The following is a 115,343-nucleotide window of genomic DNA, read 5'->3' as shown; positions in this document are numbered from 1 at the left end:
TGCGCCGCATGCTCGGGCTTGGCGTAGTAATTCATTTCACCGTGACCTTGCATGTACTTCATCACAATGCTGTGAAACAGCCCCTGCTCCACCTCGCTGTAATAGCTCACCGGATGGTATTCACTGGGTTGGGTTAACGTCTCGTAGCTGTGTTGGTCTAACTTAGTCCCTTTGGCTTTGACATTGGCAACCCAGGTATCAAAGTCGGCCTGTGTGGGGGTGGCAATGGCATTAAACTTCATACCGCTAAACCCGGCGCCACTGTAGTTAGCTGAAAAGCCTTTGAATGTACCAGGCTCGTTGGCAATCAGGTGTAGCTGGGTTTCCATACCCGCCATGGAGTAAATTTGGCTCCCCAGCTGGGGAATAAAAAAGGAGTTCATGGTACTTTGCGAGGTGATTTTATATTCCACCGGCACATTGGCTGGAAACACCAGCTCATTGACCGTGGCAATACCCTGCTCAGGGTAAATAAATAGCCACTTCCAATTTAGCGACACCACCTGCACGGTTAAGTGCTCCCCTTTACCAGCCAGCGGCTTGTATGGGTCAAGTGCTTGTGTGGAGCGCCAAGTGATCACCCCAAGCACAATGATGATAACGATGGGAATAGTCCACACCGCCGCTTCTATTTTGCTCGAGTGCGCCCATTTCGGGGCATAGATCTCATGGTCGCGACCATCGCGATATTTCCAGGCAAAATACAAAGTCATGATGATCACCGGGATCACCACAACCAACATCAGAACGGTGGCAATAATAATGAGATTTTTCTCATCAATGCCAATTTGCCCCTTGGGGTCCAGCACTCCGCCACTACAGCCACTGAGCGCCAACACCATAAGGGCGAAAGCGAATGAAAAGAGTTTTCGAGTTAACAAAACACTACCCTACAACCTAAAGGTTAAACCTCGCCACAAAGTGGCCTGAGCTACTTCAAGCGCATAAATACAGCGCTTAAAGAGCGAAATTCGCGGTTAAGGGAGCATTTTTAAGATGCAAAAATGCTGCTTTGCCAAAGGTTCTCTGCAGCCGCAGCATGGGCGACTGAGTCAGCGCAAAGCTTGACCTTCACTAATGTAGAGTGTGCAGAGATAAATTAGCATTGCTGCCCGAGGCACCGCGAATAACACTGCGGTGGGTTGACTGTGGTCAGTGACAAAAATTAAGCAGACGCACTGAGGTCGCTACCAAGGACACGCATTTCCTGAGTGGTAGCAACTAAAAACAATCAACCGGCAACTGATGGAGGAGCGCGGCACCCATGCGCGCCTTGAGGATTCTGGCAACGGGTGGGGGCGACAAAGTCAAACGCCGCTTTACGCAGCGAAATGGCTGCGCGCTTAGGCGCAAAAAAGTGAAACAATAACCAACATAAACCAATTAACAACTGGGCGCTAAGCACCGGCTGGGCAAAAAACTGCATCGCCGCCACCAACCAAGGCTCTTGGCTTAAACCTTCGCCCATTAGCGCTTCAAGCTCGATGGCATCTCCAAGGGAGCCACTGAGCAACAACGCCGCATTAAGCGCAAAGAGCATACAAGCAAGCACAACACCACGACCAAAGCACGCGCCCAACACCAGCGGTTGCGTTAGCAAGGTTGAATTGTTCGTGTTAGCTGAAAGCACTGTGTACATCCACTTCGGGTTTAATTGCGAAATATCGGTTAGGAACTTTCACTACTTACTGAAAGTTCGCGCCGAGTATAACAAAGGCATGCTAGGTTGCAACTAACAAATCACCTAAGCCCACGCATTAAAGTAAGGCGCTAGTTCTCTAGCCGCGAGATAGAAGCGATTGTTATTTTTTAAAATAAAAGTGATCGCTCTATTTATAAAATTCCGTAAAAGCGTGCGAAGGGTTTGCAATTGCAACCACCTTTTGTTCCTCTCTAACAGGATTCAAACAGGGGGTGTGCATAGGAATTGGCCCCCCTTCACCATAGCGTAGAATAAGCGCCCTGACTGGGCGCTTTCTTTTTATTGTGCTTTTTTTTAGGCATCACATCGGGTAATATTGTCGCCAGTTAAAAACAATTTATGTGTGCTATGGAAAGCTCTAGTCTTGTCAAGGATTACAACCCAGTAACGCCTGCGGCATTCGCTCGCGGTTACATTGTATATTGCAGTTTTGGTCATCCTCATTTGGTGTGTCGCCCTGAACATATCCCCGATGATCCTATGCTTCCCCATCCAATCTATGCATTTCGGTCCGGGCGTGTATTCGCCGAGCAGTTTTTGCATGATCTCGACCCATGGCGCAATAGTCAGTTTATTATTAGCAACTTGTTCGACTATTTACATATCACCAGTTTCGGCTCAGGTTATAAGCCAGTTACTTCACAGCTTAACGAGGTGGCCGAAGCTTTGGTGGATGAACGCTTAGTGATGTTCGAGTTGTGGGATATTGCCGAGCACCCTAACGTGGTTAAACAACAGCTGCAAAAATCAGATAAAACACGCAGTAGCGATGCCGCTGGCTCAAGCGCACCGAAGCGCAGCAGCGGCGCCGATTTGGCAAGCCCAGAGAAAAAGGCCCCCGCACCCAGTTCCACAAGCTCAGCGCCAGTGGTCACCGGCGCAGGCAAAAAAACGGATACCAGCAAAGCAAGCGAACCGCAAGCAAGTGAAGCAAGCGCTAAAAAAGCGCCAGCACCGAAAAAGGCCCCACCGCAAAGCATGGAAGAGTGTGTTCAGCGCTTGGCGGATGCGCGTAAACGTCTAGAAGAGACCGGCGAATATCAACCTAAATATTCACAGAGTGAACTTACGGAATTAGCCGAAAAAGGTGAACTAGACGACCGTTTCTTTGTGAGGCTAATCTTCGGTGATGTAAGTAACGCGGAAAACACCAGTCTTGGCTTCCCCAGACCAGATTCAAAAAGAGCTCCATATTGGGCAACTACTTTCGATCAAATGGAAAATGCGGATACAGACCCAATGCTACTGGCCGCCTTATTCGGTATTGATCATAAGGAGATATCCCCAGATCAAGAGTTTACTTTAGCCATCATCGACTCACACTCAATGCCGCCAAAAGCCGAACGGGAAACCTTTATTCCTACGTTCGAGAAAATGAAAGACTTTAGCAAACGCGAGCTAAAAGGCGACTTGAAAGAGCGGAAAATCCCCCAAGGGATAATCGATGAAGTGCTAAGTGAAGAAGGTGCCATTGAGTTTGAAAAGACTATTGAAACATATAAAGAAAAAGGAGGTAACATATTTGACGAGCAGGATTTTAAAGAATTTTTAGAGATAGAAAACAATAATAATCAAAATCAAAGTTTGGCTAGGTTCAGAATTATGAACCAATTTGGCGCCAATCAACTGTTTAGTGGTAACGGCTTAACGAAAATCGATAAGTCCTCAGATTGGGGTAGCAAAACTAAAGGTAACTACGGCGTGGTTGAATCTTTCACGTTTGAAAGAGACCCTCTTGAAATCAACCAACTTGAAAATGCAGTTAAGCTTATTAAAGCTCCAAGAGTGTAACGGTATGAAATTATTAAATCCCTTTGACTTGCCTTCTGACATGTGTGTTGTATTCAAAAAAGGCTCGCCTGATTCAAAAAAACATTTTCTTATTATATCGAGCGAATCTATAGATGTACTCATTAATCTATCTCCCCCGAAATATGGCAAACCGGATATCCCTGACTTTTATGTTAACCAAGTTGAATTCCCAAAACTTACTCTTCCTTTAATTGCGAAAACAATAGAAGAGAAATTCTGGAGCAGCTCTTCAGAGGGAGGTCTACCTTCCGGAGTAAACCGAACGGATATCTTTGTAAATGGCGAAAAGGTAACTATTTATAGAGAAATGAACGTTGGCGCACCACTTAGAAAGGGTTTTAGGATCACTAACTTTAGCCGACCCAGCCGCAAATTTAAGGAAAACTTTCAAGACTTCTGGTTGACCGATGATGAGCTTTTAAACGAAGGTGTTCTGCAAGCTTTTAAAGAATGCGCTTAAGCATCACAATGAGTAGGGCTTCAGATATTTGAATATACCAATGGAACGTCTCCAATACATTGCAGATCTATTTCTACGCTGCAAGAAAGTACAGCAAAACCCATGGACAGCGTTTTCGTTTGTTTTCGAGTTTAATGAGGGCCATATGGCCAACTCCGGTTTCATATATAACGCAGAGGCAGTACGCCCTGCCTCTGCGGAAATAGAAGACGTTCCTTTGCTGTTAGACGACACATTGCTCGAATTCCGTGAGGAAGTTTATGAGCAATGCGATTGGCGTTTTATAAAACTGCTGTTTCAAATGGAAAGCGAAACAGAGCGCTTTAAAATCGATTTTGAATTTGAAGATAAGAACCGCTGGGAAATCCACCTTGGCAATATGATGGAAATGCGTGAACAGCTGCGCCCTCATTTCGATTGATGCCTATTCTGATGTGCCTACTACAGGTCTTCGATTGCGAAAAGTATCAGCCAATTAGTCTGGTACTTTTCGTACAGCAGAACCGTTGGCATTGTTAATCACCTCTTAGAAATTTAATAAAAAGGCCTTGTTATTTAATGCCTTGTGAAATGACAGGATCAGATATCAAAGCCCAAGGCACTGGCACAATGAATTTCATAAGACTTGAGAGTGCGACTCAAAATGCGTTGAGGTTACTCAAGCTGGAAACGGATGACTCAACTGCCAGCGTTAAGCCTGAGATAAAAGCGCAACTGGCGTTTATTTTGGCCTGCGCTCAATATGAGAAGAACCCTAGAGACGAGCTTCCTGAAGGAAAGATTTTTACTTTTGGAGTCCTAACTTCCAGATATTTTACCGCACCAATCCATAACGAATTCTTGGCAAATATTGATGTGATCTTCGACGAGTTTTCAAAGTAAGCTATGCTTCTCACAGCCTGAATTTAGTCAATGTATTCATAACACCTTCGACTTACTATGTCATGAGGCACAGTCGAAAACCAAGCGACAACATTATCTTTTGTTTTATGAAATGAGGAACATATTGGCAAAGCCGGAGAGTTTCTAACTTAGAATAAGACACTACACAGCTCTAAAGAAAAACTAAATGAAAGAAAAAAAGTACTATGACAACGATGGTAACTTAATCACGGAGGCGTCTATCATTGCTCTCTTAGAGCAGCAAGAGCGTATTCCTGACGACTTACGTTTCCCTTTTATGACCAACCGTATTAGTGGCGGAAGAGAACCAGAAAGGATGCAATGGCTTGCCTCATATACTGTATTTAGATTAGCCAACAATTCGTCGCAAGAATCTGATATCAGGGCATATCTTAGTGAAAATGGTATTGATAACTCTGACTTAATCAATCGTTTTCGTGGAGCACTTCTAGGATTAGCAATTGGTGATGCGCTAGGTACAACATTAGAGTTTCAACCTAAAGGTAGTTTTGCCCCTATATCTGAGATGATAGGGGGTGGTCCGTTTAATTTAAAGCCGGGGTATTGGACCGATGACACCTCTATGATGTATTGCCTCGCTCATAGCCTTGTTAGGCGAAAAGGCTTTGATGCGAAAGACCAAATGAAGCTCTATTGTAAATGGTGGCATGATGGCATATTCAGCTCCACAGGAAGCTGTTTTGACATTGGCAACACGGTTAAGCAATCCTTAACAATTTTCGAAAGAACAGGAGAGCCTTTTAGTGGTTCCACTAGTGCAGATTCAGCAGGCAACGGTTCTTTAATGCGTCTGGCACCTATACCACTATTTTTCCACAATGATTTTTCAAAGGCCGTGCACTACGGTGGACAAAGTTCAAAAACGACGCATGGCGCCATCGAAGCTGTTGACGCTTGCCGCTACATGAGCGCTCTTATTTGGGGAGCTCTAAATGGAGTAAGTAAACACGACTTACTTGATGGTATCTACGAAGCAGAAGAAGGTTACTGGTCCAAGCATTCGTTGTGTGAATCCATTTCAAAAATGATAAAAAGTGGCGAATTTAAAAATAAAACCGCTAGCGAGATAAGAGCTAGTGGCTATGTAATGCATAGTCTTGAAGCCGCTCTTTGGGCATTTTATCATTCAGATAGTTACAAAGAAGGCGCACTTATGGCGGTAAACTTAGGGGAAGATGCCGACACAACTGGTGCTATATATGGACAGCTTGCCGGTGCTTATTATGGAGAATATCAACTTCCTTTTGAGTGGGTGCGAAAGCTAAAGGATTACCATGTTTTTTACCTAAAAGCTGAAGAGCTAAAGCAGATTGTATAATACACACATAAAGCTCTACCGGTACTCCCTTATAATGAACTCAAAGATTCTACCTTACGAGAAATTTAGCTCATTTAGGGTTAGCTAGAATTCATGGCTTTTTTATCTTTATTGAACAAGCAATCTTTGTTTATCCAAGTTTAAAATTAAGCCCTGCAACCTGAGGCAGGGCTTAACTGCTTGGTTATAGGAACATGGGAGCTTTGAGTACCAATTCAACGCGACGGTTACGCTGCATATTATCGTCATTGTCGTTTGCAGCCAACGGAGCAACTGGCCCGACACCCACCGCTTGCAATCGCTGTTGGGTTATTTGGTAATCACGAACCAGGGTGTTCACCACTTCTTGAGCGCGTCGACTCGCTAAGTCTTGGTTGTAGTCAAATGCACCTTTGTTATCGGTGTGACCAACCACATACAAAGAAACATCAGCCCTTTGCGTTAAGAACTTTGCAATTTCATCCAATTGCGCTTTTGAGCTAGGTTTAATGGTGTGTTTATTAAAATCAAACTCAATACCATACAAAGAAACACTGCCTGTGTTTTGTATTTCTTTTAAAAGATTATCACTGTCGATATTTAAAGCTACGTGGCTGACTCCTTTTTCTTCAATAATATCAACCACCAACTCTACACTTTCCTTGGCCCTACGTTGTAGGCTGTACATCGATGTGTATAGCTTGCCATGAGGTGTGTCTTTCTCAGCTGTGAACAAGTAAAAGTTGCTTTTTTCAGTCATGTTATAGATATCAGAATCATGACGCTTAGCAAAAATGGTATCGCGGTAATTATCACGCAAAATATAGTTTCCACAGCTACGTGCTTGGCACTCATAAATAATAGTGAACCCAGCTTGGGTCAGTGCATTCATGTAGTTTTTATGGACTGCATAAGGTCCAACCGTTTTATCAATACGGTAGTTTAGCGTGGTCACTTTACCGCCGACGGTGCGCACCGGAATTGATTTTTTATACTGACCTACAATTAACGGATAGGGTTCATAATCACTCACGCCGCTGCTTTTGATATAACTGCCAGGGAAGCGCTCGATTAATGGATGATCAGCACTGCCTTTTGCATCTTTTTCCTTGGCTTTTAGCTGACTAAAATCCAACGCATCAATCTCAAAGTCTTGCTGCACGCTAAGACCCGCATCAGGCATGGGCAAGGATGCAATTTGTTCATAGCCTAAGGAAAGCCCTCCGCTGCGTTCTTGTTTAGCAAACAGCATAACTGCACGTGGCTGCTCATTCACTGTTTTCATCGCTGACAGATAGCCAAATCGGTTTTCCTGAACATTGTAATAACCTAAGCGATACAACACTGTATCGCGAAAGGTATCATCAATTAGCCGAGCGTAAGTGCGTTTATCACACTCCTGAACGCAATAAACCTGTATGCTAAAACCCTTAGCCTCCAGCTTGGCTTTAACATCAGCAAGTAGGTGTGAAAAGCCGAGCTTAGCGTTAGGCTCAATCTCCTGCATGTAAGCGCGATACTCCCCCGCTAACTCTATACGTTGATCACCTTTGCCTAGCACTAATACAGGCATATAGCTGTAATGGGCGTCGGCCTTGGTGCGGCCGCCTTTGTATTTGTCGACGAATAGATTACTTTGCGCAAGGCTAGAAGTGGTAAGTAACAGTAAAGCGAAGGTAAATAGCAAGCGAACCATTATTTTCATCCTTAAATATAATTAGCCTTATTAATACTTATTACCGTATTTAAATCAACTAGTTTCAGTAGCGAAAGCAAAAAGGCGGTGATCACCGCCCTGCACTTGCCTTACTGGTGTGAAATCTTGGTTTACTGCAAACTCAACGCCCTCCCTCGGCGCTGGTTTAGTGGCGACCGTGCTCGTATCGCCCGCACCGGGCCATAGTGCTTATTGCTCTTAAACGGTTGCCACTGGCCATCCGACGTTTGTACTTCAATGGCAAACCCGGGAAGTAAAGTAAAGGCATCGATATAGCCTTGTTTAGTGGTGCTTGCCGCCACTGTGGGAATGCGATAAAAACGCCCATACTTTTCTAATTTAGCTATTTCCCGTTCGCCAACTAAATAAGCAAAACGCTGCCAGTCCTGCTCTCGTTGCTGTTGGCGTTGCGCATCGAAAAACTCAGTATCGGCACTGTAACTGCGACCGGCCACATAAGGCAGTGCCCACTGCGGTTTGTGCCAAGCACGCTCTGCTAACGCCAATAAGCGCGGATACAACATGTACTCGGCTTGGCGGTCTGTGCGCAGCATCTCCGACCAAAGATGTCCTTGCACACCGGCAAACTGCACACCGGGTTGTAATGACGAGTCACTGTCATCGGCGCGGTACGACTGATTTTTAACACTGCGCCATATCTCTGCATGTGCGGGCAGATTATCAGGCATAAACTCAAACACCTTGCGCGTATCAACAGCCCGACTGGCCCAGTGATTACCGCGCTCTTGTGGGTGCGATTGATATGGAAAGTCAAAATAGGTGACATCTGGGCTGGAGATCACCACATCCCATCCTTGATTGGCATGCTGATGGGCAACCTCATGACCATTGTCACTCAAAGTCGCCCAGGCGTTACTTTGCACGTGAGCTGGCATATTTGCTAAGCGCACATCGCCCATGCCATCACTCCAACCACCTACTTTAATGCCTTTATTAGCCAAAGATTGACTAATCTTTTCAATAAAATAACCATTGAATGAGCTAAAGTCCGCGACCTTCCCTTTAAGCTGTTGGCATGCCGGTGACGCCAGCCAGGCTCCGGCCGTTTCATCGGCACCAATATGATAAGTGTGCAACGCCACTCCCGCACGCTGGTGCAAAAGCTGTACTTCCAGCAGTACCTTATCAATAAAACGATAGGTTGACGGCAAACAAATATTTAAGGTGTTGTCGTTATAATGCTGAATAGAGCGGTATTGCGTACCGTCTTGTGGTTCCACTAAACGGTACTGACTGGCGCGCTGTTTGTCGCCTTGCGCCAGCAAACGCTGATAACGAGCCTCCATCGCTTTAATAGCGGCACGCGAGTGCCCGGGCATATCCAGCGAAGGCACCACTTCAATATGATGGACTTGGGCATAACGCAAAATATCAACATAATCTTGCGCGCTATAAAAACCATTCACTCCACTGTCACTAAGGTGGCCGGCGCCCAACTGGGGCAACAAGCAGCGCTGCTCTGCTAAATCTAAACAACGTGTTGCCGCCACCTCGGTCAGCTCCGGTAAACCATCAATGGCAAGACGCCAGCCTTCATCATCTGCCAAGTGCAAATGCAGCTTGTTAAGCTTATACGCCGCCATTTGCTCTATGGTATTAAGAATAAACGCCTTAGTTCGGAAATTACGCGCTACATCAATGTGTAAACCACGAAAGCCATAATGCGGCGCATCTTCTATAGCGACCCGCTCCAGGCTTAAATCGTCAGTATTCAATAGCCCCGCTACACTTTGCAGCCCGTAAAAGGCCCCAGTGGCACTTGGCGCTTGAATAACAATGCTCTCACCACGCACATTGAGTTTATAAGACTCAGGCGGCGCGCCTGCTTGCTCGCTAACATGAATTTCAATGCTCACCGCAGCTTGGCGCTCATGAACGCCGAGGGTTGCTAATCGTTTTAACGCCGCCTCGATAGCGCCTCGCTCTATACCCTTTAATTGCAGTGTAAAACCTTTGCTTAGCGACAGCCGCCCCGGCGCCTTACGCGCAATGTGCTGTGGCTGTGGCACCAAACCCAATACGGTATCACGGGGCTTCGGGCGTACTTGATGCTGATATAAATACTCAGCCCCCATCCAGGGGGTTTTATCATCATCACTCACTCGTAATTGCTTGATGCCGGTGAAAGCCTGTAAATAGGGTTGGCGCTCTAAGCCTGTAGTGTCGTCAACAACGCTTTGCGTGCTGGCGATCACCTGTGGCTCTAGGCGGTGCTCAACATCGCTTATCAGGTAGTTGGGCATAAATTCCGAGCGGGTGATTTGCGATTGTTCAGTGTAAAAACGCACGCTTACGCCCGCCTCACCAAAGCCGGTAAACTGCGAAGTGGCACGGATGCGGTGTAGATCACCATTAACATGCTCAATAGCGAGCTGCTCCCCCTGCACCGCGTAGATAGGCATCAGCTGGCTAAAATAGATGGCCCAATCGCTTAGTGGCTCTAAATCCTCGGCGCTGGCTAACGACAGTGTCAGTTCACTGAGGTAACACGCCTCTTTTTGCTCAGGACAACTATCAGGATTGGCATCAATCAAGGTGTAATGCACTTGTAGTTGCTGCGCCAAACGCTCAAGCTGCGACGCCGTGATCGCTTGCGCGTTGGCCGCGAAAACAAGCAACAATAAAATTAGGTTACGCACAATAAACCTCCTTGTGTGGCAAATGGGTGTGACGTTCGAATAACGCATATGCCCCCAACAGCGGCGCATATTCCAACTGCCCGGGGCTTATTTGCAACGCTTCAACCAAAATGGGGTGAGCCTGGTTACTGAGCGCGTGCCGCATGGTTTCAGCAAACAGTGAGTAAGAGCGTGCAACTGAGCCGCCGAGCACGACTTTGTCTGGGTCAAAAGCCAGCATCACCTGCGCCAAGGCATAACCTATGTGTGTACCTAACTCAGCAAATAGCGCCTTTGCATGGGCATCGCCTTGTTGCGCTAACAGTGCCTGCTCGCCCCCTTCTAAACCTCGGCGCTTAAAGAATTGCCCGCTGGTATAGTGCTCAATGATACCATCTCGATAGGGAAAGCTACCAAACTCGCCGGCCGCCGCATGTTTGCCGCTATACAAGGTGCCATCGATGACAATGCCCGCGCCAAGGCCGGTGCCTAAGCAAACGCCCACGAGGTTTTGCACTTGATGGCCGCCATAACAATACTCGCCCATGGCAAAACAGTTGGCATCATTGTGCACCACCACTGGTAACTCAAAGTGGGTCTGTAACAATTGCTGCAAAGCAACGTTGTGCCAACTGGGAATATTCACGGTTTCCAGCACCCGACCTGATTGCATTTCCACCATGCTCGGAACGCCAATGGCAATGCCTTGGCTGTGCTCATCAATGGTACTGCGCACTAACTCTAAGACAAATGCATTGATTTGTTCTTTCTCCCCTTGGTAGGGCACCGCGCGACGAATCGGGGCGCTGAGATTCACGCCATCAACACGCGCTGCCAGTGCTTTGGTGCCTCCCAAGTCGATGCATACAACATTTTTCATGAAGGACTCTTTAACTCTTCGTTGGAAACGGATTTTTTAAACAGATTAAGGGTGTGATTGCGCACCAGCGGACGCGCCCAAATACCCACGCTAAAGATATAAATCAGCGGTATAAACAGCGCTAGAATGGCGATTTGTAAGCTCCCTATACCTCGGCTGATTGCGCCAATGATTGGCGAGGCCAAGGCGCCGCCAATAATGCCAGTGCAGAGGATCCCGGCCACAGCGCCATGCCCGGCTTTAAAAGAGTTGAGCGCCAAAGAGAAAATCACCGACCACATAATGGACAAGAAAAACCCACAAGCAGGAAACGCCAGCACCGCTAGCGACTGGCTGCCAAACAGCGCCACAACTAAGCAGAGCGCGGCAGCAACGCTAAAGAACATCAATAACTTTTGCGCATCCACACACTTAAGTAGCACTAATCCGAGTAAACAACCTAGGGTTAAACTCAACCAAAAATGACTCACCACCGCTGCGCCCTCAGTGTTGGGCTCTAAGCCATGTTGTTGCTGTAAAAACACCGACATGGAATTGGCAATGCCTTGCTCTAGGGCAACATAAGCGGCGATTGCAAAGAAGAACTTAATGGCCGTTGGGTTTTTAAAGTATTGCAGGCTTTGCTTGGCGCTGAGCCGCTCACCGGCGTTGCGCTGGGCTCTTTTAATGGGTGTCAGCGCTATCCAGACCAGCATGGCCACACTTAATGCCGCAAACAGCCAATACATACTCAACCACCCCATATTCGCGGGAATACTCGGCGCTATCATGGCTCCAACACCTTGCCCAGTTTGCGTTTGCTCAAATAAATGTGAATACACCAAAGGGGACAACGTTGCAGCGCCACCAAACATCAGCTGCGCCAACACTGACAACAGCGCAAAATGCTGGCTGCCGCCGCTTTCGCGCAATAATGGGTTAACCGCCACTTGCAGTAGTGCCATAGCTGAGCCGAGCAAGAACAGCGCTGTCATTGCAACCGCAAATACCGGCATAAGCACAAACGCCATTGCGCCTAATGCAGCGAGTAAAAACGCCAACAACATCACGTGTTTCTCGCCCCAAGATTGCACTAACAACCCCGCCGGAATGGACATGACTCCGTAGGCGATAAAGAATGCGAACGGGAAAAACCCCGCTAGCGTTAAGCCAATATCAAAGCTATCAATAAGCGCCGGAAATATCGGTCCGAGGATATTGGTAATAAACGAAATCATAAAAAAGGTCGCGAGTACTAATACGACCACAGGGATATTAGTTTTCATTGTTTTTCCCTCTATGCCTTAAAATAAAAGGGGTGATGGTTTATACGAGCCGGCTTGTGGGCAAACAAACACAATGCTCAAGGGGAACCACGACCATCACCCCAAATGGGTTATTAATGCTCTTTGTATGCGCTGCCAGTATCGCAGCCTTTTGCCACCACTGGCGGCACAATTCAGTGCCTTACCGATACTATTCTCACAGCCTTAAAACCTGCTCATGGACGCCAAAATGAGTCTCGCATAGTGTTTTTACATAGGCCTTGGCGGCGCTGTCGATATGCGCCGGGGCGCACTCAAAAGGCTGGGTGAGGTGCGTGTCGCGATAATCCATGCCCGCTAACAGGCAATACCAGCTGGCTCGGTTATAAGCCTGCTGATGACGATGCTGATGCAACCACTGGTCGATATCTCCACCGCTGCGCCAACGCTGTAACAGCGGCGCAATTCGCGGGCTTTGTGCGGCTATTCCCGCACTGGCTAACCAATAGGGCGTATCGACACGACGGCTAGTGGCGTAATGGACGAGAATATAATCTTTCACGCCCAACACGAGGGTGTGTAATTCATCATTAAGCTGCTGCGCACTGACCTGGCCTTCAATAAATTGGCTCAGAAGTGTGATGCTGTGGCCAGTGATCATCAGCGCGGTGGCCTCCAAAGGCTCGATAAAACTCTGCGCTAGGCCAACTGCCATGACATTACTGACCAGTGCGCGGCGCATCATCCCCACTCGCATGTGCAGATGTTTAGCGCTGCTGTGATACTCACCCAAGGCTTGGCGCAATTGCAGTTCAGCCTGCTCCGCACTTAGATATTGGCTGCTGTAGACATAGCCATTGCCACAGCGGCTTTGCAGTGGAATGTGCCAGCGCCAACCACTCGGCATCGCTTGAGCATGGGTATACACCGGCGGGTTAGGCAACGCCTCAGTGGCGAAAGCCACGGCGCGGTCATTGAGTAACTCATCGTTAAAGCGAATAAAGGGCTCTTGCAGCGCCTTTTCCACCAGCAGTGATTGAAAACCACTGGCATCAATGTAAAAGTCCCCCTGCAGCGTGCGCCCATCCGCCAAGGTGACATGCTCAATACGCTGGCGACCTTGTACTTGCGAGACTGTTCCGCTGATGTGCTCAACGCCACGAGCGCAGGCATAGGCGCGCAGCCAATCTGCCAGCTTTTGCGCATCAAAATGATAGCCATAGTGCAGCGGCCGCGCTAATGCACTGAGCGCTTTGGGAGCACGATTTTGCGCCGCCAACTGCGCCGCTAAAAAGTACCCATCCGGATGGGCGGGCACGGCAGCCCCGCGACGCCTGGCATTGGCGTTGACAAAAAACACCTCCGCCGTTTTTTCATCTAACTCGCTAAAGAAAGGGTGAAAATACTCACTGTCATCGCCATTCCAGTGACTAAAGCGGATCCCTGCCTTATAGGTGGCGTCGCAGGCTCGCATCCAACTGCTTTCTGTCACCCCTAAGTCGGCCATAAACTGTTGCAGGTGTGGCGTAGACCCTTCGCCAACACCAATACGACCAATGTGTGCAGACTCTATCACCCGCACCGTTTTATCTCGGTGGTGCTTACTCAGATAGGCGGCGCACATCCATCCGGCCGTGCCTCCGCCCACTATCGTGATGGTATTAATGTTATTCATCGCCCTGTTTGCCCAGCGCTGAGGCTGGGCCCTTGATAGTTAGAACTTATAGCTGGCACTGAGGTAGTAGCGAGAGCCAAACTCAATGGTGTTTTGCGTTAAGCCATAGTTGGTATCGTAAGATTGAATCACCTCATTGGTAAGGTTCACCCCCTCTAAGCTGATATCAAGATTTTCCATGGCGTGCCAAACAATAGATGCATCCCATTGCTGATAGTCATCATTGCGTACCGCTTGTGCGGCACCCACACCTATCCACTCACTGCGCCAGTTGTAGGCGATGCGCGCACTGATGTGGTCGTTCTCGTAGAACAGCGAGCCGTTAAATGAGTTTTCCGATACCCCAGGAACCATTTCTGTGGCCCCGTCGGGCCGGGTTGTTTCACTATCAACATAGGTGTAGTTACTGACAAAGCCAAAACCATTGGCAAAGGTATGCTGCAATTGCAACTCTAAGCCGGTGACATCACCATCGCCATTACTGCGAGGTCGGGTGACGCGGCAGCTATCATATTCAGAAGGTTGAGCGCCACAGCCATCGACAAACTCGACCTCCTCAGTGAGAAAGACAACGTTGTCAATTTGTTTCACAAAAGCGGCTGCTGAAAACAGCGATGCCTCGGTAAAATAGTATTCAACCCCGAGGTCAGCTTGGTCGGCCTCATAAGGTTTTAGATAGGGGTTGCCACCGTTGGCAGAGCCAAAGTTTTCTTGAATGGCTAAGCCGGGTTTCAGGTCGCTGTAATTCACCCGTGACATCACACTGGATGCGGCGGCGCGGACAATAACGTCGTCGCTGACATCAAAGGCTATGTTGATGCTTGGCAACCAATTATCGTAATCCACCGTTTCTTTAAAGGCTTGGCCATCGGCATAGCCAGACGAGGTTTGCTCGGTGTCCACATAACGTAAGCCCACGTTTCCTCGGAAGTATTCGCCGCTGAAATCACTTTGCACGTAAAGCGCCAGCATATCTTCATCCACGCCGAAGGTATCGCCCAAAGCCGGTGTTTCAATCAGCTCTCCCGCTTCATATTTGCCACTGATAAAATCCCACCACTGGTCTTCATCAAGCTTGGCATAGGAATCAAGAATATGGCCGCTGCTTTGCGAGTGAAGATCAGTAAACACGCCATCACTCCAGTTGCTTAAATTGCCATTGGGAACAAAGCCAATCACATCGGCCGGATTACGATGAATCGCTACGCGTGAAAATTCACTGCTATTGACCTTCACCCCGGCTTCAATGCTGGTAAACAAGTCGCCGCTGAGCAACCACTTGATATCTGCTTGAGCATAGCGAATATCATGCTCTTGTACGGTAGTTTGAAAGTTGGCCTCTTGGGCGTGTTTAAACTGACTGGCATCGGTGGCATCGAGTGAGCTCAGCCATACTTGATAGGGGCCGGTCGCATCATAGCTAAAGCCGCCATCGGTGCTATTTTGACCATTTGCAAATGCCGGGTCGCCGATTTTATCACCCTCGTCAGTCGCCGGTATCCACCAACTGGAGGCGCCGAACTGCGTACCGCCATCGGAGGTAGACTGACCCAGCACGGCACTTACTTCATAAGTATCACCGATATACTTACCCGATAAGTTCAGTACATCGGCTTTCATATTAACGGCATTGCGCACCACCGGATTATAAATAATCGAGGCGTAGGCAGGCGTAATGGTCGCTTGCTCCGTGCCGCCAAGGGCATTATTTTGCACGTTTTCAGAGCCGCTGCCGCGCCCGCCGACGGTCAAAAAGTTATGGTTTACATGAGGGTTATCAAGCTCGAAGCGAAAATAATCAAGTACAAACTCGGTATTATCGGTAGGCGCAAATTGCGCGGTTAATTGCGCACTGGTGCGCTCGCGCTCAGCTCGAAAAGCCTGCGAGCCTATCGCCCACGCGCCTACTGTCGATTCTTGCCCTGTGCCTGGGTCAGCGGCAAAGTACTCATAGTAACTCCCGATAGACTCCAGCACATGGCGTCCGGAGGTCAGTTGCTCGATGGAGTAAGAAGCGAGAATACCAAAGCGCTCTTGCTCATCTTTCCAGCTCGCTAAAAATGCGCCACCCGCGTCGGTTTCATCGTACAGAGACCCACGCGCGAGCTCAGCGGATACCATCAGGGTGTTGGTGTCTAAGTCTAACGGCTGGCGCGTGGTCAAATCCACGGTGCCGCCTAAGGCCCCTTCCTCGATGGAAGCCTTGGGTGTTTTGTACACTTCCACCGCCGATACTTGCTCTGCAGAGAGTAATTCCATATTAAATGTACGTGTTGCAGGGCCTAAGTCGTACCATGAGGTGCTGGCCACTGATTGGCCATTTAACAGCACTCTTGATTGCTCAGGCGCTGTACCGCGAATGGTCACTCCGCTAACTTCACCGTATTGGCGGTCCACGGTAACCCCAGAAATACGCTGTAAAGCATCACCAATGTTTTTGTCAGGGAATTTACCAATGTCTTCAGAGGTAATGGCATCAACCACGGCATTGGCAAAGCGCTTAGTATTCATGGAGGCTTCCAACGAGCGGCGAATACCCCTCACCTCAATGGTTTCCATTTGCTGGTCATCTTGCGCTAACTTCTGTTGTGCATAGACGCTGGGAGTAATAGCCATGCTAGCGAGTAAACTTGTTGTCACGAGTGCAGCCACTCGGTTGATTTTAAAGCGGCGTTTAGGTGTTGTTTTCATTGTTATGCTCATCTTCTTCCTTACTATTTTTGGCCTATTCAGAGTAAAGGCATGAGCGTTTTTTAAGCGGTACGATTCTATGCACTGATCATACTTTTCTCGCAGTGTTGCGGTTAAGCTGTCAAAAAAGCGTAAAACCAAAGCACTATAGCGGCAAACGAATGATAGGTTAGTATTGAAGTGTGAGAGAATAGGCGCACACAAGCGCTGGGGAGTTGCTGAAATAGCAAAACAATTAACAAGGACAATAACAGTGGAGGTTAGCGCGTGCGTGCAATGTGTGAAAAGGTGATCCCCTCACCAAACTGCTCTTGGCGTTATTGCTTGTATCGCTTGCCCGAAATCCCATTTAATTGGCACTATCACCCCGAGTACGAAATATGCTTAACCCTCAATAGCCGTGGCGTGTGCCATATCGGCGACTATATTGCCCCCTATGGTGACTACGACTTGGTGTTGCTTGGCCCCGAACTGCCCCATACTTGGCAATCGAAAATCAATACTGACTTATCTGAGCAAATTGTCCATGTGGCACAAATACCAGCGCCGTGGCTAGAAAGCATGGTGGCTCAACACCCTGAGCTGCAACAACTGGAGGAATTACTCAGTGGGGCTCGTCGAGGCCTGCGCTTCTCGCAACAATTAGCAAAGCAATGCCAGGCCTTGTTCGAGAGCATGGAGCAAGCCAGCCCGTTACAGCGCTATGTACTGTTAATGGATATGCTAACGCGCATGGCGCAATCGCAGTATGATTACCTTTCCAGCGCCGGTTTTCGTTTTGATTACCGCCAAGACCCAGCCAAGGACAAGTTTGACCGGGTGATTTCCTTTATTTATGACAACTACACGGAAAAGCTCAGCGCAGATATGCTTGCCGAGCATGCTCACATGAGCACCAACCACTTCCATCGCTTTTTTAAGAAACGCACCGAGCGTACCGTGACCGAGTTTATTAATCAGCTACGCATTGCCAAGGCATGTAAGCTACTCATTAATACCTCGTCGCCGATTACAGTGATCTCCGATCAATGTGGATTCAATAACATTTCTAATTTTAACCGACGCTTTCAAACAATAAAGAACTGCACCCCGAGCCAGTTTCGCGCGCGGCTACAGCAGCGCGCACTGATCTAAACATCGGAACCTTCTCCCAGGCGCTATTAGAGCTTTACGCACAACCACGCCAGAGCAGCCGCACAACGCTATACTGATACTGTTAGCGCTTTATAGCAACTGTACCAAAAATTAAAACTCATTGACTTTATAGCTCACAGTTGCCACAGTTAACTTATTGAGTAAAAAGACATTACTGGAGGCGAAATGGCTAATTGGCTGAGCGCAAAAGTGACCCGAGTGAAGTGGTGGAATGATAAGTTATTCTCGCTGGTGGTCCACGCCGACATCGCCCCTTTTACTGCGGGGCAGTACACTAAGCTTGCGTTAGAGGTAAACGGTGAGCGTGTGGCCCGAGCCTATTCATTTGTAAACCCTCCTAGCAGTGATGACCTCGAGTTTTACTTAATTAAGGTTGACGATGGTGCCCTATCTGAGGCGCTGGCCAACTTACAACCCGGTGATGAGGTACGCATCGCCGAGCAGAGCACGGGCTTTTTCACACTTGGTGAAGTGCCCAGCAGCGAGCAAGTGTACATGCTTAGTACCGGCACTGCGATTGGCCCGTTTTTATCAATACTGCAACAGCCGCATGTATGGCAAAAATTTACTCACGTGGTGTTGGTACACTGCGTAAGAGAGCAGCAAGATTTAAGCTATCAAGCATTGGTTAAACAGCTGCAACAGCAGTATCCACAACTACACTATGTGCCCGTGGTCACCCGCGAAAATGTCGATGGCATGTTGAGTGAGCGTATTCCCGGGTTAATAAAAAGTGGCAAACTTTTTGATCATGTTCAGCTCAGTGCCAGCCCAGATGTGGCACAGTTTATGATCTGCGGTAACCCTGAGATGGTAAAAGACACCAGTGCCTGCCTTCAAGAACTAGGCTATACACGCAACCGACGGCGCACGCCAGGGCAGATCACCGTAGAGCAGTATTGGTAAAAAAGGACCAACAAATGAAATACCTAATTGTGTCATTGCTATGCCTAAACTTTATTGGCAATGCCTACGGCGAACAAACGCCGCTTGAGAAAGACCCAGCGCAGCAACAAGCGCTTGAGCAAGCCATCAAAAAAGCCGAAAAGAAAGCGGTTAAAAAGCTCAGTAAAGAACAACAACAAGCGGTTGCAGTCGTGGATGCCTTGGTGGATGCCTATAACAACAAAGACATCGACACCTTCATTAGCTACTTCGCTGAGGATGTGGCATTTTATATGTTCCCCAACGAGTTGATGTTCACTGGCAAAGAGCAACTCATAGCCCGCTATGGCTTAATGTTTAAAAAATTACAGTGTGTAAATACCGCACCTATCAAGCGTATTGTTCATGGTAGCTTTGTTATTGACCAAGAGCTTTCAGAGTCGTGCAGTACAGACCCTGAAGTTATTGATAAACGCTCTGAGGTGGTCACCAGTTATCAAGTGAAAGACGCCAAAGTACAAAAAGTGTTGTTTTTTAAAACTACCAGCTAAACTGCTAGGTGTACGCAAGTAATTGAGGAAAGCCATGGCAGCAAACACCCCACCACAGATACAGTTATTATACCGTGTTGAACCGGGATGTTTGGGGCCGGATGGCAAAGATCACATAGAGGGGTTTTGTGCCTACGCACAACAGCATATCAACGCTCCCGAATTTGCCACTTACCGTTTTGTGCCGCGTTACGATAAAAGCAAAGATGAAGTCAGCTACACGCTGCGTAACAAGCGTTTATCACTGCAACAGGCCGAGCAATTTCTCGCTCACTTTGGCAGCCAACGTAGTGATTTTGAAGAACATCTAGACGAACAACTCGCCGAAGCCATCGACCAATTTTTACGTCCCAGCTAGGGGCGTAGCACCAGCTACCCCCTCAAAATTCTTTTAGCCATTAACGATTTCATTAAAGCTATCGTTGTCATGTAAGCTGGCAAACGCGCTTTCGTGCAACAGCTCATTGCGCAGGTTAGGCGAGTAGTCTAAGGCCATACGAATATCCGCCAAGGCATCGCTGTGCTCGTGTGTTAGTGCGTATGCACAAGCCCGCTGCCAATAGGCATAGCCATAATCTGAGTCAATTTCCAGCGCCTGATTACACAAACTAATTGCCTCTTGGATATCACCAAGCTCGAGTAAGGCATCCGCCTTATAGGCGATAGCTTCAACATCTTCAGGCTTACGATTGAGGATCTCGTCGTAAATCTCAACCTTGGTAGCAAAGTCACTCTCTAAATTAGCACGCATCCACAATGAATGAATTTCGTTGGTGATGGTGATCTTCTTCTGGTTGTTGAGGATTTCCTCTGAGCGACCTCGAAGCTGCTCTTCTAAATCTTTTAGGCGCGCTTCATATTCGTCGGTAATGGCACTGACGCGGGAGTTAACAATGTCTTCAACCTTATTTTTTACATCGCGTAGTGAGTTCCACCCAACTAACACCAAAATTGACGCCGTCGCGGTAAGAATAAAAAACACATTGTTAATGGTGTCTGTGGTGTAGACAATAGCGCGATCAGCGGTTTCTAGCTGCGCGTGAGCAATCTTTTCGGTGTATTCGGCACGCAAAGCCTGTTGGTCTTGGCGCACCGCCTTGAGCTCATCGAGGATGTAACGCTCAATCAACGGGCGATACATGGGCTCATTTAAATCCTTAACCACCTGCTGTGTTTGTTGCTCTTGGTTCGGTGTTAGCCCTTTCGCCTGTTGCGCCGGCAGCGCCGACTCGGGGGTATTGGCATAACTGCTGGCCATAGTGCCAAAAACAAAAAGTAAGCCGCTGAATATAAAGCAAACTAACTTAGACATGCCTATTTCCTTTTTTATAATTCTCTCAGCCCCTATGATGCCAGTTTGCTGTGTTTCAGGCAAAAAAAAGCCAGCTACAAAAGTAACTGGCTAACCTGCTTAACAACAATAAAGGTTCAAAGGAACATTAACAGGAGTGAGATTATAACTTAGCAAGATGTCCCTGAACCCATACTTAATTGATTTTGCTAAAACTTAGTTTATCTCCTAGGCTTATTTGGGACGAAGGATTGAGTAGATTGATGTGAAGTGTTGGCTGTTATTATTACCTCTTGTGAGCTGTTTGAGCATAGCCCAGAATAAAGTTTTTTTGGTAACCGAGCAGTTGCCGCCGTTAAGCTATGTTGATAAGCAGGGCCAGGTGCGAGGAGATGCCACCGAGCGCGTACAGCAACTTATGCATCATGCCGGCCTTGATTACAGCATTGAAGTGTTGCCATGGAAGCGCGCCTACAAACAAGCAGAATCCTCTGCCAATACCCTTATTTTTACCATATTAAAAACCCCCACTCGCAGTGAGCGTTTTGATTGGTTATGCCCTCTGGTTCCTCCTTTGGAGGTTTATCTATATAAACTCAAAAACCGTCATGACCTGGCCCCAAGCTCTCTGGCTGACGCAAAATCGAGCTTAGTGGGCGTGAGTCGTGGCTCGGTTGCACATTCTTTATTACTCAATCAAGGGTTTATCGAGGGCAAAAACCTGATGGTGACGACCAATATCGATGTATTAACGCAAAACCTCCGTAATGGCCGGTTAGATTATGTGTTATTAATTAACACCTCAGTGCATGATACAGACAATATTACCGCAGCCCTGCCGGAGAATTTTAGCCGCGACCTCCCTGCATGCTTGGCAATTAATAAGCAATCTGACCCACATATCAAGCAGCGATTAATGGCTTCGTTCACTACGTTGAGCGCTACAAACTTCCACCAACCTTGAGAAAAGCGCCAGTGTCATATTGGCTAATGACACTGGCGTTGAATACAGGCCGTTAATCAACTAACGCGATAGGCCACTGCCCCATTTCTCGTACAGCATTCATAACCGTCACAACTTGCTGATGACGGCTTTGCTCATGCGCGCGAATGGCAACCGAAGAAAATGGCTCTGTGGCAGATATGCGGGCGATGTTGCTAGCGATTTGTGAGGCCTCGATATTCCTCCCCGCCAACACCACATGGTTACTGTGAGTGACTTGAATCATCAAGGTTTTATTTTCTGCTGACACCGCTGAATTAGACTCGGGACGAGTAACGCTCAAACTGTGCTCGCGAACGAATGAGGTTGTCACCACAAAGAAAATAAGCAGGATAAAAACCACATCAAGCATTGGGGTCATATCAGCTTGCGCTTCGGTGTTGGTCGGTCTTTTTCTATTCATAGCATGTTCCTTTTTATTAGACTCCTTATTCACCCTAGACCACGAATGAAAATGCTTTGTTACATTAAAAGCGTATAAACATTTTATTTTTATGATCTTTTTGTGCTTTAAGTGATGCAAAAAGCAAAACAGTGCGGTGTATACCTCTGGCTGCGTTTGTCTCACGCACTTTTGTATTGTTTTGTAACAAGCTGGTTGTTTTTATTTACGTAGCCATGACTTATGCTCACAGTAGCCAAGTAAATATGGATATAAGGAAAAGGCAATGAAAGACTTACAAAAACTCGTAGGGAGTTTAAATAAATCAGGTGCACTAAGCGGCTTTCTAGGCGGTGTCGCTGGCGGTGGTCTAAGTGGCTTAGCCACCGGCAAAAGTGGCAAAAAGACTTCTAAGAAAGTGATGAAGTATGGTGCCCTTGCCGCCATTGGTGGCCTTGCTTGGAAAGCATACCAGCAGTATGCACAAAAAAGTTCAGCTGCTGAACCAAGTACAGCACATCAACGCTCAGGCAACTTTAATTATCACTCGACGCCTATGCAGCAACAAAGCTTTGAACACGTTGTGGAAGATGACAACGAAGGCGGTCAACTGCTGCTGATGCGCGCGATGATTGCGGCCGCCTACGCCGATGGTCATATAGACGAGCAAGAGCGACAACGCATTTTTGCGCAAGTAGAAAACATGGACTTGCAAACCCATGAAAAAGCCATGTTATTTGATGAGCTGCGCCAGCCCATGAGCTTGTCAGAGCTGGTTAATACTGTACCAAATGCGCAAACAGGTATCGAAGTCTATACCGCCAGTGCCAGCGCCATAGACCTGAGTCAGCCCATCTCTGGGCAATATCTTGATGCGTTAGCAAATAAGCTCTGTATCCCACAGGAATTAGTCAACAATGTGCATCAACAGCTGACTCAGCAAGCGCGCCTAGCCAGTGAGTAACCGTTGAGTGCACGCTAGAGTGACCCACGCGGCGTCACTCTCTGTTTATTTATCAAGCCACACTCCCCCTTGGTTTTTCACGGCATTTGAGTCGACAAATAAAAAATTTAATGTTATTTGAAAGTTAACTGAGAACCACAAGGTCTGTCTTAGCTGAGTGATGAAACGGCCGATTCGCATTCACGAACTTCCCATAACCAGGTTGCCTTTCCCAGTGCAAAACGCGCTGTGATCGGCATATGAATAACAGAGGATTCGAGATGAAATCGTTGCCAAAAATGACCCTGAGCGCTCTTGCACTCACACTTTGCCACACTGCGGGCGCTGCTGAACTTGATGTGCGAGTGCAAAACCTAACCCAAGGTATGTATTTCACGCCCCTGCTGGTGGCTGCCCACGATAGCAACAGTGAATTGTTTCGCGTTGCCACTGCCGCCTCCAGTGAATTACAAGCCATGGCCGAAGGCGGTGCCATCGACGGCCTCGTTAACCAAGTAGAAATCGCTGGCGGTGATGTGCTTGCCAACCCTGCGCAAGGTTTGCTTGCGCCCGGACACAGTGGCGAAGGCACCCTCACCACCAGTGAAAGTAATACCTATTTATCGCTGGTGGCGATGATGCTACCCACCAACGATGGTTTTGTTGGCCTTAGCAATTGGCGTGTACCGAGCGAACCCGGAACTTACCATGTATACCTTAACGCCTATGATGCCGGCACTGAAGCCAACGATGAAATACGCGGCGGCGGTGCCCCAGGTGTGCCTGGTATGCCAGTTCCACCGCCTTTAGAGGAACTCATTGGCAGCGGGGGCAGCGGCGTCACCAACGAATTGAGCAATACGCTGGTGCACATTCACGCCGGTAACCTTGGCGATGACAGTGCATCAGCGGGAAAAAGCGACATCAATAACAGCGTCCAGCGATGGTTGAACCCTGTCGCTAAACTAACAATTACTGTGCAGTAGGGGGTGAGCATGCGTTTGCAAACACATTTCCCTCGAGCACTGGGTTTAAGTGCTCTTGTGGTGCTTGGTTTAAGTGCCTGCGGCTCTGATAACACAAAACCCACGGGAGCAGCCGTGGACACGCCAGAGCCGGTGCAATATCGTTATCAGGTGACACTGACCAACTTAACGCAAGCACAACCATTGAGCCCTATCGCTGGCGTACTGCATCAGCAAGGCCAATTTTGGCGTATTGGTGAGCCGGCTTCAGGCGCTCTCGAAGCACTTGCTGAAGGGGGCGATAACTCGGCGTTGCTAGCAAAGGCAGAGGTGATTGCACACTATGGTGGAGAAGCCCCTATCAGCCCTGGTCATACCGATGAATTTACCCTGTCAGTAGAGGATGTTGCTGATAGTAAGTTGACCTTAGCAACCATGTTGGTCAATACCAATGATGCGTTTACGGGTGTTAACGCCGTGGATTTAACGCCGCTGGCTGCTGGGCAAAGCATATCGCTCTATGGCCATGGATATGATGCTGGCACCGAGGCCAACTCTGAACTTGCACAGTTTATCCCAGGCCCTACCGGTATGGGTGAAGGATTCAACGCAATAAGAGACGATACTAACTTTGTGGCTTTGCACCCTGGCGTGGTGAGTGCCGATGACGGCTTAGCGCAATCGGCTTTGGGCGCTCAACATCGCTTTGACAACCCGGTGATCAAAGTGGTGATCACGCGCACCGAGTGAATCACATTCATATTTAGCCGTCACACCCACGAGACACAACCGCTGGGTGTGAGTTCACAACTTTTTACGCCAAACTGCAACGGCACTGAATTACCTGCTATGTGACCTTGATGCTTACGAGTCAGTGTTAAGCGGGTCATAGGCAACTGTATTTCTGCCAGAGTCTTTAGCATGATAAAGCTGCACGTCGGCGGCTTTTATCAACGCTTCAATATTATCGCTAATGCCGTAGGCAGCCCCGATAGAGACAGTAAATGCAATGCTCTGCGGCGTTAATGCCGCACCTTGAGTGTGCACAAAGTGGCGAAAAGCCTCCAGTTTTTGCAAACTGTGCTGTGGGTCTTCAGCGGCAAAATACACCGCAAATTCCTCACCGCCCATACGTGCGACTTGCTCATAATCAAAGTGCTCACATAATGCCTTACTCAATGCCTTGAGCACCTCATCGCCACCATCATGGCCGTAACGATCGTTCACCGCTTTAAAATGATCAACATCTAACATGGCAATCATACTTGGTTGCTGTTGCTGCGCAGCCGCCTTTAGTGATTTGTTCACTCGGCTAAAAAAATAACGCCGATTCGGCAGCTCGGTTAAATAATCCGAGTTTGCCTGGCGACGGATGGTACGAATTTGCTCGAGCATCTCTACGTTTTGTCTTACCCGACAGTAAAACTCTTCCGGGTTAAAAGGTTTACGCAGGTAATCGTTGGCACCATTTTTTAAAAATCGCGCCGATAAATGCGAAGACTCCACCCCAGAAATACCGATAATGGCGATATCCTCTTCAGTGTAAATGCGACGAACCTCAATGCACAGCTCCTCACCTCGCATTTTCGGCATCTCATGGTCAGTTACGATTACAGAAATATCATTATACTGCTTCAGCTTGGCCAAAGCCTCTAAGCCGTCTCGCGCTTCCACCACCTGGTATTTATGGCGCTTGAGCAGGCCACTTACATAGTTTCGGGATGTCGCTGAGTCATCCACCACCAATATCTTTATTCTCTCATTGCGCGGCAAGCGCTCGAGCTGACGCCTTAGGTACTGATAGGCCTGCTTGTTTTCTTTGGTGATGTAATCAATGATGGGATGGCGGTCTACAATTTCTCGAGTTTTGCTTTCTAAGCTGCCGGTCATCACTATGGTAGGAATTTTCGCCTTTGTACTACAAGGTATGGCTTCCCCCTGCGGCGCATCGGGCAATATAAAATCGACAATAGCGCAAAAGTAATTGTTTTTTGCAATCAGCGCCTCGGCTTTCGCTTTAGAGTCAGCAATATCAACCTCATAGCCCGCTTGCAAACAAATGTGCTTTTGCACCCGGGCGATAGTAGGGGTGTCTTCTACGATAAGGATTTTTCGTAGCACTATGCGGCGCTCCAACTGGTGCTCAATCGATAACTCAATTGTTAGCCCTACTGGCGCTAAAAGCAATCTTTGCATTTGAATCTTAAGCAAAAATATTGTTATTTAGAAAAAACCTACAGAGGGCTTAGAAAGATACCCGCCCTGCAAGCTTAAGTTTGCCTAGAACCGCAAACCTAACTTCTATAAAGTATAAAAGAAAACAAGGACCATCATGTATATAGGTGAAGTTGCCAAAAGCACCGGGTTATCCGTTAAAGCCATCCGTTTGTATGAAGCCCGAGGGTTAATAACCGCACCACCAAGGCAAGGGCGCTACAGGGTGTATAATAAGTCCCATGTAGAAGTGTTGTTATTGATTGTGGAGGCAAAAGCCTTAGGCGCGACCTTGGCAGAATTAAAAGATGCGCTTATCTATAACAACGACGCGCTTGATTGGTCACGGGTGCACGGATTTTTAGCTGAAATTAAAAACAAATTACTCACTCAGCAATCCGATATTTTAAAGCGTATAGACGCTGTAGAGCGCTGTTTATCCACTCTCGATTCATGCCCCCATATTCAGCACGCTTGACTCTGCCCCTAGGGGCAGAGCTTAAGATAGTCATCGAGTTTTCACCTTACGGAAGTACACCCGATGACAAAAAATATCCTAATCATTAACGCTAACCCAAAACGTTCAAGCTTTTGCCAACACTTAGCAGATATCTATGAATGTGAAGCGAGGGAGCAAAATAATACCCAAAGAGTTAACCTGTCGGCATTGCAATTCAATCCTAGCTTGGATTGTGGCTATGATGATGAACAACTATTAGAACCTGATTTACAAGTATTTCAGCAGCAAATTGCCTGGGCAGATCATGTTGTGATCGTTTCGCCTATTTGGTGGGGCAGCCTTCCGGCAAAATTCAAAGGCCTGTTTGATAGAAGTTTCCTGCCCGGGTTCGCATTTAAGTACCAAGGCTATACACCCGTGCCCCTACTCACCGACAAAACCTCACGTATCATCCTAACCATGGATGCACCGCCGCAGAGCCTGCAAGACCAAGCCGCATCGGTTATTGCACAACTCGATGTCTTCACCTTACAGTTCAGTGGGTTTCAGCCCAGCGCAGTGAGTTTATTTGGCTCAGTTGTAGCGGCCTCTGAATCCGAAAAGTCTGCTTGGGTAAATGAAATAAAGCAATTAGGCCGAGCAGCGAAATAGCTTGTACTGACTCGAGCAGTTTCTCCAGTGCTAGGGTCAGGTTTACGCTTTTGTTTCAAAGGGTCTGTTTCAAAGAGTGTTTCAAAGGGTCAGAGTTGTTGTTTTCGGTTTCTATTTCAAAGGGTTATTTCAAAGGGGCAGAGTTGTTGGTTTTCGGTTTCAAAGGGTCAGAGTTGTTGATTTTCGGTTTCAAAGGGTCAGAGTTGTTGATTTTTATCCCGAGCGTTAAATGATGCCGACTTCCTGTCTCCGCCATGCGTTTTTAACTCAATGGTATGCCCCAACTGCTGCTCAATCTGTTTCTTAAAACGCTCATCCCCCAGTACCCAGGTTTTTTGCAGGGCATCTCGGATCTGCGCGACGCAATAATCTGGCATCTGCGATTTAAACAAGGCGTGGTACGCCTGCTTTCGAGCTGATTTGTCTTTACCTAGAGCCTGATAGACAGGATGCTCCGTAATCAGCTCTATTTGCTTGTCCAAAGCATTATGGCGATAACTGGACCAGGGGTATTCAGACGGATGAACAACCATGTTCGCTCGCACCGGGTTCAGTTCAATATACCGACTAACCAAAAGCAAATATCGGTCGCTATCAACCAACGACGACTTATAACGTCCTTCCCAAAGTGTTCCTGTCCGCCCATAAGTATTATTCACGTAACGGACATAGTAACGCCCCAACGATTACATCAGTTGGCTGACGCCCGTTGCTGTGATAGGTGTCATCAATAAATGAACGTGATTGGTCATCAACACAAAAGCGTGAACAGAGACGTCAAAGCGACGACTGTAATCTTTCACCTTGTCCAGGTATACGCTGTAATCCTGTTCCGTAAAGAAGGTGACTTGACGGTTATTTCCACGCTGAACAACATGTTGCGGAATATGGGGTAAGTTTAATCTCGGCCGACGCGCCATGGCCTTTCCTCCCTGAAATAGCCAATTGCACTAAAAACTTAGCGCAACTCAGCAATTTCAACAACTCTGACCCTTTATCGATCTAGGAGGGCCCATGATTCTATTTTTTATTTATTTTCATAGATATAAAATAAATTGTAATTGTGAAGATAAGTATTGAGATTACCCCAAGGTAAAACTTTTCTTCGTTCTCCATATAAACATTCATCGAAAAGACGCCAAAAATGACTGAAGCTATATAAAACAGCCAAGTCGCAGGTCCGTTTTTTGTACTCGCAAAAAGCTTAAAATATATAAATCCCAAAAATGAGACTACCTGAAGAATAAATAACATTTATTTCTCCACCTTATTCAATTCACCAACAGCTTTTTGTAACGATTAATACAAATTTCAACAACTCTGACCCCTTGATTCAACAACTCTGCCCCCTTGATTGACCCCTTGATGATTGTGATGATTGAGGAGAAATAATTAAACTTTCCACTTCTTAATCAAGCAAAGCAATTTGTTATTTACCTCCAGCCATCTTGATAGATATTTCTTATCAAATGATGCAAATATTCCTCTGTTAGATTTGCTATCGAGATATTCTAATTTGCATGTACTATTCACAGGGCCTTCAGTGCAGTGAATTAGAACATCATCACCGTGATTGTTTTGAGCGTGATATGTCACGCCACTATTGTTTGCATTTTTGTAGGCTGTTAATCCATCTGTATCTGACTTGTCATCCCTTTTTGACAACCCATACTTTAATGCATTTTTGAGGCTGTTATTCGCATCTAGTCGACCGCCACCATTAACCACTGTCCAGAATGCTGTGACTTGATTTGGGTTATATGGTCCAACTGTTGCGATATTGTCTCTGTCACCGAGCCCTGAAAAACTTGGAAAAAAGAAACTAATTTCAATCATGTTTTCTTTTTCAATTCTATCAGGTAATTCATCGCTTGGTGAAAGGTAAGCTTTAGGAATATCAAAAGCTTCCCCTCCCATCAATACCATCGCACTTTTCCGTTCAGACATTCTGATCTCTTCTCCTGCATAACTGTAACTAAAGATGATGATGGCCAGTAATGATAAAATAAGCGCTAGTCTAAAATTTGAAAAATAATCAGTAAAAGCAAAGTTGTTCATAGCGCTCTCCTAAAACTCAATTAAACAGGTACCGCAAGCCTAGTCGGCTTGGAAAGCCCCCATACTACCAAAGGTCCTTGGGCCTTCTTTATACAAACTAGGGTTTGACCAATGTCTTCCTACAGTTGTTTTAACTGCATGGCTGTAGCTTTACCTAAATTTGTTTAATTCGTATGGACTGCTTTTTATTAGTTGTCCAACAGTTTCATTATTAGGGCCGTAAGGTAAATTCCAAAAATAGGATGAGCCGCCCCAGCCACCAATAGTCTGCCCACCGTTACTCAGAGCTACTCTAATGTCAGACACAACAAGCTGATTAAATTGTGGAACACCCCCACTTCTTAGCACATCTGATATGACATTTTGAGCGATGGAGTTCGAAATGCCTTGCAACATTTCCGGGGTGGCAGTAATACCATCTATGGCTAACCCTTTAGTGGTAAAAGCCCTTATCCAAGTGTTGGCTGGTGTATCTTGGTTGAGGTTTATTTCAATCGTCTTCTCAAACCAATACTTGGTAACATCAGCGCCAACACCATCTAGTCCCTGAACTTCTCCAAGAATATAGCCGTAGGCACCTCCATAATCTTCATCTTTGAAAAAGCCAGCAATGTTGCCTAGTTGCTCATCATTAAAGGAAGCTTGCAATTTCAACAACTCTGACCCCTTGATTTAGACCCCTTGATCCCGACCCCTTGATCCCTTCAAACAAGTACCGTGTTCATACAAATTAAGTAAACTGTGTCACTTAAAAACAGCAGAGCTAGCTATTTGAGCCAGCGCCACTAATTGGTGGCACCGACATAAATTGCACAGCCTACTGCTAGCAAGTGCACAGTTCTACTGGTGTTGGTTGCACACTAAAAGCTTTTTGTACGGTAATAAACAGGAAAAAGGCAAGACGCGGCGCAATCCATTTACGTTCTAGGTGTGGTTGGCCGGACGACGAAGTTGATGTGGAACTGTGATAATGGGTGACTCAGGATCCCGCAAGAATCCTGAGTCTGATGGGGTTTAATCTGGGGCAAGCTCCAAGCCTATAGCTTCACTAACTTTATCATCTATAGTTCTGTAGCTATCCAAGCCATATATCCCGTGAGGTTCATATACACTTTCCAATTGGCGACCTTTATCGTCAAAATATTTCTTAAATAAAACATCATAGAAGCAATGAACCTGTAATAAGTCATCACTTGATAGAGTTTTATTTTCAACATTATTAAAATAGCCTTTTTTCCAAGGCAGTTCATTTGTTGCAATTGGGGCCAATAATATGTCAGAAGTTATTAACTCTGGAACCTCGTCATTAGTTTCAGTTTGTACTTTATATATATATATTAGTACACAATTATCAAAGCCACCAACGCTAGTCGTTAAGCTTACAACTCGCCCCCAATGGTATTTATCATCTAATATTTGAAATGAAAAAATGTCTCCAAGCGCTGGCTTTTGCTTGTTTTTTTTCAATCTTTTCATATTTGTCATTTATAACCCCATACCTTTAAGGAAATCATTACCCCATTTTACTGCGTCGTTATAAATGGGGCGCTTAGGACTGATACTATTTATTCTATTGATGTATTGAGGGTTGCGCAAAATTAAGGCTTGCTCGACCGCTCTAGCTTGGTTTCTGGTTAAAGAATATGTAGTTACCTGACGCAAAGTAAACATAGAACCATGACTTAAACCGTGCTGAGCTTGCCTTATGTTTATAGCTTGACGAGTAATGCCGACGTAGACATCTTTGCCACCTTTGATACCAAGGTATACGCTTGTATTCTTAGGTCCTTTACTCAACCACCTCGCAGCTAAAGAACCTGCAATCCTAACACCTTTTCCTACTCCTGCCTCTAGTATTGGAAGTTGTGGTGCATTGGGGTCGCCAAATGCGCCATAAAACAGCTTCTCGTCCCAAGACCTACAGCCAACAATGACAACACGCTTGATTCCACGAACTGCACGCCCCGCTGGCGAACACTGTTCGGGCTGCTGGTGAAACTGATCACTTCAGGCAAAGAAAAGCCCGCGATGGGCGGGCTATAAATGTTTACCGCGATGGCAAAAGCCTCAAGGGAGAGATTTAAGTTTCAACAACTCTGACCCCTTGATCCAGCGGCCAAGCACCTTCGTTTCGCTGCCTTAACGTGCGCGATTTCGGGCAGGTAATGATTATGATGAAACGAGTTGCGCCTCACTTCACGGCTAATAGTACTGTGGCTAACGCTCAACCGCTTGCCAATCCCTCTGTAGCTAAAACCCTCGCGCAAGTAGGCTTCGATCTGATATCGTTGCCCTTCGATCAACTGCTTGTAACTCATGGTGATACTCTTTTTGTTTGGCGACATTAGAATACCACCAACAGGCAGTTGATCGTCTGTCACCCTTTAACCATGAGTGGTGCACTTATTATCTGAATTCGGACCCAGTCAGAGGAGTTATTCTGATAATGCACAACATACTCATTTGACATTGCCGTTAGTGATTTATTCAACTGAGCAATCAATGGCACCTTGCTTTTTTGAGGATTGCAAGCCAGGTGCGGCGGAGTGGCACATGATGCCAGTGACAACAATATTAAAAACCTAGCGCAACTCAGCAATTTCAACAACTCTGACCCCTTGATTCGGTGGCTGAGTAAATTGCCAATGGCATCGTAGGTGTAAGAGCCGATTTTTATACCGTTAACCTGATTCGTTTTAAGGCGATGAAGGTCATCGTAGGTATAGGTTTCTGTGAAGGTATGCTGTTCACCCACAGCCCCCGTGGTAACACCCATTTTGCAATTTCAACAACTCTGACCCCTTGATTCAGACCCCTTGATTCAAGGGAGAGATTTAAGTTTCAACAACTCTGACCCCTTGATCCGGACCCCTTGATCCGTGACCCCTTGATCCGAAAACCTCTACCAGAAAACGCTGATCGGGCTGCTGGTCAGACAGAGCACTTCGGGCAAAGAAAAGCCCAGCTCTCGGCCAGGCAATAGCAGACTATTTGTGAGCGTTATTTTACCGAACAATGTGGCTTAATGGATTTGTATCGTGAAGTTAGATAATTCTTTATCTGTCGATTATTACGTGCAATCGCATAATCAAGGACATTGCACCCCTTATCATCAGTTGTATTAATATTCAAATCCATGTCGACCAATTTTTCCAAAATTCGTTTATTTCCTGAGGCTCCGGCAGCTAAGACATTTATATCTTGTTTCACAATCGACAAATATTTTGGCGATGCTACAAGGTAGTTGATCAGCTCCTCTGCATTTGTTTCTATTGCAAAGTAAGCTAGATTTTTACCATTGAGTAACGCCTTAACAGTGTCAATTCTCTCAAACTCTAATCGTTTTAACATATCAACAGAGTTTGTTCCTGAATCCAGCACTAAGAAAGTAAAATCTACGGCTGCAATTCTGTTTGCATCAATCAATTGCTTTTCCGAGGTATGAATAAGTAGGTCAATAAATTCCATATTTTTCGTGACTATTGCCCAACTAATTAGTTTGGAGAAATCAGCAAGGCTTAAATTTTTTATTTCACTTTTGCAATTATCCACATCTGATATTGTGACATCTTTTCCACCAACGCCTATCCATGTGCACTCTTCACTAGCCTTACACCCGAAGGCATTAAAGCAAATGTATACCATCAGTAATAAAATGAAATGACGCATTACTGGCCCCCATAATTATTTATCAATGTTCGTAAATGGTAACTTTGTATGCTTCCACTAGTTGACCCCATAATATCATTTTCATGACCGGTAAAGCTGACAGAACCAGATGAGGTATCCCTATAAGTATCTCCAAAACCTAGAATATGCATAAATTCATGGGTAGATGTGTTCACAACATTCATTCCATCCATCCACAAGTTTATGTTTGTTCCTCCGTGCCCAGCATTTGATCTATAGAACAATCCTCCATTCTCTGGAGGAAGCCCCCTAATAGCAGTCAATGAGATGTTTTCATTTCCTTCCCACATTGTGTAACTGAGATTGATATCAAAGGAGTAAGATTTCCCATCTACTAAAAATGACCCCGCGAACCCTTTTTTGAGATAGGCAATAAATTTCTCAGCTTGGTACTGCTGCAAAGAATAAATAGTTCCGCCAATTGAGATTTTGCCTTTACTTATAGTAATTTTAAGATTGTGATTCTTTACAAACTGCTCATCCGTAGTTCTTTGCTGACTCGAATCCTTGCTGTATTCCGAAGACCCATTATTGTTGGTATTCGCCTGCAAAGATGAATCTGTTGGCGCATACATGGCTCGGTTATTCGTTGATTCTTTTGAAATTCCTTCCTGGGAACCTAAATCAGCTGATGATTGACCATTTGTCATGCTTATTGTAGCAGTTGAACCATTAGATCCTGTTAATTTGACACTGTCTACTTTAATTAACGTATCACCACCTTGATCAAGGTAGGTATTACCGTCATCCATAGTAATCAGCTTGTCATCCTCTTTCATTTCAACCGTTTCCGCCGCATACCCCGTCGGATCCGTCCCCGCCAGAGGGTTATTCATAATATACGAATACGGGTTCAGCGACTGGGAGTTGCCCGGTTCCTGGATCAGCGGATCCACCGACATAAACCGACCCAGGTTGTAATCGTACACCCGACCGTTCATATGAATAAGTTGTTGTTCATCAAGGTGTTCGTGGTCGGTAAAGCCTCGGTATGTGGTGGTATCCACAATATCGCCTAAGCGGGCCGAGGGCTTTGAGTTACCATTGGCTAAACGCGGTTTACCGAATGGATCGTAATTACGCGTTGCAAGTACATCACCATTATGATTTGTGAATAATCGACTGCTGCCAAGACGGTCGGTGTGCGTGTACCTAATTTGTACTGCTTGCTCATTAGTTTGACTCACTATGGCGACATTATCTATGTATGCACGCCAAGTGGTCTCCTCTGCCTGAACTTCTTCTTCATACAGCTTGTCTGCATAGTATGTTGTTCGGCCATTGGTGGTATGTTTGAACCGCATATGGTTGGGGCCATAAACGAACTGACTGGTGATCCCATTTTTGACCAGCGTAGTTGGTTTATCCATGGCATTGTAGGTTGCGCTGCTCAGCCCATCACCGGTGAGCATGTTGCCCCGCTTATCGTAACTAAAGCTGACCCACTTACTATTGCGTTGTACTCGCTTAACGGCGTTCGGGCCTCCACTCCCCTCACTTGTGTAGTCATACTCGTTAGAGTAGTCGCTCTTGCTGAGTAAATTGCCAATGGCATCGTAGGTGTAAGAGCCGATTTTTATACCGTTAACCTGATTCGTTTTAAGACGATGAAGGTTATCGTAGGTATAGGTTTCTGTGAAGGTATGCTGTTCACCCACAGCCCCTGTAGTAACACCCAGTTTGCGTATGTTGCCAAAACCATCGTACTGTTCATAGTTAAGAAACATTAGGTTGTTGTTGCCATCAGCTATTTGCTTACTTGTCATCGCACCGTCTACAGCGCTGTATGAGGTGATTTCGGTCAACTCATTTCCTAGAGTGGCTTCGGTGACGTTGGCAAAGGCATCTTGCCCTGTAATTTTCTTAAAGATGTAATGGCTCGCCGCATTTTGAATCGTTTCTAAATAGCCTGCATCAGTGTAAAGGTACTCTAAGGTCAAGCCATTGGGGTAACGCAGCCCCTTAGCGCGACCATAATTCCCATCATAGAACGTTGTGATGCGATAAGAACGATTATTGCCGTTGATTAGTGTTCCTGTGGGGCGACCATAAGCATCATATTCATAGGTACGGTTTACGCCATTACCCACTTCTTTGTGCAACTGCCCAACACCATTATCGGCTGTGTCATAAGTGTAGGTTAACGTGTCCTCGCCTGTTGCCGAGCGCTGGATTACTCGTCCTAGATTATCGACTGTATAGATAATACTTGTGTCGGTGCTATGTGTTTCCTTTTGGAGCTCACCAAAGCCATTATAAGCAAATGTGCTCTTACCCTGATTGGGGTCATTGACGTCGGTCTTACGTCCAAAAGCGTTATATTTTGCTGTAATGTGATTGTTTTTAGCATCTTGAATAACAATGGGTAGGCCTTGCCCATTATATGCGTAGCGAGTTATCCCATCTTCAGCGTCTTTGGTTTCAATGAGCTGGTCGCGGGTGTTATAGGTGCGAGACATCGTAATCAGTTTGCTGTTACACTCATCTTTCACCTCGATGTCTGTTGTTAACCCTGCATATGCATAGCTCGTTGTCATGCCTCCGCAGCTTCGCTGTGTAACTTTGCTCTTTGGCCTACCTAAGGCGTCAAACTCCGAGTAAGAAACACCATACTTGGAATGGCCATTGTAATAAGGTTGAGATTCAAAGACTTTTCGCCCTAACGCATCGTACTGTGTGTCGGTAAATACCCAATCGTCAGAGTTGAAACCTTGGGTTGCGACCCGCAGCGTGCGGCCCAATTTATCTTGATAAACTTTTTGTGTTGGCTTGCCCGCTGAGAGGGTAGTTATTTGCACAACTGCATTCTCGGGCGCGTGGGTTGTATCGGGCCCAGTGACCACGGTGTAAACCTTCGGCTGACCGCTGGTTTTACTGCTATACGGACGCTGATAGCCATCTAATGTATTTATTGTCTCTTGGTATACATTGTCACCTAGTTGCACTTTGGTTTTAGTAACAAAACCGGTCGCTGGGTCGGTGTGCTTATACAGCTCATGCTGCTTCGCATTCGTTATTTTGAGCGGGAAGTAACCATCATCCGCCTCTGTTGTTCCATCTTTGGTATAGGTGATACTTTCAACCACCCGCTCCGACGATGACCACGTCCCCCCCGCTAATACGTTCGCGGATACTGTTTTACTTGTTGGTAAGCCATAGGAGTTGTAAGCAATGTTGGTGCTACTTCCTGTTCCTGACGATCCGCTGACGGTAATTTTTTTCGGTTTACGGCTATTATCATATTCAGAATAATTAGTCGTCAGGGTGGTTTTTGTATCGAGCTCTTTTTTTTGCTCATCACTCAATGAGATGTAAGGGTCCGTCACTGCACGTTCGCTTATTTCGCTGGTTTCAACCTTCAAGGTATCGAGCTTATTTAGCCACCAAGTATCTGTATTCGGGGTATAGGCGCGGGTTGTGGTAACAGTCACTAGGCCGGTTTCATCTTTTGATGTTTTTTTGCTTTCAAGCACGTTGCCGTAGGCATCAATACTTGCGATGGACTCAACCACACTGCCTAATTTAGTTGCATCCTGGGTGATATCTCGGGTGATAGTCTCTTTATTCGCTAAGTAAACATGATTACCGTTATCCGTGTTTACGAGCCATTCAAATTGAGTGTAGCTAATCGCATTTGTATGGTCAGACTTTCCACCTAAACTGCCAGCCGTGTAGTCATTCTCCAAGAATGTGGCCTGACGGTAAGGCTTTCCTTGCAGTGGGAACACTTGTTTAAAGTCTGTTTGTGTAACTAAGCCTCGAACTAGGTCTTTTTCAATAACACTTTTGAAGCCCATAAAGCCTCGGCCTTGGTTATTAAACATTGCATCTCGGTATTGATAGGTGTAGTGCTGATTTCCACCTATACCATCGCTTTGAGTAAACGTATGAACGACATACATGCTAGAGCTAAAGTAAAAGTGCTCAGTGTCATTTAATTCATTGTGTTTTGGGTTGTTATATAATCCATCTACAACGTCTGAGCTTAGAGGCCGATAGTGCCATTGCTCCTTTTTATCAAGGCCATTTGTGACCGATAGCAAAAGGTCATGAGGGTGATAATCTGATTTTTCTATGCTAGCGGGTTCGGTCGCACCGTAATTGCGGTTAAAGTACACTTTTCTAACTTGGTGATCAGCAACAGCGCTGCTCCCCCCTGCTGTACCACTAGGATAACTATAGGTAATAAGGTTTTTATCGACCAGCTCCGGGCCCTCTATTCTCTCTCCATTAGCGCCTCTCATATAGCAGAAAAACTTATGATTTCTGTACTCGCCTGATGCGTAATATCTGCAGCCATATTTGTATACCAAATCAGGTAAACCGTTGCCTGTTGCATCCATCACACTAGAGTAGCTGGGTGTGCCAACTAGGTCAGTATCGACAAAATGGGCACTCACAGAGCCGGTTGCATCTTGCGAAAATTTTAAGGCCTGATATTGATAGAGGCTGTAATCAAACTTCGTTTGTATTGCCACGCGTTCATTAGAGTCTTCATTAGGGAAATATGATGTGTAAACCGAGTCCCCGCACACGGTAAATTCTCCATGGCGTTGTTCTCTTTGGCGGCGCCCTACTAAAATGATACAGCCCTCAACAAGTATACTATTAGGCATAATAACTTCGCTACGACCGTCACCATCGATATCCATAATGCGAAATGCATCAGAAAATTTAGGTCTGAGTACATATTCACTTTGTCTATCTGCTGCATTATAAAGCGGTATTCGCCGCGAAGGTACAGACACACCGATATCTTGCGCTTCAGTAAAGGTTCCATTTCCCTGGTTTAGCTTAACTGTAAGGTTTGCGCCCACTTCACCGTCTACCCAACCTAACCAGTCAGGCAGGCCATCAGCATTAACATCAACCCAGTACCCATAAGCTGACGACTGTCCATTGATATCAGCACCGAATAACACATCATAAGATTGCAATTGAATTGCGCCATTTGCAGCCGTGCTAGTAAGTAAGAGCTCAGATGAAGCACTGTCCATATAAACACTTCTGGTTTTCTTTTTGAGAAAGTCTGGAATGCCATCACCGTTCATATCTCCGACAGGCTCAATACTATATCCGTTAAATATAGCGCTATCGAGCTCGTGAGATTCATTCTCTGTGTATGGGTTCTGCAAGTTTTGAGTATGTTTATATACAGTGAGCGTTCTTTTTTCTTCACTAATACGCCTCAGCACAGTAATGTCGACCCACCCGTCGCCATTATAATCTGCTGCACTCAGCAATGTGTCACCCTCACTACGATTAGTGCTAGTATAATGGCCAAGCTCTACACCTGTATCTTGCCAATTTAGGGATATAGTGTCTTCACCCGATACATAACCTATTCGCAAAATATTATTTTCTTTACTCCAGCGGTCGGTCCTACCATCGTTATTAAAGTCGCCTTGCAAACATGTAGTGGACAGTAACATGCTGCTGAATTGGCAATCGGTACCCTGCAATGGATTAACACCTACTTGGTCAAATTCTGCGTTGGTAAAATAGCGCGGCCAATCTCTTGAGCCATTTCCATCGGCATCCCCAAATGCAGTCACTTCCGCAAACCCCTCAGGGAAATGGCCTTGCCCAAAAATCTCTGTCCCATCAGACGTGACCAAAAGTTCTGGTTTATAAACAGCAGGCTTGCTGCTCCAATCAAATTCAGTACTTGGAAGACATTTTTCTGTTCCACTGATATGGCTACAATACTCTATTGAATCTAATAAGCTTCGCGATGTCCCTAAACTCGCTGAGTAGGATAAGCTCCATGAACTAACTTGAGCATCGCCATATTCAGTACTGATACTCTTCAGTCTTTTTGTTGAAAAGTAGTACCCACCCGCTATATAGCGTTTATATAGGTTTGCAGCACTTTCATACTCAAATACAACTTTACGGTCACCGAGCTCTTCAGCTCCCGTACCTGTGTAGTAAATGGTATTGAGAAGCTGCTCTCCTTGTCCATGCGATGAATACTCATAGTGGATATAGTTATTTTCAGTGGCGTCGTGCTCATATGAGATAAGCCACGAATAAGCTGAAGATTTGTTTGCGTGAATTACTTTAGAGCTTGTTTCCTGTCCAAAATAGGCTGTGCGGCCACTTTTATATTCTGCAACAAAGGATGCTTCATCTGTAAGAGATCCTGTTTGTTTGACCCTGACAAAGGTATCTAGCTCAGTTTTGTAAATTGCACCTGAGTTTCCATAGTTCCCCGAAACAATTACAAGTCGCTGGCCATCTAGGCATAACTTATCATTCGCTGTGTAATTGGGCGTATGATTAATTCCATCTTGGGCCACTGTTGCCGCGCACCGAGTAATACTTGAGCCAGCTGATAAGCCCCAGCCAACCCCTGCGATGCCATTACCACTGCGAGAAGAGTAGTTCAAAGAAACGTTCGGTTGCATTCCTGCTCGCCCTGGTGGCAATTTAATGGGTATCGTGTAGCTTGCAGCACCGCCATTCACAGCCGCTTGACCCGCAATAGTGCCCACTGCCTCAGCGGTGATTTCTTGAACATCAGAAAATGGTTGATCGTCGGGAGTTTCGGTGGCCTCCGATTGCTCCCAAAACGCCTCGACTCCAGGGTTAATTGAAACACCATCAACAATTACAGTTTCAGAGTAAGTCCAATTTGAGCAACCCATAGTAGTACACGCTTTGACCCGATACCGAAAATCTCCTGGAGTTGAGATGTTTAAAATCGTAGCAGTAAAGGTGTGTTCGGTTGGGTTTTTCCATTCGTTAGTATCAACTTGCACCTCTCTGATGTAATGAAGCGCGTGGGCGGTAGGAGACCAAGAGAGGTGCACCTCTGTCAGGTTTTTTACTTGTGCAGACACTTCGCTTGGTGCTTCAGGCACTCCATCAACAGTGACGTTGTTAGAGTAACTCCAAGCCGAGCACCCAAAACTATTACACGCTTTTACGCGGTAGCTGTATTGGTTTGGTGTCGTAATATTATAAGTTGCTGATAGTTCAGTATACTGTTTAGAATTCCCCCATCCCTCAGAGCCAACGTTTACTTCCCTTATATAGTGTTGCGTGTGTTCTGAGCTTAGCCATGACACCTTTACATCCAATAGGTTTTGAACTTCCGCTACCACACTCTTTGGCGCCTCAGGAGTTCCGTCCACATCAATAGTGTTCGAATAGCCCCAAGCAGAACAACCAAAGCTATTACAAGCCTTCACTCTGTAACGATATTGATTTGCAGTAACAATACTAAAAGTTGCCGATGTACCACTATACTCTTTGGGGTTATGCCAATCGCCAGCACCAACCTGCGCCTCCCTAATATAGTATTGGGTGCGTGCAGTAGCTGACCACGAAACGAGTACATCAGAGTTATTTTGCACCTCAGCAGAGACATTCTCGGGTACAACTGGAACGCCTTCGACGGTAATTCGGTCTGAGTAAGTCCACCCCGAACAGCCATAACTATTACACGCCTGCACCCTATACCGGTACTGCTCTGGGGTCACGATATTGTACGTTGCACTTGTCGCTGTATACTCTTTTGCATTTGACCAAGCACCCGAGCCTACCTGCGCTTCACGAATGTAAAATTGCGCATGTGAGGAGGAAGACCAAGAAACATCTACCTCTGAGAGGTTTTTTACAGCCGCAGCCACCGTGCTCGGTGCCGTTGGTATTCTGTCGACGGTGACAGTGTTAGAATACCTCCAAGCAGAACAACCGAGTCGATTGCAGGACTTTACACGATATCGGTATTCGTTTGGCGTAACGATGTTAAGAGTAGCGAAGGTTCCTGTGTATTGCTCTGGGTTTATCCATGCTCCGGAGCCAATCTGTGCCTCCCTAATATAATGTGAGGCTCCAGTAACAGAGCTCCAGGACACACGGACATTATTAACATCATAAACACTCGCAGAAACATTAGCAGGAGTTGGTGGAGAGCCTGCTACTTGAATCTTATTAGAATATGTCCAATTTGAACAAGCAAGATCATTACAGGCTTTAACCCTGTATTGGTAGGTGTTTGCAGCCAAACCGTTAAATGTCACTGACGTCGTGGTGTAAGTCTTAGGGTGTATCCAAGAGCCAGCCCCTACTTTTGCCTCTCTAATGTAATAGGCTGCAGCACTCACTGATGACCATGAGATGACCACATCATTCAAGTTTTTTACTGAAGCCGTCACTGTTGAAGGCTTAGATGGTTCCCTGAGGATAGAAACCTTATTTGAATACGTCCAGTTTGAGCAGCCTTGACTGCCACACGCCTTTACTCGGTACTGATAATCATTGGGTGATATATTTACAAATGTTACCGAGGTTCCGGTGTACTCTTTTGGGTTTATCCAACTCCCTGAGCCAACACGTGCTTCACGAACATAATAAGTTGCACCTATTACACTCTGCCAGCTTATAGTAATGTCATTTCCATTACTTACTGTTGCTACTACATTACTAGGATTTGAGGGCGCTGCAACAGCAGCATTCATCACGAAAAACGTGAATATGGCATAAAGCAGGGGTTTGAACATTATAATCATCCTTAAAGAGGCTTGAGCTAGCCTTAGAGACAAACCCAGAACTTCCGTGTATTCAGATAAGGTTAATAAAGAAGGCGGGAATTATAAACATAATGTTACCTTTTAACAAGATAGGAACATTGTTCTGTTTGACTAAAAAGGCTTTTGTATATTAAAGGTTGTGCTTTAGCAGACATAAAAAAGCCCCACCTAAAAGGTGGGGGCTTTGGGTTAACGTATTTACGTATTACCAAGGAACTCTGTGTGCACTTGGCCATGGGCAGATGGCGTGGTGCACCGCAAAGACGCTTCTTTGCGTTAACTAAATTTATTTAAATTGATTCAAGCGCGATTTTAACCATTTCGTTAAACGTGCTTTGGCGCTCTTCCGCTGGGGTTGCTTCGCCGGTGATCACATGATCGCTCACAGTAAACAACGCCATGGCTTTGGCACCATATTCAGCAGCTACACCGTATAAACCAGCGGTTTCCATATCCACCGCTAACACACCCAGTTTGTTGAGCTGCTCATAAAAGCTGCCATCGGCCTGGTAGAAGGTATCGGTGGTGAATACATTTCCTACTTTGGCGTCAATGCCTAAGTCGCGGGCTGCACGCACACCATTTTCTAACAAACCAAAATCGGCAATCGCGGCGTAGTCGTAACCACTGATGCGAGCGCGGTTCACGTTAGAGTCGGTGCTTGCGCCTTGGGCAAAGATAACATCACGAATTTTGGTGTCTTGGGCAATGCCACCACAGGTGCCGATGCGAATAATGTTTTTAACGCCAAAGCTAACAATCAGCTCACGCGCATAGATAGACATAGAGGGAATACCCATTCCCGAGCCCATGATGCTCACAGGCTTACCTTTATAGGTGCCGGTAAAGCCAAACATATTACGTACACTGGTGACTTGTTTGGCATCATCCAAAAAGTGCTCAGCGATGTATTGCGCACGAAGTGGATCGCCTGGCATAAGTACCGTTTCGGCAAAGTCACCTGGGGCTGCGCTGATGTGTGGCGTGCTCATATTCTATCCTCTTGCTATTCGTTCTTAGCGCTCTAGCGCCGCTTTAAACCCTGTACCATAGTCTAGCTCAGGTAAGTTAAACCACTGCGCTAAGGTTTGCCCCATATCGGCAAAGGTTTCACGCTCGCCCAGCGCCACCGGAGTCATCCCCGGCCGATAGGCAATGACAGGGACATACTCGCGGGTATGATCGCTGCCAGCTGCAGTGGGATCACAGCCGTGATCCGCAGTGATTAACAATAAATCGTCGTCATTCATTTGCGCGAAAATACGCGGCAAAAAGTCATCAAAGGTTTTCAAAGCTTCGGCATAACCGATAGCGTTGCGACGATGACCATATTTTTCGTCAAAATCCACTAAGTTGGTGAAAATCAGACTGTTATCCGGCGCTTCAGCCATCACTTGCGCGGTTTTCTCGAGCAAGTTTTCAAGGCCCGGCGCTTTGTGTTTTTGAGTGATGCCTTGGTGCGCATAAATATCAGCAATCTTGCCAATACTGATCACCTCACCACCGGCTTGCGCGAGTTTATCTAGCACCGTAGGCGCCGGTGGCAACACCGAGTAATCACGGCGGTTGCCGGTGCGCTCAAAGTCGTTGCTGCTCTCCCCCACAAAGGGGCGGGCAATAACGCGGCCAATGTTATGCTCATCAAGTAGTGTCCGTGCAACTTCACATACTTCATAGAGTTTATCTAGGCCAAAACTTTGCTCATGAGCGGCCACCTGAAACACGCTGTCACTGGAGGTGTAACAAATCGGTTTACCGCTGCGCACATGCTCTTCACCTAACTCGGCGATAATAGTGGTCCCAGAGGCATGGCAATTGCCTAAGATGCCAGGAATACCTGTACGCTCAATCAGCTCATCAATAAATGCTTGCGGGAAACACGGTTGCTCGACGGGAAAGTAGCCCCAATCAAACAACACCGGCACACCGGCCATTTCCCAATGCCCTGAGGGCGTATCTTTACCACTGGAAAGCTCTTTCGCATAGCCCCAAGCTGCTTGGGGTTGTTGGCGTTCATTAATGTTAATGCTCGCCCCCGATGCAGCCTCACATGCATCGATTAACCCTAAACGCGACAAGTTTGCCAATGCCAATGGCTGGCCCTTGTCTTGCTCGTATGCCTGCAAAAGATGAGCGAGTGTGTTGGCGCCAACATCACCGAATTTATCAGCATCTGGAGCTGCACCAATACCTAAACTATCAGCCATCAGGATAATTGCGCGTGCCATACTCACCTCACTTCTGTGGTTTTATGGAACCACTTTAACGACTTGTTACTAGGCGACACAGGACAAAAGTCCGTGCTTTGTGGGTTGCTATGAATGCAGCCGCAACTGACGATGGCTGTTCACATTCAGCGGACATAAGTCCTTATTTTGACCACTTAATAATAGCTACATTTGTCGGAATAACGTGAGGATTTGCGTCACTAAGGCGCTAGACAGCAGTAAAGGACGACATCTTCAGAGATTAATAGCAGCGAATTTGCTAAAGTAATCCTTTATCTTACATCAGTCTGGGTGCTTGTCTGTGACACAAACGATTATCGCGATCGCTGGTGCGTCTGCATCAGGGAAGTCGCTTTTTAGCCAAACAATATATAACGAGTTGGTAAATGAACTAGAGCCGGGGGCCATCGCCATTATAGAGGAAGATGCCTACTACCGTGATCAGTCTCATTTACCGATGGCGCATCGTATTAAAACCAATTATGACCATCCCGATGCGTTTGAGCATGAGTTAATGGTGACTCACCTACGCAATCTTCGTGCGGGAGAGTCAGTTGATGTGCCAATTTATGATTATAGCGAACACACTCGCAGCGCCGAAACGCGTCGAGTGTTGCCAGCAAAAATACTCATTGTCGAAGGTATATTGTTATTAAGTGACCCAGCACTTCGCGACGAATTTAACATTAAGGTGTTTATCGATACGCCACTGGATATTTGCTTGATGCGCCGAATGCAGCGCGATATTGAACAACGTGACCGTAGTTTGCAATCGGTGGTTGAACAATACAAACGAACAGTGCGACCGATGTTTTACCAGTTTATTGAGCCCTCGAAGCACAGCGCCGATTTAGTGGTGACCCGAGGCGGTAAGAACCGTGTAGCAATCGATATAATAAAAAGTAAAATCAAACACCTACTACAAGAATAACGGGAACATCGGGCATGACAACATTAATGAGCTTGGTGGGTATGCTAGCCCTACTCGCCATCGCTTTCGGCGCTTCAACGAACCGTAAAGCAATAAACCTGCGTACGGTTGGTATCGCCTTTTTATTACAAGTCATTATCGGTGGCTTTGTATTATTTTTTGAATTTGGCAAAAACATACTCGCTAAGATGTCGGCAGCGGTCGCGCAAGTGATTAGCTACGCCACCGATGGCATTACGTTTTTGTTTGGGCCATTGGCCTCGGAAAAAACACTGGGCTTTTTGTTTGCCTTTCAAGTGTTGCCGGTCATTGTCTTTTTCTCCTCCTTGGTGGCGGTATTGTACTACCTCGGGGTGATGGACTGGGTTATTAAAATTCTCGGTGGGGCGCTGCAACGGTTATTAAAAACCTCGCGTCCAGAGTCGCTCTCGGCAACGGCAAACATCTTTGTTGGGCAAACCGAAGCACCGCTTATTGTAAAGCCGTTTATTGCCTCTATGACTAAGTCGGAGTTGTTTGCGGTAATGGTCGGTGGATTGGCGACGGTAGCAGGCTCAGTGATGGCCGGTTACGTCAAAATTGGCGTCGATTTACAGTATTTGATTGCCGCAAGTTTTATGGCGGCGCCAGGTGGTTTCCTTATGGCAAAAATGATTGTGCCAGAGACAGAAACCCCGAAAGAAGATTTGGCTGAACTGGATGGCGACCATGAGCAGCCCGTTAATGTTATCGATGCAGCCGCATCAGGCGCATCAAGCGGGATGCAGCTTGCTTTGAATGTAGGCGCTATGCTGCTTGCATTTGTGGCCCTGATTGCATTGCTTAATGGCGTATTGGGTTGGTTTGGTGGTTGGTTTGATTACCCACAGCTCACGCTACAAGAAATTCTCGGGTATGTTTTCGCACCGGTAGCCTGGTTATTAGGTGTACCGTGGGACGAAGCCATTATTGCCGGTAGTTTTATCGGCCAGAAATTAGTCGTCAATGAGTTTGTAGCTTATTTAGACTTTATAAATTATCGCGACCAGTTAAGCGAACACACTCAAGCCATAGTTACCTTTGCGCTGTGTGGTTTTGCTAACTTGTCTTCGATAGCCATTTTACTAGGTGGGATTGGCGGTATGGCGCCAAGCCGGCGAAAGGACATCGCACGCCTAGGGCTCAGAGCAGTGTTGGCAGGATCTATGGCCAACCTCATGAGCGCCGCAATTGCTGGGTTTTTCCTCTCTATTGCTTAGAAACAAAGAGAAGCCACAGTTGCAAAACAGGGCCTCCTCGGCCTAGGTTATTGTTTTAAGGGGTTAAGGCAATAGCTAACTTGAACGATACTTCACCAAAGGGCCGCAAGGCCCTTTTATCGTTTAGGACAAAAAATCATCGCAATTCGCTGTGAACTTATCTATTCTAAAAACAAGTGCTGTGTCTTTGGTTTATCGCTTTATGGCTTTGTTTTTGGCTCGCTTTACGCTGTGGGTAACGATTTTATTATCGACCACGCGCATTGCTGCACAACCTATTGAAGTGGTCACAGAGCTGAGCCCGCCCAACCAATTAGTGATCAACGGTCAAATAGGTGGTAGCAGCACCGATATAGTCCGCCATGTGCTCTCTAAAGCCAATGTTGATGCCACTATCAATATGTACCCTTGGGCACGTGCTTTTCACCTGGCACAAAAAAAGCCTAACACCTTACTTTACAGCGTTGCCAAAACCCCCGACAGGCTCGACAAATTCCAATGGTTAGGCAAAGTGGCATATTTCCGCTTAGGTTTTGTTACCTTGGCTTCACGTTCTGAAATTAACTTACGCCAAGTGAACGACGCTCGTCCTTATCGTATCGCTGTGCAGCGCGGCGATATCAGCGCCAAGTTCTTTGCCGATCGTCAGTTTAGCACCGTACAAACCGCTGATATTAAACATTCCTATCGACTGCTGCTTTCGGGCAAAGTCGATTTAGTAATTGATGACCCCAACTACCTTGGTGCTATGGCTAAACAGTTTAATGTCCCCACCAAGGAGCTACGCTTTGTCAGAGATATCGAGCAATTAAGTGTATATGGCTATCTCGCCGCTAATGTCGATAGCGACCCTCAATTGGTGGCCAATATAAAAGCCGCTTTCTCAGCTATTGAAAAAGCGGCTTGGTATCAACAAAAATTATATAATCCGTATCAGGATGTATTAACGCGTTAGCACTACGCGATAACGCGCCTTGCCTTCACGAACATGGTCAAGGGCGGCGTTGATATCATCAAATTTAAAGGTTTCGATTTGTGGAGCGATGTTATGCTGCGCAGCAAAATCGAGCATTTTAGCGATGGTTCCTGGGCTGCCCACTGGGGAAGCAGATACACTGCGCTGACCCATTAACAAACCAAACACGCTTAAGTCTAACGGCTCAAGCGTAGCGCCAACAAAATGCAAACGGCCTTTGGGTTTCAAGGTATTGATGTACGCATTCCAGTCAAGCTTCACATTGACGGTGGAAATAATAAAGTCGAACTGCCCTGCGGCCTCTTCTAGGGCCTGCTCCGAACGCGAGTTAATAATGTGATGCGCACCCAACTCTTTGGCTTCTTTGGCTTTGCTATCACTGGAACTAAAAGCGGTGACTTCGCAGCCCCAGGCGTTTAAAAATTGCAGCGCCAAGTGGCCCAAACCACCAATACCAATGACTGCGACCTTATCGGTAGGTTTGATATCGAACTGTACCAAGGGGTTGAAAACAGTGATACCGCCACAGAACAACGGGCCTGCCGCCTTGGCATCAAGCCCCTTAGGCAGTGGGATCACACTTTTGCTTTGCGCGCGCACTTTATCGGCAAAACCACCGTGGTGAGCAATAATAGTCCCTTGCGCACTGGCACACAGGTTTTGGTCGCCATCATCACAGCTCGGGCAATGACCGCAATAGCCGCTGTGCCAACCTAGGCCTACCGTTTGTCCAACTTCAAGATTGCTGACATCGCGGCCGACTTTCTCAATGCGCCCTATCACTTCGTGTCCGCCCACCAGCGGATATTCACTCATCCCCCACTCGTTATCGATCATCGATAAATCAGAGTGGCAGATACCACAGTGATCGACGGCGATCTCAACTTCATCGGCGGCCAGCTCACCCGGATCATATTGGTACGGCTCAAGCGCTTTACCTGCTTCCATCGCAGCATAGGCGTTAATTGTCATTTTTTGCTCCCGTTTAATAACTCAGTACTGAGTGAAAATGTACTGATAACAATGGCATGTCGATCAACTTAATGCAAAATCAGTGGCATAGAACGAAGTGAATAATAGTTACATGCTTAAAATAAGGATAAAATTGTAGAGGCCGTTGAAAAAAGGCCATCATTATGGCCTTTTTGGTGGGCGTATTATTGGCAGGCGGGATCAGAGCCGATTCGGCGCCACACACCCCATGGACCTGATTCTGAGGGGACATCTCCTTGTGTCCACCAGCGTGCCTGATAGCGATAGCCATTGTACGTGACCTGATCGCGACGATAGTAAATGGTATTAGCGTCCCAATTACCTTTACAGACGCTGCTGCCATCCACTGCGTTAGCCGAAATTGCCGCGCTATATTGGCGTGGACTCTGCTCGACACTGAAATCAAGCGTTACACCCAAACTCCCGGCAGCTGATGCACCAAACTCAACACCAACGCTACAACTTTGATTCGCTGGCAATGTTGCAGCGCTGCAGCTATCTTGCGCTTTGACAACAGTTGATGCCACACCAGCGCTTGATAGGCTCACGGTGTTGAAAGTGACGGCGCTGCTGCCGGTGTTGGTAATGGTGAAAGTGTGCTGTTGTGTCTCTCCCAAGGTAAAATTACCCAAGGATTCGTTTTCTGTATACGATAAAGACACTGTCGGTGTGCCTGAGCCACCGGTTATCCCATCAATCCAACTGCGTAAGTCAGCGACATCAGCGTACACCCCGTAGTTGTTTGGTCTGGCGCACCCGATCCCCCAACTTACGATACCAAGCTGCACCCTTTGCCCACCGGAATTAATAACAATAGGGCCACCGCTGTCGCCCTGGCAGGCATCTTTTTGTCCTTGCGAGTAACCAGCACAAAACTGGGTTGCGCCGACATTGTTATAAGATCCCCCAGATTGGCGACACACACTATCGGACACCAGCGGTACATCGACTTCATATAAGGTACTCGGTGACGAGCCACCTTCACTTAAGCGCCCTAAACCTGCAACAGTGAGTAAGTCACCGTTATTAGCGTACTGGCCTATCGACCCCTGTGCCATGGTTACCGCCTGACCTTGGTTTGGAAGACGTGCCAGCTTTAATAGCGCCACATCGTATCCCGTTGACACTGAGGCGAAGTTCGGATGTACGTATACTTGCGACACGCCAATACGATCACCATCACTGCCGCCGCTGCTAAACCCCGCTACTTTTACATTCAACGAGGAAGCTGAGCTGCCATCAACACAGTGCGCTGCCGTTAATACATAGCCATCTCCGATGTAGCTCGCGCCGCAAAAGGGAGAGCTACCATAACGTGATAATAGCTGAGTGAAAAAGGGCCAATCTGCGGTGTTAGCAGGATTGCCGCCGACAATAAGAGGGCTCACTTGTCCCGGCCCATCTAGGTGTTGTTGAGCATGCACTGCTGCACTAGTAAGCATAACTACGGTCACCCCAGCGCAGGCCAGAGCTCGTTGAACGGGGTTGAGGGTTGTTGTTTTCATTACCTTGGTCTCCTTGTTAGTTCGAAGTATCAATATAGGTACGAAAACAGCAATGTAAATTTTTTGTTATTGAATATTATTCAAGCGTATCACTCCTGTTGTTCACGCTGCATTTAAATTTCATGTAATTATTATGTTATATCAAAACTTTGCGTCATTCTTTTATTTGCCTAACAAGCCTTTACTAAACGCGTGCGTATCTAAAAATTTACACTTAGCGCAGCTTAGACCAGTCCCCTGAGTTGGGAGAATAGGCTGAAGTTCTATGCGAATAAGCAAAAAAAAGCCACCGGGAGGTGGCCTTATAAGTGCTAATCGCGCCCTTATTTTTGTCGCCGTAGCCCTAGCATAGCGAGCAGCAATAATGCCCAACCACCCATGGAGCCACTGCCACCTTCATCACTGTCTGAGGGCGTGGGCTGAGGCTCGGGTTCAGGAGCTGGCTCGGCGATATTATTGACACTCACCTGCGCATCTTGCTGAGCAATCAGCTCGCCATCGCTCACCGTCACGGTGAATTCCAAGGTTTGCTGCGCACTGACTTGTGGTGCATTAAAACTGACTGTGGCCGTGTTAGCTGCGCTGAGAGTCACGTCAGGCCCAGCAGTTTGTTGCCATTGATAGCTCAAGGTATCACCGTCAGCATCTTGCGCATCAGCGCTGATACTGACCGGCTCTCCCTCATCAACACTTTGCGCTGGTATCTGCGCAATAACAGGAGGGCGATTATCACACCCTTCCACGTCGCCGGGTACAACCTGATAAAACACCTCAGAGCTGATCCCCGCAATACTGACATTGTCTATCCACCAACCGGTATCTTGTACGCTGCCATCGGAGCTAATACGAAAACGTAATTGCACTTGCTCACCTGCCAGTTGCTGGCCAAAATCAATGGTTTCCATATTGCCAAACACGCTGTCGGTGCTATTGCGCCCAGTAAACACAGGACGCTGTTGCAGCGACTGAGCCGGGTTCTGGTTGAGTTGTCCATCATAGCCGACAGCGAACTGCCCTCCCGCCTCGGTGACATCTTGCCAACCTTGATCATTGATGTTCACTTCAACGACCGCGCCATCCCAAAACTCTTCTAGGGCATAGAAGTGCCAAAAAGAGACGCTAAAGTCTTGCTCTTCAGCAACCGTAAACGCTCGCGTAGTCAGAGCCACATCGGACTCAAAACTATTGTTGCGTAAAAATAAGCTTTGCTCGCCCAGTTGCACACCTCCCTGTTCAAAGGTGTCGATGATATCTGAATTATCAAAGCTTAATGTTTGCTCAGAACCCACCGTGTCTTTGAGCAAAGAAAGCGCTAAGTTCTCTCTACTCAATGCCGCTAATTCCATGTCGTCACTTTGACTGGCATCGGTGAGAGGCGCATCCGCAAAGGCAATATTTACTGTAAACGTCTGGGTGATAGGTTCGGGACGTTGCACACTCTCACCATCGTCAGGGAAGCTAACCTGAAGCTGCAAAGGCGAGGCGATATCAGCATCATTTAAGCTCACATTAATGGGCGTGCTTTGAGCGCTGGCAAAGGGCTCAATGCTCACCACTTCACTCTCACCGCCATTGCCTAGAGTTACATCTTGCGGCGATAGCACGCTAAATTGCACAGGAATGTTATTAAGCGTTTCACTTCCGGTATTACTAATTTGCACCGTCAGCGTACCGGTTTCACCAATATCAAGGTAGCCATCGGCGCTACAGAAGCTCACTCCTTCGGGGTCGAGCGTTATTTGCTCGGCACTAAATGCTGACGCTTGTGTTTCATAGGACTCGACCACGCCATCTAAAGTAGTACTGAAACGCTCAGGCGATTGCGCGCCCAGCCCCATCCCACGGTTGGCAAAGGCATTCAGTGCGAGGCGATAGTCGTCGACGTCCTCTGCGGCAATGGCCGCTAATAAAGCATCTCGTGCTTCGGTGTAAAGCGGGGAGACCGGGGTCATTTTATACCCGGCAACGAGATAGCGCGCCATGCGTTGTTGGGCCTCATTAAAGCCATGTTCATTAATCAACGCCACGTAGCTATCCCACAGCACAGATGCCCATAATTCACCCGGTGCATGAGGTGAGGCGACACTGGTAGGTGGTAAACCAACGTCACCACCTGCACCTTCAGTGATATGCCTAAAGTTCAGAGGGTTGATATCTTGATTGGGGGTATAAGGAACACGACGAATACCAAAGTAAAAATCCTCGACAAAGGTGCCGGTAGCATAAGGCTTGGTAAAGTCGCTATTACCGGCAATTTGCGCATCACTGGCTTTAGCAATAAACAGGAGTGAATGAAAATCTGCCCAGCCCTCACCCATAGCACGACCTTGGAAGTTACCCAGCCCTGAGCCGTTGCCAATCAAACGGTTGCTGATGTAATGCCCCCACTCATGAGCGATTATACCGTTATCAAAGGTGCCATCTTTGAGCGGGTTGGTATTAAACATTCGCACCGTGACCGAGCCCAACAGCATGGCATTATACAACTGTTGGCCATCATCGAAACTGAGGCCCATATTGCCAATGGTGACGGTCGCGTCCTCACCGCCCATCGGGGCGGGGGTGCCATCATCGACATTGTTAGTGACAATAGCACCTAATGCACCGGCATCTTGTGCGTTTTTAACCTTCACCGTGAAGTTACAACTGCCACGCTCAATAATAGCGATTTTATTCGCCAAGGTGCTGGGGGCGGCTGCGGCCTCGCACCCATCAAACACACTGCCTGAATCAACATCGTTGCCATCGTTAAAGCGCGCAAGCTCGCCAGTGATATCAAATTCTAAAGGGCCAAAGGCCGAGCGCTGTGATGAGCTCAAAGTGCCTATTCCTGTCGGCCCGATAACACCAAAATCCTGGCCGACTTGAGCGTCTTTGGAGTTATACAAATACATTTGCATTCTTGGGCTAGCGCCATCTGCAGGGGTGGCCATATTGGCGTTATTCAAACCACTGTAATCTTGTGCCTGCGCCTCTATCGGGTCACCAGCAGCGCCGCCTCGACCATAATTATTTTGCTGAGCAACGCCTGCCGTCTCATCAAAGCCGTAGTCGTAAAAAAAGTCATGCAAAAAGTTATTCATGTAAAAAAGGTTCACCACCGCCGCTTTTACGTTGCCTTCAGCAGTCGGAGCTAATTCCGGATCAATGGGGTAGTCAAAGGTGAACGCCGAAGTCGTCTCGGCACTCACATCGCCGGAGGTAAAACCTTGGGGAGCATTAATATCTGCATAAGCAAAAACGTTGTTACCCTCGGTGCGGGTGGCACTCTCGCCAAGCCATGGGTCTTGGGTTGAAATCGCCGAGTAATAGGCAAGAGTAACAAGCGGTGCAGCTAGAATAGTGGTTTCGTCGGTTTGATTTGGGCCATCGGCGGGGATCACATCACCATGCGGCCCCTCTAGGGGATAACCGCTTTGCACATCAGCATAAACTCGGTAGTTATACTCCGTGGCATGACTGTGCAAATTGTTTTTAAACAGCACTTTACCGGTGTCACTGGCAATCACATAAGCAAAGTAATCACTCTCCAGTGAGTCGCTGTGTTTGCGTTCCACTTCAACGTAATGGGCTGCTTTCAACTCATCGGCAAGTGGATAAAACACCGCCTTCACACGCACATTGTCAAATTGTTGCTGGTCGCTGGCACTGCGTACTTCAAAATGGTTATAGCCTTGGCGAATACGGCGTGCATCGAGTTGTACCGGCACATCACTGAGCTCGGCAATAGCCCTAAGCGCTGCCTCCTGCTCAGACGAAAATGCGCCAAGGGCGGTAAAGTTCTGCGCGCTTTGCGGTACATCAGCAAAATATCCGGCGCCAGCAACGAGGCTACCTTGACGGTTGAGCATAACGCTGTAGCGGCGATTAAATACTTCAATACCTTGCACAAATTGCTGATAACGCGCCACGATAGCGCCAGTACCTATGTCATGCCAGTCATTGAGGCGCACATCCACCTGAGATGATTTGAGCGCACTGATGCCGCTGAGCCGTTGCATATGTGTGTGTGCACGGGTTTTTAAATCTGTGACTTGGGCAGTGCCAGGTGCCGCCTTAGCTTGACCCCACACGAAGGTAGCGCGCTCTAAGGTATTATCAAAATGAGATTGATGGCCACTGGCCGTTGGTTGCTGTGCTAGCTTTCGTTGCGCCACGGCCAGCGGCGCTGCGGCCTTGGCCACCGCTTGGTAATGGTCTTGGCCAGCCTGTTGTGGCGCGCTATGCAGCGTTAGCGGCATACCAAATAAAGCAGCGCTCAATGCAGTGGTAACTGCAACGCTTGAAGCCGTTCGCGTTAATTTAAAAGAGTTACTGCATTGTTGAGATTGAGCCATAAGTCACCTTGCGTTCGCGGTTATATCGGAGCTACCTTAAAGGTAGACCATATTACTAATACACATTCGGAGTAATAATGCGATCAATTTATCTCCTACTCAGCGCGCTATTGCTAACCAGTTGCATGCCTCAGACGCCGACTTCTGCCACTGCACAAAAAAGCACACCTGCTGTTTACACGCTAAACAACAACGGCGATAAGATTCGCTGGCAAACCCCTCGCTTGCAAGCTGGAAACAAGGTATTCAACGTATCGACAGGTGAATATGGCACGGTAGTGGGCGATATTGTTGTGACCAGCCAAGCTTTACCCACTGACATGCTGCGCGCTCGATATAAAATAAACAGCCTCTCTGGGAATAACTACCGCTTAATCCCCATAAATAAAATTGATTTAGCCGCCGAGATGATGCAACTGCAACAAAACGAAGCCATCGACGTTGTTGAGCTATTAGTGGATTATTCAAAACCAAGCCAAGCGGCTATCAAATGATGAGAAGCATTCTGGTTGTGCTAGCACTCTGATCTCGGTCAAATAAAACGTATCCTTTGCAGGAACTTTTTAGGGCCTAAGCTATACTTTTTAGCATTTGTGGGAAGACTCACTCTCGCGCTTATTGTGGACTGCTTTGTTAAGGATAATCATGAAACCCCTCATTTTTTTATTATTGCTCACTCCCATGCTGGTTCTCGCCAATGACGATGAAGTCCAGGATATGTCTGATCCCTTGGCAGTGTATACCCAAGCCGGTGTTGGCGTTACCGACAAAGGAGTCAATTTTAAAGTCGGTCAGTCTTACGATACTGGCAATAAACAAACCGCCGCGATGAATATCATCGAGGCTAAAGGCCTGTTAGGCGATACTCTAGGTTGGCGCTCTGATACGCGTACGTCACAGTCACTCGACTCATTTCGTTTTCGCAACTTCAATGTTACGCTCCCCAAAGGTCAAGCGAAGCAGCTCGATATTAATTACAACTTTCGCGGCAGTTTGGTTGCTGATGAAAGCGCTGATATCTCTTACAGTTTTATTCAGGCATTGCCTGCTCACGGAGCTTTTAGCTTCTACCCGCTCGCCGGGGTGGGTCTGTCTGTGGGTAAAGACCGAGTGCAAAGCGGTGGCGGCATTGATGACGGCTACGCCCTCATGGGCAGTTATGGATTGTTAGGTATGTACTCTAAATGGGCCATCAGCGACAACATTTGGGTAAACTACAACCCTTTTTGGTTAACTACGCTAACTGGCTCCAGCCAATACAGAGATAACTACTATGGCGCCCAAGAAAGCACCCTACTCACCCATGAGTTCGCCCTCAGTTATCAGCTCACCCCGCGTATGAACCTGCGCTACTTTGCTAATTGGAATGAAAACACCGACTTTTTTGCTGGCGATCATCGCTTAGAGTTTAACTATCAGCTTTAGTAACAAATACTTAGTGCAAAAATGCTGTGCTTTACTGCGCAGCAAATAAACTGTTATAAACAAGTTAAATTATCACTGTAGTGAATGTAGCAATGGATTTGAGCAAATTAGGCAGTTGGAGGATCGTTGGCGTTGCCTTGGTGCTGTTTACTACACTCGCTTTTGCCGACCCTAGGCAGTGCGCCACCTGCCATCAACAACAGGTCATGGATTGGCAGCAATCAGATCATGCCAACGCGATGGCGCTAGCCAGCAAAGAGACCGCCCTAGGGGCATTCGATAACCGCACATTGGCGTTTCAAAACCAACAAGCGATCTTTAAGCAACGCAATGCACAATTAATTATCTCCATGCCTGACTTACAAGGGCGAATGCGTGATATTGAGGTGACTCACACCTTCGGTCACTTCCCTTTACAACAATACATGTTTGCGTCAGACAATGGCCAACTACAGTTTTTTCCATTCGCTTGGGATAGTCGCCCAAAGGCACAAGGAGGCCAGCGTTGGTTTGTTCTTCACCCTGAACAGCAGCCCCACGACGAATTCCATTACAGCCAAAAAGGGCAAAACTGGAATCATATGTGCGCTGATTGCCACTCCAGTGATTTTGAGAAACGTTATTTAGCAAAACAGCAACAATTCGACTCGCGTTACAGCGCTATTAATGTCGGCTGCGCGTCCTGTCATGGCGATAGTCAGGCGCACTTGGCATGGGCAAAGGGCGACAAAACCATTAACGATAAAGGCTATGAACACACTATCGGTGTAAAAACGCCGCTGTTTAAGCGCCAGCAAGATGGCAGTATGAAAGCGGCCAGTCCACTGCATCCCAGCTCTCAAGTTGCAGTGTGTGCCACTTGCCATGCACGACGCTCGCAAGTAGCCGACCGCCAAGGTCCGCATAGTTTTATGGACAGTTTTCAACCAGCGCTGCTGGAACCTGAGCTGTATCATGTTGATGGTCAGATATGGGATGAGAACTATGTTTGGGGCTCATTTGTGCAAAGTAAAATGCACCAAGCGGGTGTCACGTGTGCGAACTGTCATAACCCGCACAGTGGCAAATTAACTCTGCCAGGTAATCAAACCTGTACCCAATGCCATACTGCTGAAGTCTTTGATACCGCCAAACACCATGGCCACAAACACGACACTGAGGGTAGTCAGTGTGTCGATTGCCACATGCCAGCGACTACTTTTATGCAGGTGGATGCACGTCGCGATCACAGTTTTCGCGTACCACGTCCCGATTTAACGGCGAAAACACACGCTCCCAACGCCTGTAACGGTTGCCATCAAGATAAAACGCCGCAATGGGCAACGTCGCACATAAAGCGCTGGCACCCGAACTCAAATTACTTGGGCACGCCGCACTTCTCCGAGGCCTTTTATGCTGCAGACAATGACTTGCCGAGTGCATCCGCCATGCTGACAAAAATAGCGCAGGATAAGAGTTACCCAAATATCGTCCGCGCTTCAGCATTGGCTCGCATGGCAGATCAGCCAGATAGAAATGCCGTAGTCGCAATTGTTCGCGCGGTGCGGGACGACGAGCCTTTAAAACGCCAAGGAGCCATAGCCGGTGCGCGCAACTTTGCCATTGCCGAGCGCTATCGTATGTTACAGCCTTTGCTCACAGATCCTCGCCTGCCCATTCGCGCGGAAGCAGGACGAGCCTTAGCTGAAATGCTCACAGCTCCCTTTGCGACTCAATTAAGTGACAAGCAGCGTCTTGAGCTTGAAGATGCACTAAAGGATTATCGTCAAATGCAGCATTATCAAGCTGAGCGCGGCTACAGCCATACTAATCTTGGAAACTTGGCACGCTCATTAGGCGAGCATCAGCAGGCTGAGCAACATTACTTAGCTGCCATCGCAGTGGAACCCATTTTTATTCCGGCTTATGTTAATCTGGCCGATCTTTACCGTGCGCTATCGCAAGAGCAAAAGGCCCGCACTACGATTGAGCAAGGGCTAAACGTTAATAAAAATGCCTCTGCGCTGCACTACGCTTTGGCCATGAGCTTAGTGCGCTCAGGACAAAAACAGCAAGCACTCTCCCATTTAGCGCGTGCAGCACAAAGTGACAATGGTGATTATGTGTATACCTATGCGCTGCTTTTGCAAGATAGAGGGCAGCACCAAGAGGCGCTTGTGCAACTAAACAACGCATTTGCACTTACACCAGCCAACCCCGATATCAGCTATAGCTTGATGCAATTGCATGCACAGCAAAAGCAGTATCGCCAAGCCTATCGCTATGCCCAGCAACTGCAGCAGTTGCTGCCAAATAACCCACAGATAGCGGCCATGGTCGAGAAGCTCGCGATGATGCAGCAATTGCAAAACCAGTAACAGCGCAACCAGAGTGAGGTTGCTCACTCTGGTTAAACACCCTTAACGGTTATGCGATGCCGATTTCGCCTTTTTAATTGCCTCATTAATATTTAGTGAAGCAGCTTCTTGGCGCGGCGGGAATTTTTCAAAGCTCTTAATGTGTTTGGTCAACAGGGCAATGGCTGGTTGGAATACCCAGCTTTTTTTCATGATTTGGTGAAAGCCTGTTACGCCATCATAATGCTCCATAGGGTCTTTGCGCAGATTAAACAGCTTCGGCATGGTATGAGTTACTAAATCTTCGTAGTAGCGGCCACCGGGTTTTGAAGCAAAGTGCATTTTCCATGGGCCAACGCGAATAGCTGTTAGTTGTGATTCATAGTAATAAAAGAAGTGATTGCGCGCAGACTCATTAGCCTCACCACGCCAATAATTCAGATTGTTCTCACCGTCGATATAAACATTGAACTCTTTTTCCATCTCGGTACGTAAATCATCCTCACCGACGGCTGCGGCTAAGGTCGGGAACACGTCCTCATGCGAAGAAATACCATTGAGTTTTAAACCAGCGGGAATTTCCTTGGGCCATCGCACTAAAAATGGCACGCGCACTCCCCCCTCCCAGGTCGTCATTTTTTCACCCCTGAACTTGGTGGTGCCGGCATCCGGCCAAGAACTCTGCTCAGGGCCATTGTCGGTGGTGTAAATAACAATTGTATTATCAGCAACTTTCAACTCATCCAGCTTATCCAATAACTGACCAACGTGGCCATCATGCTCCAATAAGCCACTGCCAAATACGTCTTCTTCGGAGCTAATATGAGTTGCTAAATGGCGGCTTTCAGGTTTGAGGTGAGTGTAGACATGCATACGACTGGGGGCATGCCAAATAAAAAACGGTTTATCGGCGGCCACCGCTCGCTCCATAAAATCCAATGATTTGGCTAACACTTCCTCATCAAAGGTTTCCATACGCTTACGCGTCAACGGGCCGGTATCGACAATACGACCATCGGCAAACGCCTCAATCACCCCGCGCGGTCCAAACTTGTTCTTAAACTCTTTGCTTTTTGGGTAATCCTCTTGTTCAGGCTCTTCCGACACATTGAGGTGATAGAGGTTGCCGTAAAACTCATCAAAGCCATGACGAGTGGGTAAGTGCTCATCCAAATCACCTAAGTGATTCTTACCATACTGCGCCGTCATATAGCCGCGCTGTTTTAGAAACTCTGCCAGAGTTGGGTCGGCCTCTTTGATCCCTAATGGATTTCCTGGCTGGCCAACCGTCGTTAAGCCTGTACGTACTGGCAGTTGCCCCATTAAAAAGGCAGCTCGTCCAGCGGTACAACTGGGCTGGGCATAATGGTCGGTAAATAGCGCCCCTTCGTTGGCAATACGGTCAATATTTGGGGTGTTATAGGTCATTCCATGGGAATAAGCACTTAATGAAACTTGCGCCACATCATCCACCATAATGGCAAGCACATTGGGATCATCCTTTGCACTTAAGGTGAAAGTACTTAGCGCTAACACAGCCGCCCCTAGGTATTTTTTCATGATGTTTCCTTACTAACATTTGTACGATTTATTTAATTGCAAATAAAATATAGCAGAACAGGGACAAACTGCAGGATGAGCACCCTAATTGAGTAAAGCTTCCAACAATAAGTTGATCTGAGCCCATATAGACCGAGCAAAGCTGCTGTTATTAAGTGCGCACATCATCGCTAGGCGATTGTTTTTCATACGCTAACCGTGTAGCCTAAAAAAATAATTAAGTATTTGGAGCATTATTGTGACATTTACGCCGCCCTAGGCTTTTTCCTTCCTTTTGTGCACTACACTTAGTGCCGCAACCTTTATTGTGCGCGCAGTATGCGAACACACTCAATAACACAATCATTGCCCATTAAGGTAAAGAATAGTTCGTGCCATGTTATCGAGGCTGTGACGCTAAGCTTTTCAGCGTTTGTAGCTTATCCGAGGGCGCCAACTAGTAACGCGTTAGGTTATCTCTATGTTTGAACACGTAAAACAAGACTGGTTTTCGAATATTCGCGGCGATGTGCTTGCTGGAATCGTAGTGGCGCTTGCACTGGTGCCCGAAGCCATTGCTTTTTCCATTATCGCCGGGGTCGACCCTAAGGTGGGGTTATACGCCTCTTTTTGTATCGCCGTGGTAATCGCCTTTGTTGGTGGTCGTCCGGGGATGATTTCGGCAGCCACTGGCGCCATGGCGCTGCTGATGGTCACACTCGTTAAAGAGCACGGCTTAGAGTACTTACTGGCCGCAACCTTACTCACTGGGGTGCTGCAAATCATTGCCGGAACACTGCGCCTCGGTGAACTAATGCGGTTCGTTTCTCGTTCGGTGGTCACCGGCTTCGTCAACGCCTTGGCGATATTGATATTTATGGCACAACTGCCGGAGCTCACTAATGTCACCTGGCATGTGTATGCGATGACCGCTGCCGGTTTAGCTATTATCTATTTATTCCCCTATGTCCCTGTGGTCGGCAAAGTGATCCCCTCGCCACTCGTATGCATCGTATCGATGACCATTGTTGCCATGGTTCTGGGCTTAGACATTCGCACTGTCGGTGATATGGGTGAGCTGCCAGACACCCTCCCGGTATTTTTGTGGCCGGATGTGCCTTTGAACCTTGAGACCCTTAGTATTATCTTTCCCTACTCTGTCGGCCTTGCCGTGGTGGGCTTACTGGAATCGATGATGACCGCCACTATCGTCGACGATTTGACCGATACTCCAAGCGATCGTAACCGCGAGTGTAAAGGCCAAGGTATAGCCAATATTGGTGCTGGCTTGTTCGGCGGTATGGCCGGGTGTGCCATGATTGGGCAATCTATTATCAATGTTAAATCCGGCGGTCGTGGTCGGCTTTCTACTTTTGTTGCTGGCAGCTTTTTATTGATCATGATGGTGTTTCTCGATCAATGGCTAAAACAAATCCCCATGGCGGCGTTGGTGGCAGTGATGATTATGGTATCGATTGGTACTTTCTCATGGTCGTCTATTCGCGACTTACGCACCCACCCATTATCGACTAATGTGGTGATAATCAGCACCGTTATCGTGGTCGTTGCCACCCATAACCTCGCCTTGGGTGTGCTCGTTGGGGTGTTACTCGCCACGCTGTTCTTCGCCAATCGCATTGGTCGCTTTATGGCGGTTACAACAAGCCATAATGAACAGCAGCACAGCGTAACCTACACCGTCAAAGGCCAAGTCTTTTTTGCCTCGGCAGAGCAATTTATTGCTGCTTTTGACTTTAAAGAAGCGGCCCCCAAAGTGATTATTGATTTAACTCATGCTCACTTTTGGGATGTGACAGCCGTGGCTGCGTTAGATAAGGTAGTCATAAAATATCGCCGTGAAGGCGCAGAGGTCAGTGTTATCGGAATGAACGAAGCCACCGAAACCGTAGTAGACAAATTTGGCGTTCACAACGACCCCAAAGAAGTGGATAAGCTCATGGGCGGACATTAGGAGCATACTATGAAGAAAATAATTACCTGCGTGGATGGCTCAGCAATCACCCAAGCGGTCACTGACGCCGCTATCTGGTCAGCAAATAAACTGCAACACCCGCTGTGTTTTTTACACACCATTGAGCGCCAACAGCAACACGGCGCGGACGACCTTAGCGGTGCAATCGGTCTCGGAGCCCGCTCATCGTTACTAAATGAGATGACAGAGCTCGATGAAAAGCGCGGCAAAATGGCGTTGGAGTTGGGGCAACAGCTACTTGAAGACTTGGCCACACAAGCCAAACAGGCTAACGTTGAGCAAGTAGAAACGCGCCAACGCCATGGCGATGTGGTCGAGGCCATTATTGACCTCAGTGACATGTCACGGTTAATCGTTATTGGTCGCTGTGGTGAAAACCATGAAGATAACTTCAAAGCATTGGGCTCACACATTGAGACCTTGCTACGCCAGGCCAGCGCGCCAGTGCTATTGGTGCCAAAGCAGTTCTCAGCACCAAAGTCATTTATGATTGCCTATGATGGCCGCGCCACCGCCGACAAGGCACTGCAGAAGGTTATCGACGGGGGCCTTTTACATGGCATCCCCTGCCACTTGGTGGCGGTAAAAAATAAAGAACGTGACTTAGCACCAAAGCTAAAGCTAGCCACGCAACGTTTGCAAGAGCAAGGGTTTGATGTCAAAGCTGAGCTGCTTGAAGGCCCTATTTACGACTCGCTGATGGCCTATAAACAAGCCAATGATATCGAGTTGATGGTTATGGGCGCTTTCGCGCACTCGAAACTGCGGCAACTTTTTGTTGGTAGCAATACCCTACGGATGCTGGAAACCTTAGATATCCCGCTGGTAGTGTTACGTTAAACACACTTCAAACCCGCTAGGCGCTTTGCTGCGCGGGCTTTGCCTTCAACATTTGCAAAGTAAGTGATTATTTACTTGCTTTGCACAATCAACTGCCTTATAGTGGCCGCTTGTTTGCATTATCTCACCAAGCAAACCCGACACCACAGTGTCATCGTGATGCCTTTCCTTGATCCAGTCAGTTCCATCGCCACAATACAAGCCTTAAAAGTCTGACCAGAGATTTATAAGCTCAATGCCTTTATCTGTTGCAAGTAAAAGCCAGAGCCTGCTCCGTGTGAACAACGCGGCCATTTCCAGACGATAATAAGGCTTATTTTTTGCGCCCAAGGCGCCCAAATAAAAAGAGTTTTATTATGTCCTATTTATATCAAAATCAGCGTATTGATATTGCGCTACCTATCCATGCTATTTCCGTGAACAAACATGCGATGGCGATTCGCCACCATCAAGGAAAAAGCTACATTGAGTTTGCCAACAAAGCCGATATGCAAGGTTTTATGCATTGGCTCACAAGCCAGTGATCAAGTGTGCGGTGCACCCAAGCGCCGCGCCTCTGTTATTTCACATAATTTGACCTCAATCATCTTACTTACCATTTATACTATAAATTCTCGGTGGCCTGCTTGATTAATTTTTAGGTACTAACTATACCTAGTTGAGTTTAATCACGAACAAGGAACCAAGATGCTTCGCCTCGCTGTTTTTATATTACTTTTGCCCTGCTTCTCTGCCTTTTCCGCTGACAAACCCAACATTCTAGTGATTTGGGGTGACGACGTGGGTATGTGGAATATTAGCGCTTACCATCGCGGTATGATGGGAGGCAGTACGCCCAACATTGACAGCATTGCCAATGACGGCATGATGTTTATGGACCATTACGCCCAAGCGTCATGCACTGCTGGACGCGCAGCCTTTATCACAGGCCAATACCCAATGCGCACGGGACTAAGTACCGTTGGCTTGCCTGGGGCGAAAGAAGGGATCCAAGAAAGTGATCCAACACTGGCAACCTTACTCAAAGCTCAAGGTTATACCACCGGTCAATTTGGCAAAAACCATTTAGGTGATCGCGATGAGCATCTGCCCACCAATCACGGGTTTGACGAGTTCTTTGGCATCCTTTACCACCTTAATGCCGGTGAGTACCCGGGGCAGCAAGATTACCCTCAAGACCCTCAAGTTCAAGAACGCCTAGGCTTAAAAATGCGTGGCGTAATTCACTCGAAAGCGCTGGAAAACGGCGGTCAACGCATCCAAGACTTAGGTCCGTTTGGACAAGAGCGACAGCGTAACTTAGATCAAGAAGTATTGGTTGAGTCAAAACGCTTTATTCGTGAAGCAGTTAAACAAGATAAGCCATTTTTCGTTTGGCATAACACTACCCGCATGCACTATCGCACTAACCTTAACGACCATTACCAGGGTCGCAGTGGCTATGGATTATATGCCGATGGCATGATGGAAATGGACGACGATGTTGGTGAGCTTTTAAACTTACTTGATGAACTTAAGGTCGCCGATAACACCATAGTTATGTTTTCGACCGATAATGGTGCTGCATCTAATTCGTGGCCAGATGGCGGTAATCAGCCCTTTCATGGCGAGAAGGGCGTTGGTGGTTGGGAAGGCGGCTTTCGCGTGCCATTGGTCGTAAAATGGCCGGGCAAAATTCCCGCAGGCGTGAGCACTGGCGAATTCATGACCATGGAAGACTGGCTGCCCACCCTTATGGCATGGACTGGCAATAGCAATATTAAACAGCAGTTACTGCAGGGCAAGGAAGTCGCCGGACGCTCATATAAAGTACACTTAGACGGTTATGACCAAAGCGAATTGTTGCTCAACAACGGGAAAACCAAACGAAAAGACTTTTACTATTTCACCGAGACCACTTTTCATGGCCTTCGTCATGGCGACTGGAAGCTACTATTCACTGAGCAAGAGCATTGGTTCCGCTCACCACAACAGGCGCTCACCACCCCCTATATTACTAATTTGAAGCAAGACCCTTTTGAGCGTTTCCACGAAGCACGGGGCTATGACGAATGGGCCGAAAACCGCAGTTGGATCCTTGGCCCAGCAGCGAAGCAAATAGCTGAATTTGTCGCTACTTTTAAAAAGTTCCCGCCTTCGCAGAAGAGTATGTCAGTACAAGTTACTGATATTAGTGAGCAGATCAGTAATCAATCAATGGGGCGTTAATCACAGATGGCAGGGCATGCGCCCTGCCTAGCCTGCAATGCTGAGATGCCAGGTACTATTAAACGCCGGAGTAAACCCTTTTATGCCCTCGGGCATGGCTGCTCGGTTAAGACAATCAAGGCGATAATGGTCACCATAGAGTTGCTGTAATTCATCTGCTGGAACCGATTGCGGTGTGCTTTTCGGCTCGGGTTGAGGGTACTCCACAGTGACCACAAGCTGCTGCGCCTGAGGGCACAGTTCTTTTAGCTTGGCGCTGTAACGCATGCGCAGGGGCGCATCTAAGGCGACCAGTGCGCCGCGATCGTAGATAGCCGTCACTCCCTCTAATTGTGCCCGTTCAAGCGCAAACACGTCACCCACATACACGCAGAGGTTGCCCGCCTGATAACACCGGTGCTCACCCTGCTGAGAGATATCTGGGGTGAGCTGAAGCGCTTGAAACAACGCCTGCACGGCGTCTTCACTGAGCTCCACCGCAACCACAGCGTGCCCTTGTTGCAACAGCCACTGCACATCAATACTTTTACCACACAATGGCACAAACACACGCGCGCCTGGAGTCAGTGCTAGGGTGGGGAAAAACGCCACTAGGTTGCTATTAGGCTCTTGTTGATCAAAGCCAATATCCCCTTGCTGCCAACGTTGTAACCAATATTCAGGATTCATAATACACTCTCAATTACTCACAATTAGACTGCCAATGTGTAGGCCGACACCAAAAATACCATGACTCAGCATGCTTTTACCCCGTGCCAGCCAGGGCTTGGGGCTGTGGCGCGCGGCTAAGCCTGCGCCCATGCCCGGCTGCATTACAAAAAATGCAAATACCACCGTGGCTAAGGCGTAGGCGATAGCAATCATAAGACTGGGTGGGCGGTGCAGCCACTGCAACATAAGAAAATACCCTAAGGCAAAGAGTATTCCAATAGCGTAATGCACGCTCCAGCCCAATGCACATTCACCACGATGCCCTGGTTGTTGCGCAACATGGCGTTGCACCATGCCCTGCTCGGGCATTTGCAGTAGCCAGCGCCCGAGCACACACAAGCGCAATGAAGGCACTTGCAGGGTCGATTTTAATAGCCATGCCCAGGCATCAAGCAAAGCAGTGGCGATCACTCCGACAATAAGCGCCGATAACAACATGTCTGTATTCATATGCGACTCCCAAAAGATATTGGCAGTAGCATATGTAATTTCACTAATAACCTATACACTGAAATAAACAACTTTAAATTTCATTTATGAAATCATGTTTGATGATATTCGTGTATTTATTCATATTGCTCAACAAGGCGGACTAGGCGCCGCCGCTCAGCTTTTATCGCTGCCGCCAGCCACCGTCACTCGGCGTTTACAACGCTTAGAGCAGCACCTTAATTGCAAACTGCTAAACCGCAGTGCTCGTCATTGCCAACTGACGCAACAGGGCGAGGTTTACTACCATGCCTATGTCGATTTGGTGGCGCAATTTGAGCACACTGAGCACCGTCTTAACGAGGCCAACGCCTCGCTAACAGGACAACTAAAGGTATTGGCGCCGATGAACTTCAGCCATGGTTTTTTAAAGCCGTTTTGGCTGCGCTTTACCCGCACCTACCCACAAATTGCTCTACAGTTGGAACTCAGCAATGATAAGCAGGATATGGTCAACACCCAAGCGGATATGGCAATACGCATTGGCCCCCAACACGATAGCGCGTTTATGCAACAACGCTTAGGTGAAAGTGACACCTTATTGGTCGCCAGCCCTGAATTTATGCAACGGCAAAACTGTGAGGAGGTAAACACCTTAGAGCAGCTGCGTACCTTGCCTTTAATTGGCACTACGCTGCGTAAAAGCTGGCAATTAACGCACTTACCCTCGAAACGCCGCCATAAATTTGTGCCGCGTTTTATGCATCAATTTAACGATACCAGCTTTGTAAAGTATTTGGCCTGTGATGGCCAGGGCGCAGCGCTGCTACCCCGCTTTGAAATTATCGACGAGCTACAGCGTAACGAACTAAAATGCATCGCCCCAAATTGGCGCTCTGAGCCGCGTACAATTTATGCACTATGGCCCAGTGGCCGATTACTCAGCCGCCGTGCCCAGCTATTAAAACAGCAACTGAATGAGTTTATTGCCACGCATTTACCATCCGACAATGGCTGATCGTTGGCTGCAACGCAGGGATTCAGTCACGCTTGTTTCACTCGCACAGAGTATAAAATGTGAGTAAACAGGGGTGAGTTTGAAGATCACTGCATGTTTTTGTCTATGAGTTCATGTATTCAAAAGTTGTTCGCCATGCATTGCTCATGCTTTACACTTAATGTACATAGCCCACTAACACTTAGCTACAATTAGTTACCTCGCAATTTAAGGCTCCAGTGAGCATTTCCTAGCAAAAATTGCGCTTAGTGTTTATTCCCTGAACATAGATTGCCATACTTATAGGAAAATCACTCGTTAATAGGGAAATTGATGAAGAAGATACTTTTTGTCCTACCATTTATCTTTCCATGTAGCGCTTCTCTGGCTGCGCAAAAGTGTGACTTTACCGGTAAAGATAAGCTTATTTATGAAATTGCCAAACCTCTGATGCCTTTGGAGTGTAAAACATCCGGCAATGCTTATCGCCTTACCGGTGAGGGCATCAATATTGAAATCAGCTCATATACAAACAAAGAAATGCTTGATGATGAAATGACTGTTGACGGCGAGCGCCTGACCTTCAATCAGCTTTACAGTGCAACTCAATCACCCGAGCCAAGTATTACAAACGACTATATAGAGCTGCGCCGCGAGTTTCTTGCCACAGTTGAAAGCTCAGGCATCGTGAAAAGGGATATTGGCAATTTTTATTATGAGCTTGGCGCGATTGACACACCGTACAAGCATTTCATTACATTTGTTCCAAACAGCAAGCCTGAGACCTATTTCGGCATTGGAACAAATAGCAGTTCGAGCGTATTTATCAAATTAATGTTTAATAAAAAAGGAGACGAGGCTGATGGCCAGTAAGTACACGGATGTAAGTAAAGATGAGATTAAATTACAATAATTGCTCAAGGGAGCCCACTTACCAACTAAAGGTAACAATTTAAGGTCTATTAAAACGCTATTTCTGAGCTTCACGGCGCAAATTAAGCTGTCTCACTATACGCTTCATTGCCTTTAACCCCTCGCCTAAGCAGGCACTACTTACTTCACCTAAGCCTTGCTCATGCTTTAAACTAAATGCATGTAGCCTGTGAACACTTAGCTGTCATGAATTACCTCGCGCATTTATTTTTGGCCCAAAATACAGCGGATTCCCACTTTGGTAATCTGCTTGGTGACTTTCGCCGTGGTGTTAGTACCGAGCAATTGCCTCGGCCTGTGTATTTGGGATTAAAAAATCATTTATTGGTGGATAAGTTCACCGATAACAATGAGCAGGTTAGGCAAGCCAAGCAGTTGTTTTCACCTCAGCGCCGCCGCTTTGCCGGGGTGGCGTTAGATGTGTTGTTCGATCACTTTCTCATTCGCCATTGGTCGCGCTTCAGTAGCACGGAGTTTGCTAACTTTCGCAATCACGCCTACACGCTGCTACTAAGGCGTCAATCGCATATGCCCCAAGCCATGCAACAGGTGGTTGCGCGTATGAGCGACCAAGACTGGTTTAGCACCTATGCCCACTTAGACGGGGTGGCTTTGGCGCTGGATAACATTGCCAAACGTATCCGCTTTAACAATGAGTTTGCTGGCAGCATTAACGATATTGAGCAACATTTTGAGCAGTTTGAGGCGGTGTTTTTACACTTTTTCCCGTTACTTTGCGAGCATGTTCAGCACCACGCTATTGAACAGGGCAAAATCGAGACAAAAAAATACCCAAGCTCAGGCTCGGGTATTTCTTATTGCAAGTGAGCGTATGCGCTCAATTGCATCACAGATTAGCGCCGTAATTAAACAGCAGTAACTTGTGTAGCTTGTGGGCCTTTAGCGCCTTGTTCAACAGTGAACTGAACTTCTTGGCCTTCTTGCAAAGTGCGGTAGCCGTCATCAGAAACGATAGCGCGGAAATGTACGAATACGTCTTTGCCGCCATCAGTAGGAGTGATGAAACCGAAACCTTTGCTCTCGTCGAACCATTTAACTGTACCAGTTGTATTAGACATAGTGTCTCCAAAATCTTTTAAATATAAATGTGCGCTGTTAACAGACGCGGTAATGCCAAACTAAGTACTAGCTAACACGAACGGCTTGGTGCTTAAATTCGGGTGGAACACTAACTGGATAGGACTCACGAAGAACTGAAGGACAAAAGCAAATATCGAATCTGGGTAGAACTCATCAGACAGGGGCACCTTAACACAGGCACTAGGGTTTACCTAATGTTATTTCATTTATCTGCGCCAAGCTCAGTACCTGACATATTTTGTAACAGCCTTTTATCGCAGCGCTGTCGCAATTGTAAGTACCCTTGTTATGATGTAACAGCTTCTAAAAAAAGGGTTACCAAAGATGAGAAAAATAACCACCTTGGCACTCGCCATGGCCGCAACGCTGGCCCCGTGGGTGTCAGCCTATGAAACTGAAGACACACGCTTATTGCGCTTTCCTGATATTCATAACGAACACGTCACCTTCATTTACGCTGGTGATGTGTATGTAGCAAACACCGAAACCGGTACCAGCCAGCGCCTGACCGATCATATCGGCTTTGAAACTTTCCCTAAATTCTCCCCAGATGGCCAACGGATCGCCTTTGCCGCCGAGTACAATGGCAGCCGACAAATCTACGTCATTAACCGTGATGGTTCTGGCCTTAAACAGCTTACCTATTACAACGATGTTGGCCCTATGCCACCGCGTGGCGGTTTCGATTACCGGGTGCTTGATTGGACACCCGATGGTAAACATGTGGTATTTCGTGCTAACCGCACTCCTTGGGGTAAACGCATGGGCCGCCCATACATGGTGCCTGCCGATGGTGGCTTAGAGCAGCCTCTGGCTATTCCTGAAACCGGGGGTGGCATGCTAAGCCCTGATGGCAGCAAATATGTATACACCCCGATTGATCGTGAATTTCGTACCTGGAAACGCTCGCGCGGCGGTCGTGCCCAAGATGTATGGGTGTATGATTTAGAACAAAACAGTTCCAAGCAGCTGACCACAGATCGCGCCACCGATCAGCAGCCAACTTGGGTGGGCGATAATATCTACTTTGTCTCCGATCGCGACTACACCTTAAACCTGTATCAATACCGCGAAGGCGAAGCGCCTAAAAAGCTCACCACCCATGAGGACTTCGATGTGCTGTGGCCATCAGCTGGCCCCAACGCGGTGGTGTACGAAAATGGGGGTTATTTATATCGCTTCGACCCCAAAACCGAGCAAAGCAATAAACTCACCATTAATGTGGCTGGCGTGCGCCAATATGCCATGCCTTACAGCAAAAATGTGAGCGACTTTATCGACTCTATGTCGCTGTCTCATGATGGCAAACGGGCCTTGTTTACCGCCCGAGGCGAGCTATTTAGCGTCCCCGCTCAAAAAGGCCCAACTCGTAACCTTTCCTACACCCCTAAAGGCCGAGAAATAGACGCCAGTTGGTCACCCAACGGCCGCTATATTGCCTACATGAGCGACGAATCCGGTGAATATGAGATTTATTTGCAGGACCGCGCGGATAATAACGCCGTTAAGCAACTGACCAGTAATGGCACCATTTGGCGCTTTACCCCCATCTGGTCGCCCGACAGCTCCAAGCTGCTTTTTGCCGATAAAAACCACACGTTATGGTGGCTAGATGCGCAATCAGGCAAGCAGCATAAAATTGATACCAGTATCTATGATGAAGAAGGCATTCGTCAGTACACTTGGTCACCTAATAGCGAAGACATTGTCTATGTTAAAAACAATGAAAACCGCTACGGCTCGTTATGGCATTACAATACCGACGAGCAAGACGTGACTCGCCTGACCGACGAGATGACCAATGAGCACAGCCCCACTTTCTCACCGGATGGCAACTACCTGTATTTCACCTCTGAGCGCGACTTTAACTTAGCCTTTAGCAGCTACGAGTTCGATTACATGTTTAACCGCGCAACGCGCATCTATGCTGCGGCGGTGAACACTGATATAACGCCATTGGTTGCATTGCAAAGTGACGAAACCACCATAGTGAGTGACGACGACGCACAAAGCGATGCCGACAATGGCAACCAACTGCAAAGCACGGGCTTTATGCAACGCGTGACCGCGCTAAACGCGCCCTCGGGCGATTATCGCTCACTGCATGGCGTTGATGGTGGCGTGCTGGTGATGGCTAACGGCGCCTTACAACTACTTGGCACCGAGCACGATAGCGAGCTGAAAACCGTGGCCAAGGGCGTTAGCAGCTATACGGTATCGGCAAATGGCGAACACCTGTTGGTGCGCGCTGGCGATGACTACAGCATTATTGCGCCTAAACCAGAGCAAGATTTAAGCGCCACAAAATTGGATTTAACCAATATGACGCTGAAAATCGACCCTCAGCTTGAGTGGCAACAAATGTATGTGGAAGGCTGGCGCACCCTGCGCGATTGGTTTTACGATGAAAATCACCACGGGCAGGACTGGGATGCCATTGTTAAGAAGTACCAAGGCATGGCCAATGCCGTGGCCCACCGCGCAGATTTAGATTATGTTCTCAGTGAAGTCGCCGGGGAAATTAACGCTGGCCATATTTACGTGCAATCCGGCGATATGCCCAAAGCTGAGCGTAAAAACCATGGTCTACTGGGTGCCAAACTGGCCAGCCATCGCTCTGGCTATGTGCAAATTGAGCATATTTTCCAAGGCGAGAACTGGCACGAAAACTTCCGCTCTCCGCTGGGCACCACCGGCGTAAAAGCCAGCAAAGGCGATTTTATCATCGCCGCTAATGGTCGCTCGGTGAAAACAGTAGCGAACTTTTATGAGCTGTTGGAGAACACTCAGGGTGAGCAAATTGAGCTGGTGCTTAACGACAAACCGAGTAGCAAGGGGGCATGGCAAGTCAGTGTCGAGCCGGTAGCCAGCGAGCAAGGGCTACGTTATTTGCATTGGGTCAACACCCGCGCCGCTTATGTTGATAAGCTCTCTGACGGGCGTATTGGTTATGTGCATTTGCCGAATACCCATTATGAAGGTAACCGCGCCATGTTTAAAAATTACATGCCGCAAACCACCAAAGACGCCATGATCATTGATGATCGTTATAATGGCGGTGGGTTTATCCCCGAACATATGATCACCTGGTTGGCTCGCAAGCCCCTGAACTATTGGAAGCGCCGTGGCGTCGAGCCGACAAAAACGCCGCAGTTTGCGCACGATGGACCAAAAGCCATGCTGATCAACGGCTATTCCAGCTCCGGCGGTGACGCCCTACCCTATTACTTCCGTCAAGCAGGGTTAGGTAAACTGATCGGTACCCGCACCTGGGGCGGCCTCATTGGCATTTCAGGTAATCCCAGCCTAGTGGATGGCGGCCAAGTGATTGCCGCGACCTTCCGTATTTTAGATAACGAAGGTAATTGGATCATCGAAAATGAGGGAGTCACCCCTGATATTAAGGTGATTGATCGCCCAGAGCTTATTTACAAAGGCCAAGACCCATCGATTGAGCGTGCGGTTGAAGAGCTGTTAAAGGAGCTTAAAGCGAATCCGAAAAAACCACTGAGTGTGCCGCCGGCGCCCAGCGAGTTTTAATTCACCTTAACCAATGAAAAGGGCGCAAATCGCGCCCTTTTACATATAAAGGAATTGGCTAGCTGTTATCCACCTGCCTTTTTATTAGCACTGTTGATTCACGGTTTCCATGTATTTAAGCACTTTGCGCTTTCTTCGGTGTAAACGCCTTAGAGTCAGGGCACTCACGTAGGCTAACCTGCTGTTGAGTAACCATAAAGACAGGCTATTCAGGCTCAAAAAAACCAATGCTAATGTGGGTGGGTATGAGTTAAGCTCGGCACCGTCTAAAACCAACAAACATAGGTGCACAATAAAACAGAGTAACACTGCCAACTTACAGTATGGCAAAACGCCTACCTTACCTCGAGATAACATCCACCCCACTGCGCACACTATGAGTACCCCCAGCATAGTAGCCATATACCATGCTTTAAGGTGTTGATCTAAAGAGAACACTATATTGACAGTGATCGATATCGTCGTATAACAAAACACCAACGCCATGATGCAGGCGACTAATGTCAAAGAATACCTCAACTTAGGAATGAACTCATTTATTGGTAAATCTTCGGCTTTCATTATTCACATGCTCATTTTAAGCTTTCGAGAGCTTTCTCACCATTAGAGTATGGGTAAGAAGTTAGAGGTCATTTGCAGGTTTGCTCACACTATGAAGTGCGCCAACCAGACTTCAATATGCAGCAGGTTCCGAGCCTAAGTCCATAATTTGTTTGTTTTCTAACGCACCACAAAGTCAAAATAGGTATCTGGATAGGGTTGGGGTTTTAAGGAAAAGTGCCACCATTCCATCGCGTAGGGGGCAAAGCCCTGTGCAGTCATGAGGTCGCGTAGTAGATAGCGATTGTCACGCTGTTGCGCACTGATACGCGGATCATCAGTATTTGATATCGGGTCAAACATATCAAACGCCGAGCCCATATCCAGCTCCTCACCGGAAGCCATGTCGACTAAGGTTAAATCAACAGTTGCGCCTCGGCTATGGCCCGACTTTGCGGCAATGTAATCACCAAGTAACACGCCCTTATCTAGATTCGGGTAATAGTGTGCTTTGGTATCTTGTGCGCTGGTATCGCTCACCCAGCGGACAAAATGATCAACGGCGCGCTGTGGTCGGTAACAATCAAACACTTTCAGGGTCATGCCTTGTTGCAGTGCCTTTTTTTGTACCTTTGCTAGCGCTTTAGCGGCATCTTGATGTAATAGACATTTAGGTGCCAAGTAACCATCGATAGTCGTACCAACAAAGTTATCACGACCAAAATAACGGATATCTTTTTGAATACTTGGCGCGATATCAGCAATGGCGACAAATTCACTCGGCTTCGCTGCCACAGGGTTGAGAATGACGCTGGCAAACACAGCTGCACCGATAACACACCCTTTCATAACCTTTCATTCCTGTTTTTGACCAAAGCGATAAAATAAACAATACCCTATTCCATCGCTAAGGAAAACCACCGCTCATGCGGGACTCAGCGATGCACATGTTCGTTGAGGTTAGCGCTTTGACAGCGCTGCAGTGCCGCCTGCATGGACGCACTGGCGCTTTCACCTAGGTTAACAGCTCGCGCTGGTAAGCTCAGGTTTAAATAGTCGGCGCTGTAGCGCACTAGCTGAGCCAGGCTATCATCTTTTATTTGTGTAAAGCGTGCTCTTAATTGCTGCTCGGTGTGGCGCACTGGTTGGTGTTGCTGCTTATCGAGCATTGCGTGCAGGTATGCAAACAAGGTATGGCGGTCAGGGTCAGTAGACTGTGCAACTAACGCATCTATATCGGCAAGTAATCGTGCTCCGCGCTCGCTCTGCTCGTTTAACAAAAGCGCTAAGGCCAAGTTCATCGCTGCATTCAACTGACTTAACGCGAGATTATGTTGCTCTTTTAAAAAAGTGGCTTTACGAAAATCTCCCACAGCTCCTTTAATATCACCCAAACTTAACCTTAACATACCCATATTATTGGCAAGGCTGGCGCTTAAAGCATCATTTGGATGGGCTTGTAAAATGGCTGCTGCGCGGTCGTAATAACTTTGCGCCAACTGATAAGACTGCCGATGACGGGCAACAATCAACATATTATTAAGATAGATAGCGCGATAAATAGGTCGTGATTCGTTTGTAAATGCGCATTGGTAGGCGTGCTCTGCATCGGTTAATAGCTGGTTTTTCTTAAGCCAAATACCCAATAAATTATAGCTACGACTCAGCTGCTGCGTTTTGCTATCACCAAGGGCTAAAAGACTGTCGATAAGATCGCGCGCCTGGCTAAAGTTATTACTGAATATGGCCGCTTGAGCAGCCGCGAAATACCAGCGAAAGCGCACCGACGTCGGCACAGAGCCGAAGCTATCGTTATATTGTTGATATAGAGCCAATGTTTGCTGCGGGCGCTCACGCGCATGGCTTTCGGCCCGCACCAGCACGTCATTTAATTGCATGGAGGTTAACGTTGCAGCTAACACTATTAAGCTGGGAACTACGGCCATAAGCGCACTCTGTTATTGTCGTCACCGTCAAAGTATAGAAACATTTTACCATTTCAGTAATGACAATAATTCAATTCGCACGTTGGCTGCGCGATGTCTCCCGCCTCATAGCCAGGCATCGCGCGCAACTTAGGGCAGTAATTTATCTATCTGCCGCCAATCAATAATTTTAAAGTTTTGTGGTTGTTGTGGCATACGGTTATAACCATCTTGGACAACCAGCACTCCTTGGGGATAACCAGGTAAAGCATGAGCGGTGACCGTTAGTCCGTCTGTTTCCGATACACCATCTATGCCTTTTTCAATATCCGCCGTTACCGCAAACTTCACTAATCGCGTTAGCGTCGGCTCTGAGCGCTTACCTTCTATGCGATACAGCACATAGCTGTTATCACCTTGACTGGACACCACCAGCAATCGTGTGCCATCGTCGCGATGATAGATCTCCATGCCCTCAACATCGGCAACAAGGTGACTATCTAGCTGCTGTATACGCTGTGCCCTGGTGCCAGTATCAGGCTCCGCGCCGATAAACCAAATACCCGCATCTTCCTCGCCCATAAATAGTTGCCCGGATTGATCGTCTGCGGTGCAGCCTTCGGGTTGGCTTGGTAATGAGAACTGGCGTACACGTTGACCGTGAACCTCGGTGTCTTGCACGCTAATACGGTACTGTTGATAGGTGCCATTTTTGTCATTCACAAACACATAATGACCACTTTGCGCGCTGTACATACACAAGCCATAAATTTCTGTTAGGTTAGTGGCAATATCACTGAGCTGCTGTACCTGCCCATCGCTGCTCACGGTAAACAAACTAATGCTATTGCTGCTGCGGTTACTTGCAGCAATTAACGTGTGGGTGGCGTTATTGATACCTTGATGCTGGCGCACATCAACATTATTCACCCGCCCTGCAGCGAGCTGTTGCCGTAACTGACCATCAAGCCCATAGACCATTAAGCCACGACGTTTATCTGTACCCAGAATCAGCGAGTGTTGCGCATTACTCGGATGGACCCAAATAGCGGGGTCGTCCGCCGCATCGCCAAAGGCGGCTACCGGCGTAGTTTCAGCGCTTGCGCTTACCTGTTGCAACCCTTTTGCATGCCCCGCAGGCACCTGTTTAGCACTGGGTAGCTGGGTGCTGATATAGCTATCGAGCTTATCGGCAAACAACACGGCTTGTTGTTGCCCTTGGCTGCTTGCGCCCACAGCAATGGCCTCAACGCCTAACTCGGGCCCCTCAAGGTGCCAGCTTTGCAGCGTTTCACGCAGTGGATCGTAGCGATACACCTGCTGGCGCTGACTGCTGGTAAAGTAGATATAGCCCTCGGAGTCGCTGCTGAGCGCCGCAATTTCCGGTGCCAGTTGCCCAAATGGCGAGACCAAGGCGACAGGTGTTTTATCGGCCCGCGATTCGCTGTTGGCGTTTATCTTCCACACACCCAGCTCTGCCTCACCGATAAAGAGCTGCTGAGCCTGATCGCTGACGGCACAGCCAGACGCTTCACTGACTCCAGCAAAAGTGCGAATCGGTAGCTGCATCGGCTTCACAGCCTCTAGATCATACACCAGTGTTTGCGCAATAAGCCCGCGCACATCGGCAACAAATACCGACACCGTGCGCGTTTGCTCATCATGATATAAACAGGCCGCTTCCGGCTGCGCTTGCGGCGGTGTTAGCCGTGACAGCTCATCAATCTGCCATTGCGCGCCATCATAATCTAACTGCCATACCACCACCGCATCGGCACTATTATCAATACTGGTCAGCACATAGCGCTGTGGGCTTAGCTGGCGTAAAGACAAGCCTTCATAGTTACCAGCAAGCAACGGGGTGATTTGTTGCTGATGTTGCTCGAGCAGCAATAAGCCTTGGCTTTCACTGGCGAGCAGCCAGTGCCCAGTGTGCAACCACTGAGCCTGCGAGCCCTGCATATTATGTTGCTCGCCGAGCTCCGTCACCGCCAGGCCTTCGCTGTAGCTATGTTTAGTAAACAGGGTTAGCGCCATTAGCGCCGCCGCCATACTGACATTAACGAGCTTATTATTTTTAATGGTCATGTTTTTGCTCCTTATTACGACGCAGTTGTTTATGTTGGTAACGCACTTCGCCTCGGTGATTAACCGCCGTCATCTGCAGTGCATCGGCATTAATTGAAAATGTTAAAAAGCCTGGGGTGGCTTCGGCGTAGCGCGTAAATTCTCGCTGCTCGACGCTGCGCGCTTCGCTGCCGCCGCCAGAAACATAATGCGCCAGGTCACTGTGTTTAATTTGGTTATGTTGTAAGTCATGTTCATGGCCGGCTATATAGGCATCAACGCCATAGCGCTTCAGCAGCGGTGCTAACGTCTCAACCAAGCCGTTATCGCGACCATAGCGTTTGCCACTGGTGTAAATGGGGTGATGGCCCACAACGAGGGTCCATGCTGCGTCACTGCCCGCCAATTGCCGCTTTAGCCATGCAAGCTGTGGCCCAGGGTGCTGCCCTTGGGTGGCGCGGTACTTGGCGCGAGTGCGATAGTCACTGACTAGGGTATTGGTATCCAAAAACAACACCAGCACAGGCTCACCACTGGCCAACGTGAAGCGCTGGCTGTAATAACGTGCCGGCATCTGCCAACGGCCACTGACGTTGCTGTAATCAATTTGCGCTTGGGCATTGCCTAAGTAGTCATGGTTGCCCAACACACTGTGCCACGGCACAAAACTATGAGGGCCGTGATATATCCGCTCAAAGGCACTTTGCCACAATGGATCCTGGGTACTGGCAACGCCATCGGGGTAAAAGTTATCGCCGGTGGAGATCACAAAGTCACCATCCAGTTGGTACAAGGCAATCTCTAACTGGTGGGCAACGGGGCGCTGGTAAAAGTGTCCGTTGTGGCCCCAATCACCAATAACGGCAAAGTTGATGCTATCAGCCAAGGGCGCCAGCCCTTCAATGCGCTGCTGTTGATAGAGCGCATCGCTATAAATGGGCGTGCTCTGGGCCAATAATGGCGGCGCCACGAGCAAGGCAATGAGAGTTATTAACTGCTTAATCATGTTCTTTCCTCATTGGCGTGGTGCACTACTCACCACGCCTAAATTTAAAAGGCGTAGCGCAACATCAATTGCACCACGGGCCCGGCCTGCTCCGACTCCAATTCGTATTCATCAAAGTCCCGCTCGATTTGCTGCTCTAAGGTATCGAACTTGTTGAATACTTCATCTTTACTGGCATCCAGTAAGTTGGAGCCCACCATCCGTAGCGTCAGCTTTTGCCAACGCTTTTCTATAAACAGCTCAAGATCAGCGCCATAGTGCGTACTTACCTCTTCACCAACAAAACGCCCAAGGGCATCGCCTTGCTTGCGATAGGTGGCCCCGAAAGACGCGCCAAGCTGAGGAAAGTCATGAATAAATCCGAGGTTATAGACGTAATCTGATTGGTCGTTAAATTTACGCTCACCGAAAAAGTCCTCGACTTCACTATCAAGCCAGGAGTAATTCACAAACACCCCGGTATTGGGTAGCCCCAATGCGCCTAGGGGTGTCGACAAATCGAGCTCGACGCCATACACCGTGCCATCGCCGGTATTACGGGGTTGCAGCACAAAGGTGCCCTCGCCCTCGGCCCCTTGCATACCGGTATTGGCGATTTCAATTAAATCGCTGACATCACGATAAAACAGATTCACGCCCATCACTCCGGTCTGACCGAGACGATACTCATAACCTAGGTCGACGCCCCATGCCGACTCCGGCTCAAGTGCCGGGTTGCCCAATAAGTCGTTGTCGGCCAACTCCTCCTCACGCAGCGCGGGGGTAATATAGTCAAAGTCCGGACGACGTAAGCTGCGCGCTACCGACGCGTTGATGCGGCCGTTTTCTGCCACTTGCACGCGTATATGAGCGGAGGGCAAAATAAAGTCGTAATCGTTGTCGGTGCGCACCGCATCAACATGGTTGTCCATCTGCGAATCGGTGCTCTCCCAACGTACACCCAGCTCCCAAACAAACTCCTGACTCTCGTGTTTAAGCAACGCAAAGACATCAAAACGCTGCTCTTGCACTGTGTTCACACCGCCGCTAACGGCCTCAAATGGCGCATCAAAAGTGGCCAGCGACAGCGGCGACTGCGCGAATTGATCCCAGCGGCTTTGCATGGTTTCTAATTCACTTTCAGAGGCGTAAATACCGGTGTCCCGCTCTTTTTGTTGCCAAAACGCGCCGATTTGCCATTGTTTGCTATCGCTGTAGGGATGACTGTGCTGCCATTGTAGCGTCCACTCTTTATCATCAATGTCGCTGCGCTCTTGCTCCTGCTCCAATACCATGGGCAATTCAGCGGTATCGAGTTCGACCTCTTGTTCAAATACCGACTCTTCAAAGCGCGCCACAGCCATCTTAAATTTACTGTTACCGCCAAAAAGTGGCTGGTTATAGCTGGAGCTAAGGCTGTAATTGGTCTGCTCAATATCGGCAATATTGGCATTATCGGTCAGTAAACTACCGCCGTTGGCCGCATCACCACTGGTCGTACTGGGGTGGTTATACTCATATGAACGTTCATCCTCACTGCGCTCGGTGTCGACCCAAATACCGCTGATGTCGAAATAGGCGCCATCGTTGAAGGTGTATTCATAGCTGGCGTTCAATGAGGTGTCATCGCCATCACGGGTATCGTCTTGATGTTCGCGATTATCGAAGGTTTGTTCACGGTAGTCGGGGTTGTTTTCCGGGCTATCACCGTAGCGAAAACTGGTCTTTTTCTTGGGGTTGTAGCGCCCTTGTAAATTGGCTCCCAGTAACATGCGCCCGCCGCCAAGTTCAGTGCCATAGACACCGCCTAGGCTTTCTTTAAATTCACCATCATCGTAGCGCAGGCCGCCGGCGCGCAAGTAGCCACCGTCTAGGCTATAGCCATCACGCAAAACGATATTCAGCGTACCGGCAATGGCATCGGCGGAGCGGTTAGCACTGGGCGAGCGGATGATCTCTACTCGTTCGATGAGCTCAGCGGGAATGCGATCAACAAAGAATGAACGGTCGGCGCCAGCACCAGGTACTTCTTCGCCATTGATCAGCACCTTAGTATAGGCTGGACTCAAACCGCGCATACGCGCGCCGTCGGACTCCAGCACATCAGATAAAAAAGTCACACTCGGCACCCGTTTAAGGGCATCGCCAGCGGTCAGTGGTTCAAAGCGCTGAAAGTAATCTTGGTCATATTCCAAAGTGGGTGCTAGTTGCTGCGAGCGGTTGCGATAGCCGATGTCGCCATACACCACCAGCTCCTCAGATACTTTCACCGGTTTGTTGGCGTTTTCTTGAGCGCCATAGGCGCTGATATTGGTAAGCGCTAATGCCGCCACCAGCGCTTTTAGTTTAAAGCTTGTCATTGCTGTTTTCTCCTGCGTGTCCTTGGTATGGCGCTAAGCTAAAAACAGCAGATGACAGCACTGTGACAGTCGCTGCTATCGCGCTGCCCAAGCGAGCTAAATGGGCCGCGTTATGGTGGCTTTTGAGCTATAAAAACCCTACTCGCAGAGCAAAGAACGGGCTCTTGAGCGGTGTTATCGCATGACGTGGTCATGATGCTGTCATATCATTGAGCCAATATGACCCTGCCCATAGTGAAGTTGGCCCGCTAGCATAACCACACACTAATTAACTCAAGGTCTTTCATGCGCTTTAACCCATTTCGCACTCATCCCTTACTGGCTCATATAAGCATCGCTTGGTTGGTACTTGCCGCGCTACTCAGCTATCAGTTGGGGGAGCTCAAATACAGTGGTGATATTGCCTGGCTTGATATCCTTGGCGAAGGCAGCATTGTGCTCATGACATTAAGCTGGATTGTCGCACTGCTGGTGTCTCGGCCACCGGGGAAAGTCACAACCTTGCTGGTGCTAGGGCTGGGGCTATTCATGTTTTCTGCATCATTAGACTTGCTTGATGAGTGGTTACACCAGCCCAGTCGCTATTGGTTAAGTTGGATTGAGTCTCTGCCTGCCCCCATAGGCATGTTATTCACCAGCGCCGGTCTGTATTGGTGGCATCAAGAGCAGTTTGTGCTAAACCGCCAACTGGCTCGCCGTGAGGCGCATATGCGCGACCACCAAAAAGTGTGCCCGGTCACCGGATTATATCGTATTCAGTATGTGCAAAAAGTCTTCGATAGCAGCCGCGAGAACGAGGCTAAATGTTGTATTGCCATGATTGATGTAGAAAGCTTTGCCACCGTTAACGCCCGCTTCGGCCTTGCCACCGGCGATCGATTACTGCGTGAGCTCAGCGATTTAATGGTGATGAATATTCGTATGGGCGATGTACTCAGTCGTTATGCCAGTGATTGCTTCATTCTGCTTTTGCCCGCCACCGCGAGTCGCCAAGCACAGCAGCTTATCGCGCAGTTACAAAGTGCCATTCGCCACTGCGCCTTTCGCCTTGACCCCCAAGGGCAAGCCCACTACATAAACACCTACAGCGCCGTCATTGAAACCGCAAAAGATGAGTCGTTACCGAAGCTGTTGAGGCAGCTGCAACAGCAATTACAACAACAAAAACACCGACCAGGCCAGGGCGATGCCACGCTTTGCGCTTCAAGATAAAAAAGTCATTAGCAGTGAGGGGCTGATCAGTGCCATCGCCGAGCTGGCTCTGGCTCGTGGTGCTGATTTGCACAAGCTACTGCGAGGCACGGGGATTTTTAGTGACGATTTACTCGACCCACACAGCCGTTTTAGTCATCATCAGCTAATGCGCTTGCTGGCACAATACCAAGGCCAATTTCCTCACCCCGATGCGGGATTTTTATTAGGGCAGCAACTACTTAATGAACTGGGCACGGTCGGGCAAGCCTTGCTAAGCGCGCCAACTGTTGGCGATAGCCTACGTATGCTGCAACGCCTCTACCAACACATTGGGCCACTGGTCCATGTTCGTTATCACCTTTATCAGCGCCAAGTGCATGTGTTTATTACGCCAACGCTGGCCCCAGAGAGTAAGGCAACCGAATTACTTATGCAGGCCTATAGCAGCGCTTTCTATGCCCTGTTAAAGCGCCTAAGCCAAGGCTACCCACACTGTCACTTTGATTTTGCCTGTAAGCGCCCACGCCATATGTATGAGTTTGAGCATAACCTTGGTACGCGTTTACGCTTTGCCCAGCCCGTGTATAAATGGTCCTTTGCTGCCAGTATGCTCAGATGCCCTAACGACAATGCCAGTCTGTTGCGCTGGCAACGTCTGCAAAGCCAACCTCGGTGTGAGTCGCCGTCGTATTTCATCGATGCGCTGTGCCAGTTGTTATCGCGCCAACCGCACCTTAGCTTGGCCGCACTCGCGCAACATATGGCCATGAGCCCTGCTACTTTTAAGCGCAAACTCAAAGAGCATGGCTGGCGCTTTTCCCAATTACAACAACAGCAGCAAACGCTTAGAGCGGTTTATTTACTTAGCATTCGTGATAAAGGCAACGATTATGTGGCCAACCGCTTAGCCTTTTACGACACCCCGAACTTTCGTCGCGCATTTAAGCGCTGGACCGGCCTCACTCCGAGCGAATTAAAAGAGTCAATGAGCCTGTAAAAGGGCATAGGGTAACGCCGTGTAATACTTTTATTGCGCCCATGCATTATGCTGTCATTAACAACAGGAGTGACTTATGCACAGCAAACCCAATTTAAATCACCGAAGTGCCTATCCACGCTGGCTACTCATCGGCATTCGCGCCTTGCTCGCAAAGCTGCTAACCCTCTATTTCGCATGGCATTCACCAAAATGCACCGCTACGTATAAATTAGCGTTAATCGCCGCATTGGCGTATCTGCTTTTTCCCTATGATTTAATCCATGACTTGGCCACAAGTTTTGGTTACGCCGACGACGGCACCTTTATGGGCGCGGCGATCATGACGTTTTCATCATGCATTGATGCCCGAGTAAAAAGCCTAGCCAAACGCAAAGCAAAGGCCATAGTCTATGTCCCCAAGGGTCAGCGTTAACTGCGTGCCTGCGCTTGCTCATTTAAGCGCAGCAAAAGCGACGTAAACACCACACCACTGTGTGCTTTAAGACCAATTTCACAGGTGCGACTGTTGCTGTAACCGCTTTTGCAGCCAGGGGGCTGCGAGTCTGTGAGATGACGCAAAGCATGGCTGTTGAGCTCAGGATGCGTGAACCCTTTATCACCGGCAAAACCACAACAACTAATATCGGTGGTACTGACTTTCTCACTCAATGCATTTGCCAGCGCCAACATGGCCTTGCCTCCATCGAGGTGTTGCGAACTACAGGTGACATGTAACCAGATAGGCTCGGCACTGGGGGTGATGTGCAGATGTGGCAGCAGGTACTGCTGCGCAAAGGTAATACTATCAAGCGGCGCGATGTCGCCGTCACTGGCGCTGTGCAAGGCACAGGGGCTGGCATCCATGACCACCGGCCAACGCCCGTTGTCACTGAGCTCGGCCATAACCTGCTGAAGCTGTTGCTGCTTATACTGGGCTTGGTGCACCGCGCCTCGACTGTGAAACGCCATACCACAACACAATTGCCCTAGTTGTTTGGGCACAATAACCGTAAAGCCTGCTTTGGCAAATAATTGTTGCAGTGTTTGCTGCACACTGTGCTCGCCATCGTTGGCAAAAACCCTATTTGCACAACTAGGAATGTACACTACGTTACGTTCCCCGGACTTACTGTGGCTCTGTGCTAGGTTTGGCTGCTTCTGCCCTTTCGGCCAGGCGCTGAAATAGATAGGGGTGCCAAAACGCTGATGCAACCACTGGGTGCTGTTGTGTAGCTGCGTCTCGCCCACTACATGGGCCAGTTTTTTCATGCTACTGAGGCCAACGCGGGCAAGCTGCGTACTGCCCTGAAAATGCTGCGCGCTGAATTGGGCAATGCGATTAGCCAAACGCGATTGCGCAAACCCCTGTTGGCGTAACGATTTCACATAGGCACCGGTGTCTATGCCAACAGGGCAGCGCGTTGCACATAATCCGGTCGCGGCGCAGCTGCTATCGACTAAGTGCTGAAAGCGGCTTTGAACGGCCCCTAAACGCTGCCGTAAACGAGGGCTTGGGCTGGTGCTACTGGCTAATTGCGCCTGAAGCTCTTGTTGATGACGACTCAAACTAATACGTTGGCGCGGGGTTAAGGTGTAACCTTGCGATGGACAAACAGGCTCGCAAAAGCCGCACTCGATACAGCTATCAATAGTGTCATCGGTCGCTGGCAGAGCTTTAACATGCTGCAGGTGTGCACGCGGGTCGCTGTTGATGATCACCCCAGGGTTAAAAATCCCCTTGGGATCAAACAGCTGTTTGATCTGTTTCATGACTCCATAGCCATCATCTCCCCACTCTAGGGCCACAAAGGGGGCCATGTTTCGTCCCGTCCCATGCTCGGCTTTCAGCGAACCATTGAGTTCAACGGCCACCAACTGCGCCACCTCGGCCATAAATTGTTCGTAACGCGCCACCTGCTCATCGTTATCAAAGCGCTGGGTAAATACAAAATGAAGGTTACCGGCCAAAGCATGACCGAAAATAATGGCTTCCTGGTAATCGTGCTTGGCAAATAAGGCATGCAACGCCTTAATGCCGCGTGCCAAATCGCTGAGCGCAAAGGCGACATCTTCAATAATCACTGTGGTGCCTATCTCCCGCACTGCCCCCACCGCTGGGAAGGTGCCCTTACGCACATTCCACAGCGCCTGTGCCCGCTCGCTATCACTGCTAAGAGCATATTGATGAATAATATCGCTTTGATAACGTTCCAGTAAGGCACTAACAGCGGCGCTGGTGGTCTGTAATTCAGACTCGTCAGCGCCGGCAATTTCAATCAACAGCGCGGTGGCCTGCGCCGGAAAATCAACAACCTCGTTGGGCATAATGGCCTGTTCGCGCACCGACATCATCGCGCGTTTATCGAGCATTTCCACCGCCTCTACGGGGTAGCAACTAAGCTGCTCGATAAAATCGCAAGCGCTGTCTATTGTCGCAAAGGTAAACAGCCCAGTGTGTTTATGCGCACTATGAGGCACGGTGTGGTAGGTAATATTGGCAATGAATCCAAGGGTGCCTTCGGAGCCGATCAGCAAATGCTTGATAATATCGATGCCATCTTGGTAATCGACAAGCGCATTCAGGCCATATCCTGTGGTGTTTTTCAGTCGGTATTTATGTTCAATGCGCGTGCGCAGCGCCTGGTTTGCCCGCACTTGCTCGCCGAGATGCTCGAGGGCCTGTACGAACTCGCCGTGACTGCGACGAAATTGCTCACAAGAGTGTGCATCTGCGGTATTTAGCTCAGTGCCGTCGGCCAATATAATGTGCATGTCCTTAAGCGTGTGGTAGCTGTTATGCTTAACACCACAGCACATGCCTGAGGCATTATTTGCGGCAATACCGCCCACCTTGCAGCTGTTGATCGAAGCCGGATCAGGGCCTATTTTACGCCCAAATGGTGCCAGCAGCTGATTGACCTTAGCACCGATAAGCGCCGGTGATAGCGTTATCCAATCACCGTTGCTACCGATTTCATAATCCTGCCATTGCTCACTGAGCACCACCAATACACTGTCGCTAATCGCCTGCCCGGAGAGGCTGGTGCCAGCAGCACGAAAGGTTAACGCAATCCCAAAGCGCTGGGCTAGGGTGATTAACTGTTGCACCTGCGCGCGGTGATGTACACGCACCACACACTCGGGGGTAAGGCGATAAAAACTGGCGTCGGTGCCCAGGGCATAACGCAAAGCATAATCTGTGATCACCTGCTCGCAGGATAAGGTTTCACGGGCAGCCTCAATGAAGGCTTCCATGGCGGCGCGGTACTCTGACATAATGACGGTCACTAATAGCGGGCGATGTGCCTTAGCATAGCTTGGAATAAAATATTATTAAATCCCTTAAGGTAGATAGTTTTACGCCTAAGCAACCAGTGCCCTGTCGCTAACTATTGTTACCAAGTATCTGGTATGGCTAGCCAATTAAAAGCAATAGCGGGGAGTCGAACCAATTCTGTGCTGGTAAATCTAGCCCAATTTAACTGGGAGTGTATTATTTACCGCACGAATCAAGAAAATCTTGTGGCTCAATAACAACTTCTAGTTCATGATTCTCAACTTTTTTATCAATGGCATCACGATTTAAGGTAATTGTACATCCGTTACTATTTGTCGCCTCAACTTGAGATAAGTCTTTGTCTATTTTGGTCATTACTAATGATGACTGCTCATAGTGCCAAAGCTCATTTTCTTGCGATTTAATAGGTTGTAGCTCTATGATCTGAGTACCATATTCATTAGAAAAAGTAAGCTTTACATGAATTACTTCACTCGTGTTGTTTTTTATACTCCCCCAGTAAACATTAGAACAACCACTAACAAAAATAATAACCGCTGCAAGTAATGAACATTTAAAAAAAATATTTATATTACCCATGTAATTTGAGGGCTCCATATTAGTCGTTTGATATCCATTTCAACAGCAACCGAGTCTGCGACTCTTTGATATGCACTTGGCGGCCATTAGTTAATGTCATAATACCCCATTAAAGTTTCACGGGCAGCCTCAATGAAGGCTTCCATGGCGGCGCGGTACTCTGACATAATGACGGTCACTAATAGCGGGCGATGTGCCTTAGCATAGCTTGGAATAAAATATTATTAAATCCCTTAAGGTAGATAGTTTTACGCCTAAGCAACTGAGATCATTACATGTTAAGGTCAGTCCGTCTAAAGTGGTTGTTTTTTTACCACTACACACTATAGAATCGTGAATAGTTTATTCCAAAAATCAGTCTCGGAGCGAGCCGTGTTTTTTCGCCAGATAGCCAAGGCATTAAGCCTTGCCATAGTAGGATATGCCGTTATGAGTGCCCCAAGTTTTGCCGCTACCCAGCTCACCTTAAAGCAGCAAATTGGCCAAAAGCTAATGTTAGACTTTCGCTATTACTGCGGTGATAGCACTGCCAGTGACCGCTGTCGCACCCCGATGACTAAGCTGCCACAGGCCCTTGCCGATGCCATTAGCACGCACCACATTGGTGGCGTGATCCTATTTGCCGAGAACATCGACAACACCGAGCAAATTGTCACTCTGAACCGCGACTTACAACAAGCGGCGCTGGCCTCCTCATTAGCGGCCCCTTTGTTTATTAGTGTGGACCAAGAAGGGGGGCGCGTTGCTCGTATTCCCCGTCATCTTGGTACGGCGATGACTGGCAATATGTCCATCGGTGCGACCTATGCAAAGCATGGCAGTGATTATGCCAGCGCCAGTGCCAAAGTGATTGCTAAAGAGCTTCGGGCCGTTGGTTTTAACGTTAATTACGCGCCCACCTTAGATGTCAATATGAATCCTAACAACCCGGTGATCAATGTGCGCTCCTTTGGTGAAGACCCGGCCCGAGTCGCTGAGCTTGGCGGCGCTCAGGTTGACGCCTATCAACACCAACAGGTCATTGCCGCGTTAAAGCACTTTCCGGGTCATGGCGATACCAATGTCGATAGCCACACGGGTTTACCTAAGGTCATGCATAGCAAAGAGCAGGTCATGGCCCAAGATATTGCCCCGTTTAGGGCGGTGATTGAGGCCGGCCATGCCCCGGGCATGATTATGACCGCACATATTCAATATCCAGCGCTCGACAGCAGCACTTTTGTCAGTAAACAGGGGCAAACAATGGTTAAACCGGCCACCATGTCGCGGGCCATTATGACCTCACTGCTGCGTGAGGAGCTGGGTTATCAGGGTGTCACCATCACCGATGCGTTAGATATGGCAGGTATCAGTGATTTTTTTACCCCCGAGGACGCGCTCATTAACACCTTCAAGGCCGGTGTCGATATTGCGCTTATGCCCATTGCTATTCGCAATGAACAAGATATTGCCGAGCTTAATAAGCTCATTGATGCCGTAGCCCATGCCATTGAGCGCGGCGAGTTAGAGCGCACTGAATTTGCACAATCAGCGCAGCGGGTTATGGCTTTGAAAGCCGACTATCAATTACTGCCAGCGCACTTTGACAATCACCTGCTACAAACCGAGCTAGCGGCGATGACCTTAGGCAACGCCAGTCACCGAACCATTGAAGCCGAGCTGGCCAGCGCCGCTATCACCGATATCAAAGCTGGGCAGCGGGCTACCACCTTAATTAAGCAAGCACGCAAAGTGGCGCTCATTATGCCCGATACCCGCAAGTGTATGGCGTTGCAGCAAGCTCTGGATCACCTCAGCGAGCAGCACCGGGTGTTTCACTGCATTAGTTTGCAAGGCCACGACCCTGAGCAAGCATACTTGGATATCAATGACGCCGATGTAGTCATCGCTGCGAATGCCAGCCCACCACAAAGTGCCGTCGAAATAGGCGGCATGGACGATGTTTCAGCCTTAGCGCAGTTTGCACTGAATCGTCAGCAGCAACCCGATGCGCTGGAATCGTTATTACAACACGCGCAGCAAAGCGACACCCCGGTGATATTTGTCAGCTTGCGAGCCCCTTATGACATTACTCAATTTGGCGCCTACGCGCAGGCCGTGTTGGCAACCTATGCGTATAATATTGATGTTGATGATGGCGAAACCGTACAAGGCCCAGCCTTTACTGCATTGGCCAAGGTACTCTTAGGACTGCGGCAGGCCCCTGGAGAACTGCCGGTTACTATAGCGCCGACCAAGGTTCTGCGCTAGGGTGGGGATAAACACGATATAAGATACTGTTATGGACGCAAACGCCTCTTTAAAAACACCTGCGGACATCCGCCGGTTGATACGCGATGGTCATTATTCAGGGCATACCTCTGGGTTTGCCCCCGGTTATGTGCAAGCAAATGTGGTGATCTTGCCTAAAAAGTATGCCTATGATTTTTTGGGCTTTTGTCAAAATAACCCACGAGCCTGTCCGTTACTCGGTCACACAGAAGCGGGCGCCACCGAGCTACCGCGTTTAGCGCAGGATCTGGACATTCGCACCGACATTCCCAAATATCGGGTGTATGAGCTAGGACAAAAAGTCAGTGAGCAAACCGAGATTTCCTCGCTGTGGCGCAAGGACTTAGTGACCTTTCTGATCGGCTGCTCATTTTCTTTTGAAGAGGCGTTATTGGCCGATGGCATTGAAGTGCGTAATATCACAGAAAACTGCAATGTTCCCATGTATGTGACCAATCAAGCCTGTCACCGCAGCGGCGTTTTTGGCGGCAACATGGTGGTGAGTATGCGGCCCATGACCCCTAAAGATGCCATTCGCGCCATTCAAATATGCAGCCGCTTTCCTAGTGTGCATGGCTCACCGGTGCATTTTAGCGATCCTCAGGCCATTGGCATTAACGATATTAAGCGGCCCAACTTTGGTGATGCGGTGACCATAAAACCAGGCGAGGTGCCGGTTTTCTGGCCATGTGGGGTGACGCCGCAGGTAGCCATTGCCACTGCTCGCCCGGATTTTTGCATCACCCATAGCCCCGGGCATATGCTGATTTTAGATATTAAAAACACCGCACTATCGAGCTTTTAGGAGTGTTTATGCTATTGAATTGCGACTTAGGTGAAAGCTTTGGCAACTGGCGTATGGGTGAGGATGCCTTAGCCATGCCTCACATTGACTTGGCCAATATCGCCTGCGGCTTTCATGGCGGCGATCCTCAGGTAATGGCCCGCACCTTAGCACTGGCCAAACACCATCAGGTAAGTATTGGCGCACACCCCAGCTACCCTGACCGCCAAGGCTTTGGACGACGCTCCATGGCGCTCAGTGCCGACGAACTGTGTAGCGATTTACATTATCAAATCGCCGCTTTAGAGGGCATGGCCAGGGTGCAAGGGTTAACGCTGCGCTATGTGAAGCCGCATGGCGCCTTATACAACGATATGATGCGTGATAACGCTATTCTCGCCAACGTGATGCAGGCCATCGCCGACTATCCGAGCGAGTTGCAGCTGATGTTGCTGGCCACCGGGCAGCGCCAACAACATGAATTAATGGCGCAGCAGCACGGCCTGTCATTATTATTTGAAGCCTTTGCCGACCGCCGCTACACCGATCAAGGCACCCTTACCCCACGCTCACAATCAGGCAGTGTGCTGGATAAACAAGCTATGCTTGAGCAAGTTCAATTATTGGTGGCCGAGGCCAAAGTCATCACCGACAGTGGCAAAAGCCTCGCGCTCAATGCCGATACCTTGTGTGTTCATGGCGATAATCTCGAAGCCGTCAATGCCATCAAAGAGATCCGTGCGCTGTGTGCCCGCTAACACCGCAACTACAACTCAGTCGACACATTGAAGATTGCCTCGTGGCGCAGAATTTACGTGGCATGGCGCAGGTACAAAAGGCGCTGCAACCCGGCTATGTCTACCGCGCCGCAAAGCATTTATTTGCGGCCCAGGAGCAAATTTTAATTGCTACAGGCTTCCCCGTAGCGGGGACCTTTGAAACCGATGGCCCGGTCGGCGCAATGGCGCTATATCAGGCGCTAACCACACTCGGCAAAGAAGTTAAATTAATCTGCGCAGATCCGCTATACAGGAAGATCGCCGAGGATTATAACTGTATGCCGCTGCCTTTAAATGATGTCGTAGGCGCTCATCAACAAGCCCAGGCCTACTACCACCATCACCGCGTCAGCTGTGTGCTCGCCATTGAGCGTCCAGGGCTCAACGCGCAAGGACGCTACACCAATATGCGCGGTGAAGATATTAGCTCCGGCTGCGCCAGCTTTGACCCCTATATGACGTTGGCCCCATGTCCAACCTTGGCCATTGGCGATGGCGGCAATGAAATTGGCATGGGGAAGGTAAGCGAAGCCCTTGAACAACTCGCAATTACCCCCAGTGTCACCAGTTGTGATGAGTTGGTTGTGGCCGACGTGTCGAACTGGGGCGCATATGGCTTAATTGCTTTTCTGGGGTTATGGCAGCAACAAGACCTGTTAGGTGATATTGATAGCCCGGCGTTATTACGCTACTGCAGCGAGCTTGGCAGTGTCGATGGCGTCACTTTACGCAATGAGCTGACCGAAGACAGTCTCGATGCCAGCCATGGCCAAGGTATCATCAACCAATTACGACAGTTAACGGGCTTTTTGCCCCAAGAGAATGAGGAAACCCCATGAGCCTTGTGTATTTAAATGGCGATTACATGCCACCAGAGCAGGCTAAAATCTCACCGATGGATCGCGGTTTTTTATTTGGTGACGGCATTTATGAGGTGGTGCCCGCCTACCACGGTAAGATGCTCGGTTTTGATGCCCATATCCAACGCATGCAATCGGGGTTAGCGGCCATTGATATTGAGCTTGACTATACGGCGCAGCAATGGCGGCAAATCTGTGACACCTTGATTGCCAAGAACCCGGGCCCAAACCAAGGTATCTATCTGCATGTTAGCCGTGGGGCCGATAGCAAACGCAACCACGCCTACCCGCAAGGTATCACGCCCACGGTTTTCGCCTTTTGTTTTGAGCTGCCCGGCGAGCCGGTTTGCGATCCGGAGTTAGCCACCAGCTACCATGTTTCCCTCGAGCAAGATAAACGTTGGCAACGCTGTAACATTAAGTCCACTGCCCTGCTTGGCAATGTGATGCATTATCAAAGCGGCGCGGCGGCAGGTAACAAAGAAACCATCTTATTCAATAGTGATGAGCACATTACCGAAGCAAGCTCCAGCAATGTGTTTATCGTCAAAGATGGCGTGATCAGCACCCCGCCGTTAGATCACCAGATTCTGCCCGGGATCACCCGCTGGCTGATACTCACCATTTTAGCCGAGCACAGCGACTTTGCCGTGCAACAACGCGTGATCAGCAAAGCGGAATTACTTAACGCCGATGAAGTATGGATCACCTCGGCAACCAAAGAAGTCGGTCCGGTGGTTAAAGTCGCCGATCAAGTCATTGGCAGCGGCCAACCCGGCCCGGTATGGCAACAAGTGCAAAGCCTGTTTAGCCAACATAAGTTCGACTACTAACAACGACCCCTTATAGCGCCGGTGTGAGGCTGGCGCTGCATTCGAATTCAGGCTACAAACCTAAGCTCAGCCCTTGCTTGAGGGTGCCACTTTAAATTATCATACAAATAGGCGTCGTACAGTCTCAGACTCAATCTCTCTCCTGTTTTTCTGTCTCCATTGGCGCCGATAATCACAACCAATTACTACAAAAGGGTTCTTATGCACCACCTTGATAGTCAGGGCCGCCAACCTATTGGCGTTATTTTACTCGTGTTGGCCTTGGGGACCTTTATTTTAGGTCTGACCGAATTTTCGATGATGCCCATGTTACCTTTGATCAGTGAGACCTTTGCGGTAACCCCCGGGCAAAGTGGCTATGCCATTAGCGCCTATGCCATCGGCGTCGTGATTGGCGCACCGGTGTTTATGCTCGTGTGCGCAAACATGAATAAGCGAAACGCGCTGGCCATATTCGTTGCCATTATGTTTGTTGCCAATGGCCTCAGCGCAATGGCACAAACGCTGGAGCAGCTCGTGCTATTTCGTTTATTAAGCGGCCTCCCCCATGGCGCATATTTTGGTACTGCGCTGTTGCTGGCAGCTCAGCTGGCCCCCGCTCATCGCCGCGCAAGCTTTATGGCTAAGGTATTTATGGGGCTGACCATCGCCACTATTGTCGGTGTGCCGCTCGTTACCTTAATAGGCCAATCACTCTCATGGCGCTATTGTTTAGCTCTGGTGGCCCTACTGGCCTTAATCGCTTTTGTGCTGGTGTTATGGCTGGTGCCAAACCAAGCCAACAAAGAGCACACTCATTTAGGCGATCAGTTAGAGGTGCTTAAGAATCCACTTGTTTGGTCTATTCTTGGAATTATTATCATAGGTTTTGGTGGCGTCTTTTGTATTTATACCTATATCGCCGACACCATTTTACAGGTTACGCAAAGCGCTGCCGTCACCATTTCCATCGCCATGGTGATGTTCGGTATAGGCTGTACCTTAGGCAATTATGTACTGGGTAAAGCCGCCGACCACTCTGCGCTTATCACCACAGGTGCAGCGCTGCTTGGCGCAACCTTGTTTGCGTTGCTGTATGTTAATGTAGCCACAAATATTTATCTGCTGTGTGGGGTGATCTTCTTTATTGGCTTTAGTGTTGGTTTAGGTACCGTGATCCAGTCGCTGCTTATGCAGGTCTCGCCGCAAGGCCATGCCATGATTGGGGCGCTGGTGCAATGTGCCTTTAATACTGCCAATGCAATCGGTCCGTGGGCTGGGGGCATGGCCCTTACTTATGGTCTACAGATGAACGAAACGGGCTATGTCAGTGCGAGTTTGTTTGCCGGAGGCTTAGTGATGTGGGCGCTGAGCGTAGTGTTACTGCGACGCAAAGCTGCGGCACCTGTAGATTACCAACAATATGCGACTCGACGCCTGTAAACGTTACCTGTTAACTTGTTCAATTAATGCAATCGCCTCTTCAATCATACTCACCGATAAAGCCCTTGCCTTGTCGACTTCGCCATTTGCAACGGCAAGGAAGAGGTTTTTGTGCGCCTCAACAACCATATGCGTGTCGCCCTTAATCGGTGTAGTGTAACGAACACTGACATTAAGTGCGGTACTGGTAAAGTCTCTGAGCTGACGAAGAAAGCGGTTGCCACTTGCGTTAAGTAACTCTAGGTGAAAATCTATATCGTAGCGATGAAAGTTACTGTCGCAATCCACAGAGGCTGCCATGTTTTTCCAAGCGTGTTCTATTTTAGCGATAGACTCACTATCAGCACGCTGAGCCGCTAAAGCTGCGGCTTGTGGCTCAATAGCGAGCCTCATTTCCAAGAACTCCTTGAGTATCGATAACGAAGGGTTGCTGTCTAGCATCCAAGTAAGAACCTGCGGGTCGTAAAGATTCCAGTTATCAGCGTCTTCTATGCGTATTCCTTGGCGTGGACGAGAAGAGATTATTCCTTTTGCCGCCAGCATTTTTACTGCTTCACGTACGGCTGTACGACTAATATTGTATTGCTCACATAATTTAGCTTCAGTAGGCAAAGCGTGGGCGCTATTGTAGTGTCCTGATATTATTGCTTTTCCCAGTTCATCGGCTAATTGCATTGACAAACTGGTCTTTCTTAGTGGTGCCATAAATTGAAATGTTACTTATAACTAGTTAAATAAGAGTGTGTGAGATATACCCACGATACAGGTGTTAAGTGTTTAAGTGTACTTGCTTTTGCGCCTTTTGTTTTTTAACTTCAACTCAGTATATTACTGGTTCATATTTTCACTAAAGGTTACCATATACTTCAAAACCTTATCTTAACGGGATCTGCTTTGAAGTCATCACTTTTCGCTGCCGCATTGGCACTGCTAAGCCACGCGGGTTTAAGTCACGCCACCCCCACTTACCACGACGCACTGGCACAGTACGCTGTCGATGAATACCAAGACGCACAAATTCACACTCTCGCGAATATGGTGTCGTTCGCTACGGTTAATACAAGTGCATATAAAACACCTGATAACCCTGAGTTTATTGGCTTCAAACACCTTTTGAAAATGAAGGCTGCACAGCTCGGCTTGGATTACCAAGATTTAGGCTACACCGTGCTTATTGGCATGGGTGAGCAGCAGGACAAGGTGACTATAGTGACCCATGGCGATGTGCAACCAGCCGATGCATCAAAGTGGGCCAAAAGCCCGTTTGTGCTCGATAGCACAACCGAGCCGGGCAAACTAATCGCCCGGGGTACCGAGGACGATAAAGGCGCAATCGCCACCGCGTTGTATGCCATGAAAGCCATTAAAGACCAGGGCATACAATTAGATAATCGCATTGAACTGATGATTTATTTGGCCGAGGAGTCCGACTGGCAACCGCTACGCACCTTTATGCAAAGCTATCAGCAACCTAAATATGCGGTGACCATCGATGCCAGTTACCCTGTGGTGGTAGCCGAAAAAGGCTGGAGCCTAGTGGCCCCCACTTTTAGCGGTACTTATCAGGGCTCACAGATGTATGTCAGTGAGTTAACAGGAGGCGCGTTTGTAAGCCAAATTCCTGAAGATGCCAGCGTGCGTGTGCACAATGCCAGTGCCGAAGCGATAGCTACGCTGCGTGCCAACGCGGCAAAGCTCAGTGACGTTGAGGTTCAAGTTGAAGAGCTGGCCGATAATGAAGTGTTAGTGCGCGTCAAAGGCACTTCAGCGCATTCGTCGGAGCCCGAATCTGGAGTCAATGCCATTGCCCATTTAGGCGCGGTGTTTAATGATCTGGAGCTGGCAACCAATGCCGATGGCCAAGCCTTGCTATTTATTAATGAGCTTATTGGCTTAGATCTCTATGGCAAGCACTTTGGCGACATTGCCTATAGCCATGACTTTATGGGCCCAATGACGGTAGCACCGACCTTAATTGAGCGCCAAAACGACACGCTCACCCTCTCAGTGAACTTACGTCGGCCAGAGGGCAAGCCAGAGTCGCAACTGCGTACAGAAATTAACAGCGCTTTGAACAACTGGCAGCGTCGCCACCAAGTTGAGCTCGCAGCGGTTGATATCGAAATTGGCACCCCTATGCTATTAGATGATGCCCCGCACGCCGACGCCCTGCTAAATATTTTCAAACACTACACTGGCGATGAGCAGGCGGAGTTTGTCTCCATTGGCGGTGGCACCAATGCCAAGCTGTTTGATAACGCCGTGTCTTTCGGACCATCCATGCCTGGCAAAGCCTATACCGGTCACTCCGAGCATGAGTTTATGACTCCTGAGCAGCTACGTCTCAACCTCAAAATGTACACCGCCATGATGGTGACCTTAGGTAATATGTAGTGCTTCAATGGCAGCCGTTATGGATGACGGCTGCTTGAATAGTAGGTGCACAATAACGATTCGCGCTGCACCGAGTTAGTGCAGCAAGCACATTTTAATTAAGCAATAGCAAAGGCTGCGTGCGCTATACCCTAGTTTAAACACAAGTGTATAGTTGGTTTATAAATTGCTTTTTTCTCTATTTTAATCAAAAAAGTACTTATGCAGACACCCATTAGAGGACTTCGCGCATTCTGTTTCGCAGCTCGCTGCTTGAGCTTCAAACAAGCGGCTGAGCAACTCTACCTCACCCCTTCAGCTGTCAGTCACCAAATTAAACAACTCGAGCAGCAGCTTGGCTTCGCACTTTTTCAGCGCCGTACCCGGGCAATAATACTGACTAACGAAGGTAAAAACTTCTTCGATGCCATAGAACCTATTATCACTGATCTTGAGCAGACCATTCGCACCTTTAGTCACAAAGATAATAACGTCACCATTAGCATTGCCTTGCCAGAGTTTTTCGCCAGCGAGCTATTAATGCCTGTGCTCAGTGAATGGACTTCACAGCATCCCGATGTCAATTTAGAGGTGGACACTTTGCGCACCCGTACACAAAAAGTGCGCAACACCGATTTATCAATTGTTCTCTCGCATGACACTCCGGTCAGTGGCATTGCCACTGAATTATTTGCGTTGGAATATATTCCCGCTTGTAACCGCACTACCTACGAGCAGTGGCAACATAATAGCGAGCAGGCATTAAGTGAGCTGCCACTAATCGTCCATCAGTCGCGACCTTGGTCTTGGCATCAATGGGCTGAATACCATTATGCAGGGGATTTCGCGCCCAAGCAGATCATTCAACTTGATAGTATGTTTGGTGTGGCCCGCGCAGCGCAGCAAGGAATGGGGGTGGCGTTAATCCCCATGCCGATTAGCCGCACTTGGTTTAATGAAGGATTACTATGGCCATTGGTCAACAAGCCCTTATGGACCAAGGATAAATACTATTTAGTTGAGCATGAAGTGGCTGAACCTGACTCGCCCCTGGCTGATTTTACCCAGTGGGTGATCAATACCTATAAACAGTAACGCGATAAGTCCTCTGGTATCGGCAACCAAAGTAGCGTGTTATATCAATAAGTGAGCAGCTAACACTGTTAAGCCATCGCTTAAAAAAACGGGTGCATATTGTGTCAGCAAGCTCGCCTAAAACATCAATTTATCTTGATAAGATTAAACAACAGCATGGCCTATGGTGATATTAATGGTATTTCCAGCAAAGGCCCACACGCCCAACAGGTAGCCGAAGTGATACATATTGCCATTGTTATTCGTTTCGTAGATGCTGACACCATCTTTAAATAAACTGACAATGAAAAACACAGGCATTAATAAACCATGCCACAGCCCAGATAAAAATCCGGCTTGCGAGGCATCCTCTGCTTTGTATTTTGATTGAAATCCTGGCATTGATAGCGCATAACTCATCGTTTACATCTTCCTTATTGTTGTTGTTATCTCAAAGCAGCTCTTACATCAAAAGCAACAATTTTTCGCTTTATCCTGATATTATTACTTTTACCAAACCTGAGTGATGCTTCCAACGACAGAGTTGTTACAAACTTTGTAAGTGTGTCTGTGCTGTACACAAGATGAAATTGATGCCTTGGATAGGTCAATTAGGGTTGAGAGTTTTTGATTTTATCTGGGCGCAGGATGGCGATTGAATAGCCAATCCGCTATGAGAAGATTGGGGACCCAGCTTAACCAGGCAAGTAGCGGATAAAAATCAGTAAAAGGTATGCCTGACGCCATAAACGCCCCCAGATAAATGCGCAAGGTGACAGCAGAGAAAGTGACAGAGAAGTTGCGTATCATCCAACGTCGATGAGCATCATAATCCTTTTTCATAACACAGAAAAAGGCCATGAACCCAGTGATTAACCACACCAAAGCTGAACCAGTAAACCCAACGATAGACACTAAACCACCAAACGCAGTTTGTGCCAATGCCAAGCCAGCGAGCCCACCTAGCAGCACACCGACTAGTAGATAAACACGGCCAAACCAACGGTGCAGCTGCGGGTAACGCGAACGCAGAGTAGACAAAAATTGCCACGGACCCAGCGCTAAAGCCGTTAGCGAGCCAAACACATGCACATAAATAGCCAGTTGATGTTGGTTAAACACCACTTGCATATCGGGGTGCACCAACGAGCCGAGAGGCAAAAAGCTGTAAGCGTATAACGCATAACCAGCTACACCTAATGAACAAAGTAACAACGCCCACCAGCTTAAAGTTTTCACGGTTGTATCTGCCTCAATTGCAAAAAAGTCAGCGCTTAACAGATACCGCGTCAAGCTAGGGTCAAAGCATAGTCCTTAATTTAGGTAAAAACCACCATGCTGATAATTGCTATTTTCAACATTTTTAGCAGGCAATAAAACCCAGACGCGACCATCTAGACAACGGCGATAACCTAGTCAGGGGCTAATTAATTGATTGTACTTATATTATTAGCTTCGCATAGACGGCCAGCTGCACAATGAACTCGCGGATTCATCTATAGATAAATTTTTTTCATTTAACGGTGCGATTTATATCGTTTGTAGAGTAAAAGCTTTAAACCTACAGTTAATACCGAAGCAAACACACAACCCGAGGATAGCACCGTGAAAACGCTCAAATTAGCTCTAGCCATTACGACAGCCACATTTTTAACTAGCAGTTACGCCGCTGACTACAAATTAGCAGTCATCGATGACAATGACACATCAAAAGCAGTACTTGCAGGGCAATACGACCAGGTAATTAACTTAAGTAATATCACTGAGTTAGATCAGCAAGCTGCATTCGAGAAGTCGGTGAACCAGTGTGCTGCGCACATCCAAGTAGGTAAGGCAGACGAAGCGCTTTCAATGTGTAGCCTCGCGATTGAACTGATCAGTGAGATAGATGTAAATGCCAATAAGCGTCGCGAGCTTACTGCTTACGCCTATGGCAACCGTGGCATCGCCCACTCTTTGAAAAACGAATACCAGGCCGCGCTGGACGATTTCAGCGCCGCATATAAAACAAAGCGCAATACCATTACCCGTGCAAATCTAAAAACGGCGCAATCAAGCCTCAAGCAATTGCAAGGCCATGTAGCACCGTAAGACTCTTCTCATAGTGTGTTGTTCCTGCTCAAAGGAACCCCCAAAAGCGTCCATCTGGGCGCTTTTATATTATCAGCCCCGCTCTAAATACTAATAATATTCGCGGACAACTTCACGCAAACCATAGCGTGTAGCCTACCCACTTTTACGGCTGCGCGGTGCGCCGAGCACAATAGCCAGCTGACATAAGCACACACTGAGAAACGCGCTGACCCCGAGGGCGCCGCCATAACCGTGTAAATGCGGCACCAAGTAATGAAATAGCAATGCAAACAACACGGCCGCACTGGTTAAGGTGTAGTAGCCAAAGCGCGCTGGGGTACTCATCCCCACGAAGGTGCCGCCAAAGAAAACCACTGAATACAGCTCTGCATGGGTGCTCATCAATGAAAACAGCGCATACGCAATAAGAGACAACAAACTAGAGGCACGTAGCGCGTTGAAGTAACGCAGCTTGGAAAGAAAATAGGTGGCAAACGCAGCAGTCACCGCAATAACAATAGTGAGCACCATTAACCTACCCCTCCTTGCACTAACATAAATAGCGCCACACTGACAAAGGCCACGCTTCCAAGTTTACCGCCGAAGCCAGTAAAAAGGTTCATCGTCAATGCGTACAACGTTGTGCCAATAAAGGCGATAACGGCTAGTTGCCAGTAACCCGAAATGAGCTCAGCTGAACACATACCCGCAAAGCTCCCAGCATACACAGCGGCATTAGGGTGGCCTGCAAAGCGTTTTGGAAAGGGAATGACGGAGCCTATTAACCCAGTTGCAGCGGCAGCGGGAACGAGCGGTACAGCCCAATAGCTATGTAACATAAAGCAGCTTAAACAGCCCGATAGAAAAGCAAGGTACTTAACAACAAAAAACAACCACAGCGCCCTTGGATAAGATAAGGTGAGGTATTATGCCATAGCTTAACGTTTACCTCGACATCAGCTAGTTAAGCAGGCCCCCACCGTACGGGGGGAGCACCGATGAGCAAGCACTAGTGTACTTTCTGCCCTTGTTGGTATTGATTGAGCCCGGTGAGCGCATTATACAAACCCGCCGTCATGGTTAGGTCATGAGGGGTGTCTGTAAACTCTTCTAATTGCAAAATTAAATCAACAGAGCGATTGCGAGCAATGGTGTTGGTAAAGCCGCTATACACACTTTTCATTTCCCCCGCCTCATTGCCGATGTTGAGGTATAAAAAGCTCGGGGTGGTTATTCCAGAAATCACATATTGTTCGGCTCGCTGAGCCGTGGCTCTCGTTGACCACCACAGCGCCGGACTAAAAGCGAGATGAGCTTGAAACAACGTTGGCCGTGAATGAAACGCATGGATCACAAAAAGCCCTGCAATGGAGTGACCGGCAAGGGTGTTGTAGCCACTGGTTCGGTACTGACTGTTCACCTCAGGTATTAACTCACTCTCAAGATATTCAATAAAGGCCGGTGCACCGCCACCCACGCCGACGGGCCCTCGCGGGTCGGTGTTGACTGTCGGGGCAAAGTCGTGCAGCCGGTTGGCAGGCTCAATACCCACCACAATATGCTCAAACGCCCCTTGAGATACTGCCAACCGCGCCAGCATGCTTGCCACAAGCTGCGCGTTGAGCTTGGCATCTAATACGTAAATAACGGGATAGTCTTGTTCTTGGCCGCTGCTATAGGAGGCGGGAAGGATCACGGTGATTTCGGGCTTAGCACTGAGAGTGTGGCCCTGTTCAGACCGTGCTTGTGCATGGCTAGAGAAAGAAAATACCCATAACAGTGCCCAAAGTAACGTCTTCAAAATTTTAATTCCCTTTAAATTAATATCTTAACTTACACTGCCAGAGCCGGAACTTTTAAGCAAACGCAATATAGCAGCAAACTCAAACAACACCGACACAGCGATGTGTACCAAAGCAGGATGACCGGCCCCCAATAAATAGATCCACAACTTCGATGAATTTGGGCATGATGAATACCATAAAAGGGGCTTATCATGAAATCAAAACGCTTTTCAGTTGAACAAATTGTGTCTGCTATCAAGCAACAAGAAGCAGGGTTGAGTATTGCGGATATATCTCGAAAAATGGGGATTGCCGAAGGCACATTTTACGCATGGAAGAAGAAGTATGCAGGCCTTGAGTCTGACCAGGTACGTGAACTTAAGCAGCTTCGTGAGGAAAACGAAAAACTCAAGCGTATTGTTGCTGATTTAACGCTCGACAAAGTGATGTTACAGGATCTGAACACACGAAAGTTCTGAGCGTGTCGCAGCGCCGTAAGGCGACACGCCATTTGATGAACCTATATGACGTGAGTGAACGTCGAGCCTGTCGATTGACGGGATTGAGTTGTACCGCTTGCCGTTACAAGCCTTGCCGCGAGCCTCAGGAGGCTCTGAGGCAGCGCATTGTCGAAATAGCTCAATCTCGTGTTCGCTATGGTTACAAACGTATCCATGTGATGTTGAAACGAGAAGGTATTCACGTGAACAAGAAGCGAGTACATCGCTTGTACTGTTTAGAAGGGCTTCAGCTAAGGCCAAAGCGTCCTAGGCGTAACGTCAGCGGGGCACGCCGCAAGCGAGACTATGTAGCCAGTAGTCACCCAAACGAAGTCTGGGCAATGGACTTCGTTTCTGATCAACTGACGACGGGGAACAAGTTTCGTATTCTCACCGTGGTAGATACATTCACTCGTGAATGTTTAGCAGCAGATATCGGCGCTCGCTTGCGTTCTGAAAATGTTGTCTCAACGCTCACACGGCTGTGTCGAACAAGAGGTACCCCTAAGCGTATTCATTGCGATAACGGGAGTGAATTTGCCGGACAAATGACAGATTTATGGGCTTACACGAATAAAGTAACACTGGCCTTCTCTCGTCCAGGAAAGCCAACTGACAATGCGTTTATCGAGTCACTAAACGGCAGCTTCAGAGACGAATGCTTGAATTGCCATTGGTTCGAATCGTTATCTGATGCTAAATTGAAAATCGACGCTTGGCGAAATGACTATAATCAAAGTCGACCTCACCAGGCTTTAAATAACCTGTCGCCAACGCAGTTTGCGGCATCCATTGAAAACTAACATGCCTATTTCATTGAGCAAGTGGTACTAAATATGGGGGCCGGTCAAAACATGAATTATCTCATCGAATGAATGGTACTAATTCAGGGGAAAGGTCATTATGTGGGACGTCTAAAGCTTGGCTGACACTCACTCTTCGCTAATTTTAGCCAAGCTTAATACGCCCCATATTGCGGCGTTAGCTGCACAGGTAAAAGTGGCATATTTCAAACTATAAGGAAATTATAATGAAAAATTTTATCAAACTAAGCTTATTCACTTTAGGTACGATTACTTCAAGTTTTTCGATAGCTAATGAAATCTCTCATGACTTTATTAAAAAAGAAATTCAATTAGCTCATGCTCAATACTTAGAAGGTACTCCAGAAAGTGGCCTTTACGCACTTCAAGCCCTTGCGAGAATTTTAGAGTCAGATAAATCTAGTTCTGAACTTGGGCCTAACAATTTGTCCTTCACTTATCTTAGAATCGGATTACTGCATGAAAAGGCAGGTAATGAATCTAAGGCAAAAGCATATTTTAAAAAAGCTCTAAGCACGTACAACGGTAAAAGTATTGAACTTGCTAATTTAAAAGAAGAAGTTTTAAAGCTAGACGAAAAGCGCAGCTAACAAGCCGTTACAGCAAGGGGACTGCTAACAGCTTGCTCGGTTCCGCTTCGCTGCACAATTTTAGCAAGCTATTTTCAGCCCCTGAATGGGCGTTAGATTTCCAAGATTCAAGTGATGGAGTATGCATTGGACGCCACATTAAAACTCGGGAAAGAGATATTAGCTCAGCAATCTTTCAGTAGATTATTGGGCGCTGAGCTTGAAAAGTTCGAAGAAGGTTATGCAGAGTTGACCTTAGAAATTAAAGAAAATCTTAAGCAAAATAATGGTTTCGCTCATGGTGGTGTGGTTAGTTACATGGCCGATAACTGTATAACATTTGCGGGTGCGTCTGTGCTAGGTGCATGTGTGACATCAGAGTACAAAATAAGTTACGTCCGCCCCTCGATAGGGGATCGCTTGATCGCAAAGGCAAATGTATTGCATACAGGTAAACGTCAATCTACTTGTGAGTGTAAGGTCTTCGCTTGCAAGAATGGCGAGGAACAATTGGTCGCTGTTGCCCTAGGTACTATAAGCAGGATCCAAGTCCCGTAATCTAGCAATCAGCAGCAGAGCGACAGCCAACGCTGGGCGTTACCGAATAAATACTCTAACGTGTTTTTGTCCAGAAATGAGTTGGTTGAACGAGCGAATTTGGCACCAAGCTGACCGTCAGGCCAGCCAGTGTGTCAGTATACACTTTATTCCTCTAGGTCATTAGGCGCTGCTAAGGGCAGTCATTATTCAGGCCTTGCGTAATGGCTTTGCTGTAACTAGCAGCCGTGGGAATGGCACCATCACAGGCGCTTTTATTGCTGAGTACGGCGTCATACTTCCATATAAAGCCACCGGCAAGACCCTGCTCGCTCACTGCAGCGAAGGATTGGCAGAACGCACTAGGGCACAGCTCTGGGTTGGAGTCGCTGGCTCCTTTTACCGCCAAACCAGCGACCAGGTAAGCGCCGCCTTGCCCTTCACCAACAACGGCCGAAAGCGCATCTAGCCAAGGTTGTAAGCGCTCAAGGTTACCAAGGCCACCGGAATAACATTGTAGATTCCACCAACTAACGCGGTAGCCCTTATCCCACAAGGTTTGCATATACCCTTGCCACAACGAGGGTTGTTGGTAAGGGCAAAAGGTAACCTGATAGCCTAGATCAAACAGGATTTCGGCAAACTCAGTAATGGTACTTGCTTTCACCATCTCTTCATTATCGAAATCAACGCCATCAATTAGGCACTCGCCATCGACCGTAAAGGCCTCTCGTAATGTTTTAAAGTTGGCTTTAATTTGCTCGCGCATGCCATTTTCCAACATATACTCAATAGCTTGAAAATCGCATACTCCCCAACCGCCGATAGAAATAAAGATCTTTTCTACCTTGGAGCTATGTTGTTTTAGCTGCACCAACTTACTTGGCCAAGCGGCTATGTCGGCGTCATTATTGGGGTTAAAGGTGTCGCCATCGGTGATGCGGATATTACCATCATTGAAGACCAACTCCCCCCAGGATTGGCCGGGCACGGCTTGGCAGTTACTGTTATTTAAATCACCCGCGCGGCCAATATGCATGGCCCATAGAATAAGTGTGGTAAAGCCGCTTTGCTGCGCGTCGGCAATGCATTCGTTGGTGATCCCGGGACCGAAATCACCACTGCAATAGGCGGCAAGATTAATCGTACTCATAATAAACACTCCTTTGGTTAGGGTGAGGTAGCCACCATGGCGTGTGCTCTCTCACTGTCGCCATGATGCTACTGTGTCATTACTATGAGGCTAGCTTTGCGGCGCGAGTGGCGCTGTGAGGTGTTAGCAGCTGTAACAAAGTCAATTTCTCGCAGTGCAATTCCTGCGGCCATAAAAAAGGCCACTCAACAGTGGCCTTGGTGGGTAACATCACAATTTTATTTTAGGTCAAAGCGATCCGCTGTCATCACCTTGGTCCAAGCAGCCACAAAGTCTTCAACAAACTTTTTCTCGGCATCTTGAGACGCATACACTTCAGCGATGGCACGTAGCTCTGAGTTAGAGCCGAAGATCAAATCAACCGGTGTCGCCGTCCACTTTAACTCGCCGCTTTGACGGTCGTGGCCTTGGTAGATACCTTGCTGTTTATCTGACTTGCTCCATTTCGTTGACATATCCAGCAAGTTGACAAAGAAGTCATTGCTTAATGTGCCTGGTTGGTCAGTAAACACACCATGATCCATGCCTTTGTAGTTGGCATTCAAGGTACGCATACCGCCCAGTAGCACGGTCATTTCCGGCACACTTAAGTTCAACAGATTGGCGCGCTCAACCAGCATACCGGTAGGCGATTTCCAACCACTGTCGTAGTAGTTACGAAACGCATCAGCGGTTGGCTCAAGTACCGCAAACGACTCAACATCAGTGTACTCTGGCGATGCATCCATACGCCCTGGTTTAAACGGCACCGTAATGTCATGGCCCGCATCTTTGGCTGCTTTTTCAATGGCCGCAGCGCCCCCTAAGACGATAAGGTCCGCTAATGAAACCTGTTTGTCGCCGCCTTGGCGATTAAAGTCTTGCTGAATGTCGCCCAGTACCTTTAATACTTTAGCCACTTCCTCAGGGTTGTTCACCGGCCAATCTTTCTGCGGCGCTAAACGTAGGCGTGCACCATTGGCTCCGCCGCGCATATCGCTGCCACGGAAGCTAGACGCTGATGCCCATGCCACACGAACAAGCTCTGGCACGGTCAATCCTGAATCTAGGATCTGTTCTTTAAGTGTACTGATGTCTTGCTCAGTGACCAGCTCATGGTCAACCTCTGGAATATAATCTTGCCAGATTAAGATTTCCTCAGGAACTTCGTCGCCAAGGTAACGAGCACGCGGACCTAAGTCACGGTGATTTAGCTTAAACCAAGCTTTTGCGAATGCCAGCTCGTATTGATCTGGGTTGGCGCGAAAACGCTCAGCAATTTTGCGAAACTCAGGGTCTTTTTTCAGCGCGATGTCGGTAGTAAACATAATCGGCGCATGGCGTTTACCTTTAACATGGGCATCTGGCACTAAGTTCTTCGCCGACTCATTGGTCGGGATCCACTGTGTGGCACCGGCCGGGCTCTTGGTTTGCGTCCACTCGAAATTAAATAAGTTATCGAGGTAATTCATGCTCCACTGCGTTGGGGTCACGGTCCACGCACCCTCAAGGCCACTGGTGATAGTGTCTTCAGCGTTACCTTTGCCACATTTGTTTTTCCAACCAAAACCTTGGTCTTCTAACTCAGCCGCTGCTGGCTCTGCGCCCACGCAATCAGGTTTTTTCGCACCGTGAGCTTTACCAAAGGTGTGACCACCGGCAATAAGCGCCACAATTTCCTCATCATTCATCGCCATACGACCAAAGGACATGCGAATATCGCGCGCTGCGAGCAAGGGATCGGGTTTGCCATGCGGACCTTCAGGGTTCACATAAATCAGCCCCATTTCAACAGCAGCAAGTGGGCCTTTGAGCTTACCTTTTTTGTCACGGCGCTCGTCGGTCAGCATTTTGCCCTCTGGGCCCCAGTAAACCATATCTGGCTCCCAGTCATCTTCACGACCACCGGCATAACCAAAGGTTTTAAAGCCCATATCTTCTAGGGCAACATTTCCGGTCAGGGCCATTAAATCAGCCCAAGAGATATTGCGACCGTATTTTTGTTTAATCGGCCACAATAAGCGACGCGCTTTATCCAAGTTGGCGTTATCTGGCCAGCTGTTAAGTGGGTCAAAGCGCTGCTGCCCGCCACCTGCGCCACCGCGACCATCAAATACACGGTAGGTTCCAGCCGCGTGCCAGGCCATACGAATGAAAAAAGGTCCATAGTGACCATAATCTGCTGGCCACCAATCTTGCGAGTCTGTTAGTACCGCACGAATGTCGGCTTTAACGGCGTCAAGGTCGAGGCTTTCAAAGCCCTTAGCGTAGTCAAATTCTTCACCATAAGGGTGTGACTCCACGCCATGAGCTCGAAGAGGGCTTAAATCAAGCTGCTCAGGCCACCAAAACTGATTTGATTTAGGCTCGCTGGCATAAGCCTGCATAGATACGACTGATGACACTGCCATGGCAATGGCAGTCGCCAAAGGAATTGCTTTGTTGCGCATAATCTTCGCTCCTAATGGGAGGGTTGTTAATCGAGGGTAAATATAGACCAGTTTTCCAATCTATTGGAGCGAGAAAAACAGATTAGGTTAATCGATAATTTTGATAAGGGTTTTGTTCCAAACTGCTCTACACTAACGCGGCTTTGAATTTTACCGCGCGGGTATTGGTGGTGGCGTCGTACACTTAGCTGCGCAAGCTCAGCTCTAACTGCTCTAACGACTTGCCCTTGGTCTCTGGCAGATAACGCCATACCAGCGCTAATGCAATCAATGCAAAAATACCGTAAATGGCGAAAGTCGCTGCTGCCCCGAACTGGCTAAGCTCCCAGGGGAACACCAGCTGCACCGCAAAACTCACTGCGTTATTCACTACAGTGACCGCTGATATGGCAATCGCCCGCACAGTATTCGGGAAAATCTCTGCAAACATCACCCACATCACCGGCCCAAGAGATAACGCAAATGACGCCACAAAGAGGGTGATCCCCATCAGTACCAAGGTGGCATTCATGGTGATCGCTTCACTGAGGATCACACTTTCATGTTTGCGCGCATCTTGGACCCCTAAATGCTGAGTCAACGCTGCTTTAAAGGTAACATCATCGCTGTAAATATGAGCCCGCATAGGACTTAACTGACTGACCACAGTGGCCGGTAGTTGCTGTTGTAGTGCGCGTAGCTTGGTATCGTCAATATGGTAGCTGGCTTGTTTGAAACCCCAACTACACAAGGCCATGCTGACGATAATACCGCCCAAACCCAAGAGCAGTAGAGGACGTCGGCCAAAACGATCGATGCACAGCATGGCGACCACCGTAAACACAACATTCACTAAGCCTATCCACAGTGCTTGGGCAAAGGCCGCATTGATGCCGACGCCACTTTGCTCAAAAATAGTGGGGGCATAAAAGAAAATAACATTGATGCCGGTGATCTGCTGAGCCACAGCCACCAGCAGGCCAATCAATAACACAAAACGCACTCGCCGCCCGGCTAACAAACGAATACGTTGCGATAGCGGCGCTACTTTATGCTGCAATGAGGCTCGCATACTCCGTAGTTGCTCATCAATACGTTGCCCACTGAACAGGCGAGCGGCAACGCTTTGCGCCTCTTCATGCTGTTGACGCATCAGTAGCCACCGTGGGCTGCGAGGAATAAAGAACAACAACAGCAACCAACACAATGCTGGGGCGATTTCTAGCCCGAGCATCCAGCGCCACAAATGCTCATTAATAGCCAGGCTTTGCGCCCAGCCAGCCTCGGATTGGGCTAAGTTCAGTAAATAGTAATTGGTAAAATAAGAAACCGAAAAGCCCAACACGATATTCAATTGATTGATCGACACCAGCTTACCGCGATGCTCGGGCAGGCTAATTTCAGCAATATACATGGGCGCAACCATCAATGAGCAAAATGCCATGCCGCCAATAAAGCGCGCCGCAATCAGCATCCAATAACTTTGTGCAAAGGCCGAAGCCAGCGCCGACACTAAATACAATGCGGCAATTACAATCAAGGTTTTGCGTCGACCGATGGCGTCGCTAATGGCACCGGCAAAGCAAGTGGCTAATAGCCCGCCAAGCGTTGGCGAGCTCACGACGAACCCTTGCTCCCAACTACTTAAGTGGAAATCGTCAACAATAAAGCCAACCGCGCCGGAGATCACCGACGCGTCGAAGCCGAAGATAAAGCCTCCCAAAGAAACAACAAGCGTATAAAATAACGCCGGAGGCAGGGTTTTGATCATGGTGCACTCACCAATGAGTCGCGGGCAACCAAAGAAGGCGCAAACAGATTACGAGGCTCGGCGACCCCCCGCTGCTGGTACACATGTGCCAAGACCCAGTGCGCGGCCGCCTCACCCATCAGCCGAATGGGGTTGTCTATGGTGGTTAACTTTGGATACAAGTAACGGGCAAACAACACGTTATCAAAGCCAATAATCGACAGTTGCTCGGGGATTGCGATACCAAGCTCACGGGCTGCGGTCATCGCCCCAGAGGCCATCTCATCATTGGCGCAAATCAATGCACTGAATTTATGCTTTGTTCTGTAGAGCTGTTCCAGCCCTTGTGCGCCCTCCGCTTCGTGATAGCCGCCCTCAACCAATAGCGCATCGTTAAATGTAATATTGGCCTCAGCCAAAGCGCGCTGATGCCCCGCCAAGCGCTCTTTAGCGTCGCTTTTGAATAATGGCCCGCTAATATAAGCAATATCCTTATGTCCGGCATCCAATGCCGCTTTGGTAGCCAGGTAACCGCCCAGTTCATTGTCGGTGTAAAAGCAACGCTCGCTAATAGCATCAATTTTGCGGTTAATAAGAATAATTTGTGCATCACCTTTGGCAAGCTCGAGCAAATACTCATCACTGACCGCTTCGGCATGTAAAATGAGGGCGTCACAGCGACGGTCGAGTAAAAATTCAATGGCCTGTTTTTCTTTTTCTTCATCACTGTGGCCGGCGGTGATCACCACATGCTTGCCTGCTTTTCGCAACACATTTTCAACTGTACTCATCATATCGCCGAAGAAGGAACCGTGCAGTGCAGACACCAACAAACCAACACTGTTACTGCAATTAGAAGCCAGCGACTGGGCAATGGCGTTGGGTTTGTAGCCCAATTCGGTCATGGCTTTAAGCACTTTATCCCGGGTGCGCTCACTGACCCGGACATTGCCGTTCATCACTCTGGAGACGGTGGCCAAAGACACGCCCGCTGCTTTTGAAACTTCGTAAATGGTTGCCATGTTTATTCTTTTAGATTGTCCTTTGAGGCCTAAAGCTAATATAAAGCGCGCTTAGAGTCTATTCTCAAGCAAGCCTTTATATGCCAGCGCACTGTCTTTCAAGGTGCGTTGCTGCGTGTGATAATCCACATGAACAATACCGAAGCGTTTACTGTAACCAAGCGCCCATTCAAAGTTGTCCATTAACGACCATGCAAAGTAACCACGAATATTGACACCTTGTTCAATGGCATTGTGTACCGCGTTAAGGTGGCTATTAAAGTAATCGATACGTGGCTTATCATAAATGGCGCCATCAATAACCTCGTCATCGAAGGCGGCACCATTTTCGGTGATATACAGTGGCGGCAATGAAAAACGTTGGTGTAGATCTATCAGTAATTTCTCAAATGCCTCTGGAACCACTTCCCAGCCCATAGCGGTTAATGGCGTTTTCGTGGGTTCACACTGAGCGAACCAACCTTTGCCATCACTGGCAAACACCGCACGAGTGTAGTAGTTGATACCAATAAAGTCGTTTTTAGCGCTGATAATAGCCATGTCATCGGCGCCAATTTCAGGGCGCACGTCCTCAGGCAAGAGTGCCAGCACGTCAGGGTAACGGCCTTCAAGCAGCGGTTGTAAGTACCATAAATTATGATATTGGTCGGCCAATTGCGCCGCATGTGTATCGGCAGCGCTGCTACTTGCGCCGTAGGCAGTAGAAAAGTTCAGCACAATACCGCACTCACTGCTTGGGACCGTGCGTCTAAGTACCTGCATGGCTAAGCCATGAGCAAGCAGCAGGTGGTGCGCTGCTTGGCGACCATAGCGCTGACCCTTTTTGCCAGGCGCATGAATGCCTATCTCGTAACCAAGATACGCAGAGCAAAACGGCTCATTTAACGTTGCATAAGAATAAACCTGCTCACCGAGCGCTTGAGAAATAACATCGGCATACTCAGCAAAGGCATAAGCCGTTTGCCGGTTGAGCCACCCACCTTGGTCCTCTAAATACTGTGGCAGATCCCAGTGGTATAAGGTGACAAAGACTTTGATGCCGTGCGCCGTGAGTGCCGCCACTAAATTCTGATAAAAACGGATCCCCTCTTGGTTGGGCTGCCCGTGCTCATCCATTACTCTGCCCCAAGCAATTGAGAGCCGATACGCATCGACGCGAAGATTGGCTATGAGCTCGACATCTTGTTGCCAACGGGCGATATGTTCACAGGCGACATCGCCATGACTGCCGTCAACGATGGCACCCGGCTGACGACAAAAGGTATCCCAAATACAAGGTAAGCGCGCTGCTCTTGCCCCCTCTATTTGAAACGAGGACGTCGCGACGCCGTAAATAAAGTCGCGTTGCAACATCTTGGATTCGGTAGGCAAGGTCAATTTAGGCATCTGTGTTACTCAGTCCGTTTGCAACCCTTTTGGGTTTTTATTTGAATTCATGCGCGCTTTCTGTAATTATCAAATAAAAATGTAAGCGCTTTCATAACTAAATGTAAGCGCTTTCCTTAAAAAGATCAATAGGAGAACACCGTGGCCCTATCCATGCAGCAAGAATCTGCGCAGGCGCAGCCATCGAGCAGCGGCGGCAATTACCGTTTTGCGCTGGTTGCACTGACCTCACTGTTTTTTATGTGGGGGTTCATTACCTGCCTCAACGACATTTTGATCCCTTACCTCAAAGGGGCATTCGAGCTTAATTACACCCAAGCGATGCTGGTGCAGTTTTGCTTTTTTAGCGCCTATTTTATCGTCTCGCTTCCCGCCGGGAATTTAGTGGGGCGCATCGGCTATCAAAAAGGCATTGTCTTAGGTCTGGCTGTTGCCTGCGTTGGCTGTTTGTTGTTTTACCCGGCAGCAAGCAGTGGCGTTTATGCCCTATTTTTAATCGCGCTGTTCGTATTGGCTGCTGGTGTCACGGTGTTACAGGTGGCGGCCAACCCCTATGTCAGCGCGTTAGGGCCGCAAGAGACTGCGCCGGCAAGGCTGACTATGACCCAAGCGTTCAACTCATTGGGCACGACAGTGGCGCCGTTTTTTGGCTCAATCCTTATCTTTACAGAAGGCGCTGAAGTCATAAAAGGAGACGCTTCAGCAACGCAGGTCCCTTATCTTATGCTCGCCGGCGCACTGCTGTTATTAGCAGGTATTTTTGCCAAATTGACGCTGCCCAAGCTAAGCGGCCAAACAGTGGGGGTCGATGCCGTATCCGGGTCAGCATGGCGTCATCGTAACCTGACCTTAGGCGCACTTGGCATCTTTGTTTATGTCGGCGCTGAAGTGGCCATTGGCAGTACCTTAGTGAACTTTTTTAACCAGGAAAACATCGTCAATATGCATGAAGCGCAAGCGGCGAAATACATTGCCTATTATTGGGGCGGCGCCATGGTAGGACGCTTCATCGGCGCCTTAGTGATGCAAAAAATCTCCGGCCGCACAGTTCTTGCTTTTAACGCCGTCAGTGCCTTTGCCTTGGTACTCATTTCAGTGTTTTTCGATGGCTACTTGGCAATGTGGGCCATTCTTGCCGTTGGTTTATGCAATTCAGTGATGTTCCCCACTATTTTTAGTTTGGCGCTCAATGGTCTGGGCAAGCATACCGCGCAAGGCTCTGGTATTTTGTGTCTGGCGATTGTCGGTGGCGCCATTATTCCGTTGCTGCAAGGCATGCTTGCTGATGGGATTGGGCTACAATGGTCATTCCTGTTGCCAGCACTATGTTATGTGTACATTGCCTACTATGGTCTCAAGGGCGCGACTCCCGCCGTTATCGAATCAGGAAAATAACAATGACAGGTAAAATAAAATATCTAGCCGTCAGCGTGGCGGCATTGGTACTCGGTGCTTGCTCTGAGCAACCACACACCAGTGGCTCAGTCGCTACACCAATCAATAACGACGCTATCTGGCCGAAGAGCGAAAGCACCGTGGCTGAACATCACGATGTGGAAGCGCAAGTTGAAAAGATTTTGGCGGGTATGACGCTGGAACAAAAAATCGCGCAGATGATCCAACCAGAGATCCGCGACATCAGCGTTGAAGACATGCGTCGCTACGGGTTTGGCTCTTACCTCAATGGAGGCGGTGCCTTTCCCAATAACGACAAGCACGCCAAGGTCAGTGATTGGGTTGCGCTCGCTGAAAAAATGTATCAAGCCTCTGTCGATGACTCGCTTGATGGCAGCACCATACCGACGATGTGGGGAACCGATGCAGTGCATGGCCACAATAATGTGATTGGTGCGACCTTGTTCCCGCATAACATTGGTCTTGGCGCCGCTAATAACCCTGAACTCATAGAAAAGATTGCCCGTATCACCGCCAAAGAGGTGCTGGCAACGGGTATCGATTGGGTCTTTGCGCCAACGGTAGCGGCAGTGCGAGATGATCGCTGGGGCCGCACCTATGAAGGTTACTCGGAAGACCCTGAAATAATTCGTGACTACGCCCATGCGATTGTCACTGGCTTACAAGGCAAACCGGGCGAAGGCTTTTTGGGTGAAGGCCAAGTGATCAGCACAGTAAAGCACTTTGTTGGCGATGGCGGCACCGTTAATGGCGACGACCAGGGTGATAACATCAGCTCTGAAGAGCAGCTCTTTAACATTCATGCTGGCGGCTATGTTGGCGGTTTAAACGCTGGGGCGCAATCAGTGATGGCCTCTTTTAATAGTTGGCATGGCGAAAAAATCCACGGCAGCAAGTATCTGCTTACCGAAGTACTAAAAGAAAAGATGGGCTTTGATGGCTTTGTTGTCGGAGACTGGAATGGTCACGGCCAAGTAAAGGGCTGTAGTAACGATAGCTGTGCTCAGTCAATCAATGCCGGACTGGATATCTTTATGGTGCCCGGTGATTGGAAAGCATTGTACAACAACACCTTAGCGCAGGTAAAAAGCGGCGAAATTGCCACCAGCCGGATCGATGATGCGGTGCGTCGCATCCTTCGGGTAAAGCTGCGAGCCGGATTATTTTCCAAGCCTAGCCCAGCTCAACGCCAATACGCCAATAACACCGATTTGATTGGCCAGCAAGCGCACCGCGAAGTAGCGCGTCAGGCGGTACGGGAATCACTGGTGTTACTAAAGAACAAAGGCCAGTTGCTGCCGCTTAAAAGGCAACAGCGGGTGCTCGTTGCTGGCGACGCTGCCGACAATATCGGTAAGCAGTCTGGAGGGTGGACCATCACTTGGCAAGGCACAAACAACGAGAATAAAGACTTTCCAGGCGGCTCGTCTATTTGGGATGGAATCCAAGCCCAAGTTACGCAAGGTGGTGGGCAGGCCGTGCTCAGTGTTGATGGTAGCTACCAACAAAAGCCTGATGTGGCCATTGTGGTGTTTGGCGAAGATCCCTATGCCGAAGGTCATGGCGACCGTGCAACTCTGGAGTACCAGAGCGGCGATAAGCGCGATCTAGCGCTGCTTAAACGCCTCAAACAACAAGGTATTGCCGTCGTGTCAGTGTTTATCAGTGGCCGACCTATGTGGGTCAACCCCGAGCTCAACGCCTCTGATGCTTTCGTAGCTGCTTGGTTGCCGGGCTCAGAAGGCCAAGCGGTGGCCGATGTGCTGTTTCGCGATGCTCAAGACCAGGTACAATACGATTTTAGCGGTCGGTTAAGCTACTCCTGGCCAAAAACCCCCTCACAGATTGTTAATCGCGGTGATAGCGATTATCAGCCCTTGCTACCTTATGGTTTTGGCCTCAGCTATGGCGATGACAATGTCTTAAGCGATGAGCTTAATGAGCAAGTTCGCACCGAGGGCGCACAACAGCACGATGTTGCCCTATTTACTGGTACCGTGCAAAAACCGTGGCAGATGGCGCTTTATTCTGGCGAACAAGTGCTCCCTGTGAGTGCCAATACTCACACCTTGGGGGCACTGAGCTATCGCACTATTGATAAACAAGTGCAAGAAGATGCCCGCAAGCTAAGCTTTGATGGCAGCGCTCGCGCAGGCATGCGCCTAGCCAGCGAAAGCTACTTCCGCGAAGACTTACAAGCCAAGCTGGGCAGCGAGGCGGTGTTGAGCATGCAGGTCAGGGTTGAACAAGCATCCAGTGCTGCGGTGAAGGTGATCATGAATTGTGAGAGCGAAGGCGACACCCCGGGCGCATGCCACAGCGAAGTCGATATCAGTGAGCAACTGCATACCCTGCCCGCTAATACGTGGCAGGCACTCAGTATTGATAGCCAATGCTTTACAAAGCAAGGGTTTAAACTTGCTCACACCGTAGTGCCGTTTGAGCTTACGACGCAGGGCAAGTTGATAGTCAGCGTTGCCGATATTCGGCTGCAGAAACAAACGGATAAAGGTGCAACCATCAGTTGCCCTTAATCAGCGCTTATAAAAAGAAAGCGGCCTTGAGCCGCTTTCTTTTTATATCCAGCGCCGTACTTGGCGTTGATAAGTTCGGTAACGCTCACCGAATACCGAACATAAATGCGCCTCTTCAGCTTGGGTTTGTCGATACAAAGTGAGCCAACCGACAATAAGACACAACAGTGAGAACGCCGAAGGCAAAGCCATAAAAAAGCCTAGCTGCGCTATGCCAACCCCAACAAACATAGGGTTACGGGAGATGCTATAAACCCCTTGGGTTTGCAGCAGCTGCGGCCCTTGGCGGTCAATACCACTGCGCCAGTGACGATTAAGGTTTAGGTTAATCAGCGCCACACTAATAAAACCGCCTGTCATCAATGCCGTGCCGATAATAATAACAGTACTGTTTTGATATAGCGGTTGCAAAATTCCAAGATAACTATCCGCTTGCGGCCAAGGCCAGCGGATCAGGCACACTAACCAAATAGTGATGCGAAACACCCGAAAGGCCATGTGATTCCACCAGTCGCCACAATAGGCTTGCCCAGGAAAAATCAACTCTTCGCCATGTTTGCGCTTTAAAAGCACGATGCGCAATGTGTAAAACACAGCCACGCAAGTGAAAAATATCGCTAAATAGCCTCGGGTGAAGGCCTGCAAAGCGTCTAAATTAATACTGAAAATAACGGTCCCTTATCGTAAAAACGACACCCCCCTCAGGCATGAGCGGTGCAAGAATTGAAAAGTGTTAAGATACAAAAAGATAGCACGGTTCATTTAAAACATTAAATACATTGCACATTCATCTGCATTGCATACACTGAATATCAGGCGAGCGAATGCTTGTTCGCTGCAATGAACAATAATCAATAACAATGGAGTTCATTTATGAATGGCAAAATTCTTGGCATTATTTTAATCGTGGTCGGTGTTGCCTTAGTTGCCTGGGGTTATAACGTCTATGATGCAGTAGAGGCTCAGCTAACCCGT

General features: G+C 48.1%; 93 protein-coding genes and 1 pseudogene (2 of these 94 running past the window's edge). 47 read left to right on the top strand and 47 right to left on the bottom strand.

Annotated features, from left to right (window positions below; translation table 11 throughout):
* Positions 1 to 842, bottom strand: partial view of a ubiquinol oxidase subunit II gene (gene cyoA / locus FIU82_RS18190; protein ID WP_081604430.1) — the 5' portion only. It extends 25 nt beyond the left edge of the window; 842 of the gene's 867 nt are visible here — the first part of the coding sequence; the start codon lies at positions 840 to 842; its stop codon lies beyond the left edge, outside the window.
* Between the two features lie 389 nt (positions 843 to 1,231).
* On the bottom strand, positions 1,232 to 1,630 hold the full coding sequence (locus FIU82_RS18185) for a hypothetical protein (RefSeq protein WP_152441867.1): 399 nt from the start codon (positions 1,628 to 1,630) through the stop codon (positions 1,232 to 1,234).
* Positions 1,631 to 2,050: 420 nt separating this feature from the next.
* Between FIU82_RS18185 and FIU82_RS18180 the strand changes: the two genes are divergently transcribed.
* The 5 genes from FIU82_RS18180 (at position 2,051) to FIU82_RS18160 (ending at position 6,216) form a co-directional block, all read left to right on the top strand.
* The gene (locus FIU82_RS18180) at positions 2,051 to 3,493 is read left to right on the top strand and encodes a hypothetical protein (RefSeq protein WP_152441866.1); all 1,443 of its coding nucleotides are present in this window, start codon (positions 2,051 to 2,053) and stop codon (positions 3,491 to 3,493) included.
* Between the two features lie 4 nt (positions 3,494 to 3,497).
* Positions 3,498 to 3,974, top strand: a complete 477-nt coding sequence (locus tag FIU82_RS18175) for a hypothetical protein (protein WP_152441865.1) — start codon at positions 3,498 to 3,500, stop codon at positions 3,972 to 3,974.
* Between the two features lie 40 nt (positions 3,975 to 4,014).
* Complete coding sequence (locus FIU82_RS18170; protein WP_152441864.1) at positions 4,015 to 4,395, top strand: hypothetical protein; 381 nt, start codon at positions 4,015 to 4,017, stop codon at positions 4,393 to 4,395.
* 149 nt (positions 4,396 to 4,544) lie between these two features.
* Positions 4,545 to 4,856 (top strand): hypothetical protein, encoded by a 312-nt coding sequence (locus FIU82_RS18165; RefSeq protein ID WP_152441863.1) that lies wholly within the window; start codon positions 4,545 to 4,547, stop codon positions 4,854 to 4,856.
* A gap of 187 nt (positions 4,857 to 5,043) precedes the next feature.
* Positions 5,044 to 6,216, top strand: a complete 1,173-nt coding sequence (locus FIU82_RS18160) for an ADP-ribosylglycohydrolase family protein (protein ID WP_253946381.1) — start codon at positions 5,044 to 5,046, stop codon at positions 6,214 to 6,216.
* A 184-nt stretch (positions 6,217 to 6,400) separates the two neighbouring features.
* On the opposite strand, the gene FIU82_RS18155 is transcribed toward FIU82_RS18160, so the two are convergent.
* The 6 genes from FIU82_RS18155 to FIU82_RS18130 form a co-directional block, all read right to left on the bottom strand.
* On the bottom strand, positions 6,401 to 7,891 hold the full coding sequence (locus tag FIU82_RS18155) for an OmpA family protein (protein ID WP_172972758.1): 1,491 nt from the start codon (positions 7,889 to 7,891) through the stop codon (positions 6,401 to 6,403).
* A 131-nt stretch (positions 7,892 to 8,022) separates the two neighbouring features.
* Positions 8,023 to 10,572, bottom strand: coding sequence for a family 20 glycosylhydrolase (locus FIU82_RS18150; protein WP_253946380.1), 2,550 nt, complete (start codon positions 10,570 to 10,572; stop codon positions 8,023 to 8,025).
* A complete protein-coding gene (locus tag FIU82_RS18145; RefSeq protein ID WP_152441860.1) occupies positions 10,565 to 11,431 on the bottom strand; it encodes an ROK family protein in 867 nt (288 codons plus the stop codon). The genes FIU82_RS18150 and FIU82_RS18145 overlap by 8 nt, the downstream gene beginning before the upstream one ends.
* Positions 11,428 to 12,696: an MFS transporter gene (locus tag FIU82_RS18140; protein WP_152441859.1), complete on the bottom strand. Its 1,269-nt coding sequence runs from the start codon at positions 12,694 to 12,696 to the stop codon at positions 11,428 to 11,430. Before FIU82_RS18140 ends, FIU82_RS18145 begins: the two co-directional genes overlap by 4 nt.
* Before the next feature lie 196 nt (positions 12,697 to 12,892).
* Positions 12,893 to 14,350 (bottom strand): tryptophan halogenase family protein, encoded by a 1,458-nt coding sequence (locus FIU82_RS18135; protein ID WP_152441858.1) that lies wholly within the window; start codon positions 14,348 to 14,350, stop codon positions 12,893 to 12,895.
* A 39-nt stretch (positions 14,351 to 14,389) separates the two neighbouring features.
* Positions 14,390 to 17,053, bottom strand: coding sequence for a TonB-dependent receptor (locus tag FIU82_RS18130; protein WP_253946379.1), 2,664 nt, complete (start codon positions 17,051 to 17,053; stop codon positions 14,390 to 14,392).
* A gap of 255 nt (positions 17,054 to 17,308) precedes the next feature.
* On the opposite strand from FIU82_RS18130, the gene FIU82_RS18125 reads away from it, so the two are divergent.
* The 4 genes from FIU82_RS18125 (at position 17,309) to FIU82_RS18110 (ending at position 19,990) form a co-directional block, all read left to right on the top strand.
* The gene (locus FIU82_RS18125; RefSeq protein WP_152441857.1) at positions 17,309 to 18,175 is read left to right on the top strand and encodes an AraC family transcriptional regulator; all 867 of its coding nucleotides are present in this window, start codon (positions 17,309 to 17,311) and stop codon (positions 18,173 to 18,175) included.
* 186 nt (positions 18,176 to 18,361) lie between these two features.
* Positions 18,362 to 19,102, top strand: coding sequence for a ferredoxin--NADP reductase (locus FIU82_RS18120; protein ID WP_152441856.1), 741 nt, complete (start codon positions 18,362 to 18,364; stop codon positions 19,100 to 19,102).
* A gap of 14 nt (positions 19,103 to 19,116) precedes the next feature.
* On the top strand, positions 19,117 to 19,632 hold the full coding sequence (locus FIU82_RS18115; protein ID WP_022944669.1) for a nuclear transport factor 2 family protein: 516 nt from the start codon (positions 19,117 to 19,119) through the stop codon (positions 19,630 to 19,632).
* 34 nt (positions 19,633 to 19,666) lie between these two features.
* A complete protein-coding gene (locus tag FIU82_RS18110) occupies positions 19,667 to 19,990 on the top strand; it encodes a hypothetical protein (protein ID WP_152441855.1) in 324 nt (107 codons plus the stop codon).
* A 33-nt stretch (positions 19,991 to 20,023) separates the two neighbouring features.
* On the opposite strand, the gene FIU82_RS18105 is transcribed toward FIU82_RS18110, so the two are convergent.
* Entirely contained in the window at positions 20,024 to 20,890 is an 867-nt protein-coding gene (locus tag FIU82_RS18105; protein WP_138509287.1) for a tetratricopeptide repeat protein, read from the bottom strand.
* A gap of 337 nt (positions 20,891 to 21,227) precedes the next feature.
* On the opposite strand from FIU82_RS18105, the gene FIU82_RS18100 reads away from it, so the two are divergent.
* Positions 21,228 to 21,887, top strand: coding sequence for an ABC transporter substrate-binding protein (locus FIU82_RS18100; protein ID WP_172972757.1), 660 nt, complete (start codon positions 21,228 to 21,230; stop codon positions 21,885 to 21,887).
* A 52-nt stretch (positions 21,888 to 21,939) separates the two neighbouring features.
* On the opposite strand, the gene FIU82_RS18095 is transcribed toward FIU82_RS18100, so the two are convergent.
* Positions 21,940 to 22,329, bottom strand: coding sequence for a biopolymer transporter ExbD (locus FIU82_RS18095; RefSeq protein WP_138509180.1), 390 nt, complete (start codon positions 22,327 to 22,329; stop codon positions 21,940 to 21,942).
* 265 nt (positions 22,330 to 22,594) lie between these two features.
* Between FIU82_RS18095 and FIU82_RS18090 the strand changes: the two genes are divergently transcribed.
* The 3 genes from FIU82_RS18090 (at position 22,595) to FIU82_RS18080 (ending at position 24,966) form a co-directional block, all read left to right on the top strand.
* Positions 22,595 to 23,272 carry a tellurite resistance TerB family protein gene (locus FIU82_RS18090; RefSeq protein WP_152441853.1) on the top strand — a complete coding sequence of 226 codons (678 nt, stop codon included), beginning with the start codon at positions 22,595 to 22,597 and terminating at the stop codon, positions 23,270 to 23,272.
* Between the two features lie 260 nt (positions 23,273 to 23,532).
* Positions 23,533 to 24,237, top strand: a complete 705-nt coding sequence (locus tag FIU82_RS18085) for a spondin domain-containing protein (protein ID WP_152441852.1) — start codon at positions 23,533 to 23,535, stop codon at positions 24,235 to 24,237.
* Between the two features lie 9 nt (positions 24,238 to 24,246).
* Entirely contained in the window at positions 24,247 to 24,966 is a 720-nt protein-coding gene (locus tag FIU82_RS18080; protein WP_152441851.1) for a spondin domain-containing protein, read from the top strand.
* Positions 24,967 to 25,080: 114 nt separating this feature from the next.
* Here FIU82_RS18080 and FIU82_RS18075 read toward each other — a convergent pair whose 3' ends face one another.
* Positions 25,081 to 26,337, bottom strand: coding sequence for a diguanylate cyclase (locus FIU82_RS18075; RefSeq protein WP_172972768.1), 1,257 nt, complete (start codon positions 26,335 to 26,337; stop codon positions 25,081 to 25,083).
* A gap of 211 nt (positions 26,338 to 26,548) precedes the next feature.
* Here FIU82_RS18075 and FIU82_RS18070 point away from each other — a divergent pair, with 211 nt between their 5' ends.
* Together FIU82_RS18070 and FIU82_RS18065 are read left to right on the top strand one after the other, a co-directional pair.
* Entirely contained in the window at positions 26,549 to 26,908 is a 360-nt protein-coding gene (locus FIU82_RS18070; protein ID WP_152441849.1) for a MerR family transcriptional regulator, read from the top strand.
* 63 nt (positions 26,909 to 26,971) lie between these two features.
* Positions 26,972 to 27,541, top strand: coding sequence for an NAD(P)H-dependent oxidoreductase (locus FIU82_RS18065; RefSeq protein WP_152441848.1), 570 nt, complete (start codon positions 26,972 to 26,974; stop codon positions 27,539 to 27,541).
* Positions 27,542 to 27,738: 197 nt separating this feature from the next.
* Here the strand turns inward: FIU82_RS18065 and FIU82_RS18845 are convergent, their stop codons facing one another.
* From FIU82_RS18845 to FIU82_RS18020, 10 genes and pseudogenes are all read right to left on the bottom strand, one after another.
* Positions 27,739 to 28,200, bottom strand: coding sequence for a transposase (locus tag FIU82_RS18845; protein ID WP_367648285.1), 462 nt, complete (start codon positions 28,198 to 28,200; stop codon positions 27,739 to 27,741).
* A gap of 27 nt (positions 28,201 to 28,227) precedes the next feature.
* Entirely contained in the window at positions 28,228 to 28,461 is a 234-nt protein-coding gene (locus FIU82_RS18840; RefSeq protein WP_367648284.1) for a transposase, read from the bottom strand.
* A 472-nt stretch (positions 28,462 to 28,933) separates the two neighbouring features.
* Positions 28,934 to 29,599 (bottom strand): hypothetical protein, encoded by a 666-nt coding sequence (locus tag FIU82_RS18055; protein ID WP_152441847.1) that lies wholly within the window; start codon positions 29,597 to 29,599, stop codon positions 28,934 to 28,936.
* 150 nt (positions 29,600 to 29,749) lie between these two features.
* Positions 29,750 to 30,256 carry a hypothetical protein gene (locus FIU82_RS18050; protein ID WP_152441846.1) on the bottom strand — a complete coding sequence of 169 codons (507 nt, stop codon included), beginning with the start codon at positions 30,254 to 30,256 and terminating at the stop codon, positions 29,750 to 29,752.
* Between the two features lie 357 nt (positions 30,257 to 30,613).
* On the bottom strand, positions 30,614 to 31,084 hold the full coding sequence (locus FIU82_RS18045) for an Imm26 family immunity protein (protein WP_152441845.1): 471 nt from the start codon (positions 31,082 to 31,084) through the stop codon (positions 30,614 to 30,616).
* Between the two features lie 695 nt (positions 31,085 to 31,779).
* Positions 31,780 to 31,923: pseudogene (locus FIU82_RS18775) on the bottom strand (helix-turn-helix domain-containing protein); the annotation flags it as partial.
* Between the two features lie 676 nt (positions 31,924 to 32,599).
* Positions 32,600 to 33,268: a hypothetical protein gene (locus FIU82_RS18035; RefSeq protein ID WP_152441844.1), complete on the bottom strand. Its 669-nt coding sequence runs from the start codon at positions 33,266 to 33,268 to the stop codon at positions 32,600 to 32,602.
* On the bottom strand, positions 33,268 to 41,799 hold the full coding sequence (locus tag FIU82_RS18030; protein ID WP_172972756.1) for a SpvB/TcaC N-terminal domain-containing protein: 8,532 nt from the start codon (positions 41,797 to 41,799) through the stop codon (positions 33,268 to 33,270). The genes FIU82_RS18035 and FIU82_RS18030 overlap by 1 nt, the downstream gene beginning before the upstream one ends.
* A gap of 320 nt (positions 41,800 to 42,119) precedes the next feature.
* On the bottom strand, positions 42,120 to 42,821 hold the full coding sequence (gene deoD / locus FIU82_RS18025; protein ID WP_022944793.1) for a purine-nucleoside phosphorylase: 702 nt from the start codon (positions 42,819 to 42,821) through the stop codon (positions 42,120 to 42,122).
* Positions 42,822 to 42,845: 24 nt separating this feature from the next.
* Positions 42,846 to 44,057 (bottom strand): phosphopentomutase, encoded by a 1,212-nt coding sequence (locus tag FIU82_RS18020; protein ID WP_152441842.1) that lies wholly within the window; start codon positions 44,055 to 44,057, stop codon positions 42,846 to 42,848.
* Positions 44,058 to 44,358: 301 nt separating this feature from the next.
* Here FIU82_RS18020 and udk point away from each other — a divergent pair, with 301 nt between their 5' ends.
* From udk to FIU82_RS18005, 3 genes are all read left to right on the top strand, one after another.
* Positions 44,359 to 44,988 carry a uridine kinase gene (udk, locus tag FIU82_RS18015; protein WP_022944791.1) on the top strand — a complete coding sequence of 210 codons (630 nt, stop codon included), beginning with the start codon at positions 44,359 to 44,361 and terminating at the stop codon, positions 44,986 to 44,988.
* Positions 44,989 to 45,002: 14 nt separating this feature from the next.
* Entirely contained in the window at positions 45,003 to 46,226 is a 1,224-nt protein-coding gene (locus FIU82_RS18010) for a NupC/NupG family nucleoside CNT transporter (RefSeq protein WP_022944790.1), read from the top strand.
* Between the two features lie 151 nt (positions 46,227 to 46,377).
* Positions 46,378 to 47,181: an ABC transporter substrate-binding protein gene (locus FIU82_RS18005; protein ID WP_152441841.1), complete on the top strand. Its 804-nt coding sequence runs from the start codon at positions 46,378 to 46,380 to the stop codon at positions 47,179 to 47,181.
* On the opposite strand, the gene FIU82_RS18000 is transcribed toward FIU82_RS18005, so the two are convergent.
* The 3 genes from FIU82_RS18000 to FIU82_RS17990 form a co-directional block, all read right to left on the bottom strand.
* Positions 47,170 to 48,174, bottom strand: a complete 1,005-nt coding sequence (locus FIU82_RS18000; protein WP_022944788.1) for an NAD(P)-dependent alcohol dehydrogenase — start codon at positions 48,172 to 48,174, stop codon at positions 47,170 to 47,172. The two genes, FIU82_RS18005 and FIU82_RS18000, sit on opposite strands and share 12 nt — an antisense overlap.
* 185 nt (positions 48,175 to 48,359) lie before the next feature.
* Positions 48,360 to 49,700 (bottom strand): trypsin-like serine protease, encoded by a 1,341-nt coding sequence (locus FIU82_RS17995; RefSeq protein ID WP_152441840.1) that lies wholly within the window; start codon positions 49,698 to 49,700, stop codon positions 48,360 to 48,362.
* Positions 49,701 to 50,023: 323 nt separating this feature from the next.
* Positions 50,024 to 54,037 (bottom strand): rhombosortase-dependent M36 family metallopeptidase, encoded by a 4,014-nt coding sequence (locus FIU82_RS17990; protein WP_152441839.1) that lies wholly within the window; start codon positions 54,035 to 54,037, stop codon positions 50,024 to 50,026.
* Between the two features lie 77 nt (positions 54,038 to 54,114).
* Between FIU82_RS17990 and FIU82_RS17985 the strand changes: the two genes are divergently transcribed.
* From FIU82_RS17985 to FIU82_RS17975, 3 genes are all read left to right on the top strand, one after another.
* Positions 54,115 to 54,531 carry a hypothetical protein gene (locus FIU82_RS17985; RefSeq protein ID WP_152441838.1) on the top strand — a complete coding sequence of 139 codons (417 nt, stop codon included), beginning with the start codon at positions 54,115 to 54,117 and terminating at the stop codon, positions 54,529 to 54,531.
* Positions 54,532 to 54,682: 151 nt separating this feature from the next.
* Positions 54,683 to 55,462: a hypothetical protein gene (locus FIU82_RS17980; protein WP_152441837.1), complete on the top strand. Its 780-nt coding sequence runs from the start codon at positions 54,683 to 54,685 to the stop codon at positions 55,460 to 55,462.
* 92 nt (positions 55,463 to 55,554) lie between these two features.
* Positions 55,555 to 57,819 (top strand): tetratricopeptide repeat protein, encoded by a 2,265-nt coding sequence (locus tag FIU82_RS17975; RefSeq protein ID WP_152441836.1) that lies wholly within the window; start codon positions 55,555 to 55,557, stop codon positions 57,817 to 57,819.
* Between the two features lie 42 nt (positions 57,820 to 57,861).
* Here FIU82_RS17975 and FIU82_RS17970 read toward each other — a convergent pair whose 3' ends face one another.
* The gene (locus FIU82_RS17970; RefSeq protein WP_152441835.1) at positions 57,862 to 59,358 is read right to left on the bottom strand and encodes an arylsulfatase; all 1,497 of its coding nucleotides are present in this window, start codon (positions 59,356 to 59,358) and stop codon (positions 57,862 to 57,864) included.
* Between the two features lie 460 nt (positions 59,359 to 59,818).
* On the opposite strand from FIU82_RS17970, the gene FIU82_RS17965 reads away from it, so the two are divergent.
* The 4 genes from FIU82_RS17965 (at position 59,819) to FIU82_RS17955 (ending at position 64,378) form a co-directional block, all read left to right on the top strand.
* Positions 59,819 to 61,309, top strand: coding sequence for a SulP family inorganic anion transporter (locus FIU82_RS17965; RefSeq protein WP_152441834.1), 1,491 nt, complete (start codon positions 59,819 to 59,821; stop codon positions 61,307 to 61,309).
* Between the two features lie 9 nt (positions 61,310 to 61,318).
* On the top strand, positions 61,319 to 62,170 hold the full coding sequence (locus FIU82_RS17960; RefSeq protein ID WP_022944223.1) for a universal stress protein: 852 nt from the start codon (positions 61,319 to 61,321) through the stop codon (positions 62,168 to 62,170).
* Positions 62,171 to 62,526: 356 nt separating this feature from the next.
* Positions 62,527 to 62,694: a hypothetical protein gene (locus FIU82_RS18685; RefSeq protein WP_157576217.1), complete on the top strand. Its 168-nt coding sequence runs from the start codon at positions 62,527 to 62,529 to the stop codon at positions 62,692 to 62,694.
* 163 nt (positions 62,695 to 62,857) lie between these two features.
* The gene (locus tag FIU82_RS17955; RefSeq protein WP_152441833.1) at positions 62,858 to 64,378 is read left to right on the top strand and encodes an arylsulfatase; all 1,521 of its coding nucleotides are present in this window, start codon (positions 62,858 to 62,860) and stop codon (positions 64,376 to 64,378) included.
* Between the two features lie 27 nt (positions 64,379 to 64,405).
* Here the strand turns inward: FIU82_RS17955 and FIU82_RS17950 are convergent, their stop codons facing one another.
* Positions 64,406 to 65,047: a thiopurine S-methyltransferase gene (locus FIU82_RS17950; protein ID WP_152441832.1), complete on the bottom strand. Its 642-nt coding sequence runs from the start codon at positions 65,045 to 65,047 to the stop codon at positions 64,406 to 64,408.
* A gap of 9 nt (positions 65,048 to 65,056) precedes the next feature.
* Complete coding sequence (locus tag FIU82_RS17945; protein WP_152441831.1) at positions 65,057 to 65,539, bottom strand: DUF2938 family protein; 483 nt, start codon at positions 65,537 to 65,539, stop codon at positions 65,057 to 65,059.
* A 94-nt stretch (positions 65,540 to 65,633) separates the two neighbouring features.
* Here FIU82_RS17945 and FIU82_RS17940 point away from each other — a divergent pair, with 94 nt between their 5' ends.
* The 3 genes from FIU82_RS17940 to FIU82_RS17930 all read left to right on the top strand — a co-directional run bounded on the left by FIU82_RS17940 (position 65,634) and on the right by FIU82_RS17930 (position 68,276).
* A complete protein-coding gene (locus FIU82_RS17940) occupies positions 65,634 to 66,536 on the top strand; it encodes a LysR family transcriptional regulator (RefSeq protein ID WP_152441830.1) in 903 nt (300 codons plus the stop codon).
* Positions 66,537 to 66,848: 312 nt separating this feature from the next.
* Positions 66,849 to 67,388, top strand: coding sequence for a hypothetical protein (locus FIU82_RS17935; protein WP_152441829.1), 540 nt, complete (start codon positions 66,849 to 66,851; stop codon positions 67,386 to 67,388).
* Positions 67,389 to 67,634: 246 nt separating this feature from the next.
* A complete protein-coding gene (locus tag FIU82_RS17930) occupies positions 67,635 to 68,276 on the top strand; it encodes an ACP phosphodiesterase (RefSeq protein ID WP_152441828.1) in 642 nt (213 codons plus the stop codon).
* A 38-nt stretch (positions 68,277 to 68,314) separates the two neighbouring features.
* Here the strand turns inward: FIU82_RS17930 and FIU82_RS17925 are convergent, their stop codons facing one another.
* Complete coding sequence (locus tag FIU82_RS17925) at positions 68,315 to 68,527, bottom strand: cold-shock protein (protein ID WP_022946139.1); 213 nt, start codon at positions 68,525 to 68,527, stop codon at positions 68,315 to 68,317.
* Positions 68,528 to 68,873: 346 nt separating this feature from the next.
* Here FIU82_RS17925 and FIU82_RS17920 point away from each other — a divergent pair, with 346 nt between their 5' ends.
* Positions 68,874 to 72,089 (top strand): S41 family peptidase, encoded by a 3,216-nt coding sequence (locus FIU82_RS17920; RefSeq protein WP_152441827.1) that lies wholly within the window; start codon positions 68,874 to 68,876, stop codon positions 72,087 to 72,089.
* Between the two features lie 720 nt (positions 72,090 to 72,809).
* Here FIU82_RS17920 and FIU82_RS17915 read toward each other — a convergent pair.
* From FIU82_RS17915 to FIU82_RS17895, 5 genes are all read right to left on the bottom strand, one after another.
* Positions 72,810 to 73,478: a M15 family metallopeptidase gene (locus FIU82_RS17915; protein WP_152441826.1), complete on the bottom strand. Its 669-nt coding sequence runs from the start codon at positions 73,476 to 73,478 to the stop codon at positions 72,810 to 72,812.
* A gap of 86 nt (positions 73,479 to 73,564) precedes the next feature.
* Positions 73,565 to 74,575: a hypothetical protein gene (locus tag FIU82_RS17910; RefSeq protein ID WP_152441825.1), complete on the bottom strand. Its 1,011-nt coding sequence runs from the start codon at positions 74,573 to 74,575 to the stop codon at positions 73,565 to 73,567.
* Between the two features lie 129 nt (positions 74,576 to 74,704).
* On the bottom strand, positions 74,705 to 76,642 hold the full coding sequence (locus FIU82_RS17905; protein ID WP_152441824.1) for a phytase: 1,938 nt from the start codon (positions 76,640 to 76,642) through the stop codon (positions 74,705 to 74,707).
* Positions 76,632 to 77,627 carry a metallophosphoesterase gene (locus FIU82_RS17900; protein WP_152441823.1) on the bottom strand — a complete coding sequence of 332 codons (996 nt, stop codon included), beginning with the start codon at positions 77,625 to 77,627 and terminating at the stop codon, positions 76,632 to 76,634. The genes FIU82_RS17905 and FIU82_RS17900 overlap by 11 nt, the downstream gene beginning before the upstream one ends.
* Positions 77,628 to 77,671: 44 nt before the next feature.
* Positions 77,672 to 79,966, bottom strand: coding sequence for a TonB-dependent siderophore receptor (locus FIU82_RS17895; protein ID WP_152441822.1), 2,295 nt, complete (start codon positions 79,964 to 79,966; stop codon positions 77,672 to 77,674).
* Between the two features lie 285 nt (positions 79,967 to 80,251).
* Between FIU82_RS17895 and FIU82_RS17890 the strand changes: the two genes are divergently transcribed.
* From FIU82_RS17890 to FIU82_RS17880, 3 genes are all read left to right on the top strand, one after another.
* Entirely contained in the window at positions 80,252 to 81,178 is a 927-nt protein-coding gene (locus tag FIU82_RS17890) for a diguanylate cyclase (RefSeq protein ID WP_152441821.1), read from the top strand.
* The gene (locus FIU82_RS17885) at positions 81,153 to 82,157 is read left to right on the top strand and encodes an AraC family transcriptional regulator (RefSeq protein WP_152441820.1); all 1,005 of its coding nucleotides are present in this window, start codon (positions 81,153 to 81,155) and stop codon (positions 82,155 to 82,157) included. The genes FIU82_RS17890 and FIU82_RS17885 overlap by 26 nt, the downstream gene beginning before the upstream one ends.
* Before the next feature lie 76 nt (positions 82,158 to 82,233).
* Positions 82,234 to 82,572, top strand: coding sequence for a DUF1232 domain-containing protein (locus tag FIU82_RS17880; RefSeq protein WP_152441819.1), 339 nt, complete (start codon positions 82,234 to 82,236; stop codon positions 82,570 to 82,572).
* Here the strand turns inward: FIU82_RS17880 and FIU82_RS17875 are convergent.
* Positions 82,569 to 85,415 (bottom strand): FAD-binding and (Fe-S)-binding domain-containing protein, encoded by a 2,847-nt coding sequence (locus tag FIU82_RS17875; RefSeq protein ID WP_152441818.1) that lies wholly within the window; start codon positions 85,413 to 85,415, stop codon positions 82,569 to 82,571. The genes FIU82_RS17880 and FIU82_RS17875 overlap by 4 nt on opposite strands.
* A 217-nt stretch (positions 85,416 to 85,632) precedes the next feature.
* Positions 85,633 to 86,016, bottom strand: coding sequence for a hypothetical protein (locus tag FIU82_RS17870; RefSeq protein WP_152441817.1), 384 nt, complete (start codon positions 86,014 to 86,016; stop codon positions 85,633 to 85,635).
* A 429-nt stretch (positions 86,017 to 86,445) separates the two neighbouring features.
* Here FIU82_RS17870 and FIU82_RS17865 point away from each other — a divergent pair, with 429 nt between their 5' ends.
* The 6 genes from FIU82_RS17865 to FIU82_RS17840 all read left to right on the top strand — a co-directional run bounded on the left by FIU82_RS17865 (position 86,446) and on the right by FIU82_RS17840 (position 92,965).
* On the top strand, positions 86,446 to 88,266 hold the full coding sequence (locus FIU82_RS17865; protein ID WP_152441816.1) for a glycoside hydrolase family 3 protein: 1,821 nt from the start codon (positions 86,446 to 86,448) through the stop codon (positions 88,264 to 88,266).
* Positions 88,267 to 88,297: 31 nt separating this feature from the next.
* Positions 88,298 to 89,092: a putative hydro-lyase gene (locus FIU82_RS17860; RefSeq protein ID WP_152441815.1), complete on the top strand. Its 795-nt coding sequence runs from the start codon at positions 88,298 to 88,300 to the stop codon at positions 89,090 to 89,092.
* Positions 89,093 to 89,100: 8 nt separating this feature from the next.
* Positions 89,101 to 89,829: a 5-oxoprolinase subunit PxpA gene (locus tag FIU82_RS17855; RefSeq protein ID WP_152441814.1), complete on the top strand. Its 729-nt coding sequence runs from the start codon at positions 89,101 to 89,103 to the stop codon at positions 89,827 to 89,829.
* Between the two features lie 41 nt (positions 89,830 to 89,870).
* Positions 89,871 to 90,689, top strand: coding sequence for a glutamate cyclase domain-containing protein (locus tag FIU82_RS17850; protein WP_238319686.1), 819 nt, complete (start codon positions 89,871 to 89,873; stop codon positions 90,687 to 90,689).
* Positions 90,686 to 91,543 carry a D-amino acid aminotransferase gene (locus tag FIU82_RS17845; RefSeq protein ID WP_151173838.1) on the top strand — a complete coding sequence of 286 codons (858 nt, stop codon included), beginning with the start codon at positions 90,686 to 90,688 and terminating at the stop codon, positions 91,541 to 91,543. The genes FIU82_RS17850 and FIU82_RS17845 overlap by 4 nt, the downstream gene beginning before the upstream one ends.
* 201 nt (positions 91,544 to 91,744) lie before the next feature.
* Positions 91,745 to 92,965 (top strand): MFS transporter, encoded by a 1,221-nt coding sequence (locus FIU82_RS17840; protein ID WP_138509146.1) that lies wholly within the window; start codon positions 91,745 to 91,747, stop codon positions 92,963 to 92,965.
* Between the two features lie 3 nt (positions 92,966 to 92,968).
* On the opposite strand, the gene FIU82_RS17835 is transcribed toward FIU82_RS17840, so the two are convergent.
* The gene (locus FIU82_RS17835) at positions 92,969 to 93,640 is read right to left on the bottom strand and encodes a FadR/GntR family transcriptional regulator (protein WP_239384350.1); all 672 of its coding nucleotides are present in this window, start codon (positions 93,638 to 93,640) and stop codon (positions 92,969 to 92,971) included.
* Positions 93,641 to 93,886: 246 nt separating this feature from the next.
* Between FIU82_RS17835 and FIU82_RS17830 the strand changes: the two genes are divergently transcribed.
* Entirely contained in the window at positions 93,887 to 95,359 is a 1,473-nt protein-coding gene (locus FIU82_RS17830; protein WP_253946393.1) for a dipeptidase, read from the top strand.
* A 201-nt stretch (positions 95,360 to 95,560) separates the two neighbouring features.
* Entirely contained in the window at positions 95,561 to 96,433 is an 873-nt protein-coding gene (locus FIU82_RS17825) for a LysR family transcriptional regulator (RefSeq protein WP_152441812.1), read from the top strand.
* A 144-nt stretch (positions 96,434 to 96,577) separates the two neighbouring features.
* Here FIU82_RS17825 and FIU82_RS17820 read toward each other — a convergent pair whose 3' ends face one another.
* Positions 96,578 to 96,832 (bottom strand): hypothetical protein, encoded by a 255-nt coding sequence (locus FIU82_RS17820; RefSeq protein ID WP_052698265.1) that lies wholly within the window; start codon positions 96,830 to 96,832, stop codon positions 96,578 to 96,580.
* A 213-nt stretch (positions 96,833 to 97,045) separates the two neighbouring features.
* The gene (locus tag FIU82_RS17815) at positions 97,046 to 97,651 is read right to left on the bottom strand and encodes a DUF2306 domain-containing protein (protein WP_152441811.1); all 606 of its coding nucleotides are present in this window, start codon (positions 97,649 to 97,651) and stop codon (positions 97,046 to 97,048) included.
* A gap of 366 nt (positions 97,652 to 98,017) precedes the next feature.
* On the opposite strand from FIU82_RS17815, the gene FIU82_RS17810 reads away from it, so the two are divergent.
* A complete protein-coding gene (locus FIU82_RS17810) occupies positions 98,018 to 98,503 on the top strand; it encodes a hypothetical protein (RefSeq protein WP_152441810.1) in 486 nt (161 codons plus the stop codon).
* Positions 98,504 to 98,638: 135 nt separating this feature from the next.
* Here the strand turns inward: FIU82_RS17810 and FIU82_RS17805 are convergent, their stop codons facing one another.
* From FIU82_RS17805 to FIU82_RS17795, 3 genes are all read right to left on the bottom strand, one after another.
* Complete coding sequence (locus FIU82_RS17805; RefSeq protein ID WP_152441809.1) at positions 98,639 to 99,016, bottom strand: hypothetical protein; 378 nt, start codon at positions 99,014 to 99,016, stop codon at positions 98,639 to 98,641.
* On the bottom strand, positions 99,016 to 99,324 hold the full coding sequence (locus FIU82_RS17800) for a hypothetical protein (RefSeq protein WP_151174268.1): 309 nt from the start codon (positions 99,322 to 99,324) through the stop codon (positions 99,016 to 99,018). Before FIU82_RS17800 ends, FIU82_RS17805 begins: the two co-directional genes overlap by 1 nt.
* A 170-nt stretch (positions 99,325 to 99,494) precedes the next feature.
* Complete coding sequence (locus FIU82_RS17795) at positions 99,495 to 100,286, bottom strand: alpha/beta hydrolase (protein WP_152441808.1); 792 nt, start codon at positions 100,284 to 100,286, stop codon at positions 99,495 to 99,497.
* Between the two features lie 195 nt (positions 100,287 to 100,481).
* Here FIU82_RS17795 and FIU82_RS17790 point away from each other — a divergent pair.
* From FIU82_RS17790 to FIU82_RS17780, 3 genes are all read left to right on the top strand, one after another.
* Positions 100,482 to 101,572 (top strand): IS3 family transposase gene (locus FIU82_RS17790; protein ID WP_253946378.1). Its coding sequence is split into 2 segments (ribosomal slippage): positions 100,482 to 100,731 and positions 100,731 to 101,572, totalling 1,092 coding nucleotides; the frame shifts between segments, so codons are not numbered across the junction.
* A 227-nt stretch (positions 101,573 to 101,799) separates the two neighbouring features.
* Positions 101,800 to 102,183 carry a hypothetical protein gene (locus FIU82_RS17785; RefSeq protein WP_152441807.1) on the top strand — a complete coding sequence of 128 codons (384 nt, stop codon included), beginning with the start codon at positions 101,800 to 101,802 and terminating at the stop codon, positions 102,181 to 102,183.
* A 114-nt stretch (positions 102,184 to 102,297) separates the two neighbouring features.
* The gene (locus FIU82_RS17780; protein WP_152441806.1) at positions 102,298 to 102,720 is read left to right on the top strand and encodes a PaaI family thioesterase; all 423 of its coding nucleotides are present in this window, start codon (positions 102,298 to 102,300) and stop codon (positions 102,718 to 102,720) included.
* A gap of 172 nt (positions 102,721 to 102,892) precedes the next feature.
* On the opposite strand, the gene FIU82_RS17775 is transcribed toward FIU82_RS17780, so the two are convergent.
* From FIU82_RS17775 to FIU82_RS17755, 5 genes are all read right to left on the bottom strand, one after another.
* On the bottom strand, positions 102,893 to 103,852 hold the full coding sequence (locus FIU82_RS17775) for a hypothetical protein (protein WP_152441805.1): 960 nt from the start codon (positions 103,850 to 103,852) through the stop codon (positions 102,893 to 102,895).
* 218 nt (positions 103,853 to 104,070) lie between these two features.
* Positions 104,071 to 106,281 carry a catalase/peroxidase HPI gene (katG, locus tag FIU82_RS17770; protein ID WP_152441804.1) on the bottom strand — a complete coding sequence of 737 codons (2,211 nt, stop codon included), beginning with the start codon at positions 106,279 to 106,281 and terminating at the stop codon, positions 104,071 to 104,073.
* 184 nt (positions 106,282 to 106,465) lie between these two features.
* Positions 106,466 to 108,031 (bottom strand): sugar porter family MFS transporter, encoded by a 1,566-nt coding sequence (locus FIU82_RS17765; RefSeq protein ID WP_152441803.1) that lies wholly within the window; start codon positions 108,029 to 108,031, stop codon positions 106,466 to 106,468.
* The gene (locus tag FIU82_RS17760) at positions 108,028 to 109,032 is read right to left on the bottom strand and encodes a LacI family DNA-binding transcriptional regulator (protein WP_152441802.1); all 1,005 of its coding nucleotides are present in this window, start codon (positions 109,030 to 109,032) and stop codon (positions 108,028 to 108,030) included. Before FIU82_RS17760 ends, FIU82_RS17765 begins: the two co-directional genes overlap by 4 nt.
* A 51-nt stretch (positions 109,033 to 109,083) precedes the next feature.
* Positions 109,084 to 110,418 (bottom strand): GH1 family beta-glucosidase, encoded by a 1,335-nt coding sequence (locus FIU82_RS17755; protein ID WP_152441801.1) that lies wholly within the window; start codon positions 110,416 to 110,418, stop codon positions 109,084 to 109,086.
* A gap of 153 nt (positions 110,419 to 110,571) precedes the next feature.
* Between FIU82_RS17755 and FIU82_RS17750 the strand changes: the two genes are divergently transcribed.
* Together FIU82_RS17750 and FIU82_RS17745 are read left to right on the top strand one after the other, a co-directional pair.
* Entirely contained in the window at positions 110,572 to 111,813 is a 1,242-nt protein-coding gene (locus FIU82_RS17750) for a sugar MFS transporter (protein ID WP_152441935.1), read from the top strand.
* A gap of 2 nt (positions 111,814 to 111,815) precedes the next feature.
* Positions 111,816 to 114,368: an exo 1,3/1,4-beta-D-glucan glucohydrolase gene (locus FIU82_RS17745; protein WP_152441800.1), complete on the top strand. Its 2,553-nt coding sequence runs from the start codon at positions 111,816 to 111,818 to the stop codon at positions 114,366 to 114,368.
* 42 nt (positions 114,369 to 114,410) lie between these two features.
* Here the strand turns inward: FIU82_RS17745 and FIU82_RS17740 are convergent, their stop codons facing one another.
* Positions 114,411 to 114,962, bottom strand: coding sequence for an isoprenylcysteine carboxylmethyltransferase family protein (locus FIU82_RS17740; protein WP_253946377.1), 552 nt, complete (start codon positions 114,960 to 114,962; stop codon positions 114,411 to 114,413).
* 279 nt (positions 114,963 to 115,241) lie between these two features.
* On the opposite strand from FIU82_RS17740, the gene FIU82_RS17735 reads away from it, so the two are divergent.
* On the top strand, positions 115,242 to 115,343 hold the 5' portion of the coding sequence (locus tag FIU82_RS17735) for a DUF3185 family protein (RefSeq protein WP_022944803.1). 90 nt of this gene lie beyond the right edge of the window; 102 of the gene's 192 nt are visible here — the first part of the coding sequence; its start codon is at positions 115,242 to 115,244; its stop codon lies off the right edge, out of view.

Source organism: Pseudoalteromonas sp. THAF3, assembly GCF_009363775.1.
Classification (GTDB): Bacteria; Pseudomonadota; Gammaproteobacteria; order Enterobacterales; family Alteromonadaceae; genus Pseudoalteromonas; species Pseudoalteromonas ruthenica.
The sequence above is the reverse complement of the archived record's forward strand: the minus strand, read 5'-3'. Positions and strand labels throughout refer to the sequence as shown.

Coding starts and splice junctions, on each gene's coding strand:
- FIU82_RS18180 (WP_152441866.1), top strand. CDS start 2,051: ATGGAAAGCTCTAGTCTTGTCAAGGATTACAACCCAGTAACGCCTGCG.
- FIU82_RS18175 (WP_152441865.1), top strand. CDS start 3,498: ATGAAATTATTAAATCCCTTTGACTTGCCTTCTGACATGTGTGTTGTA.
- FIU82_RS18170 (WP_152441864.1), top strand. CDS start 4,015: ATGGAACGTCTCCAATACATTGCAGATCTATTTCTACGCTGCAAGAAA.
- FIU82_RS18165 (WP_152441863.1), top strand. CDS start 4,545: ATGACAGGATCAGATATCAAAGCCCAAGGCACTGGCACAATGAATTTC.
- FIU82_RS18160 (WP_253946381.1), top strand. CDS start 5,044: ATGAAAGAAAAAAAGTACTATGACAACGATGGTAACTTAATCACGGAG.
- FIU82_RS18155 (WP_172972758.1), bottom strand. CDS start 7,891: ATGGTTCGCTTGCTATTTACCTTCGCTTTACTGTTACTTACCACTTCT.
- FIU82_RS18145 (WP_152441860.1), bottom strand. CDS start 11,431: ATGAAAAATGTTGTATGCATCGACTTGGGAGGCACCAAAGCACTGGCA.
- FIU82_RS18140 (WP_152441859.1), bottom strand. CDS start 12,696: ATGAAAACTAATATCCCTGTGGTCGTATTAGTACTCGCGACCTTTTTT.
- FIU82_RS18135 (WP_152441858.1), bottom strand. CDS start 14,350: ATGAATAACATTAATACCATCACGATAGTGGGCGGAGGCACGGCCGGA.
- FIU82_RS18130 (WP_253946379.1), bottom strand. CDS start 17,053: ATGAGCATAACAATGAAAACAACACCTAAACGCCGCTTTAAAATCAAC.
- FIU82_RS18120 (WP_152441856.1), top strand. CDS start 18,362: ATGGCTAATTGGCTGAGCGCAAAAGTGACCCGAGTGAAGTGGTGGAAT.
- FIU82_RS18115 (WP_022944669.1), top strand. CDS start 19,117: ATGAAATACCTAATTGTGTCATTGCTATGCCTAAACTTTATTGGCAAT.
- FIU82_RS18110 (WP_152441855.1), top strand. CDS start 19,667: ATGGCAGCAAACACCCCACCACAGATACAGTTATTATACCGTGTTGAA.
- FIU82_RS18105 (WP_138509287.1), bottom strand. CDS start 20,890: ATGGCCAGCAGTTATGCCAATACCCCCGAGTCGGCGCTGCCGGCGCAA.
- FIU82_RS18095 (WP_138509180.1), bottom strand. CDS start 22,329: ATGAATAGAAAAAGACCGACCAACACCGAAGCGCAAGCTGATATGACC.
- FIU82_RS18090 (WP_152441853.1), top strand. CDS start 22,595: ATGAAAGACTTACAAAAACTCGTAGGGAGTTTAAATAAATCAGGTGCA.
- FIU82_RS18085 (WP_152441852.1), top strand. CDS start 23,533: ATGAAATCGTTGCCAAAAATGACCCTGAGCGCTCTTGCACTCACACTT.
- FIU82_RS18080 (WP_152441851.1), top strand. CDS start 24,247: ATGCGTTTGCAAACACATTTCCCTCGAGCACTGGGTTTAAGTGCTCTT.
- FIU82_RS18070 (WP_152441849.1), top strand. CDS start 26,549: ATGTATATAGGTGAAGTTGCCAAAAGCACCGGGTTATCCGTTAAAGCC.
- FIU82_RS18065 (WP_152441848.1), top strand. CDS start 26,972: ATGACAAAAAATATCCTAATCATTAACGCTAACCCAAAACGTTCAAGC.
- FIU82_RS18840 (WP_367648284.1), bottom strand. CDS start 28,461: ATGGCGCGTCGGCCGAGATTAAACTTACCCCATATTCCGCAACATGTT.
- FIU82_RS18055 (WP_152441847.1), bottom strand. CDS start 29,599: ATGAACAACTTTGCTTTTACTGATTATTTTTCAAATTTTAGACTAGCG.
- FIU82_RS18045 (WP_152441845.1), bottom strand. CDS start 31,084: ATGACAAATATGAAAAGATTGAAAAAAAACAAGCAAAAGCCAGCGCTT.
- FIU82_RS18035 (WP_152441844.1), bottom strand. CDS start 33,268: ATGCGTCATTTCATTTTATTACTGATGGTATACATTTGCTTTAATGCC.
- FIU82_RS18030 (WP_172972756.1), bottom strand. CDS start 41,799: ATGTTCAAACCCCTGCTTTATGCCATATTCACGTTTTTCGTGATGAAT.
- deoD (WP_022944793.1), bottom strand. CDS start 42,821: ATGAGCACGCCACACATCAGCGCAGCCCCAGGTGACTTTGCCGAAACG.
- FIU82_RS18020 (WP_152441842.1), bottom strand. CDS start 44,057: ATGGCACGCGCAATTATCCTGATGGCTGATAGTTTAGGTATTGGTGCA.
- FIU82_RS18010 (WP_022944790.1), top strand. CDS start 45,003: ATGACAACATTAATGAGCTTGGTGGGTATGCTAGCCCTACTCGCCATC.
- FIU82_RS18000 (WP_022944788.1), bottom strand. CDS start 48,174: ATGACAATTAACGCCTATGCTGCGATGGAAGCAGGTAAAGCGCTTGAG.
- FIU82_RS17995 (WP_152441840.1), bottom strand. CDS start 49,700: ATGAAAACAACAACCCTCAACCCCGTTCAACGAGCTCTGGCCTGCGCT.
- FIU82_RS17990 (WP_152441839.1), bottom strand. CDS start 54,037: ATGGCTCAATCTCAACAATGCAGTAACTCTTTTAAATTAACGCGAACG.
- FIU82_RS17985 (WP_152441838.1), top strand. CDS start 54,115: ATGCGATCAATTTATCTCCTACTCAGCGCGCTATTGCTAACCAGTTGC.
- FIU82_RS17980 (WP_152441837.1), top strand. CDS start 54,683: ATGAAACCCCTCATTTTTTTATTATTGCTCACTCCCATGCTGGTTCTC.
- FIU82_RS17975 (WP_152441836.1), top strand. CDS start 55,555: ATGGATTTGAGCAAATTAGGCAGTTGGAGGATCGTTGGCGTTGCCTTG.
- FIU82_RS17970 (WP_152441835.1), bottom strand. CDS start 59,358: ATGAAAAAATACCTAGGGGCGGCTGTGTTAGCGCTAAGTACTTTCACC.
- FIU82_RS17965 (WP_152441834.1), top strand. CDS start 59,819: ATGTTTGAACACGTAAAACAAGACTGGTTTTCGAATATTCGCGGCGAT.
- FIU82_RS17960 (WP_022944223.1), top strand. CDS start 61,319: ATGAAGAAAATAATTACCTGCGTGGATGGCTCAGCAATCACCCAAGCG.
- FIU82_RS18685 (WP_157576217.1), top strand. CDS start 62,527: ATGTCCTATTTATATCAAAATCAGCGTATTGATATTGCGCTACCTATC.
- FIU82_RS17955 (WP_152441833.1), top strand. CDS start 62,858: ATGCTTCGCCTCGCTGTTTTTATATTACTTTTGCCCTGCTTCTCTGCC.
- FIU82_RS17950 (WP_152441832.1), bottom strand. CDS start 65,047: ATGAATCCTGAATATTGGTTACAACGTTGGCAGCAAGGGGATATTGGC.
- FIU82_RS17945 (WP_152441831.1), bottom strand. CDS start 65,539: ATGAATACAGACATGTTGTTATCGGCGCTTATTGTCGGAGTGATCGCC.
- FIU82_RS17940 (WP_152441830.1), top strand. CDS start 65,634: ATGTTTGATGATATTCGTGTATTTATTCATATTGCTCAACAAGGCGGA.
- FIU82_RS17935 (WP_152441829.1), top strand. CDS start 66,849: ATGAAGAAGATACTTTTTGTCCTACCATTTATCTTTCCATGTAGCGCT.
- FIU82_RS17930 (WP_152441828.1), top strand. CDS start 67,635: ATGAATTACCTCGCGCATTTATTTTTGGCCCAAAATACAGCGGATTCC.
- FIU82_RS17925 (WP_022946139.1), bottom strand. CDS start 68,527: ATGTCTAATACAACTGGTACAGTTAAATGGTTCGACGAGAGCAAAGGT.
- FIU82_RS17920 (WP_152441827.1), top strand. CDS start 68,874: ATGAGAAAAATAACCACCTTGGCACTCGCCATGGCCGCAACGCTGGCC.
- FIU82_RS17915 (WP_152441826.1), bottom strand. CDS start 73,478: ATGAAAGGGTGTGTTATCGGTGCAGCTGTGTTTGCCAGCGTCATTCTC.
- FIU82_RS17910 (WP_152441825.1), bottom strand. CDS start 74,575: ATGGCCGTAGTTCCCAGCTTAATAGTGTTAGCTGCAACGTTAACCTCC.
- FIU82_RS17905 (WP_152441824.1), bottom strand. CDS start 76,642: ATGACCATTAAAAATAATAAGCTCGTTAATGTCAGTATGGCGGCGGCG.
- FIU82_RS17900 (WP_152441823.1), bottom strand. CDS start 77,627: ATGATTAAGCAGTTAATAACTCTCATTGCCTTGCTCGTGGCGCCGCCA.
- FIU82_RS17895 (WP_152441822.1), bottom strand. CDS start 79,966: ATGACAAGCTTTAAACTAAAAGCGCTGGTGGCGGCATTAGCGCTTACC.
- FIU82_RS17890 (WP_152441821.1), top strand. CDS start 80,252: ATGCGCTTTAACCCATTTCGCACTCATCCCTTACTGGCTCATATAAGC.
- FIU82_RS17885 (WP_152441820.1), top strand. CDS start 81,153: ATGCCACGCTTTGCGCTTCAAGATAAAAAAGTCATTAGCAGTGAGGGG.
- FIU82_RS17880 (WP_152441819.1), top strand. CDS start 82,234: ATGCACAGCAAACCCAATTTAAATCACCGAAGTGCCTATCCACGCTGG.
- FIU82_RS17875 (WP_152441818.1), bottom strand. CDS start 85,415: ATGTCAGAGTACCGCGCCGCCATGGAAGCCTTCATTGAGGCTGCCCGT.
- FIU82_RS17870 (WP_152441817.1), bottom strand. CDS start 86,016: ATGGGTAATATAAATATTTTTTTTAAATGTTCATTACTTGCAGCGGTT.
- FIU82_RS17865 (WP_152441816.1), top strand. CDS start 86,446: ATGAGTGCCCCAAGTTTTGCCGCTACCCAGCTCACCTTAAAGCAGCAA.
- FIU82_RS17860 (WP_152441815.1), top strand. CDS start 88,298: ATGGACGCAAACGCCTCTTTAAAAACACCTGCGGACATCCGCCGGTTG.
- FIU82_RS17855 (WP_152441814.1), top strand. CDS start 89,101: ATGCTATTGAATTGCGACTTAGGTGAAAGCTTTGGCAACTGGCGTATG.
- FIU82_RS17845 (WP_151173838.1), top strand. CDS start 90,686: ATGAGCCTTGTGTATTTAAATGGCGATTACATGCCACCAGAGCAGGCT.
- FIU82_RS17840 (WP_138509146.1), top strand. CDS start 91,745: ATGCACCACCTTGATAGTCAGGGCCGCCAACCTATTGGCGTTATTTTA.
- FIU82_RS17835 (WP_239384350.1), bottom strand. CDS start 93,640: ATGCAATTAGCCGATGAACTGGGAAAAGCAATAATATCAGGACACTAC.
- FIU82_RS17825 (WP_152441812.1), top strand. CDS start 95,561: ATGCAGACACCCATTAGAGGACTTCGCGCATTCTGTTTCGCAGCTCGC.
- FIU82_RS17820 (WP_052698265.1), bottom strand. CDS start 96,832: ATGAGTTATGCGCTATCAATGCCAGGATTTCAATCAAAATACAAAGCA.
- FIU82_RS17805 (WP_152441809.1), bottom strand. CDS start 99,016: ATGGTGCTCACTATTGTTATTGCGGTGACTGCTGCGTTTGCCACCTAT.
- FIU82_RS17800 (WP_151174268.1), bottom strand. CDS start 99,324: ATGTTACATAGCTATTGGGCTGTACCGCTCGTTCCCGCTGCCGCTGCA.
- FIU82_RS17785 (WP_152441807.1), top strand. CDS start 101,800: ATGAAAAATTTTATCAAACTAAGCTTATTCACTTTAGGTACGATTACT.
- FIU82_RS17780 (WP_152441806.1), top strand. CDS start 102,298: ATGGAGTATGCATTGGACGCCACATTAAAACTCGGGAAAGAGATATTA.
- FIU82_RS17775 (WP_152441805.1), bottom strand. CDS start 103,852: ATGAGTACGATTAATCTTGCCGCCTATTGCAGTGGTGATTTCGGTCCC.
- katG (WP_152441804.1), bottom strand. CDS start 106,281: ATGCGCAACAAAGCAATTCCTTTGGCGACTGCCATTGCCATGGCAGTG.
- FIU82_RS17765 (WP_152441803.1), bottom strand. CDS start 108,031: ATGATCAAAACCCTGCCTCCGGCGTTATTTTATACGCTTGTTGTTTCT.
- FIU82_RS17760 (WP_152441802.1), bottom strand. CDS start 109,032: ATGGCAACCATTTACGAAGTTTCAAAAGCAGCGGGCGTGTCTTTGGCC.
- FIU82_RS17755 (WP_152441801.1), bottom strand. CDS start 110,418: ATGCCTAAATTGACCTTGCCTACCGAATCCAAGATGTTGCAACGCGAC.
- FIU82_RS17750 (WP_152441935.1), top strand. CDS start 110,572: ATGCAGCAAGAATCTGCGCAGGCGCAGCCATCGAGCAGCGGCGGCAAT.
- FIU82_RS17745 (WP_152441800.1), top strand. CDS start 111,816: ATGACAGGTAAAATAAAATATCTAGCCGTCAGCGTGGCGGCATTGGTA.